This is a genomic window from Idiomarina rhizosphaerae, from assembly GCF_024159085.1.
Taxonomy (GTDB): Bacteria; Pseudomonadota; Gammaproteobacteria; order Enterobacterales; family Alteromonadaceae; genus Idiomarina; species Idiomarina rhizosphaerae.
The window spans coordinates 1-114,272 of record NZ_JAMZDE010000007.1; the positions used below are offsets into that span (position 1 = coordinate 1).

General features: G+C 46.7%; 115 protein-coding genes, 2 tRNA genes and 1 riboswitch (1 of these 118 running past the window's edge). Of the genes, 54 read left to right on the forward strand and 63 right to left on the reverse strand.

Annotated features, from left to right (window positions below):
- Positions 1-32 precede the first annotated feature (32 nt).
- Positions 33-1,258 (reverse strand): IS3 family transposase gene (locus NJR55_RS07595; protein WP_253618603.1). Its coding sequence is split into 2 segments (ribosomal slippage): positions 33-892 and positions 892-1,258, totalling 1,227 coding nucleotides; the frame shifts between segments, so codons are not numbered across the junction.
- An 89-nt stretch (positions 1,259-1,347) separates the two neighbouring features.
- Positions 1,348-1,439: transfer RNA gene (locus NJR55_RS07600), tRNA-Ser, on the reverse strand.
- A 233-nt stretch (positions 1,440-1,672) separates the two neighbouring features.
- Here NJR55_RS07600 and NJR55_RS07605 point away from each other — a divergent pair.
- From NJR55_RS07605 to NJR55_RS07625, 5 genes are read left to right on the forward strand one after another with little or no spacing between them, the layout of a single operon-like run.
- Positions 1,673-2,341, forward strand: coding sequence for a Bax inhibitor-1/YccA family protein (locus NJR55_RS07605; protein WP_253619274.1), 669 nt, complete (start codon positions 1,673-1,675; stop codon positions 2,339-2,341).
- Positions 2,342-2,391: 50 nt separating this feature from the next.
- The gene (gene tusD, locus NJR55_RS07610) at positions 2,392-2,751 is read left to right on the forward strand and encodes a sulfurtransferase complex subunit TusD (RefSeq protein WP_253619277.1); all 360 of its coding nucleotides are present in this window, start codon (positions 2,392-2,394) and stop codon (positions 2,749-2,751) included.
- A complete protein-coding gene (locus NJR55_RS07615) occupies positions 2,751-3,074 on the forward strand; it encodes a DsrE family protein (RefSeq protein ID WP_253619279.1) in 324 nt (107 codons plus the stop codon). Before tusD ends, NJR55_RS07615 begins: the two co-directional genes overlap by 1 nt.
- On the forward strand, positions 3,071-3,343 hold the full coding sequence (locus NJR55_RS07620; RefSeq protein ID WP_253619281.1) for a hypothetical protein: 273 nt from the start codon (positions 3,071-3,073) through the stop codon (positions 3,341-3,343). Before NJR55_RS07615 ends, NJR55_RS07620 begins: the two co-directional genes overlap by 4 nt.
- Positions 3,344-3,352: 9 nt before the next feature.
- A complete protein-coding gene (locus NJR55_RS07625) occupies positions 3,353-3,682 on the forward strand; it encodes a TusE/DsrC/DsvC family sulfur relay protein (protein ID WP_253619284.1) in 330 nt (109 codons plus the stop codon).
- A gap of 1 nt (position 3,683) precedes the next feature.
- Here the strand turns inward: NJR55_RS07625 and serS are convergent, their stop codons facing one another.
- The 6 genes from serS to lrp form a co-directional block, all read right to left on the reverse strand.
- Positions 3,684-4,976 carry a serine--tRNA ligase gene (serS, locus tag NJR55_RS07630; RefSeq protein ID WP_253619286.1) on the reverse strand — a complete coding sequence of 431 codons (1,293 nt, stop codon included), beginning with the start codon at positions 4,974-4,976 and terminating at the stop codon, positions 3,684-3,686.
- Positions 4,977-4,983: 7 nt separating this feature from the next.
- On the reverse strand, positions 4,984-5,373 hold the full coding sequence (gene crcB / locus NJR55_RS07635; RefSeq protein WP_253619288.1) for a fluoride efflux transporter CrcB: 390 nt from the start codon (positions 5,371-5,373) through the stop codon (positions 4,984-4,986).
- On the reverse strand, positions 5,366-6,706 hold the full coding sequence (locus tag NJR55_RS07640; protein WP_253619290.1) for a replication-associated recombination protein A: 1,341 nt from the start codon (positions 6,704-6,706) through the stop codon (positions 5,366-5,368). Before NJR55_RS07640 ends, crcB begins: the two co-directional genes overlap by 8 nt.
- Positions 6,707-6,711: 5 nt before the next feature.
- Entirely contained in the window at positions 6,712-7,314 is a 603-nt protein-coding gene (gene lolA / locus NJR55_RS07645) for an outer membrane lipoprotein periplasmic chaperone LolA (RefSeq protein WP_253619292.1), read from the reverse strand.
- Between the two features lie 3 nt (positions 7,315-7,317).
- Positions 7,318-9,726 carry a DNA translocase FtsK gene (locus tag NJR55_RS07650; protein WP_253619294.1) on the reverse strand — a complete coding sequence of 803 codons (2,409 nt, stop codon included), beginning with the start codon at positions 9,724-9,726 and terminating at the stop codon, positions 7,318-7,320.
- 94 nt (positions 9,727-9,820) lie between these two features.
- Entirely contained in the window at positions 9,821-10,312 is a 492-nt protein-coding gene (lrp, locus tag NJR55_RS07655) for a leucine-responsive transcriptional regulator Lrp (RefSeq protein ID WP_011233921.1), read from the reverse strand.
- A gap of 141 nt (positions 10,313-10,453) precedes the next feature.
- Between lrp and ald the strand changes: the two genes are divergently transcribed.
- The 5 genes from ald (at position 10,454) to infA (ending at position 14,361) form a co-directional block, all read left to right on the forward strand.
- Entirely contained in the window at positions 10,454-11,581 is a 1,128-nt protein-coding gene (gene ald, locus NJR55_RS07660; RefSeq protein ID WP_253619297.1) for an alanine dehydrogenase, read from the forward strand.
- Between the two features lie 144 nt (positions 11,582-11,725).
- Positions 11,726-12,685: a thioredoxin-disulfide reductase gene (gene trxB, locus NJR55_RS07665; protein ID WP_253619299.1), complete on the forward strand. Its 960-nt coding sequence runs from the start codon at positions 11,726-11,728 to the stop codon at positions 12,683-12,685.
- A gap of 9 nt (positions 12,686-12,694) precedes the next feature.
- Positions 12,695-13,405, forward strand: a complete 711-nt coding sequence (gene aat / locus NJR55_RS07670; RefSeq protein WP_253619301.1) for a leucyl/phenylalanyl-tRNA--protein transferase — start codon at positions 12,695-12,697, stop codon at positions 13,403-13,405.
- Positions 13,405-14,133 (forward strand): arginyltransferase, encoded by a 729-nt coding sequence (locus NJR55_RS07675; RefSeq protein ID WP_253619303.1) that lies wholly within the window; start codon positions 13,405-13,407, stop codon positions 14,131-14,133. The genes aat and NJR55_RS07675 overlap by 1 nt, the downstream gene beginning before the upstream one ends.
- 9 nt (positions 14,134-14,142) lie before the next feature.
- Positions 14,143-14,361 carry a translation initiation factor IF-1 gene (infA, locus tag NJR55_RS07680; protein WP_008489926.1) on the forward strand — a complete coding sequence of 73 codons (219 nt, stop codon included), beginning with the start codon at positions 14,143-14,145 and terminating at the stop codon, positions 14,359-14,361.
- Positions 14,362-14,430: 69 nt separating this feature from the next.
- Here infA and clpA read toward each other — a convergent pair whose 3' ends face one another.
- Both clpA and clpS read right to left on the reverse strand, forming a co-directional pair.
- Positions 14,431-16,701 (reverse strand): ATP-dependent Clp protease ATP-binding subunit ClpA, encoded by a 2,271-nt coding sequence (clpA, locus tag NJR55_RS07685; protein WP_253619305.1) that lies wholly within the window; start codon positions 16,699-16,701, stop codon positions 14,431-14,433.
- 27 nt (positions 16,702-16,728) lie between these two features.
- Positions 16,729-17,037, reverse strand: a complete 309-nt coding sequence (clpS, locus tag NJR55_RS07690; protein ID WP_011233927.1) for an ATP-dependent Clp protease adapter ClpS — start codon at positions 17,035-17,037, stop codon at positions 16,729-16,731.
- A 217-nt stretch (positions 17,038-17,254) separates the two neighbouring features.
- Here clpS and cspD point away from each other — a divergent pair, with 217 nt between their 5' ends.
- The gene (gene cspD, locus NJR55_RS07695; RefSeq protein WP_011233928.1) at positions 17,255-17,470 is read left to right on the forward strand and encodes a cold shock domain-containing protein CspD; all 216 of its coding nucleotides are present in this window, start codon (positions 17,255-17,257) and stop codon (positions 17,468-17,470) included.
- Positions 17,471-17,547: 77 nt separating this feature from the next.
- On the opposite strand, the gene yejK is transcribed toward cspD, so the two are convergent.
- The gene (gene yejK, locus NJR55_RS07700) at positions 17,548-18,591 is read right to left on the reverse strand and encodes a nucleoid-associated protein YejK (protein WP_011233929.1); all 1,044 of its coding nucleotides are present in this window, start codon (positions 18,589-18,591) and stop codon (positions 17,548-17,550) included.
- 67 nt (positions 18,592-18,658) lie between these two features.
- Between yejK and NJR55_RS07705 the strand changes: the two genes are divergently transcribed.
- Positions 18,659-20,293, forward strand: a complete 1,635-nt coding sequence (locus NJR55_RS07705; RefSeq protein WP_253619308.1) for a DUF3413 domain-containing protein — start codon at positions 18,659-18,661, stop codon at positions 20,291-20,293.
- A gap of 86 nt (positions 20,294-20,379) precedes the next feature.
- A tRNA-Pro gene (locus NJR55_RS07710) sits at positions 20,380-20,456 on the forward strand.
- 31 nt (positions 20,457-20,487) lie between these two features.
- Here the strand turns inward: NJR55_RS07710 and NJR55_RS07715 are convergent.
- From NJR55_RS07715 to NJR55_RS07725, 3 genes are all read right to left on the reverse strand, one after another.
- Positions 20,488-21,543: a Fic family protein gene (locus tag NJR55_RS07715; protein WP_253619310.1), complete on the reverse strand. Its 1,056-nt coding sequence runs from the start codon at positions 21,541-21,543 to the stop codon at positions 20,488-20,490.
- Between the two features lie 66 nt (positions 21,544-21,609).
- The gene (locus tag NJR55_RS07720) at positions 21,610-22,014 is read right to left on the reverse strand and encodes an HIT domain-containing protein (RefSeq protein ID WP_253619312.1); all 405 of its coding nucleotides are present in this window, start codon (positions 22,012-22,014) and stop codon (positions 21,610-21,612) included.
- Positions 22,015-22,017: 3 nt separating this feature from the next.
- Positions 22,018-22,518 carry an alpha/beta hydrolase gene (locus NJR55_RS07725; protein WP_253619314.1) on the reverse strand — a complete coding sequence of 167 codons (501 nt, stop codon included), beginning with the start codon at positions 22,516-22,518 and terminating at the stop codon, positions 22,018-22,020.
- Between the two features lie 115 nt (positions 22,519-22,633).
- On the opposite strand from NJR55_RS07725, the gene NJR55_RS07730 reads away from it, so the two are divergent.
- Positions 22,634-23,476 carry a TIGR02285 family protein gene (locus NJR55_RS07730; protein WP_253619316.1) on the forward strand — a complete coding sequence of 281 codons (843 nt, stop codon included), beginning with the start codon at positions 22,634-22,636 and terminating at the stop codon, positions 23,474-23,476.
- On the opposite strand, the gene NJR55_RS07735 is transcribed toward NJR55_RS07730, so the two are convergent.
- From NJR55_RS07735 to asnA, 5 genes are all read right to left on the reverse strand, one after another.
- Entirely contained in the window at positions 23,473-23,856 is a 384-nt protein-coding gene (locus NJR55_RS07735) for a glutathione S-transferase N-terminal domain-containing protein (RefSeq protein ID WP_253619318.1), read from the reverse strand. The genes NJR55_RS07730 and NJR55_RS07735 overlap by 4 nt on opposite strands.
- Positions 23,857-23,940: 84 nt before the next feature.
- A complete protein-coding gene (locus tag NJR55_RS07740; protein ID WP_253619320.1) occupies positions 23,941-24,924 on the reverse strand; it encodes an LLM class flavin-dependent oxidoreductase in 984 nt (327 codons plus the stop codon).
- Positions 24,925-24,930: 6 nt separating this feature from the next.
- A complete protein-coding gene (locus NJR55_RS07745) occupies positions 24,931-25,668 on the reverse strand; it encodes an SDR family oxidoreductase (protein WP_011233943.1) in 738 nt (245 codons plus the stop codon).
- 20 nt (positions 25,669-25,688) lie between these two features.
- Complete coding sequence (locus NJR55_RS07750; protein WP_253619322.1) at positions 25,689-26,279, reverse strand: TetR/AcrR family transcriptional regulator; 591 nt, start codon at positions 26,277-26,279, stop codon at positions 25,689-25,691.
- 56 nt (positions 26,280-26,335) lie between these two features.
- Entirely contained in the window at positions 26,336-27,316 is a 981-nt protein-coding gene (gene asnA, locus NJR55_RS07755; protein ID WP_253619324.1) for an aspartate--ammonia ligase, read from the reverse strand.
- A gap of 150 nt (positions 27,317-27,466) precedes the next feature.
- On the opposite strand from asnA, the gene asnC reads away from it, so the two are divergent.
- The 10 genes from asnC (at position 27,467) to NJR55_RS07800 (ending at position 39,618) form a co-directional block, all read left to right on the forward strand.
- Positions 27,467-27,937 (forward strand): transcriptional regulator AsnC, encoded by a 471-nt coding sequence (gene asnC, locus NJR55_RS07760; RefSeq protein WP_110014010.1) that lies wholly within the window; start codon positions 27,467-27,469, stop codon positions 27,935-27,937.
- Positions 27,870-28,025 (forward strand): hypothetical protein, encoded by a 156-nt coding sequence (locus NJR55_RS13810; protein ID WP_476733801.1) that lies wholly within the window; start codon positions 27,870-27,872, stop codon positions 28,023-28,025. The genes asnC and NJR55_RS13810 overlap by 68 nt, the downstream gene beginning before the upstream one ends.
- A 94-nt stretch (positions 28,026-28,119) precedes the next feature.
- Complete coding sequence (locus tag NJR55_RS07765; RefSeq protein ID WP_253619327.1) at positions 28,120-30,738, forward strand: M14 metallopeptidase family protein; 2,619 nt, start codon at positions 28,120-28,122, stop codon at positions 30,736-30,738.
- 137 nt (positions 30,739-30,875) lie between these two features.
- On the forward strand, positions 30,876-31,049 hold the full coding sequence (locus tag NJR55_RS07770) for a DUF1328 domain-containing protein (RefSeq protein ID WP_016341288.1): 174 nt from the start codon (positions 30,876-30,878) through the stop codon (positions 31,047-31,049).
- A 122-nt stretch (positions 31,050-31,171) separates the two neighbouring features.
- Complete coding sequence (locus NJR55_RS07775; RefSeq protein ID WP_253619329.1) at positions 31,172-32,851, forward strand: carbon starvation CstA family protein; 1,680 nt, start codon at positions 31,172-31,174, stop codon at positions 32,849-32,851.
- Positions 32,852-32,871: 20 nt separating this feature from the next.
- Positions 32,872-33,144, forward strand: a complete 273-nt coding sequence (locus NJR55_RS07780; RefSeq protein WP_011233950.1) for a cory-CC-star protein — start codon at positions 32,872-32,874, stop codon at positions 33,142-33,144.
- A gap of 35 nt (positions 33,145-33,179) precedes the next feature.
- On the forward strand, positions 33,180-34,190 hold the full coding sequence (locus NJR55_RS07785; RefSeq protein WP_253619332.1) for an ArsA family ATPase: 1,011 nt from the start codon (positions 33,180-33,182) through the stop codon (positions 34,188-34,190).
- A 73-nt stretch (positions 34,191-34,263) separates the two neighbouring features.
- Positions 34,264-35,280: a zinc-binding alcohol dehydrogenase family protein gene (locus NJR55_RS07790; protein WP_253619334.1), complete on the forward strand. Its 1,017-nt coding sequence runs from the start codon at positions 34,264-34,266 to the stop codon at positions 35,278-35,280.
- Positions 35,281-35,349: 69 nt separating this feature from the next.
- The gene (locus NJR55_RS07795) at positions 35,350-36,504 is read left to right on the forward strand and encodes an efflux RND transporter periplasmic adaptor subunit (RefSeq protein WP_253619336.1); all 1,155 of its coding nucleotides are present in this window, start codon (positions 35,350-35,352) and stop codon (positions 36,502-36,504) included.
- A gap of 12 nt (positions 36,505-36,516) precedes the next feature.
- Positions 36,517-39,618, forward strand: coding sequence for an efflux RND transporter permease subunit (locus tag NJR55_RS07800; RefSeq protein ID WP_253619338.1), 3,102 nt, complete (start codon positions 36,517-36,519; stop codon positions 39,616-39,618).
- Between the two features lie 64 nt (positions 39,619-39,682).
- On the opposite strand, the gene NJR55_RS07805 is transcribed toward NJR55_RS07800, so the two are convergent.
- The 5 genes from NJR55_RS07805 to NJR55_RS07825 form a co-directional block, all read right to left on the reverse strand.
- Positions 39,683-40,726: a bifunctional glycosyltransferase family 2/GtrA family protein gene (locus NJR55_RS07805; RefSeq protein WP_253619340.1), complete on the reverse strand. Its 1,044-nt coding sequence runs from the start codon at positions 40,724-40,726 to the stop codon at positions 39,683-39,685.
- A gap of 21 nt (positions 40,727-40,747) precedes the next feature.
- The gene (locus NJR55_RS07810; protein WP_253619342.1) at positions 40,748-41,116 is read right to left on the reverse strand and encodes a hypothetical protein; all 369 of its coding nucleotides are present in this window, start codon (positions 41,114-41,116) and stop codon (positions 40,748-40,750) included.
- A gap of 75 nt (positions 41,117-41,191) precedes the next feature.
- Positions 41,192-42,865: a M28 family metallopeptidase gene (locus NJR55_RS07815; protein ID WP_253619344.1), complete on the reverse strand. Its 1,674-nt coding sequence runs from the start codon at positions 42,863-42,865 to the stop codon at positions 41,192-41,194.
- Positions 42,866-42,906: 41 nt separating this feature from the next.
- The gene (locus NJR55_RS07820) at positions 42,907-43,401 is read right to left on the reverse strand and encodes a DUF192 domain-containing protein (RefSeq protein ID WP_253619346.1); all 495 of its coding nucleotides are present in this window, start codon (positions 43,399-43,401) and stop codon (positions 42,907-42,909) included.
- Between the two features lie 68 nt (positions 43,402-43,469).
- The gene (locus tag NJR55_RS07825; RefSeq protein ID WP_253619348.1) at positions 43,470-44,876 is read right to left on the reverse strand and encodes a protein adenylyltransferase SelO; all 1,407 of its coding nucleotides are present in this window, start codon (positions 44,874-44,876) and stop codon (positions 43,470-43,472) included.
- A 106-nt stretch (positions 44,877-44,982) separates the two neighbouring features.
- Here NJR55_RS07825 and NJR55_RS07830 point away from each other — a divergent pair, with 106 nt between their 5' ends.
- On the forward strand, positions 44,983-45,879 hold the full coding sequence (locus NJR55_RS07830; RefSeq protein WP_253619350.1) for a gluconeogenesis factor YvcK family protein: 897 nt from the start codon (positions 44,983-44,985) through the stop codon (positions 45,877-45,879).
- Here the strand turns inward: NJR55_RS07830 and dcd are convergent.
- Both dcd and apbC read right to left on the reverse strand, forming a co-directional pair.
- Positions 45,876-46,463: a dCTP deaminase gene (dcd, locus tag NJR55_RS07835; RefSeq protein ID WP_011233961.1), complete on the reverse strand. Its 588-nt coding sequence runs from the start codon at positions 46,461-46,463 to the stop codon at positions 45,876-45,878. The genes NJR55_RS07830 and dcd overlap by 4 nt on opposite strands.
- 45 nt (positions 46,464-46,508) lie before the next feature.
- Positions 46,509-47,495, reverse strand: coding sequence for an iron-sulfur cluster carrier protein ApbC (apbC, locus tag NJR55_RS07840; RefSeq protein WP_253619352.1), 987 nt, complete (start codon positions 47,493-47,495; stop codon positions 46,509-46,511).
- A gap of 105 nt (positions 47,496-47,600) precedes the next feature.
- On the opposite strand from apbC, the gene metG reads away from it, so the two are divergent.
- Complete coding sequence (gene metG, locus NJR55_RS07845; RefSeq protein ID WP_253619361.1) at positions 47,601-49,634, forward strand: methionine--tRNA ligase; 2,034 nt, start codon at positions 47,601-47,603, stop codon at positions 49,632-49,634.
- Between the two features lie 12 nt (positions 49,635-49,646).
- Here metG and NJR55_RS07850 read toward each other — a convergent pair whose 3' ends face one another.
- A complete protein-coding gene (locus tag NJR55_RS07850) occupies positions 49,647-49,949 on the reverse strand; it encodes a PilZ domain-containing protein (RefSeq protein WP_253619364.1) in 303 nt (100 codons plus the stop codon).
- 98 nt (positions 49,950-50,047) lie between these two features.
- On the opposite strand from NJR55_RS07850, the gene hspQ reads away from it, so the two are divergent.
- Together hspQ and NJR55_RS07860 are read left to right on the forward strand one after the other, a co-directional pair.
- A complete protein-coding gene (gene hspQ, locus NJR55_RS07855; protein WP_011233965.1) occupies positions 50,048-50,359 on the forward strand; it encodes a heat shock protein HspQ in 312 nt (103 codons plus the stop codon).
- A 61-nt stretch (positions 50,360-50,420) separates the two neighbouring features.
- On the forward strand, positions 50,421-50,789 hold the full coding sequence (locus tag NJR55_RS07860) for a histidine triad nucleotide-binding protein (protein ID WP_011233966.1): 369 nt from the start codon (positions 50,421-50,423) through the stop codon (positions 50,787-50,789).
- 5 nt (positions 50,790-50,794) lie between these two features.
- Here the strand turns inward: NJR55_RS07860 and NJR55_RS07865 are convergent, their stop codons facing one another.
- Together NJR55_RS07865 and ggt (NJR55_RS07870) are read right to left on the reverse strand one after the other, a co-directional pair.
- Positions 50,795-51,235, reverse strand: coding sequence for a hypothetical protein (locus tag NJR55_RS07865; RefSeq protein WP_253619366.1), 441 nt, complete (start codon positions 51,233-51,235; stop codon positions 50,795-50,797).
- A gap of 6 nt (positions 51,236-51,241) precedes the next feature.
- Positions 51,242-52,981, reverse strand: a complete 1,740-nt coding sequence (gene ggt, locus NJR55_RS07870) for a gamma-glutamyltransferase (RefSeq protein ID WP_253619368.1) — start codon at positions 52,979-52,981, stop codon at positions 51,242-51,244.
- A gap of 77 nt (positions 52,982-53,058) precedes the next feature.
- Here ggt (NJR55_RS07870) and rrtA point away from each other — a divergent pair, with 77 nt between their 5' ends.
- Positions 53,059-53,628 carry a rhombosortase gene (rrtA, locus tag NJR55_RS07875; RefSeq protein ID WP_253619370.1) on the forward strand — a complete coding sequence of 190 codons (570 nt, stop codon included), beginning with the start codon at positions 53,059-53,061 and terminating at the stop codon, positions 53,626-53,628.
- Positions 53,629-53,636: 8 nt separating this feature from the next.
- On the opposite strand, the gene NJR55_RS07880 is transcribed toward rrtA, so the two are convergent.
- From NJR55_RS07880 to pspA, 14 genes are all read right to left on the reverse strand, one after another.
- Positions 53,637-56,120, reverse strand: a complete 2,484-nt coding sequence (locus NJR55_RS07880) for a S9 family peptidase (protein ID WP_253619372.1) — start codon at positions 56,118-56,120, stop codon at positions 53,637-53,639.
- A gap of 29 nt (positions 56,121-56,149) precedes the next feature.
- Positions 56,150-56,788 (reverse strand): maleylacetoacetate isomerase, encoded by a 639-nt coding sequence (gene maiA / locus NJR55_RS07885; RefSeq protein WP_253619856.1) that lies wholly within the window; start codon positions 56,786-56,788, stop codon positions 56,150-56,152.
- The gene (locus tag NJR55_RS07890; RefSeq protein WP_253619374.1) at positions 56,788-57,813 is read right to left on the reverse strand and encodes a fumarylacetoacetate hydrolase family protein; all 1,026 of its coding nucleotides are present in this window, start codon (positions 57,811-57,813) and stop codon (positions 56,788-56,790) included. The genes maiA and NJR55_RS07890 overlap by 1 nt, the downstream gene beginning before the upstream one ends.
- A gap of 6 nt (positions 57,814-57,819) precedes the next feature.
- Positions 57,820-58,950 carry a homogentisate 1,2-dioxygenase gene (locus tag NJR55_RS07895; RefSeq protein WP_253619376.1) on the reverse strand — a complete coding sequence of 377 codons (1,131 nt, stop codon included), beginning with the start codon at positions 58,948-58,950 and terminating at the stop codon, positions 57,820-57,822.
- On the reverse strand, positions 58,943-60,016 hold the full coding sequence (hppD, locus tag NJR55_RS07900) for a 4-hydroxyphenylpyruvate dioxygenase (RefSeq protein ID WP_253619378.1): 1,074 nt from the start codon (positions 60,014-60,016) through the stop codon (positions 58,943-58,945). The genes NJR55_RS07895 and hppD overlap by 8 nt, the downstream gene beginning before the upstream one ends.
- Before the next feature lie 190 nt (positions 60,017-60,206).
- Positions 60,207-61,787, reverse strand: a complete 1,581-nt coding sequence (gene tyrR, locus NJR55_RS07905; protein WP_253619380.1) for a transcriptional regulator TyrR — start codon at positions 61,785-61,787, stop codon at positions 60,207-60,209.
- Positions 61,788-61,902: 115 nt separating this feature from the next.
- The gene (locus NJR55_RS07910; protein WP_253619382.1) at positions 61,903-62,244 is read right to left on the reverse strand and encodes a 4a-hydroxytetrahydrobiopterin dehydratase; all 342 of its coding nucleotides are present in this window, start codon (positions 62,242-62,244) and stop codon (positions 61,903-61,905) included.
- 19 nt (positions 62,245-62,263) lie between these two features.
- The gene (gene phhA / locus NJR55_RS07915) at positions 62,264-63,058 is read right to left on the reverse strand and encodes a phenylalanine 4-monooxygenase (protein WP_253619384.1); all 795 of its coding nucleotides are present in this window, start codon (positions 63,056-63,058) and stop codon (positions 62,264-62,266) included.
- A 69-nt stretch (positions 63,059-63,127) separates the two neighbouring features.
- Positions 63,128-64,354 carry a trans-sulfuration enzyme family protein gene (locus NJR55_RS07920; RefSeq protein ID WP_253619386.1) on the reverse strand — a complete coding sequence of 409 codons (1,227 nt, stop codon included), beginning with the start codon at positions 64,352-64,354 and terminating at the stop codon, positions 63,128-63,130.
- Between the two features lie 107 nt (positions 64,355-64,461).
- Entirely contained in the window at positions 64,462-65,451 is a 990-nt protein-coding gene (locus NJR55_RS07925) for a TIGR01620 family protein (protein WP_253619388.1), read from the reverse strand.
- Positions 65,448-66,821: a YcjX family GTP-binding protein gene (locus NJR55_RS07930; RefSeq protein WP_253619390.1), complete on the reverse strand. Its 1,374-nt coding sequence runs from the start codon at positions 66,819-66,821 to the stop codon at positions 65,448-65,450. The genes NJR55_RS07925 and NJR55_RS07930 overlap by 4 nt, the downstream gene beginning before the upstream one ends.
- Positions 66,818-67,201 (reverse strand): envelope stress response membrane protein PspC, encoded by a 384-nt coding sequence (pspC, locus tag NJR55_RS07935; RefSeq protein ID WP_034820668.1) that lies wholly within the window; start codon positions 67,199-67,201, stop codon positions 66,818-66,820. Before pspC ends, NJR55_RS07930 begins: the two co-directional genes overlap by 4 nt.
- Positions 67,198-67,440 (reverse strand): envelope stress response membrane protein PspB, encoded by a 243-nt coding sequence (gene pspB, locus NJR55_RS07940; protein ID WP_011233982.1) that lies wholly within the window; start codon positions 67,438-67,440, stop codon positions 67,198-67,200. Before pspB ends, pspC begins: the two co-directional genes overlap by 4 nt.
- A gap of 15 nt (positions 67,441-67,455) precedes the next feature.
- Positions 67,456-68,130: a phage shock protein PspA gene (pspA, locus tag NJR55_RS07945; RefSeq protein ID WP_253619392.1), complete on the reverse strand. Its 675-nt coding sequence runs from the start codon at positions 68,128-68,130 to the stop codon at positions 67,456-67,458.
- A gap of 190 nt (positions 68,131-68,320) precedes the next feature.
- Here pspA and pspF point away from each other — a divergent pair, with 190 nt between their 5' ends.
- From pspF to ggt (NJR55_RS07985), 8 genes are all read left to right on the forward strand, one after another.
- Positions 68,321-69,397, forward strand: coding sequence for a phage shock protein operon transcriptional activator (pspF, locus tag NJR55_RS07950; RefSeq protein WP_253619395.1), 1,077 nt, complete (start codon positions 68,321-68,323; stop codon positions 69,395-69,397).
- A complete protein-coding gene (locus NJR55_RS07955; protein WP_253619397.1) occupies positions 69,390-71,015 on the forward strand; it encodes an ABC transporter substrate-binding protein in 1,626 nt (541 codons plus the stop codon). Before pspF ends, NJR55_RS07955 begins: the two co-directional genes overlap by 8 nt.
- Complete coding sequence (locus NJR55_RS07960) at positions 71,012-72,040, forward strand: ABC transporter permease (protein ID WP_253619399.1); 1,029 nt, start codon at positions 71,012-71,014, stop codon at positions 72,038-72,040. The genes NJR55_RS07955 and NJR55_RS07960 overlap by 4 nt, the downstream gene beginning before the upstream one ends.
- Positions 72,027-72,920: an ABC transporter permease subunit gene (locus NJR55_RS07965; protein ID WP_275978080.1), complete on the forward strand. Its 894-nt coding sequence runs from the start codon at positions 72,027-72,029 to the stop codon at positions 72,918-72,920. The genes NJR55_RS07960 and NJR55_RS07965 overlap by 14 nt, the downstream gene beginning before the upstream one ends.
- Positions 72,920-73,912: a peptide ABC transporter ATP-binding protein gene (locus NJR55_RS07970; RefSeq protein ID WP_253619404.1), complete on the forward strand. Its 993-nt coding sequence runs from the start codon at positions 72,920-72,922 to the stop codon at positions 73,910-73,912. The genes NJR55_RS07965 and NJR55_RS07970 overlap by 1 nt, the downstream gene beginning before the upstream one ends.
- A complete protein-coding gene (locus NJR55_RS07975) occupies positions 73,909-74,721 on the forward strand; it encodes a peptide ABC transporter ATP-binding protein (RefSeq protein ID WP_011233989.1) in 813 nt (270 codons plus the stop codon). The genes NJR55_RS07970 and NJR55_RS07975 overlap by 4 nt, the downstream gene beginning before the upstream one ends.
- A gap of 23 nt (positions 74,722-74,744) precedes the next feature.
- Positions 74,745-76,274 (forward strand): sodium/proline symporter PutP, encoded by a 1,530-nt coding sequence (putP, locus tag NJR55_RS07980; RefSeq protein WP_338034531.1) that lies wholly within the window; start codon positions 74,745-74,747, stop codon positions 76,272-76,274.
- A gap of 105 nt (positions 76,275-76,379) precedes the next feature.
- Complete coding sequence (gene ggt / locus NJR55_RS07985) at positions 76,380-78,089, forward strand: gamma-glutamyltransferase (protein WP_253619406.1); 1,710 nt, start codon at positions 76,380-76,382, stop codon at positions 78,087-78,089.
- 65 nt (positions 78,090-78,154) lie between these two features.
- On the opposite strand, the gene rssA is transcribed toward ggt (NJR55_RS07985), so the two are convergent.
- Entirely contained in the window at positions 78,155-79,129 is a 975-nt protein-coding gene (gene rssA, locus NJR55_RS07990; RefSeq protein WP_110014036.1) for a patatin-like phospholipase RssA, read from the reverse strand.
- Between the two features lie 80 nt (positions 79,130-79,209).
- On the opposite strand from rssA, the gene NJR55_RS07995 reads away from it, so the two are divergent.
- Entirely contained in the window at positions 79,210-80,532 is a 1,323-nt protein-coding gene (locus NJR55_RS07995) for an anti-phage deoxyguanosine triphosphatase (RefSeq protein WP_253619408.1), read from the forward strand.
- Positions 80,533-80,594: 62 nt separating this feature from the next.
- On the opposite strand, the gene recA is transcribed toward NJR55_RS07995, so the two are convergent.
- Together recA and NJR55_RS08005 are read right to left on the reverse strand one after the other, a co-directional pair.
- On the reverse strand, positions 80,595-81,713 hold the full coding sequence (gene recA, locus NJR55_RS08000) for a recombinase RecA (RefSeq protein WP_253619410.1): 1,119 nt from the start codon (positions 81,711-81,713) through the stop codon (positions 80,595-80,597).
- Positions 81,714-81,812: 99 nt separating this feature from the next.
- Positions 81,813-82,319: a CinA family protein gene (locus NJR55_RS08005; RefSeq protein ID WP_253619412.1), complete on the reverse strand. Its 507-nt coding sequence runs from the start codon at positions 82,317-82,319 to the stop codon at positions 81,813-81,815.
- A gap of 30 nt (positions 82,320-82,349) precedes the next feature.
- Here NJR55_RS08005 and mutS point away from each other — a divergent pair, with 30 nt between their 5' ends.
- The gene (gene mutS / locus NJR55_RS08010; RefSeq protein ID WP_253619414.1) at positions 82,350-84,968 is read left to right on the forward strand and encodes a DNA mismatch repair protein MutS; all 2,619 of its coding nucleotides are present in this window, start codon (positions 82,350-82,352) and stop codon (positions 84,966-84,968) included.
- Positions 84,969-85,008: 40 nt separating this feature from the next.
- Here mutS and rpoS read toward each other — a convergent pair whose 3' ends face one another.
- The 9 genes from rpoS to ftsB form a co-directional block, all read right to left on the reverse strand.
- Complete coding sequence (gene rpoS / locus NJR55_RS08015; RefSeq protein ID WP_253619416.1) at positions 85,009-85,977, reverse strand: RNA polymerase sigma factor RpoS; 969 nt, start codon at positions 85,975-85,977, stop codon at positions 85,009-85,011.
- Between the two features lie 78 nt (positions 85,978-86,055).
- The gene (locus NJR55_RS08020) at positions 86,056-86,973 is read right to left on the reverse strand and encodes a peptidoglycan DD-metalloendopeptidase family protein (protein ID WP_253619418.1); all 918 of its coding nucleotides are present in this window, start codon (positions 86,971-86,973) and stop codon (positions 86,056-86,058) included.
- Complete coding sequence (locus NJR55_RS08025) at positions 86,974-87,558, reverse strand: YqaA family protein (protein WP_253619420.1); 585 nt, start codon at positions 87,556-87,558, stop codon at positions 86,974-86,976.
- A complete protein-coding gene (locus tag NJR55_RS08030) occupies positions 87,555-88,196 on the reverse strand; it encodes a protein-L-isoaspartate(D-aspartate) O-methyltransferase (protein WP_420844464.1) in 642 nt (213 codons plus the stop codon). The genes NJR55_RS08025 and NJR55_RS08030 overlap by 4 nt, the downstream gene beginning before the upstream one ends.
- The gene (surE, locus tag NJR55_RS08035) at positions 88,196-88,948 is read right to left on the reverse strand and encodes a 5'/3'-nucleotidase SurE (protein ID WP_253619424.1); all 753 of its coding nucleotides are present in this window, start codon (positions 88,946-88,948) and stop codon (positions 88,196-88,198) included. Before surE ends, NJR55_RS08030 begins: the two co-directional genes overlap by 1 nt.
- Positions 88,945-89,997, reverse strand: a complete 1,053-nt coding sequence (truD, locus tag NJR55_RS08040; RefSeq protein ID WP_253619426.1) for a tRNA pseudouridine(13) synthase TruD — start codon at positions 89,995-89,997, stop codon at positions 88,945-88,947. Before truD ends, surE begins: the two co-directional genes overlap by 4 nt.
- On the reverse strand, positions 89,997-90,476 hold the full coding sequence (gene ispF, locus NJR55_RS08045) for a 2-C-methyl-D-erythritol 2,4-cyclodiphosphate synthase (RefSeq protein ID WP_253619429.1): 480 nt from the start codon (positions 90,474-90,476) through the stop codon (positions 89,997-89,999). The genes truD and ispF overlap by 1 nt, the downstream gene beginning before the upstream one ends.
- A gap of 14 nt (positions 90,477-90,490) precedes the next feature.
- Complete coding sequence (ispD, locus tag NJR55_RS08050; protein ID WP_253619431.1) at positions 90,491-91,252, reverse strand: 2-C-methyl-D-erythritol 4-phosphate cytidylyltransferase; 762 nt, start codon at positions 91,250-91,252, stop codon at positions 90,491-90,493.
- 18 nt (positions 91,253-91,270) lie between these two features.
- Positions 91,271-91,552, reverse strand: a complete 282-nt coding sequence (gene ftsB / locus NJR55_RS08055; RefSeq protein WP_253619858.1) for a cell division protein FtsB — start codon at positions 91,550-91,552, stop codon at positions 91,271-91,273.
- 92 nt (positions 91,553-91,644) lie between these two features.
- On the opposite strand from ftsB, the gene NJR55_RS08060 reads away from it, so the two are divergent.
- Positions 91,645-92,367, forward strand: coding sequence for a sulfite exporter TauE/SafE family protein (locus NJR55_RS08060; protein WP_253619433.1), 723 nt, complete (start codon positions 91,645-91,647; stop codon positions 92,365-92,367).
- Between the two features lie 40 nt (positions 92,368-92,407).
- On the forward strand, positions 92,408-94,897 hold the full coding sequence (locus tag NJR55_RS08065) for a bifunctional diguanylate cyclase/phosphodiesterase (RefSeq protein ID WP_253619435.1): 2,490 nt from the start codon (positions 92,408-92,410) through the stop codon (positions 94,895-94,897).
- A 1-nt stretch (position 94,898) separates the two neighbouring features.
- Here NJR55_RS08065 and NJR55_RS08070 read toward each other — a convergent pair whose 3' ends face one another.
- Entirely contained in the window at positions 94,899-95,165 is a 267-nt protein-coding gene (locus NJR55_RS08070) for a DksA/TraR family C4-type zinc finger protein (RefSeq protein ID WP_253619437.1), read from the reverse strand.
- 109 nt (positions 95,166-95,274) lie between these two features.
- Here NJR55_RS08070 and NJR55_RS08075 point away from each other — a divergent pair, with 109 nt between their 5' ends.
- Both NJR55_RS08075 and NJR55_RS08080 read left to right on the forward strand, forming a co-directional pair.
- On the forward strand, positions 95,275-95,577 hold the full coding sequence (locus NJR55_RS08075; RefSeq protein ID WP_253619439.1) for a putative signal transducing protein: 303 nt from the start codon (positions 95,275-95,277) through the stop codon (positions 95,575-95,577).
- A gap of 31 nt (positions 95,578-95,608) precedes the next feature.
- Positions 95,609-96,031: an MAPEG family protein gene (locus tag NJR55_RS08080; protein WP_253619440.1), complete on the forward strand. Its 423-nt coding sequence runs from the start codon at positions 95,609-95,611 to the stop codon at positions 96,029-96,031.
- Between the two features lie 21 nt (positions 96,032-96,052).
- Here NJR55_RS08080 and NJR55_RS08085 read toward each other — a convergent pair whose 3' ends face one another.
- On the reverse strand, positions 96,053-96,709 hold the full coding sequence (locus NJR55_RS08085) for a Fe2+-dependent dioxygenase (protein ID WP_253619442.1): 657 nt from the start codon (positions 96,707-96,709) through the stop codon (positions 96,053-96,055).
- Positions 96,710-96,797: 88 nt separating this feature from the next.
- On the opposite strand from NJR55_RS08085, the gene NJR55_RS08090 reads away from it, so the two are divergent.
- The 11 genes from NJR55_RS08090 to thiH all read left to right on the forward strand — a co-directional run bounded on the left by NJR55_RS08090 (position 96,798) and on the right by thiH (position 107,006).
- Complete coding sequence (locus NJR55_RS08090) at positions 96,798-97,592, forward strand: hypothetical protein (RefSeq protein ID WP_253619447.1); 795 nt, start codon at positions 96,798-96,800, stop codon at positions 97,590-97,592.
- 135 nt (positions 97,593-97,727) lie between these two features.
- Positions 97,728-98,120, forward strand: coding sequence for a c-type cytochrome (locus tag NJR55_RS08095; RefSeq protein WP_253619448.1), 393 nt, complete (start codon positions 97,728-97,730; stop codon positions 98,118-98,120).
- 33 nt (positions 98,121-98,153) lie between these two features.
- On the forward strand, positions 98,154-99,311 hold the full coding sequence (locus tag NJR55_RS08100) for a multicopper oxidase domain-containing protein (protein WP_253619449.1): 1,158 nt from the start codon (positions 98,154-98,156) through the stop codon (positions 99,309-99,311).
- 10 nt (positions 99,312-99,321) lie between these two features.
- On the forward strand, positions 99,322-100,074 hold the full coding sequence (locus tag NJR55_RS08105) for a formylglycine-generating enzyme family protein (protein WP_253619452.1): 753 nt from the start codon (positions 99,322-99,324) through the stop codon (positions 100,072-100,074).
- Positions 100,067-100,711, forward strand: coding sequence for an SCO family protein (locus NJR55_RS08110; protein ID WP_253619454.1), 645 nt, complete (start codon positions 100,067-100,069; stop codon positions 100,709-100,711). Before NJR55_RS08105 ends, NJR55_RS08110 begins: the two co-directional genes overlap by 8 nt.
- A gap of 40 nt (positions 100,712-100,751) precedes the next feature.
- Positions 100,752-100,870, forward strand: a riboswitch (TPP riboswitch).
- Positions 100,871-100,953: 83 nt separating this feature from the next.
- Positions 100,954-102,660: a phosphomethylpyrimidine synthase ThiC gene (thiC, locus tag NJR55_RS08115; RefSeq protein WP_253619456.1), complete on the forward strand. Its 1,707-nt coding sequence runs from the start codon at positions 100,954-100,956 to the stop codon at positions 102,658-102,660.
- Positions 102,660-104,162, forward strand: coding sequence for a thiamine phosphate synthase (gene thiE / locus NJR55_RS08120; RefSeq protein WP_253619458.1), 1,503 nt, complete (start codon positions 102,660-102,662; stop codon positions 104,160-104,162). Before thiC ends, thiE begins: the two co-directional genes overlap by 1 nt.
- Positions 104,152-104,910: a HesA/MoeB/ThiF family protein gene (locus tag NJR55_RS08125; protein WP_253619459.1), complete on the forward strand. Its 759-nt coding sequence runs from the start codon at positions 104,152-104,154 to the stop codon at positions 104,908-104,910. The genes thiE and NJR55_RS08125 overlap by 11 nt, the downstream gene beginning before the upstream one ends.
- Positions 104,894-105,094, forward strand: coding sequence for a sulfur carrier protein ThiS (gene thiS / locus NJR55_RS08130; RefSeq protein WP_253619460.1), 201 nt, complete (start codon positions 104,894-104,896; stop codon positions 105,092-105,094). The genes NJR55_RS08125 and thiS overlap by 17 nt, the downstream gene beginning before the upstream one ends.
- A gap of 2 nt (positions 105,095-105,096) precedes the next feature.
- Positions 105,097-105,867, forward strand: a complete 771-nt coding sequence (locus NJR55_RS08135) for a thiazole synthase (protein ID WP_253619461.1) — start codon at positions 105,097-105,099, stop codon at positions 105,865-105,867.
- The gene (gene thiH, locus NJR55_RS08140; RefSeq protein WP_253619462.1) at positions 105,864-107,006 is read left to right on the forward strand and encodes a 2-iminoacetate synthase ThiH; all 1,143 of its coding nucleotides are present in this window, start codon (positions 105,864-105,866) and stop codon (positions 107,004-107,006) included. The genes NJR55_RS08135 and thiH overlap by 4 nt, the downstream gene beginning before the upstream one ends.
- Here the strand turns inward: thiH and NJR55_RS08145 are convergent.
- The 6 genes from NJR55_RS08145 to NJR55_RS08170 form a co-directional block, all read right to left on the reverse strand.
- Positions 106,957-107,634 (reverse strand): hypothetical protein, encoded by a 678-nt coding sequence (locus NJR55_RS08145; RefSeq protein WP_253619463.1) that lies wholly within the window; start codon positions 107,632-107,634, stop codon positions 106,957-106,959. The genes thiH and NJR55_RS08145 overlap by 50 nt on opposite strands.
- Entirely contained in the window at positions 107,588-108,880 is a 1,293-nt protein-coding gene (eno, locus tag NJR55_RS08150; protein ID WP_253619464.1) for a phosphopyruvate hydratase, read from the reverse strand. Before eno ends, NJR55_RS08145 begins: the two co-directional genes overlap by 47 nt.
- A gap of 39 nt (positions 108,881-108,919) precedes the next feature.
- Positions 108,920-110,557 carry a CTP synthase gene (locus NJR55_RS08155; RefSeq protein WP_253619465.1) on the reverse strand — a complete coding sequence of 546 codons (1,638 nt, stop codon included), beginning with the start codon at positions 110,555-110,557 and terminating at the stop codon, positions 108,920-108,922.
- 140 nt (positions 110,558-110,697) lie between these two features.
- Complete coding sequence (locus NJR55_RS08160; RefSeq protein ID WP_253619466.1) at positions 110,698-111,162, reverse strand: RDD family protein; 465 nt, start codon at positions 111,160-111,162, stop codon at positions 110,698-110,700.
- A 37-nt stretch (positions 111,163-111,199) separates the two neighbouring features.
- Complete coding sequence (locus NJR55_RS08165) at positions 111,200-111,436, reverse strand: hypothetical protein (RefSeq protein WP_253619468.1); 237 nt, start codon at positions 111,434-111,436, stop codon at positions 111,200-111,202.
- Positions 111,437-111,563: 127 nt separating this feature from the next.
- Positions 111,564-114,272: the 3' portion of an efflux RND transporter permease subunit gene (locus NJR55_RS08170; RefSeq protein ID WP_253619470.1), read on the reverse strand. The gene runs 423 nt beyond the window's last position; only the last 2,709 of its 3,132 coding nucleotides appear in the window; the start codon falls outside the window, past its right edge; its stop codon occupies positions 111,564-111,566.

A 114,272-nucleotide genomic window follows, 5' to 3' on the forward strand; every position in this document is an offset into this window, starting at 1 on the left:
TGACCCGTCCTAAATTATGTTGACGGTTTTAACTAAGCCAGTTGCACCTTGCAACTGGCTTTTTTATGCACCTCATTTGGGGTTTTCATGCCCAAACTAAGGTGCGGCCTGTATTCATTATAGATTGCAATCGATTGCCTTACCGCGCGCTTCAACTCCTCACCCGTTTTGCACTTCGTTAGTAAAAACTCGTGCTTAAGGATTCCGTTAATGCGTTCCGCAAGCGCATTCTGGTAACAATCATAACCATCGGTCATGGAGGGCGTAATCGAGCTGGATGCGAGCTGGGTTTGATACGCCTGTGAACAGTACTGACTGCCCCTATCGGAGTGGTGAATTAACGGGTCCTGGCTAAGTCGTCCTGTAGTCGCTTGCTTTAGCGCGCGCCCGATATCTGCCGCTGTCATGCTTTGGGAGACGTCATGCCCCATGATTTTCCGGCTATAAGCATCTGTTACCAGCGATAAGTAATGGACTCCCGCATCGGTTTCGACATAGGTTATGTCGCTAACAAAGACCTGCTCAGGTCGGCTTACAACCAGCTCCTTTAGCAGGTTAGGATGCTTCTTCATCCAGTGTTTACTATCCGTAGTTTTATGGTAATTTCGCGGCTTCTTTACCAGCAAGTTATGATTGCGCAGGTAGTCAAAAAGGCCATCCCGGCCAAGTTTAATGCCGGCTGCTTCTAGCTTAGGCTTAAGTAAATAATACAGTTTACGAGTGCCTAGCCTCGGCATAAAGCGTCGTATCTCTTGAACCAGCCTGAGAACTGGCATCAATGCCGCTGCTCTTCCCTGGTAGCGGCTTTCAGCTTGATAAACAGACTGCCGGGATATTCCCATTACACGGCACAGCTGCGATAAGCTTATTTGAGCTTGGCTCTGGAGTTTCCTAACCCCATGTCGACAAGCTTTTTTCGCAGTTGGGTTCCTTGTGTCGTATCGATGTAATCAATCATTTCATTGAGTACCAGGTTACGAACTTTCTCGTCTTCAAGCTTACGCTCTAGCTCTTTGATTTGTTGCTCTGGGGTGGGGTTCGAAATAGTCATAAGTGTTAACCTCGGGCGATACCAGTCTTGCCGCCCATGCTTGCGAAGCCACACTAAAACAGTGCTTCTGCCTTGTATTCCATATTTAGCTTGTGCTTGCTTGTAGGTCAACTCGCCTTTTTCTACCTGCTCTACAACGGCTAATTTAAAGGCTATTGTGTAATCTCGTTGAGTACGCTTAGAGATTGATTTGGTTGGATTTCCCATAATAAGTCTCCGATCTGTCAACTTATTTCAGGACGGGTCACGGGAACAAAAAAAGCCCCACTCGAATGAGCGGGGCTTTTTTCTGAATTTGGCGGAGAGGGAGGGATTCGAACCCCCGGTGGGTATGAACCCACGCCTGATTTCAAGTCAGGTGCATTAAACCGAGCTCTGCCACCTCTCCATATTTTTGTTCTCTGCAACTGCGTTGTTGAGAACGAGGCGAATATTAAAGACCTAAGTTACGCTTGTAAAGTAAAAATTTGAACAAAGTGTTCGTTTGGGCGTTTATTAAGCAAACTGAGCAGATTTCACTGGAAATTAATGTCCAATGCCCCCATTAATGCTGTAGTATTGAGGAAACTTTTTAAATAAAAAACAGTCTTAACAGACAGTAAGTTCAACACGGAGAAATCTATGAACAATCGCAGTCAGACTTATGTCGGTCAGAACGAATCGACGCTGGCCGTTAATAAGGTATTACGCAACACCTACACTTTATTGGCAATGACATTAGCCTTTAGTGCTATTGTTGCTACTATCAGTACTATGATGAACTTGCCCTATCCGGGTTTCATCATCACTTTAGTTGCTTACTTTGGCTTACTTTTTGGTATTCACAAAACCAAAGATAGCGGCATGGGTATTGTACTAACCTTCGCTCTAACAGGCTTTTTAGGTTACACCCTTGGCCCTATCCTTAATATGGCATTATCAATGCCCGGTGGCGGCGAGATGGTAGCTACTGCGCTAGGCGGTACAGCTCTGACCTTCTTTGCAACTTCGGCTTATGTGTTAACCACGAAAAAAGACATGTCTAAACTGGGTGGTTTGGTTACTGCCGGTATTATCATGGTTTTTGTGGCAATGTTGGCTAACCTGTTCTTCCAACTGCCAGCATTACAGCTTGCAATATCTGCTATCATGATTCCATTAATGGCGATGCTGATTATGTGGCAGACCAGCGACATCATTAACGGTGGCGAGCGTAACTACATCCTCGCAACAGTCACTTTGTATGTTTCGATTTATAACTTGTTCCTTAGCTTGCTACAATTGCTAATGGCGTTTGGTGGCGACGAATAATCGCCACTTTAAAATCGTAATAAGCGCCCCGCAATGCGGGGCGTTTTTGTATGAACGGACAGTTTATGGCTAAACTCACACTCATCCTCCAAAACTCAGTTGAAGAACGCGCTCAATCTATGAATGCTCTGGCATTTGCAAAAGCGGCTATCGCCACCGGCCACACCATAGCCTGTGTGTTTTTTTATCGGGAGTCAGTAAATCACGCAGCATTTCCTACACCAACAGAAAATGAAGACTTGATTACGCAATGGGAAGAATTTAGCCAGCAAAACCAAATTCCTCTGGTGGTCTGCCATACGGTAGCTGAACGCAAGGGAATGGAAAAATTCCATCCAGGTTTTGAAGCCTCCGGGCTGACGGCTCTGGCAACGGCTATGGCTAACAGCGACCGGACCTTACAGTTTTAATGACCATGAAAAAAATTGCTATTTTACAATGCAGTGCAGCGAACGACTCAGCAACCGAAGCACTCGATATCGCTTTAGCATTAGCCAGCTTTGATTATCCGGTGCAATTAGTATTGTCCGGTGAAGCCGTTAAGTCTTTACTGAACCAGCCTTCGAAGCGTTACGCCATGCTGGAGTTGCTGGATGCTGAACCTATTGTAATAAGTTCAGGAAAATTAACCGATACAAGCGCCCTGCCCGCAAACATTGATACGGTTATAGTCTCACCAGAACAATTAAAGCGTCACCTAAGCCAATTTGACGAGGTATTACAATTCTCATGACCTCTACTTTACACTGGTTAAGAAATTCGTCTTTAGTGAACTGGCTGGAACAGCATGACCACCTGCTGAGTGACACTGATGCCTTGCTTATGTCCGGCGTAGCACTCAATCAACTGCCACCTGAGTCACCTGTTGAATTACCCGTTTATGCCCGCAAGCAGGAAGCTGACGCTTTGGATACTGCATTGCCTGACTACGTCGTCGTGTTAAAATCGGACGAGCAGTGGGTTGAGCTGGTGCTTAGCTTTCAACAACAAATTACCTGGTAATAACACGGCATGATTGAATTTAACGGTAAAGAATACGAAACCGACAAGCACAACTACCTTGCAAACTTAGACGACTGGAGCGAGGAGTTGGCGCTTCACTTTGCACAGTTAGAAAATATAGAAATGACACCGGCACACTGGGAAGTCGTTACTTTTGTGCAGGATTTCTATCGTGAATTTGATACCAGTCCGGCAATGCGCGTACTGGTTAAAGCCATGAAAAAGCAGTTAGGCGAGGATAAAGGCAACAGTCGTTATCTGTACAAGCTGTTTCCCAAAGGCCCGGCAAAGCAGGCCACACGAATTGCAGGCCTGCCTAAACCGGCTAAATGCATTTAATTTAAGCCTTAAGTACTTCTACACCACCCATGTAAGGACGTAATACCTCAGGAACAACAATTGAGCCGTCTTCCTGCTGATAGTTTTCCAACACGGCTACCAGCGCACGGCCTACTGCCAAACCAGAGCCATTTAATGTGTGCATAAGCTCAGGTTTCTTCGCGCCTTTACGGCGGAAACGAGCCTGCATACGGCGCGCCTGAAAGTCCTGCATGTTCGAGCAAGAGCTGATTTCACGGTACGCTTCCTGAGCTGGCAACCAAACTTCCAGGTCGTAGGTTTTAGCTGCACCAAAGCCCATATCCCCAGTACAAAGCAGTACTTTACGGTATGGCAACTCAAGTTTTTGCAGCACGGCTTCAGCGTGACCTGTTAATTGCTCTAAAGCGTCCATTGACTGTTCAGGTTTAACCAACCAGACCAGTTCCACTTTATCAAACTGATGCTGACGAATAAGCCCACGAGTGTCGCGACCATGAGAACCGGCTTCACTGCGAAAGCACGGCGTATGCGCGGTAAACTTAAGCGGTAGCTCTTCTTCGTCAGCAATTTCATCACGGTATAAATTTGTTAACGGCACTTCAGCCGTTGGAATCAACGACATAGGAATTTGATCCTGAGATTCGCCTTCAATATGGAATAAGTCCTTACCGAACTTAGGCAACTGACCGGTTCCATATAATGAGTCCTGATTCACCATATAAGGCACATAGGTCTCAAGATATCCGTGCTCGTCAGTATGTAAATCCAGCATAAACTGGGTCAGCGCGCGATGCATGCGGGCGATACCACCACGCATAACCACAAAGCGTGCTCCAGTTAGTTTTGCGGCCGTTTCAAAGTCCATACCTTTGGCTAATGCTTCACCTAAATCAACATGATCTTTTACGTCAAAATCAAAAGCTTTAGGCGTGCCCCAGGTCAGAACTTCCTGATTTTCATTTTCATCCGCCCCTTCCGGAACTTCGTCTGCCGGCAAGTTCGGAACACCCATAATAATATCGTTCAGTTCTTGCTGAATAACTTTTAGCTCTTCTTTGGCATTATCCAGTTGTTCACCTAAATCGCTTACCGCGTCCAGCAAAGGCTGTATGTCTTCACCCGATGCTTTTGCCTTGCCGATAGCTTTCGAGCGGCTGTTACGCTCTGCCTGCAGCTGTTCGGTGCGCACCTGCACCTCTTTACGCTGCTCTTCCAGCTTTTGTAATTTGGCAACGTCTAAGTCAAAGCCTCGCGTTGCTAGCTTTTTTGCGGTCTGGTCTAATTCCTCTCGGAAGTATTTTGCGTCTAGCATGAGTGTCCTATTTAACCGTTGTTGAGTACAACATCATTGCCGCGAAAACAGCAGCAATACAAATAATTACATTAAAGGCAATGTGCAGAGCCGCTTTAAATAGCTCGCCCTGACTGGCTAAGGCCACAACCTCGACAGAAAATGTCGAGAAGGTTGTAAAAGCCCCCAGTAAACCAACTCCTAAAAATAAACGAGTTGTCTCAGAAACGGGTTGTTGCTCTGCGTAAGCCAGTAACAACCCTAAGAAAAATGAACCTATTATGTTAACGGTCAACGTGGCAAAAGGGAATGCCCGAAACCCAAATGATTGCATAGCCAGAACCATAGCAAAACGTGCCGATGCGCCTATTGCACCACCCGCGGCTACGCAAAAGAAATGAAGAAGCAGATTATTCATCGGGTTCCCTGTGCCAGCCTGACTTTGAGTCCATATCTTGCAACCAACGGAGCTTTTCCTGCAACTTTATTTCTAAACCACGAGGCTCAGGGGCGTAAAACTGGGTATCAGCAATTTCCGACGGTAAGTAACGTTCACCCGGAACGTAAGCGTTAGGATAATTATGTGCGTACTGATAATCAGCACCATAACCCTGAGCTTTGTGTACCTTGGTCGGTGCGTTACGCAAATGTTCAGGCACTGGCGCATCGCTGTGTTCTTTAGCGGTTCTTAGTGCGCTCTTAAAAGCGTTATAAACCGCGTTGCTTTTCGCTGCACAGGCACAATAAATAACTGCCTGAGCAATGGCACGCTCGCCCTCTGCCGGCCCCACTCTGTGGTACGTATCCCAGGCGTTTAACGCTAACTGCAGCGCACGAGGGTCTGCGTTTCCAATGTCCTCCGAGGCTATTGCCAATAAGCGGCGGGCAATAACCAAGGCATCACCACCACCGGTCAATAAGCGCGCATACCAGTACAAAGCGCCGTCGGGGGACGAGCCTCTGACAGACTTATGAAAAGCGGATAAAACATCGTAGTAATGGTCACCCTGATGATCAAAAGCCGTCGCTTTTTCGCCAATAGCCGCAGTGATCAACTCTGGTGTAATAGGCTGGCTACTGCTCTCGACAAAGTCAGCAACCACTTCAAGATAGTTTAATAAGCGACGCGCATCCCCACCGGCTAAGTCCAGAAGTTTTGCCCGGGCTTCCCCTTCCAGTTGCAACTGGCGTTGACCAAGGCCACGTTCCACGTCTGTTAGTGCGCTTTCCAGAGCCTGTTCAAGGTCCGTTTTGGACAGTGTTTGCAGTCGGTAAACCCGCGCCCGCGACAACAGTGCATTGTTAAGTTCAAAGCCCGGGTTTTCGGTGGTCGCGCCAATAAAAACAATAGTACCGTCTTCAATGTGGGGGAGGAATGCGTCTTGCTGGCTTTTGTTGAAACGGTGCACTTCGTCCACAAACAAAATGGTGCGGCGTCCCTGCTGCTGAGCCAGCAACTTAGCTTCTTCAATAGCTTTCCGAATGTCTTTAACACCGGATGTTACCGCACTAATGCGGCTGACCGTAGCATTTGCCTGGGTGGCAATAAGCTCAGCTAAGGTGGTTTTACCGGTACCCGGAGGGCCCCATAAAATCATTGAATGCAGATGCCCCTGTTCTACCGCTACCCGCAAAGGTTTACCGGGAGCAAGAAGATGCTGCTGACCTACATACTCGTCAACCGTGCGCGGGCGCATTCGCGCCGCAAGGGGCTTAAAATCGGGTTGAAAATCTAAGTCCAGACCTGTCACAACAGTTAACTTTGATCGTCAACGTCTACATCAGCGGGCACGTCAAAAACAAACTGTTCGTCGCTGATGGTTTCATTTAACACTACATTATTCAGCATCAGTTCAGTTCGCTCGCCCTGAGCCTGAACCATGGTTATCTCTGTGAGTTTTTCATCAGTAAATGCCAGCTCCAGCTTGCTACCATTAGTTTCATGTTCGACAAAGTAGCGGTTATCGCCAAAACTGACATTGTAGTTCTGCCACTGATTACCGTTGCTGTCCAGCACCAGCAGCAAAGGGCTGTCGTCAACCATGTCCTGCTGTGCATAAATGGTCACTTGTTCAACAAAAGGATTGTAGTACCAGACCTTTTTGCCGTTAGCGACCATCAGGCTTTCATCCGGCTCTTTCGTATGCCAATACAAACTAGCGGGTCGTTTTAGCTTTAACGTACCGCTTAATGTTTGTAGCACTTCGCCCTGTTCATCTTTTACTTGTTGTTCAAACTCTGCAGATAAGCTTTGAGTTTGTTTCAGTAAACTTTGCAGAACCTGCTTGTCTGACTCGTCGCGTGAGGCAAACACATTAAACGAAACGGCCATAACCATGGCAAATACAACTGCTTTCATGAATTAATCCCTTGGAGCTCTTGGGGCCAGCACTTCGCGCTGACCGTTATTACCGGCACTGGTTACGACACCGCTGACCTGCATTTGTTCGACGATACGCGCAGCACGGTTATAACCGATGCGGAACTTACGCTGTACACTCGACACAGAAACACGTTGTGTCTCGGTAACAAAGGCAACCGCTTCATCATATAAAGGGTCAGATTCGGCATCATCCGAATCTTGCTGTTCACCCGGTAACAATGCTTCCTCGCCCTGATCACCCGATAAAATTTCTTCCAGATAGTTAGGTCGACCACGTTTCTTCCAGTCTTTAACCACCGCATGAACTTCGTGATCATCCACAAAGGCACCATGTACACGCACCGGAGAACCGCTACCTGGCGGTAAATAGAGCATATCGCCCTGCCCTAATAGCTGGTCGGCACCCGGCTGGTCCAGAATGGTTCTCGAGTCTATTTTTGATGATACCTGAAACGCAATACGGGTTGGTATATTCGCTTTAATCAGGCCAGTGATAACATCCACGGACGGACGTTGCGTTGCCAAAATTAAGTGAATACCGGCAGCACGTGCTTTCTGAGCGATACGAGCTATGAGCTCTTCTACTTTTTTACCAACAATCATCATCATGTCAGCAAATTCGTCTATTACCACGACAATATTCGGTAGCTTTTCCAGCAGAGGCGGCAACTCATCCATAGAGTCACCCGGCTTCCAGATAGGGTCACGCAGTGGTTCCCCAGCATCTTTGGCTGCCTTAACTTTAGCGTTATAACCTTTTAAGTTACGCACACCTAAAGATGACATGAGTTTGTAACGGCGTTCCATTTCGCCAACACACCAACGCAGTGCATTGGCAGCATCTTTCATGTCGGTAACGACCTCAGTCAACAAGTGCGGAATGCCCTCATAAACCGACAACTCAAGCATTTTAGGGTCAATCATAATAAGGCGTACGTCTTCTGGTGTGCTCTTATAAAGCAGACTCAGGATCATCACGTTAACACCCACTGATTTACCGGAACCGGTGGTACCCGCCACTAGCAAGTGCGGCATTTTGCCTAAGTCGACAACAACTGGAGTACCTGCAATGTTTTTACCCAGGATCATAGTCAGTGGCGAACCGCTATGGGTAAATTGGTCACTATTAATGACTTCACTCAACTGAACAATTTCACGATGTTTATTCGGCAATTCCAGGCCAACATATGATTTACCCGGAATAACCTCCACTACACGCACAGCAACAGCTGACAAGGTACGGGCAATATCTTTTGCTAAGTTAGAAATTCTGGAGACTTTAACACCCGGAGCTAAGTCGAGCTCGAAACGAGTAATAACCGGACCTGGCTCAACGTGCGCCACGCGGACGTCCACGCCAAAGTCTTTTAATACGGTTTCAACGGTGCGTGACACCTGATCCAGTTCTTCCTGAGTCACCGGATGCTCTTTCTTATTGGGTCGGTCCAGAAGCTCTATGGAAGGCAGCGGCGGAAGTACGTCACCTTCTGCGGAGTCGCTTTCTGACGCCTGTTCATCTTTAGCTGACGTTTTTGAAGATGACCCAGAGGTTACAGGAGTCTTAGGCGTATCTTTCTTCGCAGCCGCCTGCTTGCTAAATTTAGGCGCATCGTTGTCTACGTCATCGTCTTCATCAACAGAGCTCATTGAGGGCAAACTCAAAACCGGTTCTTGTTTGTCAGCCCCGAATAAGTCACTACTGAGCGTTGTCGGTTTCTTTTCCTCAAGCGTCTGCTCACGATCGCTGTCACCATAAGCTTCAGAATCGTCGTCTTTACCTTCCGCCTCCGAGCTTCCGCGACTTTGCCAGAGAATTTTAACTTTTTCGGTTAGCCACAAAGCTCCGTCAATAACCCACTCACCGAGTTTGTCCGCAACCTGCAGCCAACTAATACCGCTAACCAGGGTGATGCCAGTAAAAAAGAAGGTTAATAAGAGTAAGGTTGTGCCGACAAAATTCAGATAAGGAAGCAAAGACGCCGCAATAACATCGCCGATAACACCGCCGGCAGAAAAGTAGTAAATATCGTCGAAATTAATAGAGGACAGTGCGGATGCGCCAATAAGCGCGAGCATAGCGCCTATCATGCGCAAACTGACCGCAAGGTAATCCATTTCTAATAAATGGTAAGTTTTGCGAAACAGTAAGTAGCCGAGGCCGACAAAGCCGAAAGGAATAAGGTAGGCAACGAAGCCAAAAGCAAACAAGAGCACATCCGCCATCCAGGCGCCCACAACACCGCCGGCATTATGTATGCTTCCTTCATAACCGGTCTGCGACCAACTGGGATCCGCGGGATTAAAGCTCACCAATGACAAAAAAATGAAAATGGCCAGCGCACCACTTATCAGCAACCCTGCTTCTAAAACTCTTTGTACACCTGTCATTATCTTATTGCAGCGCCTTCGTTAGTATTCTTGTTAAGATAAAATATCGAGATAAATTTTATCCGCATGATTGTAGCGAATATCAGCCCCAATGTTACCCCTTTACTAATACTTTATTTTCTTGTTTTACTTCTTCCATAACTACATAGGTTCGTGATTCATCAACCCCCGGCATCATTAGCAGGGTTTCCCCCAATAACTTACGGTAAGCGCGCATATCCGGCACGCGGGCTTTTATTAGAAAGTCAAAGTCTCCCGCCACTAAATGACATTCAAGAATTTCATCTGTTTTACGTGCAGCCTCACTAAATTCGGCAAAAGCGTCGGCTGAGGTTCGGGTTAAGGTAATTTCAACGAAAACCATCAGGTTTGCGCCTAACTTAGCAGGATTAATCCGCGCATGATAACTTTCTATAACCTGTTCCCGTTCGAGCTTACGCACACGCTCCAGACAAGCGGTCTGGCTAAGGCCTACACGCCTTGCCAATTCGACATTCGACATGCGTCCATCGTCCTGCAAAAGTCGCAGGATCTTCCTGTCGGTTTTATCTATAGTGACTTCTGCGGGCTGCTCGGCATTAAACATAATAAATCTCTAAATAAGTAGTTATAATTAGTATATCACACCAGAAAATAACTTAAAAAAAGTAAGTCATGCACTGTGGTTTGCGTCTATAATTTGCGCCAAATAATTCCCCCTTAAACACGAAATTGTAAGAGGCAGATAATGTTAATTGGTGTACCAAAAGAGATTAAAAACCACGAATACCGTATCGGCTTAACTCCTGCTGCTGTGCGTGAATATGTGGAAAATGGCCATGACGTCATCATTGAAAATAACGGTGGTGCAGCAATTGGTTTCACAAACGAACAATACATGGAAGCCGGCGCAACTATTATTGATACACCAGAAGAGATTTTTTCGCGAGCCGACATGATCGTTAAAGTAAAAGAGCCTCAGCCAAACGAATGCAAAATGCTTCGCGAAGGCCAGATTCTTTATACTTTCCTTCACTTAGCACCGGATCCAACTCAAACTGAGTTACTGGGTAAAGCCGGTTGTACTGCCATTGCTTACGAAACCGTCACCGATAACCGTAACGGTTTGCCTCTTTTAGCACCGATGAGTGAAGTTGCCGGTCGTATGTCAATTCAGGCAGGCGCGCATTACTTAGAGAAAGCACACGGCGGCAGCGGCACATTATTAGGTGGCGTTCCGGGCGTAGCGCCTGGCAAAGTGCTTATCATTGGCGGCGGTGTTGTTGGTACTAACGCGGCAAAAATGGCTATTGGTCTGGGTGCTGAAGTCACTATTTTGGATCGTTCTCTGCCTCGTTTACGCGAACTGGACGACATTTTCGCAGGTCGTGTACAGACAGTTTATTCTACTGTTGATGCTATTGATAAATACTCTCGTGAAGCCGATTTAGTTGTGGGGGCGGTTCTTATTCCGGGCGCCGCAGCACCTAAACTGCTGACACGTGAGAACATCAGCAACATGAAACCGGGTTCTGTACTGGTTGATGTTGCAATTGACCAGGGCGGCTGCTTTGAAACCTCAAAGGCAACGACGCATCAGGATCCTGTTTACATTATTGATGATGTGGTTCACTACTGTGTCGCGAACATGCCGGGCGGTGTGGCGCGTACCTCTACTATTGCACTGAACAATGCAACCTTGCCTTATGGTATTGCTCTGGCAAACAAAGGCGTGAAAGCCATGCTAGAAAATGAGCACCTGTTACGCGGCCTGAACATGCACAAAGGTAAAATTACCTACAAAGCTATTCACGATGACCTCGGCCAGAAACTAGGTCTGGATTACCAGGACCCACGCGAAGCGCTTCAGGCGTAATATCAGGTTTTCTGAATAAGCCCGTGAACAAAAGTTTGCGGGCTTTTTTATTGGCAGTTCTTGTCCGCCAAGCTTGTAAACCCTACAATCAATCCCCATAGCTAAAGAACGAACAATCAAAAACGAATTAATGGAGTTTTCCTAATGGCTGAAGCCAAACACTGCAAGTTACTTATTCTGGGATCAGGTCCGGCTGGTTACACAGCTGCCGTTTATGCTGCTCGCGCCAACTTAAATCCAGTTATGGTAACGGGCATGCAACAAGGTGGTCAGTTAACCACCACAACAGATGTTGAAAACTGGCCTGGTGACGCAGAAGGCCTAACTGGCCCTGACCTTATGGTGCGCATGCAAAAACATGCAGAACGTTTTGATACCGAAATTGTGTTTGACCATATCAGCAGCGTCGACTTTTCCAAGCGCCCTTTTCGTTTGAAAGGTGATGTAGGCGAGTATACCGCAGATTCAGTCATTATCAGCACGGGCGCATCAGCTAAATACTTAGGCTTAGACTCAGAAGAAGCCTTTATGGGCAAAGGCGTTTCAGCTTGCGCTACATGTGACGGCTTTTTCTACAAAAAGCAAAAAGTCTGTGTTGTAGGAGGCGGTAATACCGCAGTTGAAGAAGCGTTGTACCTTTCAAATATCGCTAGCGAAGTGCATGTTATTCACCGTCGCGACACTTTCCGTGCTGAGAAAATTCTGGTCGACCGTCTGCACGAAAAAGAACAGAACGGTAATATTACCTTCCACCTGAATAAAACCTTAGATGAAGTCCTGGGTGACGATGCCGGTGTTACTGGTGTTCGTATTAAAGATACGCAAGACGGTAGTACCGAAGAGCTGGAGGTTGCTGGCTGCTTTATTGCTATTGGGCATCAGCCTAATACTGGTATTTTTGACGGTCAGTTAGAGATGCAGGACGGCTACATTCAGGTGCAGAGCGGGCTTCAGGGCAATGCGACAGCAACCAGTGTTCCGGGCGTTTTCGCAGCCGGTGACGTAATGGATCACATTTACCGTCAGGCAATTACCTCTGCCGGTACTGGCTGTATGGCCGCGTTAGATGCCGAGCGTTACTTAGACGCATTGACTAAGTCTTAGTCTTTTAACGTGATTGTTCAGCTTGATCCGGCATCAATAAGTTTTCCACCCGCAGCGACAGCTTTGCATGAGCCCAATGGGCTACTCGCTGTCGGTGGAGATTTATCGCCGGGTCGACTGATACACGCTTATCAACAAGGTATATTTCCCTGGTTTTCGGAAAATGATCCAATTCTGTGGTGGTCCCCTAATCCCAGAGCCGTATTCTTCCCCGACCAAATCCATACTAGCCGCTCTTTGGCTAAAACCAACCGTAAGCCAAACTGGCAAATGAGCATCAATTGTAACTTTGTTGAAGTGGTTCGGGCCTGTGCAGACGAGCGCGCCGACAAGGAAGGTACCTGGATAACGGAAGAGATGATTGAAGCTTACTGCAAGCTTCATCAGTTAGGTCATGCACATTCGGTCGAAATTTGGTTCGACAATGAGCTTGCAGGCGGTTTGTACGGTATTTCAGTTGGCCGTGCTTTTTGTGGGGAAAGTATGTTTCACTACAAAACCGACGCGTCAAAAATTGCCTTGTTGCGTTTCGCTCAGTACTTTAAAAAGCATGGCGGCCAGCTAATTGATTGTCAGGTAGGAAATCCGCATTTATTTTCATTAGGTGCTGTTAACCTTCATCGGGAACGTTTTTTAATGAAGCTCAATATTGCGCAACAACAAAAGATGCCGGATACCTTTTGGCAAGCTCGTGAGTTTTCTCATTCTGGAGAACTCTAGTGCAGTTTGGCGTGACGAAAGAAAGCCAGTGTCACTACTTAACCGACCAGGAAGAGCGACTTGTTGTTGCCCTGCCTAATGATCTTGAAAGCCTTAATGCAGACGCGTATCAGCAACTCATGCAATACGGTTTCCGCCGCAGCCATAATGACGTTTACCGTCCTCACTGCCGGCTCTGTAGTGCTTGTCAGTCGCTACGTGTGGTCGTGCCTGAATTTCGCTTTAGTAAAAACCAAAAACGAATTCTAAAAAAGAATGACGACTTAACGCTGCAGATTAAACAGCAGCCGGAAGCCGAATACAGTCAATTGTTTTCACAGTTCATTGAATCACGACACGCGGATGGAGAAATGTATCCACCCGACCCGGACAAATTCTGGAACTGGATAGATTGCGACTGGTTAACTCCTGAGTTATTAGAGTGGCGCAATGCCAGCAATGAGTTAATGATAGTTTCGATAGTTGATCGCACTGCTGACGCAATGTCTGCGGTTTATACCTTTTTTCATCCCGATGAGGAAAAACGTTCGCCGGGTACCTTCGCTGTATTAGAAATGATTCGATTGGCTCAGGAACGAGAAGTTGCCAGACTCTATTTGGGTTACCAAATTGATGACTGCAAAAAAATGAATTATAAGACTCGATTTGCCCCATATGAACGACTGGTTGGCAATCATTGGAAAAAAGAGCTAAAATCGCACACACTTAAAGCTCAAAACAAAGATTAGAGGATTTTAATGGCGAAAGAAGACAGTATTGAGATGCAGGGAACGGTTCTAGACACCCTTCCTAACACTATGTTCCGAGTAGAATTGGAAAATGGTCACGTAGTTACTGCCCATATCTCAGGAAAAATGCGTAAGCACTATATCCGCATCCTGACCGGCGATACCGTGACTGTGCAGTTAACTCCTTACGACCTGACCAAAGGCCGCATCGTCTTCCGCGCACGTTAATCCGCACTGAGGATTAAAAAAACCGGCTTCATTTAATGAGCCGGTTTTTTCATTTCTGCCGAAGGCTTATTAACCTTCGACGGTCTCGTTCTTGCTGTCGTAATCGAATTGCAGTCCGTCCTTGCCATCAGCAGTCACTTTCACGCTGCCGCCACTGGCCAGTTTCCCGAACAGAATTTCGTTGGCTAAGGTTTTCTTCAAGTGTTCCTGAATAACCCGACTCATTGGACGGGCTCCCATTTCCTTGTCGTAGCCTTTTTCTGCAATCCAGGCATGAGCAGAAGGGTCAACCTCAAGCGATACGCCTTTTTTATCTAACTGAGCCTGCAGTTCACAAATAAATTTATCGACAACTTGTTCCAGTACTTCCGGTGTCAGATGGTTAAACCAGACAATACCATCCAGGCGGTTACGAAACTCTGGTGTGAAAATATTATTAATTTCAGCCAGCGCATCGAAGCTATGATCCTGCTGCTTAAAGCCAATAGACTTACGCACAGTTTCACGAACGCCCGCGTTGGTTGTCATAACAATAATCACATTACGGAAGTCAGCCTTACGGCCGTTATTGTCCGTTAAGGTACCGTTATCCATCACCTGCAACAGTATGTTAAATACATCGCTGTGGGCTTTTTCCAGCTCATCTAACAGCAACACACAATGTGGTTGCTTAATAACGGCGTCGGTCAATAAACCGCCCTGCTCATATCCTACATAACCCGGAGGCGCACCAATTAGGCGGCTGACCGCATGGCGCTCCATGTATTCCGACATGTCAAAGCGCACCAGATCAATGCCCATGGCTTTCGCCAGTTGCTGCGTTACCTCGGTTTTACCAACACCTGTTGGTCCGGCAAAAATAAACGAACCTATTGGCTGATTATCATTGGCAAGACCTGAACGTGACAACCGAATAGCGCCAGTAAGTTTGTCGATGGCTTCATCCTGACCAAACACCACCATTTTCAAATTGCGATCCAGCTGCTTCAGTAAGTCCTGGTCGGACCGAGAAACAGACTGTTCCGGAATACGGGCTATCTTAGCGATAATGGTTTCAATATCAGAAACACCAACGGTCTTACGGCGCTTAGATGGCGGTAGCAAACGCTGAGAGGCTCCGGCTTCGTCCATTACGTCAATGGCTTTATCGGGCAAATGGCGCTCATTAATGTATTTAGCAGAAAGCTCCGCTGCCGCTTTAATAGCCGGTTGCGTATAACGAATACCATGATGGCTTTCGTAGCGTTCTTTCAAGCCCATTAGAATCTTAGTGGTGTCTTCTACAGAAGGCTCAACCACATCCACTTTCTGGAAGCGACGAACCAACGCTCTGTCTTTTTCAAAAACATTTTTGAATTCATTATAAGTAGTGGAGCCAATGCACTTAAGCTGACCACTTGAAAGCAATGGCTTAATCAAGTTAGATGCATCTAAAACGCCGCCGCTGGCAGCGCCGGCACCAATAATGGTATGAATTTCATCAATAAACAGAATAGCGTGTTCTTTTTCTTGCAGCTCTTTTAAAAGCATTTTAAAGCGCTTTTCAAAGTCGCCACGGTATTTTGTGCCCGCCAGCAGGTCGCCCATGTCCAGTGAATAGATGGTGGCATCCGCAAGTATCTCCGGTACTTCACCTTTAATAATGCGATAAGCCAGACCTTCTGCAATAGCAGTTTTACCCACACCGGCTTCGCCGACTAACAACGGATTATTCTTACGACGGCGGCAAAGAATTTGCGCACACCGTTCCAGCTCAAAATCGCGTCCAATTAGAGGGTCAATTTTGCCTTCCTTTGCCTGTACATTAAGATTGGCACAAAAGCGCTTTAAGTAGCTCTCTTGCTCTTCGCCACCCTTAACGGCCTCTTCTTCCGCCATTTCTTCGTCCATAGGCTCATCGTCATCGATACGAGAAATACCATGAGAAATGAAGTTAACGATATCCAGTCGGGTAATATCGTTTTTACTTAGCAGATAGACGGCTTGAGATTCCTGTTCGCTGAAAATGGCAACCAATACATTGGCGCCCGTTACCTCAGCGTTACCGGATGACTGAACATGAAATACCGCACGCTGCAAAACTCGCTGAAAACCAAGCGTAGGTTGAGTGTCCGGACTTTCTTCTTCCGGACCAAACAGCGGCGTACTGCGGTCAATATAACTTAACAGTTCTTCTTTCAGTTGTTGAAAGTTTGCCCCACAAGCTCGAAGCGCTTCAGATGCATCAGGGTTATCCAGTAATGCAATTAGCAAGTGTTCAACTGTCATCAATTCATGATTACGTTCGCGCGCTAGCCGAAACGCATCGTTTAGCGTTAATTCAAGGGCTTTATTCAACATAGACCACTCCTTACCAGCCAACCCGGATCATTCTTGCTCCATGGTACACAATAATGGATGCTGATTTTCCCGAGCATACTGATTTACCTGTACTACTTTAGTTTCGGCGATTTCCGCAGAATATACACCGCAAACGGCCTTTCCTTTATAATGCACCTGTAACATGGTGTCCGTGGCGCGCTCCTGATCCATCTTAAAAAATCTCATCAATACTTCAATCACAAAATCCATAGGGGTGTAATCGTCATTATTAATAATGACCTTATACATGGATGGTGGCTTGAGCTCCTGCTTTTCCTCTGTATCGCTAAGGTGCTGGTGATCAAACTGACTCATTTATTAACAACCTGCCATAATAATAGTTTTAAATTTACCAGAAAATAGAAAAAAACAACCAAAATATTAACAACCAAGGTTATTTTTTGAACTTTAGGGCTTGACTAATCACTCACGTCACCTAGAGTTAAACATGGTGCTAAATCGGCGATTTTTCAAGCCACCGCACCTAATAATAATAAACTATCTATCTGTTGCAGAAGAAGGATGTAGAAGTATGGCTACCGGAAAAGTCAAATGGTTCAATAATTCGAAGGGCTTCGGCTTTATCGAAAGCGAGGACCGCGAAGGTGATATTTTCGCTCACTATTCAACCATTGAGATGGAAGGCTATCGCACACTTAAAGCGGGGCAACCCGTAGAGTTTGAACTCGAAGAAGGCCCTAAAGGTTTGCATGCCAACAACATTGTTCCCGGTGCTGCCGATAAATAACATCGGCTAAACCAAACAATTTAAGTACTTTCAAAACGCCGGCTTGTCCGGCGTTTTAATTTACTTAATCACATCAACTAACTATCTATACCAAAATAACGCCGTAATTGATCACGTAAATTTGGCGGCGTACCATTAATTGTTAATGTATCCGTCGCAGCATCGTAATGCACTCTCTCTCCCAGAGCCGTGTGATCAAAGCCAACGCTGACGCCTCCGCCTTGTCCCTGAAACTTAACCAACTTGCGTAATGTCGACTTATCAGCCGGAAAATCATCGACTAATTCACGAGAATTCTGTTCAGCAAAATCCTTTGAGAAACTCTCGAAGCTTTTTTCTACCGGGTACTGCTCTGCAAATTGCTCTGATAGATCTTTAATCTTTACTGTGTCGCCCTGCTTCCATTGATCGTCACAATACTCATAAGCCGCTTTATTCAGGGCCTGGCGTTGTTCCGTTTCCAGTTCAGACTGTTTTGCATATTCTTGTACAGAATCGACTAACTGTTGTGTGTGAGCTTTTGAATTCAAACGCTCAGTACAGCCCAGAAAATCCAGGAAGAAGTCTGAAACCTTGCGGCCGGCGCGTCCTTTAATAAAGGAAATATACCGCTCACTTTCCGGAGATGTTTTCCACTCGGTTAAGTCAATACGAGCCGCCAATTGCACTTTCGTTATATCTAACTGCGACGAACGGTCAACAGCCAGCTCGGGGTTTATTGTTACCCCTTCTTTAACGGGCAAGAAGCAGACCAATAAATACTCGGTGCTAATATGCTGGTAGCGGGTGACTAACAAAAAGCCCGCTTCTAACAAATTATAGTTTTGCAGTTGTTCCAGCAATAGCTTGGCAGACTGCTGGCTGAATTCGACAAAGTCCAGTTGCCCGTCATACCAGGAGGTTAAATGCTCAGGAAAAGGACCGGGTTCCCCTTCTTCTTCGTCTTTAAGAAAACTCGCATAACCTTTTGCCGGTTTGCTGGTATACACATCCGTTAATTCAACTAACAAATCGTGCAACTGGTCATCTTCGGTTAATGCCGAAGGAGCCAGCCGAAGCCCGACTTGTCCGTCATTTTGATAAAACTGGTGAATAATGCTTTCTTCTATCCGCAATTGCATAACGGGGACTATCCTTGCTGTTTTGCTGTGTTACTATAATGCCATTGTAACACGGGACTGACGAACGATGGGAAAGTACCAACGTAGGGATAAAATTGCCCGATTAATAAGCTGGGGACATTGGTTTACCTTTGCCAATATCATCCTTTGCCTGTTTATTGGACTTTTGTATATTGAAGCGGCCCCGAAGCCATCTACGGCTATCGGTAATCTCTACATGCTTGTCAGCTGGATAGGTCACTTTGCCTTCCTGCCTTTCGTATTCTTCATAATTCTGATATTCCCATTCTGCCTGATAGTACCTTACTCCAAAATATTACGTGGTTTTGCAGCCCTGATAGCCTCATTCGGGCTGATAGCACTTATCGCCGATGCACTGTTCTTTCGTCAGTACGGGTATCATTTAAATACCTATTCTATGGCGCAAATGACCCGCGATGCAGAAGCGGTTTTCACAGGGGCAAGTTTCGTTATTATTTCCGGTGTTCTGTTAGGTTTCTTACTGACTGTCGGAATACAGCTGCTACTGGCTAACCTCGCCTGGAAACGTCTGGAAGACTTGCAACAGCGAAAAATCGGCGCTCCGGTTACGGCTATTTTCCTTTTATGCTTTTTCGTTAGCCACAGTATTCATGTTTGGGCTGACGCAGTGTTGTACGATCCTATTACCCAACAAGACGATATGTTTCCGTTGTCCTATCCAACAACAGCTAAAACATTAATGGCTAAGCATGGAGTCATTGATGTTGAAAGCTACCAGGCCAGACAACAAATGCTGATGGCTACCGATAAAATAAGGCTTAAATATCCTCAGCACCCGCTTTTGTGCTCTAAAATAGATTCTCAGCAATCAACAACTCTGATTCTATTTGAGCGCAGCAGTAGCAACATTCAGAAAGAACTGGAAACTCTGGCAGCCAAGCATCAACTAGAGCGACCTGAGCTTAAACTCTTGGCTCATCCGAACCGCGACGGCGGATTATTTCAGGTGCTTTATGGCTTGCCCGACTTTTATCAGGAGTCCATTGAGCGACAGCAGCTGAAACCCGCCTACCTTAAGCCACTTAACGACTTTAATTTTGATGTGCGCTGGTATCACAGTGAAAACTGGGACAACTCTCTGAGTTTGAGTCAGTTCCACCCTGACTGGCAAAGCCAGGAGCTGGCAGAGTTTAGCGCTCATCCTAAAAACCAAATTAATGTCATTTTAATTGCTGAAGACGATATTTCTACTTTAGATAAAGTGCTTCAGCAAACCGGAGACCAACAATTGCTGCTCACGGCCTTGTCTCCTGCGCAAAGTGAAGAGTTATTGGGTAACAAGCAATTCGCGCTTGAAAACATGCAGGTTCCCCTTTGGCAGCGAAACTACCAGTTGGCAGACCAACCTATTGCCGGACTTATGGATTTGGTTCCAACCATGCTGGAAGATCGTATCTCCTGCGCTGGTTCTCATAAAAACTACACCAATGGGGAAAGCTTGCAGACATCTCAGCGTCGCTGGCCGCTGGTTGAAACCTACAGTCCTTACATTGTTATTTACGACCAGAAAGAGATTACGATTTTAGATAACAGTGGTCAGTTTAGCGTATACAGCAGCAGCGATTTTGAACTGAAAAAACAGGCCGAGCCTCCCGTTCCGGTGCTTATCGACGCCCTGAAAGATTTAAAACGCTTTAGCGAAACTGAAAACAAGGAGTAATTGTCGAAAATAGCAGCAGTTGAGCGTCTGAGAGCGTGTTGAGGCTTGCTAATTCGGCTTAATCCAGTAACATAGCAGTCCTCGGTCGGCGTGTGGCGCAGCTTGGTAGCGCACTGTCATGGGGTGTCAGGGGTCGGAGGTTCAAATCCTCTCACGCCGACCAATTCTTCTTCTGGTAACACTCAATAAAGCATTCATTGGTTCCATTCGGGTAAGCTAAGCTGCTCTCCCATTTCGGTTGCCACTCGCCAGTAACCTCCTCTGGCAGAACCTTTTCGAATTAATACCCCTTGTTCTTTCAATTTAGAAATGTGTTTTTCTACCGCGCGCGACGAAATATTCAACACTTCAGCGACTCTGGCGGCACTCCATTCGGGTTGCTCATTTAATAGCCTAAGTACCATGTTTCGTGTACTCATCCCCGAATATCGACTTTTACCCGAACCGTTATCCGAACCTAACGGCGAACTTTTTACCGAACTCACTGCCATTTCACTGGAAAAATCATGCAAAATATTCGCCTCTTCCAGCACTGCAGCTTTGTCTTTTTCCTCTTTCAATGTGGTTGAAATACTCTGTTGCAAACAATCCAGAATAAACTCAACCATAAGACCTCTGTCATTTTCACTAATTGAGCGTCGCAAGCAATCAAGATATTCGTCTTTGTTGAATTTAAAAGTTTGTTCAAAGCTTAACCAGGCAACTGCCGGATGCCATTTAGCAAGAATGAGGCTAAACCAAAGTCTGCCAACACAACCGTTGGCAACAGAAAACGGCTGAACAAATTCGAACTGCTGTAAAAAAATAGCGGCTTTAATTAAAGGGTGTTCGTTACTTTCGTCTAACCAGGACAATAGACTTCTTACCGATTTCCCGGCCTGCCCCGCAGGAGCAGTCATATGAACCAGTTTGTTGTTTCGGTAAACGCCCATTCCCGTTGCACGATAGCTTCCGGCACTAGGCGTTACTGCGGCACAAATCATCTGGTGAGCGTTTTTAAGATCCGACTCCGAATGTAAATCCCATTCATCCAGCTTTTTATAGGCTTCGTCTAAACGAATACCCTCTAGCGGTTGTGACTGCTCATCCATACCGACCGACGCATGAGCTTTAATTGGCAGTTGTTGAGACTTAAAATCTTCTAAATTGCTTTTACCGGATTCAAGTAATGCTAACCAACGGCCAAAGTCGGTGCTTATTTGCGCCACTAAATTCACGCATTTACTGGTAATCAAATAATCTGCTGCCATTTATTATTAGTAACCCAAAAGTTACTCTCCGTTATTTTGTTAACGCATACACTGAGTCAAAAACACTTACACTGTAATATCAGCGAATACCGATTGCAGCCTTGCCACTTCACTTTCTTCCAGCGGAAGCATGGGTTGCTTCCCCCAGACTGGAGCGGGCCAGGCAACGTCAGTTTGAAACCGCGCTATATGATGCACATGCAACTGCGGAACCTGATTTCCTAAAGCAGCGACATTGAGTTTATCGGGTTGGTATTCAGCTTTTAGCCAGTGGCATAGAAACCGGCTTTCTTGTAGCAACTGCTGTTGGTTATCTTCAGAAAGGTCTATGGCTTCGCGCACGTCTGCCACTTTAGGAACCAACAAAAACCACGGAAACTGTCTGTCATTCATGACTCTGACTTCGCATAACGGCCAATCGGTTAAATGATAACTGTCTCTGGCTAATTCCGGAGCTAATGTATATTCCATAACCTACCCTTTTAATAATGTCTCAAGAAACCGTTTAAACAGTGCATTAGTTTGCGGCAGGCTGTCAATTAAACGGTGATCATCATTCACCAGGTGTAACTCTGCCTTGGTTCTTTCCGCGTAACGCCAACTGTTTTCGACAGGAACAATATCGTCGCTCCAGCCATGAATAATTTGAGTCTTACAAGCCGGTGTTAGTTCGTCAAAATTGGCCTGACCACCTAAGTAAAACGCCGGAGCCATTAAGAACAGTCCCCTGCTCGTTGTTTTGGCTGCAGCGACCGTTGCCACGTAACCGCCCATGCTGGAACCAACCAGTAAGAAGTTTTCCGTTAGTGCTTCAATATAAGTTGTGAGTTTTTCCACGCGCTGATCAGGATCATCAATACCCTGATAATCGACACTGGTTACGCTAAACCCCAGAGTTTCAGCAGTTTCGGCTAAAACTTTAATTTTTCTGCCCCAGGGGCCGCTCTCTTTTCCGTGATTAAAAATAACCTGCATTTAGCAATTACCTATATTTTGTGCTTAGATAAAACTATCAGAAATAACAATTAAGTAACAATGTAAGCTTTTACCATGATAGTAAAAACGTTCATTATAAAGAAAGGCGGTTACTATGACCTTTAACAAGCAACTTGTTGCGCTGTACACCACATTATCTGTAGTAGTTCTGTTTAGCTCAAGCAGCCTAGCCGAGCATGAAGACATTATCTGGGGAGTAAACTCCTCCCCTCCATTTCATATATTTGATGGAAAGTACGAAGAACAAGGTTTTTGCGATGCTTTAGTCAGCAGCTTTCAGCGCCAGCTACCGGAACTATCGCACAAGGTCAGAAAACTGCCCTCCCGCCGTATTACCATGCTTATGAAAAAGAACAAAAACCTCTGCTTTCCCTGTCTTATTAAAGGAGCAAGTTACAATTCCGAATTTAATTACACCGAAACAACTCACCGATACCAACCACACGGTATCATTACCCGTGCTGATACAGCGGCCAGAATCATTGGAAAGTATGGCCAGCCAGTAGAGTTTTCCAGTCTGGTTCAGGACTCAACTTTACGCTTTGCTCAACCCGCTGAACGCCGTTACGGCCGCCTGCAACCCTTACTGGAAGAACACCTCATCGATTCGGATAATTTCAGTTTCATTAACGGAGACAATGCCCACATCAACCTACTGACCATGATAGTCAACGAGCGTATTGATTACACTATAGATTATGAAATGATCATGACTTACTACAACGAAACTGAGTTTAAAAACAGCGGACTGGTGTTCCTGCCTATTAAAGAGTACGAGGGTGTAATTATTGAAGGTGCGGTTGGTTGCAGTAATAACGAATGGGGACGTAAAGCTGTGCGGCATCTTAATGAAGTCATCAACGAACTTAAAGCTGATCCGGACTTTCAACAAAGCCTGGACCAGTGGTTAGGAACTAGTCGCCCAATATTTGATTAAGCAAAGCGCTGTTGTAAATACTGGTTAATGTCATCGGACTCATACATCCACTGTACTTTATCGCCTTGCTCAATGCGTAAACACGGCACTTTAACTCTGCCGCCGCCATCTAACAGCTCTTGTCTGTGCTGCTCATTATTTTTTGCGTCTCTTAATTCTATATTTAAATTAAGGCGGGCAATTTCCTTACGTACCTTGACGCAAAACGGGCAAGCGGCAAATTGATAAAGAGCCAACGACTTGCAGGCTTCATCTACCTGTTGCTGAGCCTCATTACTGCGGCTCTGACCTTTTGGCGTGGTCAATTTTTCGACCAGTAAAACAATAGGCGTTAAAATAAGCCGTAAAGTACGAAAAAAGTAACGAATGATAATTCTCATAGAAATACAACCAGACTGCCTGTTAAAGATGCCGCTATTCTAACGTGTTTAAGGTAAAGCGTCAGTCTTTTAACTAAACGCTTTTCACTTTCCGTTTAAAGCTTCCGCGGCAATTTCGAACGACCTTAAACGAGCCTGATGATCAAAGGCATGACAGGTAAGAATAACTTCATCTATACCGGTATCATCAATAAACTGATTAATATGTCGTTGAACTGAGTCCTTAGTACCAACCGCCGTATAAGTTAATGCATGATTGGCTCCGGCCAGTTCATGAGGCGCAGCAACCGTTCTTATGTCATCCACAGGTGCTTTTAAAGGTCCGGGTGTCCCGCGACGCAACGCAATAAACTGCTGTTGCATTGAGCTCATCATTTTTCGCGCATCGGTTTCGCTGTCTGCAGCAAAAACATTCATCGCCGCAGCGGCATAAGGTTTGCTCAGATAACGCGACGGACGAAAGTTCTCGCGATACGCTTTTAATGCATGCTGCAAATAGTCTGGTGCAAAATGCGACGCAAAGGCATAAGGCAGACCTAAATGCGCAGCGAGCTGAGCGCCAAAAGTGCTTGAACCTAGCAACCACACCGGAATTTTCTGTCCAAACCCGGGCACCGCTTTAATCGCGTCACTTTCCTGTGCTTCTTCCAGATAACCTAAAAGCTCCTGAACATCGTTGGGAAACTGTTCGGCGTCGTCGGGTTTACGTCTCAACGCCCGTAAGGTTCGGCCGTCTGTTCCCGGCGCTCTGCCCAAACCAATATCAACACGCCCGGGGTACAGTGCGTCCAACGTACCGAACTGTTCAGCGACCACAAAAGGCGCATGGTTCGGCAACATAACACCGCCTGAACCCACTCGAATTTTGTCGGTTTTGCCGGCGACATAACCTAAAGCAACCGCCGTTGCGGCCGAGGCAATTCCGGTCATATTATGATGCTCAGCCATCCAGAAGCGGTGGTAACCCCACCGCTCTGCATGCTGGGCTAAATCAGCAGAATTATGCAATGATTCAGCCACTGACCCGCCTTCCGTAACAGGTGCTAAATCAAGAACTGAATATTTCATAACAAATTACAGCTCTTGCTTGGTTGGGCGAATGATCATTTCATTCACGTCAACTTGCTGAGGTTGCTCAATAGCAAACGTAATGGCACGGGCAATAGCTGCAGAATCAATAGCGTCTGAATACAAACTGTCAGCCATTTCTTTCGCGTCTTTGTCGCTAATGTGGTCAGTCAATTCTGTTGCTACAGCGCCCGGTGAAATATTGGTCGCGCGAATTTCACCATTAGATTCCTGACGAATGCCTTCGGAAATCGCTTTTACTGCGAACTTGGTTGCGCAATACACCGTTCCGCCGGCAAAAACTTTCTGACCAGCAACCGATGACAGGTTGATGATATGACCGACATGCTGTTCACGCATAACCGGTAATACAGCAGCTACGCCATATAGAACGCCTTTAATGTTCACATCAATCATGGTGTCCCACTCGTCCACTTTTAGCGCATCGAGCGGTGCCAATGGCATGAGTCCGGCGTTATTAATGAGCACATCAATACGGCCAAATTCTGCTTTAGTGTCGTCAGCCAGTTTTTGAACTGCCGCTTTGTCGGTTACATCAACCACACGGTAAGCTGCCTGACCACCGTCTTTTTTAATTGATTCAGTCAATTCTTTTAGACGATCTTCGCGGCGTGCCGCTAACATCAGTTTTGCGCCTTTTGCCGCAAGCATACGGGCTGTTTCTTCACCCAAACCGCTGCTTGCACCCGTAATAATCACAACTTTATCTTGTACTTCTGACATAGCTTTACCTCCGGTTAGTGCTATTGGTCAACTGCCCCTAACTGCTTTAATATCATCTCTTCAAAACGCAGTAGCGGCAGCATAGAACGCTGAACTTTGGCTCGCAGTATAGCTCCCTGCCAACCAGAAAGAATGAAGGCTCCCATCTGTTCGGTGTCAATGCATTGCTGAATTTGCTGTGCGTCCTGCGCAGCTTTTAAACACCGAGCAATACGCTGCTCCCAGTCAGAGAAAATGTCATCTAAACGTTCGCGAAATAAATCACTCTGCGAGGCCATTTCCTGACCCAGGTTGCCTATTAAGCAGCCTTTGGAAAAATCACACGACTTTAAGTCCTCTACCGAGCGACGCAAATAACTGCGCAGACGATCAACCGGCTCCAATTTTTCATTGGCCAGGGTTTCGTCCATGCGTGCTTCATAATCCTCAGCGTAGGTTTCGATAACAGCCAGGCCAAAATCATTCTTACTTTTGAAGTAATGATAAAAAGAGCCCTTGGGCACCTGCGCCTCGCTCAGAATTTTATTCAAGCCGGTGCTGCCGAACCCGTGTATGGATATCAGGTCAGCACCGATTGTTATGATGTTTTGTCGTGTGTCATTCTTAGTCATGCGCTCTATATTAGACCAGTCGTCTAGAAACTTCAAGATCAGTCTGTTAATTGCAATTATAGAGCTTCGGCAATGGGTTCCGGCCAGACACCACACTGAACTTTAGCAATGTGGTCACTTTGTAAAATTTGCATCACCACCCGTGACTGCCCTATTCCCCCTCCAATAGTTAAAGGCAGTTCACCCGCTAACAATGACTGGTGCCAGGGGAGCTGGAGCTTTTCTTCCTGTTGACTAATAGCCAACTGACGCTTTAATGCCTGTTGGTCAACACGTATCCCCATAGACGAAAGCTCCAGCGCGTCATCTAATGCCGGATGCCAGACAAGAATGTCGCCGTTCAAGCCGGTACTGCCCTGCTCGTTAACCGAACTCCAGTCATCGTAGTCCGGTGCTCTGACGTCGTGCGCATGACCATGACTCAGCTCACCACCTATGCCCACCAGAAATACAGCTCCATACTGTTTAACCACCTCGCGCTCCCGCTGTTTTGCGGTAAGGCTTGGGTAAGCAGTGATCAGGTCTTCTGCATGCACTACATGGATCGTCTCCGGCAAAGTGCTCCTGCCACCGTGTTGTTCAATATATTGTTGCTCGGTTTGGCGCAGAGCATCATAAATACGCTCAACTGTCTGAATCAGAAACTCCAGCGAACGCTGCTCTTCAGTAATGACTTTTTCCCAGTCCCACTGGTCAACGTAAACAGAATGTACGGAACTCAGGGCTTCTTCGTCGGGTCGCAAAGCTTTCATCTGCGTAACAATGCCTTCTCCGGCGCCAAAGCCGTAACGACCCAGGGTATAACGCTTCCACTTAGCCAACGAATGAACTACTTCATAATCTTTATCGGGCACGGCTTTTACTTTAACTGCAACCGCCTTTTCCCAGCCCGACAAATCATCCTGAACGCCACTGCCCAATTCACTTAGTAATGGCGACTGCACTTCAATAAGTCCTAGCTGAAGCTGCAACTGCTGAGTAAAGCAGGCTTTTACGAACTGAATTTTCTGTTGCTGTAACATGTATTGTGACTTCATAAATACTCCGAATCGTTAACAAAAGAATAAAAACACGATTCAATTAATACCTTTTATGTTTATTTATTCAATAACGTTTAACAAAAATAGCTTTACTTATTATTTTCCGTTAATTTATACCTAAGTTAATTAACGAAGCTTTAATAAAACATGAAAAAATCACCTGAAAATTATCAAATTGATGATCTGGACCGTTCCATACTAAGAACTCTGATGGAAGACGCACGTATTCCTTACGCTGAGCTGGCCAAACGCTATAAGGTGAGTCCGGCCACTATTCACGTGCGGGTTGAAAAAATGAAGCGTGCCGGGATTATTGAGGGTACGCGTTTACAGGTTAACGCCAAACGCTTAGGCTACGATGTCTGTTGTTTCATTGGCATTACCTTGAAAAGCGCGGGCGACTACCCGGCAGCAATTGAGAAACTGGAAAAGCTCGAGGAAGTTATTGAGGCTTACTACACCACCGGACAGTACAATGTTTTTATTAAAATTATGACGCCGTCAATAAACGAGCTACAACACACGCTAATCAATCGAATTCAGGCTATCGATGAAATACAGTCGACGGAAACGCTCATTTCATTACAGCAGCCAATTAACCGGGACATACAGCCATGACAGCGCAGAACTGCATAAACAGTGGATAGAAGGCTTACTGGTTGACTACTACGACCCCATGTACGACTACCAAATGAAAAAGCGATAAGCATCGCTAAAAATCTGCGACCCGCCGAAAACAACAGTCAATGCGTTACGCTTTTGTTATGGTGTTGTCATAATAACACCAAGGGGATCTATCTATGTTGAAGCGAATGTTAAGCCGTGTCACCGCGGCCGCATTGGTCATCGTTGCCCTGCCTTCTATGGCAGCAACAAAAGACCTTTCTTACTACCTGCCACAGGATGTCAGTTACAACCCAGAAATTACCAAGCCTAAAGATGTACTCGGTTATCAGGTTGGTGAATGGCATGCCCGCCCCGAGCAAATTGTAAAGTATATGGAAGTTCTGGCCGAAGAGTCGGATCGTATTACGTTGGAAGTAACCGGTCGCACACATGAGCAGCGTCCTTTGTTACTTCTTACCGTCACTTCTGAGAAAAATCACGAGAATATTGATGACGTTCGTGAGCGTCATTTGGCAGCCGCTGATCCAAGCCGTGATGCCGACCCGGACAATACCCCGGTGGTCATGTACATGGGCTACAGTATTCACGGGGACGAATCGAGCGGCAGTAATGCAGCAATACTGTTTGCTTATTACCTTGCCGCCGCTGAAGGGGAAGCCGTGGATGAGCTTTTGAATGATTCAGTTATTCTGCTTGATCCGGCATTTAACCCGGACGGTCTTGCCCGCTTTGCACAATGGGCAAACCAGCACCGCAGTCAAAACCTGGTTGCCGACCCTCAGCATCGTGAGCACGTACAACCTTTTATTCGTGGCCGGGTCAACCATTACTGGTTCGATATGAACCGCGACTGGCTGTTACTGCAACACCCTGAATCGCGCGCGCGTATCGCTAACTTTCAGAAATGGAAGCCAAACGTACTGACCGATTACCACGAAATGGGAACCAACAGCACGTATTTCTTCCAGCCGGGTATTCCGTCTCGCAAAAATCCGTTAACACCGGATGAAAACGTGCGCTTAACCGAAATTTTGGCAGCAGAACATGCTGACTCGCTGGATGATATTGGCAGCTTGTATTATACCGAAGAATCATTTGATGACTTCTATTATGGCAAAGGCTCCACCTACCCTGACATTCAGGGTGCCGTAGGTATTTTATTTGAACAAGCCTCCAGCCGCGGACATCTGCAGGATTCGGTTAATGGTGAGGTCAGCTTTCCGTTCACTATTCGTAACCAGTTTGTCGCCTCACTCAGTACCATTTACGGCACACACAAAAACAAAAGTCGTTTTATTGAGTTTCAGGAGCGTGCTTACGACGAAGGTATGGAGGCCGCACAAAAAGCCAAGTTTGAAGGTTATCTAATTGGTGACTCAAGCGATCCTTCTCGTGTAGAAGGCTTACTGGAAATCTTTAAACAACACGGTATTAAAGCTTATCGTGTAGAAAAAGATATTGAACAGAACGGCACTCAGTTTAAAGCCGGAAGCAGTTATTATATCCCTCTGGCTCAAGCTCAGTATGGTTTGATTCAGGGAATATTCAGTACGCGCAAGAACTTCCCGAACAATACCTTCTACGATGTTTCAGGCTGGACTCTGCCATTAGCCTTTAACGTGCCATTTGAGACTCATCGTGGTCGTATTCAAATTGCGGATAATGCCTGGGATGCACCAAAACGCAAGACGTCGGCTCTCACTGATGCCTACGCTTACGCATTTAACTGGAACGATTACTTCGCTCCGGGTTTATTACAAGAGTTGCTGGAGCAGAACATTCACGTTCGTCAGACAACAAAACCCTTCACTGTAGAAGGTGAACAAGGCCGTCAGGAGTTTTCAGCCGGTTCTATTGTTGTACCTAAAGCCTATCAGCAACGGGAATGGCGCGATGTACAACGCCGTCTGGCTACCGCAGCAAAAGAAAAAGGTATTCAGGTAACCTCTATCGAGACCGGATTAACACCTGAAGGTGTTGACCTGGGTAGCCGCAATATTCAACCGGTAGAAAAGCCCAGCGTAATGATGCTGACCGGCGCGGGTGTTAACCTTTACGAAGCTGGGGAAACCTGGTACTACCTTGACCGCCATGTCGGTATTCCATTGTCGATGGTTGATACTGAACGTTTATCCAGAGCTGACTTAACCCGTTATAGCCATATTATTATGGTGGACGGACATTACAGCAATTTAGATAAACAACTGCGTAAAAAAATTCAAAACTGGGTAAGCCAGGGTGGAACAATAATTGGTCAGCGTGGTGGTGCTGAATGGTTAGCAGAAAATGGTCTTCTGCAAACTCGCTTTATTGATGACGCAGTCTTCCAGAACGCTTTTGCTAAAAAGCGGCTAAGTTACGAAGAGCGTGACGATTTCTACGCCGAACAGCGAATTGCCGGAGCCATATTCTCAATGGATGTAGATACTTCTCACCCACTATTCTTTGGTTTTCCGCGTGACCAAATGCCGGTATTCAAGAATTCGGCTGCCGCCATGGAAGAACCTGAGTCGCCTTTCGTTTCAGTCGCTCGCTATTCGGAGCAACCTTTAATCAGTGGCTATACGGATGAGCGCAATCGCGAAATACTAAAAGGTAAAACCAATATTGCTGCCCATCGTTTAGGCAGCGGTCAGGTTATTGGTTTTGCCGACAACATTAATTTCCGAGCCTATTTTTGGGGTACAGCTAAGTTACTCAGTAATGCTATTTATTTAGCTCCCCGTATTCAGGTTTACGCGAAAAAACTGGACGATAAAGCGGCAGCTGATGCCGCCGCTGAAGCGCATTAATTAATCAGCTTCTGTATAATAAAAACCGCTAGGACTTTTTGTCTTAGCGGTTTTTTTACACTTACATATAGTGGTTATTTTACAAATCATGGTCTACCTTACTAATTGAATCTTCTAAATTAATCAGTGAGGTGAATATGTTACGTTGGGTTCTTATTTTTCTAGCCGTGGCTGTAGTGGCTGCTATTTTAGGCTTTGGTGGAATTGCCGGAACAGCAGCTGGAATAGCCAAAATTATCTTCTATATCTTTATCATCCTCTTTGCGATTTCTTTAGTTGTTCGCCTTCTTCAGGGGAATAAAAGGCTTTAAATGTTTTAGCCTTTGATAGATATTAGACATTGGTCGTATGCCAACCGTTATTGAGTTTACGCTACAATAACGGTTGGCATTTTTCGTTATCTGTCTAACACTACAACAATGAGGCTCTTGCCATGAACGCAATCGTAATGATGGTTCTGGGTTTAGGCGCAATGTTTCTCGGTTATGTTTTTTACTCTAAATTTATTGCTGAGAAAATTTTTAAGCTTGATCCTAACTTCAGAACACCCGCTCACGAATTAGAAGACGGAGTCGACTTCGTCCCTACCAATAAATACGTTCTGTGGGGCCACCACTTTACTTCTGTAGCCGGTGCAGCACCTATCATTGGTCCTGCCATCGCGGTTATCTGGGGTTGGGTACCTGCTTTCTTATGGGTTATTTTCGGTACCATATTTTTTGCTGGCGTACACGATGCTGGCGCAATCTGGGCAAGTAACCGTAATAAAGCCAAATCTATTGGTAACCTGACTGGCGATGTTGTTGGCAAACGCTCTCAAACGCTGTTCATGATCGTTATCTTCCTCGTGTTGCTGATGGTCAACGCGGTTTTCGCTACTGCTATTTCAGGTCTGCTGATTAAATTCTCCAGCTCAGTAGTGCCGGTTTGGGGCGCTATTTTTGTCGCACTTATTATCGGACAAATTATTTTCCGTAAATGGATGGGCTTAGGTGCAATATCCATTATCGGTGTACTGGCACTGTACGCACTTATCTGGGCAGGTCCTTCATTCCCAATTGAATTGCCGGAAACGGTAATGGGCATCAGTGACAACGCACAATGGGTTCTTATTCTGTTTGGTTACGCAGCCATCGCTTCGGTATTGCCCGTTTGGATGTTGCTTCAGCCTCGCGACTACATCAACGGCCTACAGCTATTCATTGGACTTATTTTGCTTTACGGCGCAACTTTATTGCTGGCTCCGGAAATTTCAGCTCCGGCCTTCAATAGCAATACTCCGGAAGGCACGCCGTCAATGTTGCCGCTGTTGTTTGTCACCATAGCCTGTGGTGCCATTTCAGGCTTCCACGGATTAGTTGCATCAGGCACAACCTCTAAGCAACTTGATAAAGAAACCGATGCCCGTTTTGTAGGCTACTTCGGTGCCATTGGTGAAGGTTCATTATCACTGGCGACTATCATCGCTGCAACAGCCGGTTTTGCGACATTAGCTGACTGGGAAGCTGTCTACTCGTCCTTCGGACAAGGTGGTGTATCAGCTTTCGTCGAAGGTGGCGCTAATATTATTAGTCAAGGGCTTGGCCTGGACATTGGCGTATCAGAAACCCTGCTAACGGTAATGGCTGTGCTTTTTGCCGGTACCACAATGGATACTGGATTACGTCTGCAACGCTATATTTTCCAGGAATGGGGAAGCTTATATAACATTAACTGGATGCAAAAAGCATTTCCGGCAACGATGCTTGCCGTCGGCAGCTGCTTATTGTTAGCCTTCGGTGCTGGTGGCGCAGACGGTTCCGGCGGCTTAGTTATCTGGCCTCTGTTCGGGACCACAAACCAGTTATTAGCAGGGTTGACCTTGTTGGTTATTACGGTCATGTTGGTGCGCTTAGGCCGACCAATGTATTACACCTTAATACCGTTGATTTTCCTGTTGATAATGACAGTCTTCGCTCTTATTGTTCAGCTTAAGGATTTTTATAACAGCGGTGACTGGTTCTTAATGGGTCTGGATTTAGTGGTGCTGGTTGCCGCTATCTGGATTGCTCTTGAGGCTAGCGCAGGCTTAACTAAAATCCGTAAGGAACAAAAAGCCCAGAAGCAGCAATAAAAGTAACTGGAGTAAGTAGCATGAATATACAGTCAGTGCGCCGTTGGTTCAGCCGGGCGAGTGATTTGGCCAATGAGTTTTATAATGCGCCCTATCGTTCTGCTATTGCCCGGGCAAAGCGCGATGAAGATGACTTATTCATGCTACTGGTTTTTTCTGAAATGATGGGCGTGCCGAATCCGGCCGCCTATTATACTTTAGAGTTACAGCCATTAATGCTGGAACGCTTCCACGAATGGCATCAACGTATGGGGATGGAACACTCACCTCTCGACCATTTCCGTTGTTGCTAATTTTATAACCCGACCAAAAACAGGGTTCATTTCTCATGTTGTTAAGCGATAAAAAAGTTTTATTAATTGGTGGTAAAGGCGGAGTTGGTAAAACAACAGTGTCTTCTGCTCTGGCGGTTTTAGCTGCCCGCCAAGGTAAAAAAGTACTGCTGGTTTCAACCGACCCGGCACATAGCCTGGCCGATGTATTCGACAAAAAAATCGGCGATAAAAAAACTGTCATGCGCGAAAATTTAACCGCATTAGAAATTGATCCTGACCACGAAGTTAAAGCTCATATCGATCGCGTCAGTTCTCAAATGAAACGTTTTACTAACCCCGATCTTTTCCCCGAAATTGAACGTCAAATGCGTTTAACCCAGCAGTCACCGGGTGCTCAGGAAGCTGCTTTGCTGGAACGAATTTGCAACGTTATTGATGAAGCGGAAAAGGACTATGATTTACTGATTTTTGATACAGCCCCAACCGGGCATACCCTGCGTTTACTTACGTTACCCGAAGCAATGGCTGCCTGGACTCAGGGTATGCTGCGTTCGCAAAAGCGCTCTGAAGACTTCGACTCAGTTCTTGAGCACTTATCGCCTAAAGCCGGTAAAGACATTAATAACCCAATGGCTGACCCTAAAGACAATGCCAGCGACGGTATGACGGACCGAACCAAAGCAATTACAGAACAACTATTAACACGGCAGAGGCTTTTTCAGCGAACCCGACGCTTATTGCAGGATAGCAATTATACATCCATCCTGTTTGTGCTGACACCCGAGCGGCTGCCTATTCAGGAAACGGATCGGGCATTACAATCGTTAACCGCAGAAAAGTTACCTGTTGGCGGTGTTGTCATTAATCGAATTTTGCCTGAACAGGCCGACGGCAGCTTTTTGGCCAAACGCAGGCTTCAGGAAAAAACTTACATAGAAGACATTCACAAACGTTTTAAAGCATGGCGAAATTACTCTCTTTATCTGTTAGAAGAAGATGTGCAAGGTCTCGACGCATTAGAAGCCTTTGCAAATAATCTGGAGCAAGCAGGATTTTCTTCCTAACTGCCATTTTTTTGTCATCGCTTTCTCTAATAATACGTATACAGTGTGATTGTTGTTAATTAAGGAGAAGACTATGCGCGCTGTAGGATACAAAGAATCACTTCCGGCCGAAGATCCGAATTCACTGCTGGATATTACTGTCGATGACCCTGTTCCGGGAGCAAACGATTTACTGGTTAAAGTTAAAGCCGTAGCCGTTAACCCGGTTGATACCAAAATCAGAATGCGCATGGCGCCTGAATCTGGCCACAAAATTATTGGCTGGGATGCGGTCGGCGAAGTTGTCTCTACCGGAGATAAAGTAACAGGATTTAAAACCGGAGACCGGGTTTGGTACGCGGGTGACTTAACCCGGCCGGGTTGCAATGCACAGTTACAAACGGTTGACTACCGTATTGTGGGCAAAGCCCCGACAAACCTCGATGATACTCAGGCCGCCGCCCTTCCCCTGACCAGTATTACTGCCTGGGAAGTTCTGTTCGATCGCTTACAGGTTGATAAACCTTCACCGCATAACAAAAGAACTCTGTTAGTCATTGGCGGAGCCGGTGGCGTTGGATCTATCTTAATTCAGCTTGCCGCTCAGCTAACCGATGTCACCATTATCGCTACGGCCTCCCGCGCAGAATCTCAACAATGGGTTAAAGCTCTTGGGGCTGACCATGTTATCAATCATTACGACGACTTAGCCGAGCAAATAGAGTCTGTTGGCGCCTCGCCGGTAACCGATGTGGCCTGTTTGACTCATAGCGAACAGTATTTCGCACAATGCATGAAATTAATGGCTCCTCAGGGTCGTTTTTGCCTTATAGATGATCCGTCAGAAAGTATCGACATTACCCTGATGAAACAAAAAAGTATCAGTTTGCACTGGGAGTTTATGTTTACCCGTTCTATGTTTACTACAGCAGACATGATAAAGCAGCAGGAATTACTGAACCATATAGCCAAAATGGTCGAAAAAGGCCAAATCCGTTCGACTCTGGGTAAAACCTTTGGCGAAATGAACGCAAATAACCTCCGAATGGCACATCAGGCTTTAGAAAGTCATAAGACCATCGGAAAAATAGCGCTAACTGTCGCTGAATAGTTTTACAAACATACATGAATGTATGTATAATTCCGGATTGATATAAATTAATAGGTCAGAGGTAATTTAATGAACACGCGTTTTAGGTTTGCCCCCATTTTTGCCGCGGGTCTTCTGTTAACGGGAGCACTAACCGCATGCAGCGACCAACAACAGCAGCAACAAGGTCAGCAGCAAGCAGCTCAGGTTGAAGTAATTACCGTCACGCCTGAGTCAATCAGTCTTAGTACCGATTTGCCTGGGCGTACAGCTGCCTATAGAGTTGCTCAAGTTCGTCCACAAGTTAGTGGCGTATTGTTGAAACGAACTTTTGAGGAAGGAACTTTTGTAGAGAAAGGGCAACAACTCTATCAAATTGATCCTGCCGTTTACGAAGCAGAATTAGCCAGTGCCGAGGCCGAAGTTGAAAGTGCAAAAGCTGTACTGCGCAGCTCAGAACTTCGTTATAAGCGCTTTCAGGAATTACTTGAAGAGAACGCTGTCAGTCAAGACGAATTTGATAGCGCAGAAGCCACTTTTTATCAAAACAAAGCGGCTGTTTCAGTAGCTGAAGCCCAGTTAAAAAATGCCCGTATTAATCTTGAGTACACGAAAGTCAATGCCCCTATCAACGGTGTTATTGGCCGCTCCAATTTCACTGAAGGTGCATTATTAACAGCGTCGCAAACGGAACCTTTGGTTACTATTAATCAACTGGATCCAATTTATGTTGATATTAACCAGTCCAGCAAACAATTTATGAAATTACAGGCCGATATAAAATCTGGCCGTATTCAGGCGAACGAAAAAGGTAATGCTACCGTTCGCTTAAAATTAAATGGTCTGGATTACGATCAAAAAGGTGAATTGCTTTTCTCTGAAGTCAGCGTCGATGAAGACACCGGCGCTATTCTATTACGTGCTGAGTTCCCTAACCCCGATAAAACACTGTATCCCGGCATGTTTGTGCGTGCCGAAGTTAGTGAAGGTACTATCAGCTCAGCGATTAAAGTACCGCAAATGGCAGTAACTCGTGACCCCAGAGGACGACCTTATGTCATGCTGGTAAATGATGACAAAAAAGTTGAACAACGGATGATAACGACGGAACGAGCAATAGGCAGTAGCTGGTTAGTTTCTGAAGGACTCAAAGAAGGTGACACCGTAGTCACCTCGGGCCTACAAAAAATTCGTCCGGGCGCATCGGTGACTATCGATTCATCTAACTCTGAACAGCAGCAGTAAGGGAAGTCAGTAATGGCCAAGTTTTTTATAAATCGCCCGATATTTGCCTGGGTTATCGCGCTGCTGACCATGATGGCCGGCGCAATCGCGATGCTGCAGCTCCCTATTGCTCAGTATCCGACTATCGCGCCGCCTGCAGTCGAAATTCAGGTGAGTTACCCTGGCGCTAATGCCGAAACCGTTTCAAATACCGTTACCAAAGTTATTGAACAGAATATGACAGGTATTGATAACCTGCTCTATTTCTCTTCTCAGAGTAACTTTGGCAGCGCTACCGTTAGCCTGACTTTTGCTTCAGGAACCGATCCTGATATTGCTCAGGTGCAAGTTCAGAACAAGCTTTCTCAGGCAACCCCCCAGTTGCCTCAGGAAGTTCAGGCTCAGGGTATTACCGTTAATAAAGCGAGCAGCTCGTTCTTAATGGTTGCCGCACTCGTTGCCTCTGACGACCGTTACTCTCAAACCGACTTAAGTGACTATATTGCGTCAAATATTCAGGACCCAATAGCCCGTACAACCGGGGTTGGTAATGTTCAACTCTTTGGTTCTCCCTACTCGATGAGAATTTGGGTCGATCCTTCCGCGTTGGTTAATTACGGCCTGACAATGGCCGACCTGAAAAGTGCTATTCGGACACAAAATGCTCAGGTGGCAGCCGGTGAACTCGGCGGCACACCAGCCGTCGAAGGTCAACGTCTTAATGCGACAATTATCGCGCAAACTCGTATGTCTGATGTCTCTGAGTTTGAAAACATCACCTTAAAAGTGTTGTCCGATGGTTCTCAGGTTCGTCTTAAAGACGTTGCTGAAGTCGAAAAAGGCGCAGAAAACTATTCCATTCAGGCGAATTATAACGGTAAGCCGGCTACAGGTTTGGCGATTAACCTACAAACCGGAGCTAATGCATTGGAAACAGCTGATGCAGTAAAAGCCCGAATGGCTGAACTAGAAGAGTTTTTCCCTGATGGAATGGAGTTGGTTACAGCCTACGATACAACACCTTTTATCAAAATATCGATTTCAGAAGTGGCTCAAGTTTTAATCGAGGCCATTATTCTGGTCTTCCTGCTCATGTTCGTTTTCCTGCAAAACCTACGTGCAACCTTAATACCCACCTTAGCAATACCAGTGGTTATTCTGGGAACCATGGGTGTCATGGCATTAGCAGGTTTCTCAATTAACACCCTGACCATGTTCGGGATGGTGCTGTCTATCGGTCTGTTGGTTGATGACGCCATCGTAGTTGTAGAGAACGTTGAGCGCTTAATGTCTGAAGAGGGCTTGTCACCCAAACAGGCAACGATTAAGTCGATGGGGCAAATTACCGGCGCACTTGTTGCTATCGGTGTTGTTATGGCTGCGGTATTTGCACCTATGGCCTTCTTCCCGGGTTCTACGGGTGCCGTTTATCGACAGTTCTCACTGACCATCATTACCTCGATGGGTCTGTCTGTTCTTGTCGCTATCGTGTTCTCACCAGCATTGTGTGCCACCCTGCTGAAACCGGTTAAGCACGATAAAAATAGTGGCTGGGGCCCGCTTGGCTGGTTCAACCGTACCTTAGAAAAGTGGACCGAGAAATACACCAGTACCATTCACTCAATCTTACGTCGTACTGTACGTTTTGGTGTGCTTTATCTGGGTATTATCGGTATTCTGGTGTTCTTATTCATGAAATTGCCATCGGCCTTCTTACCCGACGAAGACCGTGGTGTATTTTTGACACAGATGCAGTTACCGGTCGGCTCTACTATTGAGCAGTCAGTTAATACCATGGATAAAATAGAAAACTACTACCTTAACCAGGAAGATGCGGTTCAGTCGGTATTTTCTGTTGTTGGCTTTAGTTTTTCGGGACGGAGCCAGGCTAATGGTATCGCCTTCGTACGTCTAAAAGACTGGAGCGAGCGTGACGAAAGCCAGAGTGTTGAAGCCGTTATTGGACGAGCTTTTGGTTACTTTGCTGGAATTAAAGAGGCGATGATATTTGCCTTTAACCTGCCTCCAATTCCGGAACTTGGTGTTTCCAGTGGTTTCAATCTGTTCCTGCAGGATCGCGGTAATCTTGGTCATGCTGGCTTATTAGAAGCCCGTAACCAGTTACTCGGAATGGCAGGACAGAACGACAAGCTGGTGCAGGTACGTCCAAACGGGCTTGAAGATGCACCACAGTTGCGTATTGATATCGACTTTGAGAAAGCTCAGGCTTTGGGACTGACTATTGCCAATATCAATGAAACCTTAAGCACAGCCTGGGGTTCATCCTACGTTAACGACTTTATCGATCGAGGCCGGGTTAAAAAAGTCTACTTGCAGGGCCAAGCAGAATCGCGCATGTTGCCTGAAGATATCAACGAATGGTATGTCAGAAATAACCAGGGTGATATGGTGCCATTTAGCTCATTCTCGACCTGGGAATGGACTTATGGTGCCCAGCGAGTTGAAAGCTATAACGGTGTTTCTGCAATGGAAATTCAGGGGCAGGCTGCTCCGGGAGTCAGTACCGGCGAAGCCATGATTGAAATGGAGAAGATGATTGCAAAGCTTCCTCCGGGCATTGGTTTCGAATGGACGGGTATTTCTTTACAAGAACGTCAATCTGGTGATTTTGCGCCTATCCTTTATAGCGTATCGCTGATTGTTGTATTCCTGTTCCTGGCCGCCCTGTACGAGAGCTGGTCGATACCATTCTCAGTCATGCTGGTCGTTCCTCTGGGTATTCTGGGTGCTGTCGTTGCTGTTATGCTTCGCGGTATCTCTAACGATGTTTACTTCCAGGTAGGTCTGTTGACAACCGTTGGGGTGTCGGCAAGGAACGCCATACTAATCGTTGAGTTTGCGAAAGACTTGCAGGCTCAGGGTAAAGAGCTACTGGACGCGACGCTGGAAGCCGTGCGCTTACGTCTGCGCCCTATCCTTATGACGTCCTTAGCCTTTATCTTTGGTGTTATGCCTCTGGCGCTAAGCGATGGTGCAGGTGCAGCAAGCCGTAATGCCATCGGTACCAGTGTTATAGGCGGAATGATTGGCGGTACTGTACTGGCGATCTTCTTCGTACCATTATTCTTCTATGTTGTGCGGCGAATATTCCCGCCCAAACAAGCTGAAGAATAACGAATAGCAGAAACAAAAAACCCGGAGCTCAACTCCGGGTTTTCTTTTTTAAAACGATATCTTATTAAGCCGCTTTTTTAAAAACTAAGCGTTTTTGCCCACCGTAACTCAATAAAAATACTAAGCCTTCCGCTAATGGCTTACCAATAAAGGGTGTAACACCAAGATACCGGAACGCCTCAGTAAGGCCGTAATTAGCAGTCACTAAGACAACGGCAAGACAACTGTACTTAGTTGCGTCCCAGGCGACATGAGACCCTTGTTTGAATACCCACTGGCGATTCAAAGAGAAGTTGAACACCCCGGATATAACTCGCGCCAGAACAATAGACTCCAACACCTGGCCGGAGAAAAAGTAAGCTGTCGCAAAAACGGAGTAATCCAGGCCGGCAGACAGAATCCCAATACTCGCAAACTTTAAAAACTTCTGGTAAATTTTTATCGAGTCGATTACTGGTCGGTAATGGCTTGTTTCATTACCCTCTTCATAAACCGTGGTTATTTCCTGAGAGTTTATGCGATAGCCGCAGCGCTTAGCCGAAAGCAGCATTTCCAACTCAAACTCATAACCTGAACTGGTAAAGTGAACTAACTGTTCAAGAAAACCTAAAGGAATTCCACGTAATCCCGTTTGGGTATCTTTAATATCCTGGCCCGTTACCAGTCGAAAAATAACCCGGGTAAACTTATTACCGAGTCTGGAGCGGAAAGGTATGTCTTTTTCATCGAAAGTTCGGCTACCCAGCCATAGTTTATCCGGGTACCCTTTTAGGCAAGTGCAGATAGCAAGAATGTCTTTCGCCAAATGTTGACCGTCTGCGTCAGCAGTTACGGCACCGGAACAGCGTTCATCACTTTGCTTAATAATCCAGTTAAATGCCGTGCGCAACGCCGCGCCTTTTCCCCTATTTTGCTCATGCCTTAGAACATGAACACGATGTCGATCAGTCAGTTGCTGAAAAACATCGGAGAAGCGACTACCGTCATCAACAACAATAATACCCAGATAGTGATTCCATTCTGGATCTCCAGTGGTAATGCTATCAATAAGCTCCAGCAAGTGCTGGTCGGGATCCAGCGCCGGAATAACAATATAAGGTTTTTTCATTCCAGCACTGGGCCTTTGTTTCTATGGTTTTTTGTCCTGATCTTCTTTGATTTCGTACTCTCCATCAATAACCGATCCACGGTCTTCCTTATTATTTTCATAGTGTTCTTGTTGTTTTTCGTGCTGCCGTTGTTGCTCCTGGTAATGCTGTTTCGCTTGCTTACGCATACGCCAAACCTGTTTAATAGCATGGCGTTGACGCCACATAACCGGAATCATCAGCACAAATAAAACGGCGGCGATGACCATGCCAAAAGCCAGTCCAAGGCCTATCAGAACCAATAACAAAAAAAGGCCCAGCAAACGGCTGAGCCAGTTACCGGAGGATGAACCTCCGGTACGCGAACCCTGGTTGAAACGGACATAAACTTTATCTCGTTTATGAGTCATAACTGCTCCTAAAAAATGACTACAAAGCTAAGACAACATAAGGTACTGACCGTTCCTACAAGGTTATCTTAACGTCTATTTACGCATATCTTCTGTTGCTTTACGTGCCGCTTCAAATTCATTACCCGGTGCCCATTGAGGCCATTCACGTGAGTTTGCTAACTCATTACCGATTGAATAAAAAACGGACATATCCTGCTGTACACCACGTAAATCCCAGTTTTCATCAAATTCATCAGCCGGTTTATGATAAGCATCGCGGTTAAATATAGCACGCTGCTCTTCAGTCCACTCACGGCCTTTTTCAACATGGTCATTGCCGCCTTTAGCGTAAAGCATTGGAACACCTCTTTTCGCCAGATTAAAATGATCTGAACGATAGAATGAACCAACTTCAGGAGTCGGCTCAGGTGCTACATAACGATCTTGGGCCTTTACGTAGCGTTTCAAGTAGTCTTCCATAGAAGAATTGCCATAACCAACGACAACCATGTCTTTCATTGGACCATAAACATTCATGACGTCCATATTGATACCGCCAACGGCTTTGCCCAGCGGCAGCATTGGATGCGAGGCATACCAGTCAGAACCAAGCAAACCACTTTCCTCTGCACCTACTGCAGCAAACACAATGGAGCGCTCCGGTTGAGGATCTTTAGCAAACTGCTCAGCCATAGCCATCAATGCAGCCGTGCCCGACGCATTATCCTGCGCACCATTATAAATGGGATCATCTTCACGCACCGGGTCGGTGCCCAGATGGTCATGGTGAGCCATATAAATAACGTGTTCTTCCGGATATTTAGAGCCTTCAATGTAACCAATAACGTTATTGGTATCTAAATATTCAAATTTATTTTGAACCGTCAGTGAAGCTTCTATGTTCAGCGGCTGAGGCTTGAACTCACCACTTAACGCCAGCTCCCGCATTTGTTCTAAATCCTTGCCTACAGTAGCAAAAAGCGAGTTTGCGCTCTCTTCGGTTATCCAACCTTCAATTGCCGAGCGATCCATGTTCTTGTTTTCACGCTTTAAGTCAAAACGCACTGGAGAGCCACCAGCGACAACACCCCAGCCATATCCGGCAGGTCCAGTCTCGTGAACCACAAAAGCGGCTTCAGCGCCCTGTCTGGCGGCTTCTTCAAATTTATAAGTCCAACGACCATAATAAGTCATGGCATTGCCATTAAATAGCTCAGGGTCACCTGTTGCGTAGCCCGGGTCATTGACTAGCATAACAACGGTTTTACCTTCAACATCCAGTCCTTCGTAATCGTTCCAGTCGTATTCAGGAGCAACAATGCCGTATCCGACAAAAACGACGTCGCTGTTTTCGACTTTAACTTCGTCAACCACGCGCGGTGTCCACGCCATCATTTCCGTACGGTACTTCATTGACTCTGGTGCTGACTCACCGTCGAAGCTCAGAGAACTGACTTTATAAGGCATCAGTTTGACCAGAGGCACGGGTTGACGATAACTGTCATTTTCCTGGTCATAAGGCTTTAAGCCCCACTCGCGAAAGTTGTTTTCAATAAAGCTAACCGTTTTCTCACCACCGGCTGATGCAGGCGCGCGCCCTTCAAATTCGTCAGAAGATAATGTTTTAAGATAATCCCGGTAATTGGGGTTAAAAGCTGAATCCTGTATATCGGCAACGGCTTTATCTGTTTCTTTGTTTGATTCGTTTGCCGGCCCGCAAGCAGCTAAGACACTTAAGCTCAGTGCTCCCAATATGACGTACTTCATGGTTTCTCCTTTTGTATTACTCTTCATTATTACTCTTTACCCTATTTTTGCTTACAGCTTTCGCCCTTAGCTTTTCTTAATTGATCGCCCATGCGAATATCGTGCTCCGCAAAAAATCCGCCATTAACTTCAAGTACGCTCCAGTAGTTTTTCCCCGGAGAGTAGCTTCGGCATTGCGTTGGATCATCGCTGCCGCAGGGGCGCATTGTGAACGTTTTCACAATACGGCCTTGGCGATCAAGGTAAGCAATATCTAATGGAATTAATGTCTGATACATCCAGAAACCACTGTAGCCGGGGCGCTCATTTCCATAACGGAACCACATTCCGTTGTACTCACCCAGTGACTCACGCTGCATTAAACCGCGCGCTTGTTGTTGCTGATTATCCGCCAGTTCGACTGTCAAAGGTTGTTCAAGCTCACCCAGACAGACTTCGGTCTTATCAAACTCTTGTGGTTCAGGAACATTCCATTGCTGCGCCAAACTGCAAAAAGGTAAGGCGCTGATTAACATAAAAAGCACTCGATAGTTCATTTGCTTGACCCTGTCATAATCAGTAACTCTGATTTTGTCCTATCCAGTGGGAGATCGCAATTCAAACCTCAACTTGAGCAGGACAGTTCAGAAACCTGTTCCTCAGCTGTTGGTGGCTTAGCCCATACGCTCTCACGTAAACTCTCAGCAAAAGGATTCATTAAAGCCTGCATATAGTCGTTTAATAACGAGTCATCACCTGCTTCTGCAGCATCAATTACCCGCTGCGCATGGTGTGTCCTGACAATAACCCAGGGGTTAACTCGCTTCATGACGTCAATATCAGTCTTTCCATTTACCGCTTTATTGTATTCCTGCCACCAGCTCTCACCACTTTGTGCCAATAATCCTTTCGGCTCTCTCGCTTCAAGCGAGTCAATTAAATCGCGGAATGCTAATTGATAATCGGCCTGGTTCACCTCCAGCAGACTTAACCAGCCGCCGACCAACTGCATTCTCTCGTTAGCGGGTACTGACGACATCCCCAGACGTTTTGTCATTCGGTTTAAGTAAGCTTCTCGAAGTTCGGGTTCGTAGGTGTCCAGCGCCGCCCGCAGTTTATCCGACTCAATTAAAGGACTCACTGCCTGAGCCAGTCGCTGTAAATTCCAGAGGCCCACTCCCGGTTGTTGCAGAAGCCCATAACGCCCGCCCGCATCGGTATGATTAAAAATCTTTTCGGGCTGATAATTATCCAGGAATGCATAGGGACCAAAGTCGAAGGTTTCGCCAGCTAAACTCATATTGTCAGTATTCATTACACCATGAATAAAACCATAAGCCTGCCAGGCAGCAATCATGTCCGCAGTACTTTTTACCACTTGAGAAAATTGTTCCGCGATATCCGCATCCGCTAAGTGTGGCCAGGTCACTTCTATGGTGTCCTGCCAGAGGTTGTGCATAGTGTCTTCCAGCCCTCGGTGAAAACAGTGTTCAAAATGACCAAAGCGGACGTGCGTAGTCGCTGTACGCGCCAACATCGCGCCGGGTTCAACCCGCTCCCGTTGTATTTTCCCTTGTGTCGAAATTAATGCCAAAGCGCGCGTTGTCGGAATAGTTAACGCGTGCAGAGCTTCGCTTGCCAGCAACTCTCGTATGGAAGAACGCAATACAGCCCTGCCATCAGCCCCCCGGCTGTAGGGAGTCGGTCCGGCACCTTTTATATGAATATCCGTTATTTTCTCCCCCACAACAGCCTGACCCAGAAGCAAGCCGCGACCATCGCCTAAATAAGGGTTAAAATGTCCGAACTGATGCCCTGCGTATTTTTGTGCAACAGGTTCAGTTCCCGGCCAGGACTCAAGCCCTCCCAGCCACTGAGACAATTCAGCCGGAGGCGTTTCTCCCTTGGTTAATTCAGCCCATAACTGGCTATTTAACCAACGTAAACTTACCTCGCCGTCGGGCTTTATTGGCTGTCGGGTTGTAATTTCCGGGAACTTACGGGCAAAGCGGTTATCAAAAACTATTGGCATACATCCTCCTGCTAAATAGATTGTTACACAGTCAGCGAGGCTTGCATAACTCATAATAAATCAGCTAAGGTCGCAACGTTTGGCCATTGGCAGCAAAGGAAGCCACATGCAACTTCATTCTTTACGACGTATCACCGCAATAGGCGGTGGCCACGGTCTCGGTCGGGTACTGTCGACTCTGTCGTTTATGAAACATAAGTTAGTCGGTATTGTAGCAACCACAGATAACGGCGGCGCAACCGGTTTGTTACGTGAGTCACAACACTGCATTGCCTGGGGTGATATCCGCAACTGCCTGTCACAACTTGTTGAACAACCACTAGCCGCCGAAGTACTGAATTATCGTTTTGATTGCACATCGTCACTGCATGGTCATAACTTCGGTAACTTACTGCTTTATACACTGGACCAGCTCAGCGCACGTCCGTTAGACGGCATACAGCTTTTAAGTCGTTTATTGAATGTCGATAACCGCATACTTCCTATGTCAGAATGCCCGACCGACCTCATTGCGACAACCAACGACGGCATTCAGTGTCATGGCGAAATACGCATTGATAAACTGCCTGTTATGCCACGCAAGCTGTCTTTGTCCGGCAGTGTTACTGCAACTCCCGAAGCAATACGCCATATTCGAAGCAGTCAGTTAATATTGCTGGGGCCAGGAAGTTTCATGACCTCGGTTATGCCACCGTTACTCGTTAATGGTATTCGCGATGCCTTACTGACAACTCAGGCCAAAGTGGTGTTTATTGATAACTTGGTGGATGAAAACGGTCCCGCCGGCAAACTCAGTCTGGCTGAAAAAGTTGGCTTTATCGAAAAGCAATTGGGTAAGCAAGTTGTCGACTTAGTTTTAAGTAATAAAAAAGAGAATGGCCTGAAGTTACCGGTTATTGGCGGTTTGCAGAGCGATGAAGACGTCTACTACCGCCATAACACGAGCAATTTACTGGCTAAATTGGAAGAAGCCGCTAAACAACTCCTGGTGGAGAGTGCTTAACCGCCGTCAGCTGAAATACGCGAAGCCACGGCGCTGTGTTGATCGCGATATTTAGCGTCTTCACGCTTGTTGTAAGGCCTTGCACAAGGGCCACTGAGCTTCTCAAAACTAATAGCGCCTATCTTCATACCCGCTCGTAAAGCCAAAGGTAACTTACCGCTATTAAAAAACTCCAGAACAATTTGTCCTGACCAGCCTGGGTCAATGCGATGAGCTGTTACATGTACCATCAATCCTAAACGCGCTAATGACGAGCGACCGTCTAACCAACCCACCATGTCGGCCGGTAAGGTAATAGACTCGTGTGTTACCGCTAAAGCAAACTCGCCCGGGTGAATAAAAAACGCCTGGTCGTCTTTAAGTACAATTTCATCACTCATGACTTCCTGAATGGCCGCTTCAATAGCTTCGCGCGAGCCGCTGATATCAATAAAAGGTGCCGCATGGTCCTGCAGCACACGAAAGTCGTTGCCTAAATGAATATCCAGTGTAACGCCTGAGATATTATTGGCTTGGGGTGCAGGTTCGACACCTATAATTCCATCTTTCAAATGTTGTTCTATTTCAGTGTCGTTTAGGCGCATCGTTCATCGTTCTCCGTGTTGTCGTTTAAGACCTTAAGGCCAGTACTATAACGAATTTTCTTGCTGATAATAGAGGTTTGCAGCAACTTGTTGCGCTGAATTTAAAATTAGCTGACTTAACGGGTGTTCCGGCTGTGCTAACAAGAGTGGTGTATCGCCATCCAGACTCTCGCGTAGCTCACTGTTCAAAGGCCATTGACCCAATAACGGTAAGTTGTGTTCAGTTGCCATAACCGCGCCGCCGTTTTTGCCAAAAACCGAATCTTCATGCCCACACGACGGGCATTGGTAAAAACTCATGTTTTCCAGTATGCCTATGAGCGGAATATTCAGCTTTTCAAACATAGCTACGCCTTTTTCTGCGTCTTTAAGAGCCACAGTTTGAGGTGTGGTGACAACCACAGCACCAGTTACCGGTAGTTTTTGTGCCATGGTCAGCTGAATATCACCGGTTCCCGGCGGCATATCCACAATCAGGTAATCAAGCGCTGGCCACGCCGTGTCTTTGTATAGTTGCTGCAGAGCACCACTTGCCATAGGCCCCCGCCAAATAGTCGCATCGTTGTCCTCAACCAGATATCCCAGCGAATGTACATACAATCCGTGGCGCTCTAAAGGCATCATTTTATTATTCTTAGTCAATTCCATCTCTGAGCCGCCACCGCCAAGCATCGTCGGAATTGATGGCCCGTAAATATCGGCATCCAGCAACCCGACCTTAGCACCTAGCTGCGACAAAGCTAATGCCAGGTTAACACTCACAGAGGATTTCCCTACTCCCCCTTTGCCTGAGGAGACAACAATGACATTACCTGTGGTAAGCGGTAATTCCGGCTGAGAGTTCTTCAGTTTTTTGATCTGACAATTAAGCTGCCAGTCGAACTCGCCCAGTTCAGAATCCTCCTGTATGGCTTTCAGCAAGGACTCACCAGCAACAAAAGGCAAGTTCAATACCCGTTGCTTACCGGAGCCAGTTACCCAGTTATCGGGCATGCCATTAGGTAATAAGGGGTGAGTAAAATCTTTCATCATCAACCTCGGGGATCTGTGTATCAGCCAAGAGCTATGCTAACATGAGCGGCATAGAACTTTGGGGTTTACATTCGATTAATCAACAAAACGGAAGCAGATTTTCGCATGAGCCAATCCGCACGTAAAATACTGGTTACCAACGCACTGCCATACGCTAACGGACCTATCCATATCGGTCACATGTTAGGTTATATTCAGGCCGATATCTGGGTACGCTTTCAGAAGCTGCGCGGTAATGAATGCCACTTCGTCTGTGCCGACGATGCGCACGGTACTCCTATTATGCTGAAAGCCCAACAGCTTGGCATAACGCCTGAGCAAATGATTGGCGACATGCAACGCTCGCATGAATCCGATTTTAGTGACTTTTTAGTCGGTTTTGATCACTACTACAGCACACACAGTGACGAAAACCGTGAGTTGGCTGAGACTATCTACACCCGTCTTGATAAAGCCGGCCACATTAAAACAGAAGTCATTGAACAGCTTTATGACCCACAAAAAGAGATGTTCCTGCCCGACCGCTTTGTTAAAGGCGAGTGTCCGGATTGCGGCGCAGAAGACCAGTACGGCGACAACTGTGATGTTTGTGGTGCGACATACGCGCCAACCGACCTGAAAAACCCGAAGTCGGTGGTTTCTGGCGCGGAACCCGAACTGCGTGAGTCAGAACACTATTTCTTTGACCTGCCGGCATTTGGTGACATGCTAAAAAGCTGGACGCGCTCTGGATCATTGCAAAATGAAATGGCGAACAAGCTCAACGAATGGTTTGAACAAGGCCTGCAGCGTTGGGACATTTCCCGCGACGCACCCTACTTTGGCTTTAAAATTCCCGGCACCGAAAATAAATACTTCTACGTCTGGCTGGATGCGCCAATAGGCTACATGAGTAGTTTTAAAAACTACTGCTCAACCACGGGCAAAGCCGACTGGGACACTTATTGGCAAGCTGACAGCGAAGCCGAGCTTTATCACTTTATTGGTAAAGATATTATTTACTTCCACAGCTTATTCTGGCCTGCCATGTTAAAAGGCGCTGACTTCCGTCAGCCAACCAATGTCTGGGCACATGGTTTTATTACGGTTAACGGGACTAAAATGTCTAAGTCTAAAGGGACATTCATTAAGGCTCGTACTTACCTAGAGCATCTTGACCCGGAATATCTGCGTTATTACTTTGCAGCCAAGCTGACAAGCCGTATTGATGATCTCGACTTAAACCTGACTGACTTCGCGCAACGAGTCAACTCTGATCTTGTTGGTAAGGTGATTAACATTGCCAGCCGCTGTGCCGGTTTTATTCAGAAGAAGTTCGATGGAAGACTTTCAGCTAACGTAGCTGACTCAGCATTGCTCGAAGACTTTCAGCTAGCCGGTGACAACATCGCTGAGCTTTATGAAAAACGAGAGTTCTCACGTGCCATGCGCGACATTATGGCGTTGGCTGATCGTGCGAACCAGTATATTGCGGATAAAGAACCCTGGCAGTTAATTAAGCAGGAAGGCAGCGAGCAGGAAGTTCACGAAATTTGCTCGCTGGGTATCAACTTATTCCGAGTGTTAATGGTCTATTTAGCGCCAGTTGTACCAAAACTGACTGAAGAAGTGCAGAGCTTCTTAAACGACAACTTCACCTGGGACAGCCACAAAACGGCTTTAACAGACCACCCGATAGACAAATTCAAAGCGCTCATGCAGCGCGTTGAAATGGATGACGTAAACGCTATGATTGACGCATCAAAAGAAGAGCAAGCTTCACAAACCCCGGCTATGGAAGCCAACGACGAATTGAAGAAAGAACCCATTGCCGATGAAATCAGCTTTGACGATTTTGCTAAAGTTGATTTACGCGTTGCCCGCATAGCAAATGCTGAGCACGTTGAAGGTGCTGATAAGTTATTGAAACTTACGTTGGATCTTGGAGGCGAAACTCGTCAGGTATTTGCCGGCATCAAGTCAGCTTATGCTCCGGAAGCATTGAAAGGTCAATTAACCGTTATGGTTGCGAACTTAGCACCTCGAAAAATGCGCTTTGGTTTATCTGAAGGTATGGTGCTTGCAGCAGGCCCGGGTAAAGATGAAATCTACATTCTTAACCCGCATGACGGCGCCAAACCAGGTATGAGAATAATGTAATCAATCAGGCAGTTAGTCCATTGATATAATACGACACCCCAGAATAAAGTCGCCGCTGTTGTCTTCCAGTCTCTGACTGCGAACAACTTCAGCGGTAACTTTCAACGGGGCTATCGAACCAGACGAGCCAATTTCGGCAAATAAGCTATCGCCAATTTCTGCACTTGCAGGTAATTGCAAAGATAAACCCGCCGCACTTAAATCCAGACAAACCCCCTGTAACTGCCGCTCTCCCTTTTCATTTTTAAGGGTAACCTTTACATCCGCATTGACTGCCATTCGCATAAAATGTCGATTTTCCGGGGATTCCAGCATGTTGCCCTCTTATTTGTATATTAAGTGTAAATCTTACTTAAGTTTTAGCACGCCTTAGCCGATAAAAAAACATTATCGGATAACATGGAACCGTCATCATGGTAGAAGCGAAGTTTTCAATTGGTCAACTTATAACACACAGCCTTTACGGTTACCGTGGTGTTATTATTGATGCTGACCCGTGCTTCACACTATCTGACAGCTGGTACAATAAAATGGCGACCTCTAAACCGGCCAAAGATCAGCCGTGGTACCATATTTTAGTTAACAACTCGTCAATTCAGACATATGTCAGTGAAAGCAGCTTAGAAGCCGACTTTTCAGAACAGGCAATTCAACACCCAATGGTTGACCTTTTGTTTTCGGGAAAATCCGCTAGCCAATATAAGCTGTCCGAAAACCTCAACTGAATTTGCCGATGCCCAATGCTATAGTTACCATAGACTAAAATAGCGTAATAAGGGTAAGACAATGGCAGAAGAAACGATTTTTACAAAAATTATTAACCGTGATATTCCTGCGGACATTATCTACGAAGATGACAAAGCGCTTGCGTTTAAAGACATAAATCCACAAGCCCCGTTCCACTGCTTGATCATTCCCAAACAACCTATTGCGACAGCAAACGACATTAATGAAGACAACGCCGGTTTGGTTGGCCACTTGTATGTGGTTGCAGCTAAATTAGCAGCGGAACATAATTTTTCACAAGACGGTTACCGGTTAGTCATGAACTGTAATGAGTATGGTGGCCAGACGGTGTATCACATTCATCTACATATGCTGGCTGGAAAACAAATGGGCTGGCCACCTTATACCGATAAGAAAAAAGAAGCGTAAAGCAATTAAGGGCGATACCGGGTATCAAGAATTTTATCCACGACCCAGGCATCGTCCCTTTTAATCAGTACCACATCACGGCTGTCCTTCGCTCTCTCACCGTTGTGATAGCCATCAAAAATCACCGTTACTCGTAATTCTTCTGAATTATTCAAATAATCGGTAAAAGAATTGGTTTCTACTTCAATCTCAACTTTTTCGAAGTAGCGGCCAAGAATGTATCTCTGAACCGCACTAACCGCACCATAATGATTAATTAAGTCAGCCATACGCTCTGATGATAGCTGTTTCGCCTGCTCTAAGTCTCTGTCCTTATAAATTGAGTTATAAAACCCATTGATAACTTCTTCCGGCTGGGCTTGCGCATAGTTGATAGGTTCGTCGTCTCCGCATGCAGATAACGTCACTATAGCGAAAGCCAGAACCAATAAGTTTATAATTTTCATCACCTGCTATTCTCCTTTTGCCACACCTTCGCGACGTGGGTCAGCACCGCCAATAAGCGTGCCGTCTGAATCAATGCTAACTCCGTGTAAGCCACTGTTTAAATCAATAACTTTAACGTCATGTCCGCGCTTCTCTAAATCTGCTTTGAGTTCACTTATGTCCCGGCCTTTTTCCAGCGAAGTATAGTCATTACGGTTAGTTACGTGACCAAGATTGATAGCTTGCTGGACGTTTAAGTTCCAGTCCAGCATGCCAACTAATGTCTGGCTGACATAATTAATAATTCGGCTGCCACCGGGGGAACCTAGCGCGTGTAAAACCTGTTCACCCTTCTCGTCCAGTACAATAATGGGATCCATGGAACTACGGGGGCGTTTACCCGCCTCAACTCTATTCGCGAACTTCTCTTTACCATTCCCCGGAGCCAGAGAGAAATCTGTTAACTGATTGTTTAACAAGAAGCCGCCGGCCATTACTGTCGAGCCAAAGCCCATTTCAATACTGGTGGTCATAGACAATACATTGCCTTCAGCGTCAACTATTGAAACATGGCTGGTATTTGGCAGTTCGTAAGCAATATCCTGCTCATACTCGGGTTGCAACTGTACTCCCGGTTTTGCCTTGCCCATGTCATTTTCGGTAATTTTATCTGCCCGGCTCGACAAATAAGTTTTGTCCAGCATGGCTTCAACTGGCATCTCTACAAAGTCAGGATCCGCAATCCATTGATTCCTGTCAGCGTAAGCCATCCGTGACGCCTGAGTAAACAAATGGACGAATTGTTCCGAATTAGGTTCAAGCTCACCTAACTCAAAGTTTTCCAGCACGCCCAGTGTCTGCAGTGTTGTAATCCCCCCAGAACTTGGAGGCCCCATGCCACAGACCTGATATTGTCGATATGCGCTGCATACCGGCTCGCGCAGTTTGGCTTTGTATTGGCTTAAATCTTTAAGACTTAATACGCCTGGCTCTATCGGGCTGTTTTGTACCGCATCCACAATCTTTGCAGCCAGTTCCCCCTGATAAAATGCATCAGCCCCCTGCTCAGCAATAAGACTTAAGCTATTTGCATAGTCAGGGTTCTTGAGAATGGAACCCGCTTTTAATGGCTCGCCATTGGGAAAAAAGTAATCGCTGGCTTCTGGCATTTTTCTCACGCCTGGGTTAATTTCCATTTCGACCAGCTTGGCCAGTCGTGGAGATACTTCAAACCCCTCTTTTGAAAGTTCAATGGTTTGACTGAAAAGTGACGACCAATCCGCTTTACCCCATCGCTCATGAGCCAGCTCCAATCCGCGAATGACTCCCGGAGTTCCCACGGAACGGCCACCGATTACGGCATCAATCCACTTAGGCGCATTGCCATCCTCATCCAGAAATAACGATTCTGTAGCATTCATAGGAGCGGTCTCACGCGCATCGATGCTGTATAGTTTATTCTCTTCGTTATCCCAATACAGAATAAACGCACCGCCACCCGGACCCGATGACTGAGGCTCAACCAGCCCTAGCATCGCCTGTACAGCAATAGCGGCATCAACCGCAGAACCACCACGCTTTAAGACTTCATAGCCAGCGTCAACCGCGTGCGGGTTAGCTGCAGCAACCATAAAGTTATCGGCAGTTACCGCACTTTTCTCAGTAAAGCCCGTTGCGGCTTCAGGTTCACGCGTTTCTTGTTCGGATGCAGGCGTACAGGCAGTTAATACACTTGCAGCAATTATTGTCGGTAGCCAGAACTTCATAAGGCCTCATTCATATTGGGAGGAATTTCCCCTATCATACGAATCAGAAACCAATGACGCAACGAAAAGGAAAACGAATGGAGAGGTTTAATCAATACTGGGCAGGGCTTGCCCTTGTTCTGATTTTATCCATTTTTTTACAACTGATGCCTCAGTGGCACTCATTACTGACTTTCAACTCAAAAACGGTCATGGCCGAAGGCTGGCCACTTATTAGCGCCCATTTTATTCATTTAGGCTGGTGGCATGCGTTGTTTAACTTCATTGGTCTGGTGCTCATTGTGCTGATTTGGCGCGAGTACTGGACAACTCGTTGGCTAATAAACGCTCTGCTGATAAGCGGTGTTGCAACCTCAGTAATGCTCTGGATTATTCCTGCTAATTTAAGTTTTGTCGGTTTATCCGGTGTTTTACATGGACTACTTGCTTATTGCTTAATTAAGGACATTCGTGCGGGTAAAAAGTGGATGTGGCTTATTCTAATTGCACTTGTGGCAAAAGTTTTTGCCGAGTTACTTGGCTGGCAGCCGGAGCATTTTGTTGGCGAACACGTTAGCTATATTCACGCTGCAGGTTTGCTGAGCTCATTACTGCTCTATAAATTAGAACGGCGCCGCATTAGTGACGCCGTTCCTCATGATAAGTAAAATTGGTTTTACTTAAGGTTTTCTTCAAACAACTTAAAAATCCGACGGTATTCGTTCAGCCAGCTTTCAGGCTGACGGAAACCGTGCGGTTCCACCGGATAAATTGCCGTTTCCCAGTCTTCTTTCTTCAGCTCAATTAAACGCTGAACAAGGCGAACACTGTCCTGAAAGAACACATTGTCATCAACCATTGGGGAGTTGATAAGCAGCGCATCTTCTAAACCTTCAGCAAAGTAGATAGGAGAACTGCGACGATAAGCAATAGTATCGTCCTGCGGTAAATTCAGAATATTTGAAGTATAGCTAGTGTTATAATGAGCCCAGTCAGTCACCGGACGCAAAGCAGAACCAGCCTCAAATAAACCAGGCTCTTTAAACAAGGCCATAAAAGTCAAAAAGCCACCATAAGAACCGCCATAGGTTCCTAACTTGTCGCCATCTACGTTTAAATCGCTTTCTAAGTAATTAGCAACGTCGACCAAATCTTCAACTTCCGGTGTTCCCATTTGACGATAAATAGCGGTACGCCAGTCGCGCCCATAGCCTTTTGAACCGCGGTAGTCCAGGTCAGCAACCACATAGCCATTTTTATTTAATAGGCTATGGAACATGAACTCGCGGAAATACCCTGACCAGCCCATGTGCGCGTTTTGCAAATAGCCGGCACCGTGAATGAACACAACCGCAGGATATTCTTCGGCTCTGTTTTCATCAAAGCCTTCTGGCTTATAGATGCGGGTATAAATAGGCTCCTCCACATGAGAAGACTCAATTCCAACTACTTCAGGCGCAGTCCAGTCAATACTCAGGAACTTTTCCGAAACCGTATGTGTCAGGCGCTTTGCTGTTTGAGATGAGTCTACAGCTTTATGATAAAGCTCAGGTGGCATTAACGGTGTTGAATGAGTCAGCAACAACTCGTCACTTTCAGGGCTGAGCTCAAATGCGGTCATACCATCAAGATCGGTCAAAGCTTCCGGTTTATCTTTGCCATCGGTTTTCACCCGGTATACTTCGTAGATACCAGGGTGTTCAATGTTCGCCTGAAAGTATAAGTAGTCCCCATTACTACTTAAATCAGCATCTTCAACGACATAATTCCCTTCAGTCAATTGACGTGTATTGCCGCCAAGAGGTTTAACATACAAATGCGAATAGCCGTCCGCCTCGGACATGAACCACAACTCATCGCTGTCTAACCAACCAAATTCGTTGTGAGTGTAGTTGATCCAGGCATCGTCGTGTAAACGGTCCTGAGAAACGAACTTTTTACCGGCGGTATCGACCGTAGCAAGCCAACGGTCTTTGTTATCCCAGGCTTCCAGCATAACCGCAACTTCAGTGCCCTCTTCATTCCACTGAATAGCACCGTTTTCCCAGCCCCAGTCAGCCATTAGCATAATTGGGCGAGGTTTCTCTTCGGACTTATAGGTTTCACCGCGAGCTTCATGGTTTTCACGTTTAACTTCTGCCAATACATCTTCGTTCCAGCCCGGCAAAGTGTTGTAAGTTAAAGTGGACTGGCTACCATCAGTTAAATTCAGCAGAACCAGCTGATGTTCAACCGGTTTGGCATCAGCCACTCGGCGACGCACATTCTCACTTTTTACGCGTCCATCTTCGCTGATGTAGTTCGGCATTATATCGCCTTCATCACGCCAGCTTTGCGGCTCAGTAATAGCCACCAGCAAAAAGTCGCCTTTTGGTGACAAACTGGCCGATACCAACTCTTTATTTTCAGGTAAGTAGAAAGGTTCAGGGGCTAAAGTGGCGTTTTCCTTTTGCAGTTTTGAACGCTTTTCGAAACGCTCCTCTGCTGCTTGGCGCTCTTTTTGCACGAACTGAATTAACTCTTGTTCTTCACGAGCAAGGTAATCTTTGGGTTCTTCGTTCGCCTTAGGTTTTTCTTTAAAAGCTAATGACGCAACCTGACGGCTTAACCCCGAGTTCACATCAATAACAAAAAAGTTATTATCCTGCTGGTAGCTCAGCTGCCCATTGGTCATAGGCTGCAGATTATGCTGGCGAGCATCGTCACGAGTTAATTGACGGAGGCTGCCGTCATTAAAACGAACAAAAATATTGCCTTCAAAGGTATAAGCCAAAAAACTGTCATCCGCTGCATGCACTTTTTCATCAGCAACGTACTGGTGCAGGTTTTCCACAGCAACTTTCTGTGGTTCACCGGCACCATTTTCCAGAATCATTAAGTCACGAATATCGCTGCCTTCGCGCTTTTGATAAAAAAGAATATCCTCACCATCCATACTCCAGAAAGCCTGCTCCGGGAAACGTCCCATCCAGTCCGGATCAGCCATAATTTGTTCCATGGTGAGAGCAGCGGTTCCCTGCGCACTGGCAAGAGAGTTAGCTTGTATGGTTGGTGTGTTTTTCTGCGTATCAGCAGTATTCGTATTCTGAGGAGAGGTTGAGGCGCAAGAGGCGACAAACAATGCCGCCCCAATGGCCATCACCAGACGTGACTTCACCATATTATTATTTTCCTTTTAGGATCCCTGAATTACTGTGCATCCGCTTGATTTTCAGGCCGAGCCTGTTGCACTGCGTCAAGCGCCTGCAAACGTTCATGCACCGCCATTAAAGTTGGATATGCCGTTAAATCCAAATTAAAGCGTTGCGCATTGTATACCTGAGGTATCAAACAGATATCAGCCAATGTTACCGAATTACCATAGCAATAATCACCTGCATACTCGGTCAGTCGCTGTTCAAATGCGGTAAAACTTTTTTCTACCCAGTTTGCAATCCAGTTTAAACGTTGTTGATCGCTGCAATTCAGCTCACCGGTTAAATACTGTAATACCCGTAAATTGGTAACGGGCTGCAGCTCACAGGCTAGATCATAAGCCAACGCTCTGACTCTGGCTTTATCTGCTGGAGCAGAGGGCAGTAATGGGTTTTGTGGATAACACTCTTCCAGATACTCAATAATGGCTAAAGACTGATTCAACTTAACGTCGCCATCTAAAAAAGTAGGAACCAACTGCGCAGGATTAAGCTTTCGATAAGCCTCACTGTGCTGTTGCCCGCCATCTTTCACTAAATGTACCGGTTCATACTCGTAGGATAAGCCCTTCAGGTTTAAAGCAGTACGAACCCGGTAACTGGCGCTTGAGCGCCAGTAGCCGTAGAGTTTCATCACTTTTCAGGACCTTCATATTGAACAACTTTCTGATTAATGGTGCCGAATATTGACTGGCCACCATCATCTTTCATTTCCATTTTGATGGTGTCACCAAACTGCATAAACTGCGTTGCCGGCTTGCCATCACGAATGGTTTCAATCATGCGGACTTCGGCAATACAACTGTAGCCAACACCACCTTCTTCAATAGAGGTTCCGTGGTCAGTTCCCTGTTTATTAGAAACCGTACCCGAGCCGATAATGGCACCAGCACCTAAATGACGGGTTTTCGCCGCATGAGCCACCAACTGACCAAAGTCAAAGGTCATGTCTTCACCGGCGTTAGGTTTACCAAAAGCTTTGCCATTGTACTCTGACAATAAGGGTAAATGGACCTTATTGGCTTTCCATGCATCGCCCAGTTCATCCGGTGTTACGGCTACCGGAGAGAAAGCAGACGAAGGTTTACTCTGGAAAAAGCCGAAGCCTTTGCCTAGCTCACCTGGAATTAGCCCTCGCAGCGACACGTCATTAACCAGCATCAGCAGTTTTATGTGTTGTCCGGCGGTTTTAGCATCAACGCCCATAGGCACATCGTCAGTAACAACGGCGACTTCGCCTTCAAAGTCAATACCCCATTCGGTACTAGCCATTTCAATGTCGTCGTACGGCGCTAAAAAGTCATCAGAGCCGCCCTGATACATTAAAGGATCTTCCCAGAAGCTTTCTGGTATTTCAGCGCCGCGAGCCCGGCGAACTAACTCAACGTGGTTAACATAAGCACTTCCATCAGCCCACTGGTAAGCGCGCGGCAACGGCGACTCGCATAGTGACTCGTCAAATTGAACGCTACCGTCAACATCGCTGTCGTTAAGCTGCTGATAGATTTTTTCAAGTTTAGGCGCAATGCCGTCCCAGTTATCGAGTAACTCTTGCATACAAGACGCAATGGCCGGAACCGCTACTGCCGAATTTAAATTTCTGCTGACCACCATTAACTGGCCGTCACGTGTACCATTTCTGTATGTGGCGAGTTTCATAAGTTGTTATTTCTCCTGCCAACTGTAGACGTAGTCCGGATTCTCTACTGCCAACGCCTCGTCACTTGCTTGCAAGGCATCGCGGGTGTCGAGCATGACCGCAACTTCGTCAGTGAATTTCTTTTTATGCTCACGCCCGGCTTTAAACGCTTTCGGGTGTGGGCCATGAGTAAAGCCTGCCGGATGAAAGGTTACCATACCGCGATCGATATTATCACGGCTGAAAAAGTCACCTTCATGATAGAACAGTACTTCGTCGTAATCGTCGTTGTTGTGGTAGAAAGGCACCTTTAAAGCGCCCGGGTCTGATTCAATAGGACGCGGAACAAAAGTGCAGACCACAAAACGATCAGCAACAAAAGTTGTATGCGCCGACGGCGGCAAATGATAACGATGGCTCATTAACGGCCGGATATCACGCCAGTTCAGACGAACCGGAGCTAACTCACCGTGCCAGCCTATCGCATCCAGCGGGTTATAAGGGTAAGTAATAACCGATACCTGCTGATGGCGTTTTACATACACCTGCCACTGCTCTTCGCTGTATTGCGCCTGAAACGCTTCATCGATATCCGGCGTATCCAGAACTGCCGAGTCAAAAATAGCATGATTACCCACCAGACCTTTCTCCGGCAAGCTATATGAACCATTAGTTGCCTCAATCATCAGCAACTGCATGGTTTCATCAGGCTCAAGGCGCCAGTTAGTAGAGCGGGGAATTAAGAAGTAGTCCCCTTTTACCAGCTGAATATGGCCGTAGTCACAATGCAGATGACCACTGCCTTCATGAACAAAGAGCAAGTCATCGCCGTCGGCATTACGCACTAAATAGTCCATTTTGCTGTGGCAATGCCACAAGCGAAAACGGCAATTATTATTGTGCAATAAGTCAGGCGTTAACCAGGGGTTTTCCGGAGCTATGGCTTCTAACTTATTAAAGTCAAAGGCCCGTGGACGCAAGGGTCCACGCCACTCCGACCAACCGGTCGGAGCATGCTGATGGTGAAAATGCGTGGCCGGGCCAAAAAAACCGCTACGGCCAGCTTCACGTTCATAAATGGCCTGCTCCGGAAAATCAGCATGAGCCTGTCTAGATGACTTGCCCACCTGTTTCGGAAAGCTGATCCATTTACGCATCGCTTAACACTCCCCGGCGGATCTGGTCTTCTTCAATGCTTTCGAATAACGCTTTGAAGTTACCTTCGCCGAAACCTTCGTTACCTTTACGCTGAATGATTTCAAAGAACACCGGGCCAATTACGGTCTGAGTAAAGATTTGCAGTAAGATACCGTCTTTCATTGGCGCGCCGTCAATTAAGATGCGCTGTTCACGCAGTGCGTCCAAATCTTCCTGGTGACCTTCAACACGGTCATTAACTTTCTCGTAGTAGGTTTCAGGTGTATCCATGAAATCCATACCAATGGAACGCAGATCTTTTACCGTTTTGTAGATATTGTCACTGGTTAGAGCAATGTGCTGGATGCCCTCGCCTTTGTACTCTTTTAAGTACTCTTCAATTTGCGATTTGTCATCGTGAGATTCGTTAATTGGAATACGGATCTTACCGCAAGGCGCTGTCATCGCGCGGCTTAACAAACCTGTCAGTTTGCCTTCAATGTCAAAGTAGCGAATTTCACGGAAGTTACCAATGCGCTCATAGAAACCAGCCCAGGTATCCATGTTGCCGCGGAATACGTTGTGCGTCAGGTGGTCAATTTCGAATAACCCAGCAGCGTGATCGCTCATTTTCGCTTCCCAGTTTTCATAGAAGTCGAAATGCTGCTTATAAATTTCATGGTTTTCGTAGTTATCGACAAAATACAACGCACTTTCGCCAATACCAAAAACTGCCGGGACACCTTCAACAACACCTTTATCGGCAGGGAAAGCTTTGGCACCGTTATCAAGAGAATGCTTTAACGCATGCTCGGCGTCTTTCACACGCCATGCCATCCCGCAGACACTCGGGCCATGGTCTTTAGCAAACTCTTCAGCCTGACCACCCGGTTCAGCGTTAATAATGAAATTGATATCATTCTGTTTGTATAGCCAAGCTTGCTTGTTTTTGTGCTTAGCCACTTCAGTGAAACCCAGTTTGTCGAACAAGTCTTTTAAAGCATCAATGCCTTTTTGATCCGGAGCGGTATACTCAACGAACTCAAAACCGTCTGTATTTAATGGATTAATCATTTTATCTGTCATGGTTACTTCCTCTTATTATTCGGTTGTTAACACCATGACTGTAGCGGTAGTTGCGGGAAAAAGGCGAATATGAGGAGAAGATAGAAAATTGCTGAAGTTAACGCCAAAACGTAAAGTTTACTGTACAGGCTGAACACTTGCTCTGGATCAAGGTGCAGCCTGTTTAACTTGTAAAGCTTTTGTTACAACACTACTTTTTTGTCTGCTCTGCTTTACGGGAGCGACCACTGCGTTGCTTACCAATGCCATAATCACGTAGCTTATTAGCCACTGCAGTATGGGAAAGACCTAAGCGTTTTGCCAGTTGACGTGTACTGGGAAAGCTAGGATATAAACGGCGTAGTACGTGGCTTTCAAAACGGCGAACCGCATCATCCAGACTCATGTCATCGATATCCAGCGCCAGTTGGTCATCTTCCTGGTTGAGTTCGGGTAAACGGATATCGGCGGGCTCCAACGTATAGCCTTCTATCATTGAGACAGAACGAAACATGGTGTTTTCCAGCTGGCGCACATTACCCGGCCACTGGTAACGCTTGAGCCGCTCTTTAGCCGCCCGGCTTAAACTTACCTGACTACGGCCCAGCTTTTTGCAGGCCTGGGTAACGAAGTGTTCAGCCAACAACAAAATATCACTTTTACGTTCACGCAGCGGCGGGACACTAAGCGCCAAAACGTTAAGTCGATAATACAAGTCTTCACGAAACTCGCCGTTTTCAACCAGTTCATAAAGGTTGCCCTGAGCTGTGCAAATAACCCGTACGTCGACGCTGACTTCCTGCTCTTCGCCAATACGGCGGAAAACGCCGTCTTCTAAAAAGCGCAACAATTTTGCCTGCAGGCCAATGGACATTTCACTGACCGAGTCCAATAATACAGTGCCCCCGGCAGATTGCTCCAGAACTCCGGTTTTACGAGTGCTTTGGCTACTTATACTTCCTTCAGCATGACCAAAAAGTTCACTCTCAGCAACATTGTCTGGTAATGCCGCACAATTTATAGCGAGAAAGGGTTTATCCTTACGCTGGCTGGCTAAATGACAGGCTTTTGCCAACAGCTCTTTACCAACACCCGTTTCACCTTCAATTAACAGTGGTGCATCAAGCTCTGCCATACGCTGCGCATCTTTAATAACACGTTTCATGGCGATGTTATCGGTCAGCAGGCGTTCAAAGGCTTTTTCATTGTCCTGACTTTGCCAGGTTGCCGTAACCGGCTCAGACTTACAGGTCATTACCGCACCGGCAAAGGCCGTACTACCTTCTTCGTCATTAACCCAGATAGGCAGTAATTGTGCGTAGTATTCTGAATTGCCTATAGTCACCGCCTCGTATATGGGGTCACGAGGCTTCTTATCCAGCCAGCGCTGTAGAGAGATGCCATGCACATATTGCATCAACGGTTCTCCTTTCAGGCTTTCTTCCTGACCGGCTAATAAGCGCAAACCCGCGTCATTGATAATATCGATATGGCCTTTGCTATCAATAGAAAGAACCGGGTCCGGCAAGGTACTTAACAGCAAACTAAATTCATAATGCTCGCGTTCAAACGGCATGTAAGGAATGGTTTTTACGTCAATAATGTTGGGAATGCGACGAATCTGAGGCATAAGATGCCGAAAGTCATCGAAGGCTAATTCGGGAAAATTGAGGAAGATTTTTCCTTTAGGATCGACTTCAATGCCACGTAAATCAATTTCGTGGTCTCGCAAAATTTGCAGAACATCCTGACAGATACCCAGACGGTCATCACAAGTTATCTCAAGTCGCATAAACCCTACTGCATTGAACTAAATGTAAAGCAAATAATACACTATTGTTCCCGCGGACAAAACAAAAACCCCGGCCAATAGACCGGGGTTCCATGCAGTTCATCGACAAAGTTACCTAAGCGTCAAGTACACTGTCGGTTTTTGCCGCCATAATAAAGTCATTTTTATGCAAACCGTTAATGGCGTGAGTCCACCAGGTAACCGTTACTTTACCCCATTCAGTAACCAGCTCAGGGTGATGTTTTTCTTCCTCAGCAAGGTCGCCTACACGGTTAGTAAATGCCAGCGCCTGCTTAAAGTTTTTAAACTTAAATTCGCGCTGCAACATCATAACGTTGTCTTTTGTTACCGGCGTCCAGTCAGGTATCTCACGCATCAACTCTTTCAGTTCTTCATCGCTGACTTGTGGTGCGTCTGCATGACACGCTTCACAACGTGCATTTTCCAAGTTTGACATTCTTTAATACTCCTTTGCCTTAAGCTGCATCTTTTGGTGGAAATTTTGGTTCAAACAACCCTAGCTCCATAGCTTCATGAACCAGCGACATAATATCCATATCGGATATCTTAAACAGCTCGTCCACACTCTCTATGGTGTAGTAGATAGGTTGAATGATATCAATTCGGTACGGTGTACGTAGCGCATCCAATGCTTTGAGTGGTTTGCGCTCTGGCGTATCGCTATTAACAGCGTATTCCGTTTCAGCGGGAGACGATAAAATACCGCCGCCATAAATTCGGATACCCTCTTCAGTTTTTAATAATCCGAATTCTACGGTAAACCAATACAGACGAGCCAGATAAACCCGCTCTTTGGGTGTGGCCGCCAAACCTAACTTACCGTATTGATGTGTAAAGTGCGCAAACGCAGGGTTCGTTAATAATGGACAATGCCCAAATATTTCGTGAAAAATATCCGGTTCTTGTAAATAATCAAACTCTTCGCGCGTACGAATAAAGGTAGCCACCGGAAACTGTTTGTTTGCCAGTAGACGGAAAAATTCATCGAATGGAATTAACGCCGGAACCTGAGCAACCTGCCAGCCAGTTTCACGTTCCAGTACTTCGTTAACTTCATGCATTTGTGGCAAGCTATCCTTCGGCAAGTCGAGTAATTCCAGTCCCTTCATATACTCATCGCAAGCTTTACCCGGTATGCATTCTAACTGACGTTCAACAAGATCTTTCCAAATCCCGTTTTCCTCATCACTCCAGTGAATAATTCCGTTTTCATCCGGTTGCCTTGATACGTATTGACTTTGTTTACCCATAATTCAGCCTTGTTGCTTCCTCATTAATGTTAGATCGTTATTGTTATTTTTAGTTCATCTTTCGCAGAATTACGCGGACTTCTGCCACTGCACACGGCAGGCCTCCAGCGCCTGTTCAAGATCTGCAATAATATCGTCTGCTGCTTCTAAGCCTACAGCAATTCTAATCAATGTATCCGAAATTCCCGCTTTAAGACGAGCCTCTGGCGTATACGGAGAATGCGTCATTGATGCCGGGTGCTGAATCAGTGTTTCAGCATCACCCAGACTTACCGCCAGGGCTATCATTCGCAATTGATTAAGAAAATAACGCGCTTTGGCTTCATCGCCTTCCAGTTCAAAAGCGATAACCGCTCCGTTGCGGCTCATCTGCTTACCCATTAAAGCTTGTGCCTCGTGGTCAGGCGCTCCGGGGTAGTATATTTTCTTAATATCGTTACGCGCGGCCAGAAAATCATAAACCGCATCGGCGTTTTCGCAGTGGCGCTGCATGCGCACATCTAAAGTTTTCAGACCACGCAGTATAAGCCAGGCGTCGTGTGGACTAATGGTGGCGCCCATGTCTTTTAAGGTTGTACTTTTAATGGTGTTAATATCATCGTCACTGCCACAAATAATGCCAGCGACCACGTCACCATGGCCATTCAGGAACTTAGTTGCACTGTGCACAACAATATCGGCACCATGCCGTTTAGGCTGCTGCATCAGTGGCGTCATAAACGTATTATCCACCACCAGACGAATGTCTAAGTCAGCAATTACGGCATGAACTTTTTCAATATCAACCACTTTTAAGTGAGGGTTAGCCGGCGTCTCCAGAAAAACCAAACGGGTATTTTCGCGCAAGGTTTCTTTTAACAAGCCTTCGTTGTTTAAATCAATAAAGTCGGCTTCGACGCCGAAACGCTCAAACAACTCACTGAACAGTGCAAAACTGCAACCGTAAATGGCATCGGATACCACAATATGATCACCGCTGCGCACAAATGCCATAGTAGCAGCGGCAATAGCACCCATTCCGGTTGCCGCGGCCGCCGCGGCCTCATAACCTTCAAGCGACGCCATCCGGCGCTCTAGCTCTGCGGTTGTGGGGTTGCCTAAACGGCTGTAAATGTAGCCTTCTTCTTCGCCAGCAAAGCGACGAGTGCCCTGCTCCGCAGAAGAAAATCGAAAAGTCGATGTCTGATAAAGTGGAGCGGTTAACGCACCATGAGGGTCGTCATGTGCGGCTCCGGCATGAATTACCTGAGTCGCTGGCTGCCATTTATTATTATGTGTTTTTAAATCAGAAGACATGCGTTTTGGCTCGTTTGTCAGAAATTTGTTAACGAGCAACAGAGTGCAACGAGCTTACCTTAGTTGGCAATCTTTGCGCTGTGTCAAATCTTCAAACAACTGTAACGCTAGTTTTCCACTTCCTGCTCAGATGTCGCTGCAGCCTTTGTCTGACGAGATTTATAAACAAAAGGTAAAACGCTCTTTAACTGGCTTAGTAAGTCTTTTTGCAGTTTTAAATAGCCCGGCTTTTTGACCTTTTCGAATGGCATGGGTCGACATAATTCAATCACTTGATAGCCCAGTCTGGCGGTAAGCAAACCGGCTCCTAAACCTTGTCCGGCCCGGGTTGATAAACGCGTTAATAGTTCAGCACTAACCCACTGAGCGCCTAAATCTACCGCGACTTCGCTAAGCCCTGCGTAGACAATATTGGCAAACACCTGACGCCATAAGCGAACTCTGGCCCAGTACCCCAGTTTTACGCCGTACAATTCGGCAATACGCGATATCATCCGCTGGTTACGCCACATAACGATAAGCATATCCAACAAAGCAAAGGGGCTCACTGCAACCATAGCCGCAGCTTCTGCCGCCCAGCGACTGATAATACGGGTAGCCTGCTGGTCTATACGGCTTAAGACGTCCACTTCAAAACGTTCACGTTCTTCATCCGCAGACCAGTACGGTTGTTTAATTTGCTGCCAGCGATGTTCTAAGTCCGGATGTTGCAGAAGCTGTAATTGTTGCTCCGGCTTAGGAGCTTCAGACTGCTTTTTCCAGCGCCGTTTCAACTTTTGCAGCAACCAAGTTTCGCGCACCATAAAGCTCAATAATGCCAACGCAATAACGCCAAAACCAACAGCCCATAAACTGCCTAAAAATATGTTTTGTTGAAAACGCTCAATAACCATCAATACCGATTCAATAACGGCGGCGGTTAAAGCAACAACTAACCCCAGTGCCAGCCACTTACCCCAACGACCAGAATTTACGCCCGCAGCTGCTTGACCGGAACCCGGTTCATGTCCGGCTTGCTCAGGCATACTATCGGTATCAGAAACTTCAACTGCCGGTTCGTCCACCGAATAGTAAGTTAATTTGCGCGGATCACTCATTTGAGTTTATCTCCCAGAACGTATTCAAGTAGCTGATCCAGCCGGATATGCGGCAGAGGTGAATTCTGTGCGGTGAAGCCGGGATAAAACTGCGGATAAATATAGCCTTGTTGCCAGTCTGCAGCGGTTGGTATGGCATTAGGTACCTCTGGTGCACCAACCCGCACAAACTCACGGTTCTCATTAATGCCGTCCAGAACCGTCGTACCGTTACTTAATTTCTTAATTTGACTGGTGGCAATGCCGGCAACACTAAATACCTGGTGCGGTATTTGATCAAACTGTAGCTCCTGACGCTGCTTCTGCGTCATAACACGCAGTAATTCCGTCAATTTTTGATGGTCTTGCGGGGCAATACTGTCAGCTTTCGTCGCAACCAGCGCGACTTTATCAATAACCGGCGACATCAGCCGCTTAAGCAAGCTGTTATTACCATAAGAAAAGCTCTTCATCAGTTCATTTATTGCCAACTGTAATTCGGCAAAATGATGCTCACCATTCTGCAGCGCCTGCAGGACATCAACTAACACAACCTGCCGGTTAAAGTGCTTAAAGTATTTTTGATAAAACGGAGTCACCACATGCTGCTGATAGTAACGGTATTTCTCGCGCAGACGTTTCGCCCAGGCATCGGGTATTGCTTGTGACAACGGCCAGGGGAAAAACTCCAGCGCAGGAGCTCCTTCCAGTTCTCCCGGGAGCACCATACGTCCGGGCTGCAACAATAGTAACTTTTGCTCCCGGCACTGGCGTAAAAAAGTGCGATAACCCGATGCCAGCTCACGTAACTGCTGCTCAGCTTTATCCTCTGACGCGGCGTTCGCAGCCGTCTGCACCTTAGTCAACCAGCTCTCTGCCAGCTTATGTCGTAGCTCAGCTTTCAGTAAGCGCTGCTGTTGCTGACTCCACTCGTCATAACTGAGTTGCAATAGAGGTAAATCCAGTAGCCATTCGCCCGGATAATCGATTAAGTCGAGCGTTAACTTGCGCGTATCAAGCACCCTGCCCGCCAACCCTCGATGCGGCTTATATTTTATTTCGACCCGTATTTCACTCACATCGCGTGTCGACTGTGGCCACCGGGGCACATCTGTGGTTAAACAGTCTATTGCCCCTTCGTAGTCAAAACGCGAGACTTGCCAGTTACTGCTGGTGTGCAAACGACAGCCATTAAGACGCTGTTGTTGCTTCACTTTAAAATAAGGCAATTGCTGCGTTTCGTTCGCATATAATAGCTGCTCAAGTATACCGGTGATTAACGCGGTTTTTCCCGCTCCACTTAACCCCGTTACAGCCAGACGTATATGACGATCAAACCCGCGATGAATAACGTCGCGGGTTTGATGTTGTAGCTTTTGAAAACGGCTCACAGACGATTAAATTCTCGTTGAAGATTATAGTGATTTGAGGTTACGTACTTTTCCATTGATTGCAACTGTTGTTCCAGTTCATCAAACTCCCGCTTAATATCGCGAAAAGCTTCACGCGGCGGTTCTCCGCCTTGCCAGACCTTAGTCTTTACATCAACATTGTGGCGCTCTGTATTTGGTAGCTTTTTATCCAGAATTAACCAACCGGCAATATAAAGTACAAAGAAAGAGCCGTTAGTAAAAATCACTCCAGTAACAAAAGCAACTCGTATTAGCCAGGGTTCCAGGTTCAGGTAGTCTGCAATACCGGCACAGACACCTGCAATTTTTCCTCGTTCTGAATCACGACGTAACTCTCGCTTTGGTCTTCGCTCGCTCATTGTCTGTCCCTCCAGCCCGGAGCGTCAGCATCCAGAATACGTTCCAGTGTCTGTACACGCTCACGGATGCGTTTTGCCTGATTCGCCAGTAACGCCAAAGATTCCCTTTCTTCCTCGTTCAATCCCTGATTCATTTGTCGTTTACTGCGGTAATGAAGGATGATCCAGATAGGCGCGACTATAATGACAAACAAAATAATCGGCGCCATCAACATCCCTAGTATTGCTTCAATATCCATTTTTTTAAGCCTGTTTTAAGAGTCTTGTTTGGTTTTTGAGCTCATACGGGCACGCAATGCTTCCAGCTCGTCATTTACTTTACTCTCGTTTTCCAGCTCTGCAAATTCGTCACGTAATGTCCGTTTACCCATATCATATGATTCAACCTGGGCTTCTAAATCATCGATTTTGGCTTCGTAACGGTCAAACCGCTGCATCGCGTCATCGACTTTGCCACTATCGACCTGTTGTTTAACCTGCAAGCGGCTGCTGGCTGCCTTCTGGCGCATCAGAATCGCTTTTTGGCGAGACTTCGCATCAGCCAGCTTTTCCTGCAGTTGACCAATTTCGTCATTCAGCTTGTCCAGGCTTTCATTAACACGATCCATTTCCTGCTGTAATGAGTCAACGCCCTGCTGTGCTTTTTGCTTCTCAACTAATGCCTGGCGCGCTAAATCGTCACGCTCTTTGGTTAACGCCAGCTCAGCTTTTTTTTCCCAGTCCTGAACTTCGTTTTCCATCCGTTGCTGCTGACGCTGAATGTCCTTCTTTTCAGCTAACAGGCGCGCTGACGTAGAGCGTACTTCAACTAACGTATCTTCCATTTCCTGAATAATCAGGCGTACCATTTTTTGCGGATCTTCGGCTTTATCCAATAAAGAATTGATATTGGAGTTCACGATATCGCTAAAACGTGAAAAAATACCCATAATAATGACCTCATACTGGTTTAATAAACAACTCGATGATTTATTATTCAAGTATCAGGCCAACTTTTATTTTCTCTATAACAAACTGTTTTATAAATACTTTTTATGATTTATACGAATTCCGCCCTTGCGGGAGTTCGTAAAATAAACTAATAATTAGCAAAAATAACTATAATATAAGGCATTCGACATGCGCCCTGAGCGAAAACCCGACAACCTCATCGGACAATCCAACAGCTTTTCCGATGTGTTGGAACAAGTGTCGCAAATTGCTCCTCTCGATAAGCCCGTATTAATTATAGGCGAGCGTGGTACCGGTAAAGAGCTTATTGCGGCGCGTTGTCATTACCTGTCCAGACGCTGGCAACAACAGTACATTACCCTTAACTGTGCAGCACTGAATGAAAACTTACTCGACAGTGAGCTCTTTGGTCATGAAGCTGGTGCTTTCACCGGAGCCGCAAAAAAACACGAAGGTCGTTTTGAACGCGCTGACGGAGGCTCTCTGTTTCTTGATGAATTAGCCAATACGTCCTTGCGAGTTCAGGAAAAGCTGCTGCGGGTTATTGAGTACGGAGAATTTGAGCGAGTCGGTGGCCGCCATTCAGTTAAAGTCGATACTCGCCTCATTGCTGCTACTAATGAAGACCTTCCATCGCTCGCTGCCAAAGGCAAATTTCGTTCAGATTTACTGGATCGCCTGGCATTTGATGTCATCACCCTGCCGCCTTTACGCGAACGCCGTGACGACATTATGTTACTTGCTGAGCACTTTGCTATTTCCATGGCTCGCGAAATGGAACTGGAGTTATTCAGTGGCTTTTCCGAGAAAGCACGTAAGACCTTGCTTGAATATCATTGGCCCGGTAACGTACGCGAGCTTAAAAACACGGTAGAACGTAGCTTATATCGGCTGGGAAATGGGCATGTGCCTATTCACGACATTATCATTGACCCATTTAACAGTCCGTTCCGGCCAAAAGCTCCGGTAACAGAAAAAACGGCACCGCAACAGCCAATAGCGGATGAGCAAAGCAACGCTGAAAGTAATGAAATAATTGATATGCCGAAATTAAACGCTGAACAGCCAATAAACTTTAAGCAGAAATCGCAAGAGTACGAAATTGATGTCTTGTCACAAGCCTTACGTTTATGTCAGTTTAACCAAAAGAAAACAGCTAATTTTCTTGGACTGACTTATCATCAGTTACGGGGATACTTAAAGAAGTATCAGTTATTGGAAGGGGCTTCTGCAGCTAATGATTAAAGCGTACGCCAATGTAGCTGTTATTGCAGCAGCGTTTCTCTCAGGCTGTCAGTCCGATGAACCTGAGCCGGCTCCTCTGGCCAACGGTATTATTTACTGCTCAGAAGGCAACCCCGCTTCTTTTAATCCTCAGCTTGTTACCTCAGGCACTACCGTTGATGCCACCGCTGCTCAACTCTACGACCGGTTAATTGATTACGATGCTGAGCAACAAAAATTTGTACCAGCGCTAGCCAAGCGCTGGGAAACTTTGGATAACGGCACTCGTTATCGATTTCATTTGCGCGAAGGCGTAAAATTTCATACCACCAGCTACTTTCAGCCTAGCCGCGAACTAACCGCTGAAGACGTTCGGTTCAGCTTTAACCGGTGGCTGGATGAAACCAGTCTTTATCATCAAGTTGGAGGGAGTTATCCCTTTTTCAGAGCCACAGGGCTGGACCAGTTAATAAATAAAGTTGTCAAAATTGATAAAATGACGGTCGATATTGTGCTGAATAATGCCGATAGTTCGTTTTTAGCGAACCTGGCGACAGACTTTGCCGTTATTTTATCCGCAGAGTACGCACAACAATTATTAATTGAAGAGCGCCCCGGACAAATAGATGCTCTACCGATAGGAACCGGCCCCTACCGTTTCGAAAGTTATCGCAAAGACGTGTTAATACGTTACTCCCGACATCCTGGGTACTGGCGGGAAGGCCCCGGAATTGAACATTTGGTGTACTCTATTACCCCTAATGCAAACAAGCGTATGCTTAAGCTGGTTACCGGCGAATGTGACATCATTCCTTACCCGCTGGTGAGTGAGTTGCAGGCTCTCAACCGAGATCAGTTAATTGTCACTGATGAGGTGAGTCCAAATGTGTCTTTCTGGGCATTTAATACTGAGAAAGAACCTTTTGATGACCCTCTGGTTCGTCAGGCACTGAGCCACGCTATTAATCGCGAAGCGATTATTCAAACCATCTATGACGGTAATGCTGAGCTGGCACAGTCAATACTGCCGCCGACGTCCTGGGCTTATGATGACCGAGGTATCCAGTATCAATATGATCCGGAAAAGGCTAAACGCTTATTAAAAGAAGCCGGTCATTCAAATTTAAATATAAATATCTGGGCTATGCCGGTACAGCGGGTTTACAACCCGAACGCTCGCAGAATGGCGGAACTAATGCAGTCAGACTTAGCCCAAATTGGCGTTTCTGCTAGCATTGTTTCTTATGAGTGGAACACCTTTCGCCGACGCCTTTCTCGTGGTGAACACGATACCGTCCTCATTGGTTGGTATGCCGATAATGCTGACCCTGATAACTTCTTCAGACCACTGTTGAGCTGTGCTGCCGTAGCTACCGGTGGCAACCGGGCTAACTGGTGCCACCCGGGTTTTGACCAATTGCTTTACAGCGCCATTGCAACCACGGTTCCGGAAGAACGTAAAGCTCTGTATCAGTCAGCTCAGCACTTACTGAATCAGCAGCAACCTTTGCTGCCTATTGCCCATTCCAAACGCTTTCAGGCACAGCAAAAAAATATCAGCGGCGTAGAGCTTCCCCCCTATGGTGGCATTAACTTTCGCCTGGCCACTAAAGATACGGCCGAGGAGGAATCACAATGACCCGCTATCTTTTAGGCCGTTTAAGCGTTTTTATTATTGCTGTGTTTTTACTAACGGTGTTTAGCTTTAGCCTTAATTACTTGTTTCCGGGTGACCCGATAACCAATATGAGCGGCATCCGATCGTTCCAGAGCAGTTACCCATTAATGGTTGAACTGCGCGGCGGCGACCAGAACCTGGCCATTCAATACCTAAGTTACTTGCAACACCTGTTTGCCGGAGACTGGGGATTATCGCTGAGTAATGGTACACCGGTATTTGCCGATGGCATTCAACACTTTATGGCGTCAATCGAACTCATTCTTTTGGCTTTACTGGTTGCCGTATTTTTTGGTCTACCATTGGGCGTATTTGCTGCCTCCCGCTTTCGACAGCGTTCCGACCAAACCGTAATAAGTCTGGCTATGGTTGGTTACTCCATCCCGGTATTTTGGTTAGCTCAATTAATGATACTGCTGTTTGCCATAAAGCTAGGCTGGTTTCCCATTACCGGTCAGATAAACCCATTATATGGCGTCGAACCACAAACCGGTTCAATTCTCATCGATGTCTTTTTAAGCGACTCCGAATACAAGGCAGCGGCGCTTCAGGACGCTTTGAATCATATTGTTCTACCGGTAATCATATTGGCTATCATGCCGATGATGCTGTTACTGCGCTTAATGCGAAACGCAACCCAGGAAATGCTGCAAAAGCCTTTCGTAAAAGCCGCCCGAGCCCGCGGATTAAATGAGTTTCGAGTATTAGTAAAACACGCTATTCCAAATGCGGTGCAATCGGTGCTGCAACAAACCACCCTCATCTTCAGTTTACTGTTAACTAACAGTATTGTGGTTGAATCCATTTTTAACTGGCCGGGAATGGGCAACTGGCTTATCCGTAGTATTTTTGAGCGTGACTATCCTACTATCCAGGCAGCTGTATTAATGTTTGCTTTCGTTATTTTGTTCTTTAACCTACTGGTCGAGCTTTACCATGGCTGGCGATTCCCGATAGTGAGGCACGAACAATATGCCACACGTTAATCTTTACCATCACGATGAAACCCCGTCGCCACTGAAGCTAGTCTGGAAGAGCTTCCGGTCAAGGTTTCTCTCCATGGCTGCCTTATATGTTCTGCTGGCAATGATACTCGTTGTGTTGCTGTCCCCGTTGCTGACGCCTTTTAATACATCAACCCAGTTCTCCGATGCCATTGCGCTTCCCCCTTCATGGGTTGAGAGCGGTAATATGAATTATTTATTTGGCACCGACGATTTAGGTAGGGATATGTTGTCGCGACTATTAATTGGCGGACTGTACAGTTTGGGCCTACCAATACTCATGGTTGCAGTATCTTCAATAATTGGCATGAGCATAGGGGCCCTTGCCGGTATTGACCGAACCATAAAATACCAAAGCTTGTCGCGGCTTTTTGATACCTTGCTGTCTATTCCGTCTTTCTTAATGGCTCTTATCATTATTGCGATTCTCGGTACGGGTTTTAACAACGTAGCCTTTGCCATAACACTCTCATTAATTCCGCAGTTTATCTTCGTTACCCGCAACGCGGTGCACGAAGAGTGGCATAAGGACTACGTTACGGCCTCTCGACTCAATGGTTGTTCAAAAGCCTATCTGCTCTATCGGGTAATATTACCCAACGTTACACCGACTTTGGTGATGCAGCTTACGGTGTCTCTATCGGTTGCTATTATGGATATTGCGGCTCTCAGCTTCCTTGGGCTGGGTATTCAGGCGCCAACTCCTGAATGGGGTAGTATGCTGGCGCGCAGCCTGGACGAGGTTTACTTGTCTCCCTGGTCAATGGTGCTACCGGGCATAACGTTGTTTATTACCATTATGTCCATTAACATTGTCGGAGACAGTCTGCGGCGTGCTTTAAAAGAAAGGGTCAACAGCTAATGCAGTTACTCGACATACGCAACCTGACGGTAGAAATGCAGACAGCGCACGGCATCGTTCGAGTATTGGATAAAGTCAATCTGCAGCTTACCGAGGGCGAAATTCATAGTATTGTAGGTGAATCTGGATCGGGAAAGAGCCTGCTGGCAAAAGCCATTATGGGCTTTATAAATCCAAACTGGCAGGTTACCGCCGATAGGCTCTGGTGGAACGGTCAGGATTTACTCGCAATGACGCCTAAACAGCGGCGGAAAATTACCGGGCGCGATATGGCTATGATTTTTCAGGATCCCAATGCCTATCTGGATCCTAACAGCACAGTCGAGCAACAAATTGTGGAGGCCATTCCACAAGGGGATGTTCGCGGTACATTCATGCGTCGACGAGTTGACCGTAAAACCCGGGTTAAAAGACTGCTTCATCGAGTCGGTATTCGCGACCACGAGTCAATAATGGAAAGCTACCCTTTTGAATTGTCTCAAGGCATAGCGCAAAAGGTGAGTATTGCTATAGCCATTGCGCACCGTCCCAGGCTTCTTATTGCCGACGAACCCACTACTGCAATGGAGCCTTCAACCCGTTTACAGATCCATCGTTTGCTGGCGCGCCTGGCGGTTAGCCAAAAGATGTCCGTTGTACTTATTTCTCAGGATGTCGGCTCCATTTTGCCTGAGACCAAACGTTTAACACTGCTCTATTGTGGGCAGTTGATGGAAACTGGGCCCGCCCACGACATTTTGTCAGAGCCGGCGCACCCCTACACCGATTCGATGCTCCGCATGTCATTACAAACACAACAAGAGTTGCCTCACAAGGCGCGCTTACCGACTCTACCCGGTTCTATACCAACATTGCGGCATATGCCGATTGGTTGTCGTCTGGGGCCCCGATGTCCTTACGCTCAAAAAACCTGCGTTAAAGCCCCACGGGCGACTCACGATAGACAGCGTGTGTATCATTGTCATTTTCCGCTACTGGATAGCAGCTCATGAGTCACTTACTGGAAGTTCGGAATCTCGGCAAAACGTATCGCTCCCGAAAAGGCTGGCCATGGACTCCTAAGTCGGTAGCGATAGAACCCTTGTCTTTCACTCTTGAGGCTGGAGAAATATTGGCTGTAATGGGCGAGACCGGATCGGGAAAATCGACCCTGGCACAAATTATTGGCGGGGTAGATACTGCAACCAGTGGCGAAATTCTGCTTAATGGCCAGAAGCTCCATAGCAATAACTATCCGCAGCTATGTAACAATATTCGTATGATATTTCAGGACAGCGAAAACTCCCTGAATGCGCATCTCAACATAGGTAAACAACTGGAAGAACCCCTGTTATTTAATACCCAGTTAACGGCTGCCGAACGCCAGGAGCGGGTCAATTTAACCTTGCAACGCGTCGGTATGCTACGGGAACACTGGGAGTTTTATCCTCATATGCTGTCCAGTGGGCAAAAGCAAAGAGTCTGTATTGCGCGTGCCATTATTCTGGAACCGCAGATTGTTGTCGCTGATGAGGCTCTGGTTGCACTTGACCCATCAATTAGAGCTCAAATCATTAACCTTATGCTCGATCTACAGAAAGATATGGGTATTTCTTATATTTTAGTGACACATTCGCCACAAATAGTGAAACATATTGCCGATAAGATCTTAATTTTATATCGTGGTAAAATGATCGCGTTTGATAAAACAGACATAGTACTAGAAGACACGCAGCAAACTTATGTTCAACAATTGCTGCACGAACATTTAAAACAGAACATTCAATATAACAGCGACAGAAGCGCTAAGATCGCTGACTAAAAACTAAAAAACGGGAGTTTAATGTGGAAACAGGTACTCTGATATCACTAGCGCTGTACTTTATTGTCATGCTAGGTATTGGGCTTTATGCCTATAAAAAGTCTACCGACTCAGTTTCAGGCTACATGCTTGGAGGACGAGGCTTAGGCCCTGCAGTTACGGCATTATCAGCAGGTGCATCCGATATGAGTGGTTGGATGTTGATGGGCTTACCCGGTGCAATTTACGTCTCTGGCGTGTCACAGTTGTGGATTGCAGTGGGTCTGGTCATTGGTGCATTCTTAAACTATGTCATTGTGGCGCCCCGCCTCAGAACCTACACCGAGGTTGCTAACGACTCAATTACGATACCCGACTACTTTGCTAATCGATTTAAAGACAAAGGTCGTCGTCTGCGTATCTTTTCTTCAGTCGTTATTATCATCTTCTTCACCTTGTACACTTCAGCCAGCCTGGTTGCGGGAGGAAAGCTGTTCGACAGCTCCTTCGGCATGGACTACACCACGGGTCTCTGGGTAACAGCCGGCGTAGTCTGTGCTTATACCCTGTTTGGAGGCTTCCTGGCGGTGAGTATGACCGACTTTGTGCAAGGCTGTATCATGTTTGTCGCTTTGGTCTTAGTACCTATAGTGGCCTTTGCAGAGCTTGGCGGCTATAGCAGCGTTGTTGGTCAGGTTGGAGACATTAACCCAGACTTTATTCAGTTCTTTACAGATGCCAAAACGGGCGAAATGTTAGGCTTCCTTGGCATTGTCTCATTGCTCGCCTGGGGTCTTGGTTACTTTGGCCAACCGCATATTATCGTGCGTTTCATGGCAATTCGCTCAGTGAGCGATGTTAAAGCCGCTCGTCGTATCGGTGTCTCATGGATGATAGTTTCCATCATTGGTGCCATGGCAACAGGTTTCGTCGGTATTGCTTATGTCGCTGAAACCAAGATGACCCTGCCCGATGCAGAAACTATCTTTATTATATTCTCGCAGTTCTTGTTCCATCCTTTAATTGGTGGTTTCCTGCTGGCCGCTATACTCGCAGCAATTATGAGTACTATCTCCTCACAACTGCTGGTTAGCTCAAGCTCTTTAACCGAGGACTTTTATAAAGCCTTCCTGCGTAAAGATGCCACAGATAAAGAACTGGTTCTGGTTGGCAGAATATCGGTTCTGGCGGTCTCTTTAGTTGCGATTTGGTTAGCATGGGATCCAGAAAATACCATTCTGAGTCTGGTCAGTAACGCCTGGGCTGGCTTCGGTGCCGCATTCGGTCCAGTGGTTATTCTCAGTCTATTCTGGAAACGCATGAACCGTAACGGTGCATTAGCTGGTATGTTAGCTGGTGCTATCACAGTGTTGTTCTGGATTTACGGACCAACCTTTGGTGGTGAGCACCTCTCAGCTTACGTCTATGAAATAGTTCCCGGCTTTATCCTCTCTACTCTGGCGGTTATTATCTTCAGCAAAATTACCGCTGAACCAGAACAGGAGCTTCAGGACAAATTTGTTGAAATGGAAAGTGTCATTGATGATTACTACCATGGAGACAAAAAAGGCTAAGCTATTTACGCCTTGTAACTGATAAAAAGACCAGCCCATCGTGGCTGGTCTTTTTTGTTTTGGAAGTCCCGCCTATAGTGGTAGAAAAACAAAAAGGTAATCACTATGGCTAAATTAAATATTATTGCATCCGCGGCACTCGCATTTTCTTGCGCGGCAACAACCTTACCCAGTACTGCCGGTGACCGTATTACCGGACATCACTTTGCGACCCGCTCGGAAGCTATGGGGCCAACGGCAATGGCCGCAACAAGCCAGCCATTAGCCACGCAAGTTGCGTTAGATATTATGCAGGAAGGCGGTAATGCAATAGATGCCGCTATTGCGGCTAATGCGGTATTAGGCTTGGTCGAGCCAACCGGAAACGGCATTGGTGGCGACCTCTACGCCATTGTCTGGGATGCTGAGGCTAAGAAACTTCATGGCCTCAATGCCTCTGGCCGTTCTCCGCAAAGCTTAACGCTCGACTATTTTAAAGAAAACGGATACGAATCAATTCCGGCTCGCGGTGTACTCCCCTTATCCGTTCCTGGGGCGGTAGATGGCTGGTTTGAGCTGCACGACCGCTTCGGTGAGTTAAGCATGGATAAAATATTACAGCCAGCTATTAACTATGCTGAATCCGGTTTTCCGGTTACTGAAGTTATTGCTTATTACATGAAGCGTAACGCCGAAGTACTGAAAGATATCCCCGGCTTTGCCGATGTCTTTATGCGTGACGGCAGCGTTCCGGATAAAGGCGAACGTTTTAAAAACCCCGATCTTGCTAATACTTACAAAACACTGGCAAAGGAAGGGCGTGACAGCTTTTATAAAGGGAAGATAGCCCGTACTATCAATGACTTTGTCGAAGAACACGACGGTTTTCTGTCGTATGAAGATTTAGCACAACACAGCTCTACCTGGGTTGATCCCGTATCCACTAACTACCGTGGCTACGACTTATGGGAGTTACCGCCAAATACTCAAGGCATTGCGGCACTGCAAATCCTGAACATGCTTGAGCAATTTGATATCAAAGCCATGGGTTATGATAGCCCTGAGTACATTCATCACTTTGTTGAAGCTAAAAAGCTGGCGTTTGAAGACCGTGCTAAATACTATTCGGATCCAGCGTTCAATGACGTACCTGTTCAAGGCCTTATTGACAAAGAGTACGGCAAAAAGCGTGCGCAGTTGATTAATTCTGAACGCGCCGGACGCTCATATGAGCCGGGTAACCCGCCAACGGAGGGTGACACTATTTATCTGACCACTGCCGATAAAGACGGCAATATGGTGTCACTCATTCAAAGTAACTACCGCGGTATGGGTTCCGGCGTCACTCCAACTGGCTTAGGTTTCGTTCTGCAAAACCGGGGCGAGCTCTTTGCGTTAGATCCAAACCACCGTAACGTATTTGAACCAGGTAAACGCCCTTTCCATACCATTATCCCTGCCTTCGTCACTAAAGACGGAAAGCCGATTATGAGCTATGGAGTTATGGGAGGAGCTACTCAGCCACAAATGCATGCACAAATTCTTATCAACCTCATTGATTTTGGCATGAACCTGCAAGAAGCCGGTGACGCGCCGCGTATTCTGCATACAGGCTCGAGTCAGCCAACAGGATCGGTAATGGAAGATGGTGGCGTTGTTAGTCTGGAAAATGGTTTCTCAAAAAACACTCGCCGTAAGCTAATAAAAATGGGGCACACATTGCAGGAAGCCGTGGGACCCTACGGTGGCTATCAGGCTATCTGGAAAGACCATGAAGAAGATGTTTATATTGGTGCTTCTGAAAGCCGTAAGGATGGGCACGCCGCTGGTTATTAACAATAAAAGCCGTTTCGTCTCAGACCAGACGAAGCGGCCTTATCTTTTCAGGTGAGAGATTCCTATTAACCTCTGCGCTCACGATAGAGTTCAATTTCTTCCATGATCAAATCACGCATTCTGGTAGTTGTTTCGTAACCAAGATCAATAGCTTCCTGACCTCGATAAAACTCCATAATGCCAATATGGCCGAGCTTAGGCTGCACTAAGATATCGGGTGGATCGCCTGCCATGCGAGCTTTAGTAATACGCTCCTGCATAATATCTATGGAGCTGGCCATAACACTGAACATACCGGGTGCTTTCTCACCATTATTCCTAAAGCGTTCTTTAAAGCTATCCAGATACTCTTTACTGCCCGACCACATATTATCGAAAAAGCCGTTTTCGTTATCCTGAATCTCCGTATCAGCCTTTTCTTTATCCAACTGTTCAGCTTCTGTCTGAGGCGGAATACTGCGTCCTTTTCGTTGTTGCGCCTTAGAGTTCAACTGTGAGTTAAGGTGAACAGCAATAACAAAGTCGGCACCCAAAGCGCGGCATAAAGACACAGGAACCGGGTTAACTAAGCCACCGTCAATTAACCAGCGACCATCGAATGACTTAGGCGACAAGATTCCCGGCATCGCGCAGGAAGCTCTGGAAGCATCGTAAAGGTCACCGTTGCGCAACCAAATCTCACGACCACTATATAAATCGGTAGCCACTGCTCCATAAGTAACAGGTAAGTCTTCAATATTACGTTGCCCAAATTCCTCTCGAGCACGGTTAAAGACTTTCTCTCCACCAATAATACCGCCGTGGTTAAAACCAAAGTCCAGCAAATTAAACACTTCCCAACGGTTCATGCCCTGAACCCATTGTTCTATCTCCGCCAACCGCCCGGACGCATAACCAGCCCCCACTAACGAGCCAATTGATGTACCGGCCACCATATTAATACGGACACCCATCTCTTCTAACGCTTTGATCACTCCAATATGTGCCCATCCCCTGGCTGCCCCAGAGCCCAGAGCTAAAGCGACTTTTACTTCTGACATCTGTTGTTTCCTACTTTTCTTAATAATGCATCTATCGTACTATGATTACTCATTCGTCAACAACATCACTGAGCAGTTAGATGATTTGGACAGAACGTCAGTCAGGTACATCGGAGCAGCGCCCTAACGATACCCGCACAAACTTTCAGCGGGACAAAGCCCGAATTCTTCACAGTGCGGCATTCAGACGGCTGCAGGCAAAAACTCAGGTTATGTATGTTGGTATGCATGACTTCCCCCGCACACGACTGACCCATTCGCTGGAAGCCAGTCAAATTGGTGCCAGCCTGGTAGTTCATTTAAGTAACCAGCATCCGGCACTAGCTGAGCAACTAGAGCTTTCAGAACCTTTGCTCGAGTCTTTATGTCTGGCTCACGACATAGGCCATCCACCATTTGGCCACGGCGGTGAAATTGCTCTTAATTATATGATGCGCAATAACGGCGGATTTGAAGGTAACGGCCAGACATTTCGTATTGTCACCCAGCTTGAAGCTTACACACCTGAGCATGGCATGAGCTTAACCCGAAGAACTCTGTTGGGGCTGTTAAAGTATCCGGTATTAGCCAGCGCAATCCGAAGACAAGAACTTCCCCCTGAGGTAACAAACTTTCGTCATTTACCCACTCGCGAATGGCTACCGCCAAAAGCTTTATATGATGATGACTCAGAACAGTTAAACTGGGTACTTCAGCCGCTAAGCACTAACGATAAGACAAATTTTCAGGCATTAGTGCACGAACCCGCACAAACTACCCACGGAAAAAGTGCTCTAAAAAGTATTGATGCATCGATTATGGAAGCCGCAGACGATATCGCATACGGCGTTCACGATCTTGAGGATGCCATTGTTGTCGGCCTGATCCAGCGGCATCACTGGGAAGAACACATGTTCTCCGATTTACAGCAACTTGAAGCAGAGCTTTCCAATTTTAGCGCCCAAAAGTTAACCGAAGATCTTTTTTCTGGCAGCCATCACCTTCGCAAGCAGGCAGTAGGAGGATTAGTGAACCGGCTGCTGACCTCAGCAAGGCTAAACTCTAATGAATACGATTTTGACTGTCCTTTGCTGCAATATGAAGTTCAGTTAGGAGCCGCCGAAAAAATTCTGCTCAACTCGTTAAAGCAATTTATTTTTAAATGGGTGATTCGAAAGCCCGAAATGCAGGCACAGGAGTTTAAAGGCCAACAAATTGTTATGGAGCTATTTGAGGTTTTAGCCGTAGAGCCGGAACGCTTATTGCCTGAAAATACCCGTTTACGTTATCTGCAACAGCGACAAAAAGGTGGAAATGCTCTACGCGTAATTTCTGATTACCTTTCCGGCATGACTGACGGGTATGCCGCTAAACTTTATCAGGAGCTGTTCTCAGTAAGCTCACCCAAAAGTGCGTTTCAGTAACTTTTGCTCATAAAAAAACCGGAGCAATAAGCTCCGGTTTGTTATTCCAAAAAATAAATCAGTTATGACAAACTGATATCATCTTTCTCGTTACCTTTCTTTTCTGTTTTCTTGTCGGCCTTAACTTCGCTATTCGCGTCTTCTCTAGCAGCAGCGCGCTCAGCTTCTCGAATTTCTTTTGTTCTCTTTTCTGGTTTCGACAACAATAATTCGCGAATACGACCTTCTAATTCATCGGCAATTTTAGGGTTGTCCTGCAAAAACTTCATTGAGTTAGCTTTACCCTGACCAATTTTATCGCCGTTATAGCTGTACCAGGCACCGGCTTTATCAACCATCTTGTGTTTAACGCCCAGGTCAATCAGCTCACCTTCTTTAGAAATGCCTTTGCCGTATAAAATTTGGAAATGCGCTTCTTTAAACGGTGGAGCAACCTTGTTCTTAACCACTTTTACGCGGGTTTCGTTGCCGACAACTTCGTCACCTTCTTTCAATGCACCGGTACGGCGAATATCCAGACGAACAGAAGAGTAAAACTTAAGTGCGTTACCACCCGTTGTGGTTTCAGGGTTACCAAACATCACACCAATTTTCATCCGAATTTGGTTGATGAAAATACACATGGTATTGGATTTCTTAATGTTCGAAGTCAACTTACGCAAAGCCTGAGACATTAAACGAGCCTGTAAACCAACATGGCTATCGCCCATTTCGCCTTCAATTTCAGCTTTTGGTGTCAGTGCGGCTACCGAGTCAACAATAACAATATCGACTGCGCCGGAACGAACCAACATGTCGCAAATTTCTAAAGCCTGCTCACCGGTATCTGGCTGCGATATTAATAAGTCATCAACGTTAACACCTAAAGCTTCTGCGTAAATCGGGTCTAACGCGTGCTCAGCATCAACGAAGGCACAGGTCTTACCCATTTTTTGCGCTTCGGCAATCACTTCCAGAGTCATAGTCGTTTTACCACTGGACTCAGGACCGTAAATTTCTACAACCCGGCCAAAAGGTAAGCCACCAATACCAAGAGCAATATCCAGCCCTAACGAACCGGTTGAAACAGAATCGATATCGAGAGTCTGGTTATCGCCCAGACGCATGATAGAACCTTTACCAAATTGACGTTCGATTTGTCCGAGCGCTGCATCTAACGCCTTTTGACGATCATTGCTCATTATAAGCTCCGTTATTAATCACTGGTTTTATAAACAGTATACTGTACACATTTACAGTATCAAGCGTTGTTCTTATTTTTTCACTAAAACAAAAGTAAGTTATTGTAATTCAATTAGATTTATAAGTTTATCCAGAACTGTATCTAAGGTTTGTAAACGCACCTGAGAGCGATCACCTGCAAATTGTTCAGACCAGCACCAACAGCTTTCACCATTTGCTATCGCCATCCACACCAGTCCCACCGGTTTATCCGCTGTGCCACCTGCAGGCCCTGCAACACCACTCACTGCAATACTCCAATCGGCATCACATGCCACTATGGCACCAGTGGCCATTTGCTGAACACAAGCCTCGGAAACTGCTCCGTGCTTTTCCAGTACGCTGGGCTTAACCAACAACAGCTTTTGCTTAAGGGCGTTAGTATAGGTGATTAATCCACCATTAAACCAAGCAGAACTTCCAGCAACTTCGGTAATAGCGTATCCTATCCCTCCTCCGGTACAAGATTCTGCGGTGCATAATGTCTGCTGCTTCTGCTGTAGACTCGAACCCACTTGTTCCGCGAGTTTAAAGGTTTGCGGCGCGATTGCCGTGGTTGCTAACATAACACTGGCTCCAGATAAGAATAATCAATTATGCCTGAATTCTCTGATAAACAGATCCAATCACATACCCCAATGATGCAGCAATACCTACGTATAAAAGCGGAGCATGCTGACATGCTTTTATTCTATCGTATGGGGGACTTTTACGAACTGTTTTTTGAAGACGCCAAACGCTCAGCCCAACTGCTGGATATCTCCCTCACCGCGCGGGGGCAAAGTAATGGTGAACCTATTCCAATGGCAGGTGTTCCCTATCACGCAGTAGAAAACTATCTGGCGCGCCTGGTCAATATGGGTGAATCCGTTGCCATCTGCGAACAAATTGGCGATCCGGCAACCAGTAAAGGCCCGGTTGAAAGAAAAGTCGTGCGTATTGTCACACCGGGAACCGTCACTGACGAGTCGCTGTTAGCAGAAAAAAGACAGAATCTGTTAGTTGCTATTTGCCCGTTGAATCCGAAACAGCCAGAAGCGGAATACGCGATATCCAGTCTGGAGTTAAGTAGTGGCCGTTTCTGGCTAACCAAAGCGCATTCCAATGAACAACTGGCTGCGGAAATGCAGCGTTTAGAACCTGCCGAACTGCTCTATCCAGAGTCTATTTCCTTAGCCGGGCTGCCTTTGGCAAAAGCAAAATGCAAACGCCGACCGGCCTGGGAGTTTGAGCAGCAAACCGCGTTTATGCTGCTGACGCGCCAGTTTGGCACTCAGCATTTAGAAGGCTTTGGTATCAAAAATAATGAGCCTACCCTGGCAGCTGCCGGTGCTATTTTGCATTATGTAAAAGAAACCCAACGCGCTGCTCTGCCTCATATTCAGGCACTAGTAACGGAACATCCGCAAGACGCTATTATTCTCGATGCAGCAACACGCAGAAACCTTGAGCTGCAGCAAAGCATGGGCGAAGGCGATACACACCTTTCGGCGGTACTCGACAAAACCGTTTCGGCTATGGGTAGCCGTCAGTTCCAACGTTGGTTGCAACGCCCGATTCGCAATCATCAGGAACTAAACCAACGCTATGACGCTGTCGACGCGTTAAAAGAAAATCTGAATTTTGAAAATATACAGCTAACATTAAAACAATTAGCCGATATTGAACGTATTGTTGCCCGTGTGGGCTTACGAAGCGCGCGTCCGAAAGACTTTGCCCGTTTGCGCGACAGTCTGGCTAGAATACCGGAAGTCAGAGCATTTTTGTCTCACCGTTCGCTGAGTTATCTGCACGACATCATTGAACCCTTTCCAGAAGTTGTCGACTTACTGGCTAAAGCCGTTATTGAGCAGCCACCTTTATTGATCCGCGACGGGGGAGTTATTGCCGAAGGGTATGATAAAGAACTTGATGAACTGCGCGACCTTGCAACCGGTGCTACCGACTATCTGAAACAACTGGAACAGCGCGAGCGTGAAAGAAGTGGCATTGCTACATTAAAAGTTGGCTATAACAGAGTTCACGGTTACTTCATTGAGGTCAGCCGACAGTCATCAGAAGCAGTACCCGATGATTATCAGCGCCGCCAGACACTGAAAAATACAGAGCGCTATATTATTCCTGAGCTAAAAGAGCACGAAGACAAAGTTCTGAATGCTCAGGCTCGTTCTCTGGCGAGAGAAAAATGGCTTTACGACCAACTCTTTGAGCACTTATTGCCACAGGTAAACGCGCTGCAAAAAAGCGCTTCAGGCCTGGCTCAACTCGATACTTTATGTTGTTTTGCCAAGTTGGCCGACAATTACCGTTATTGTCGCCCACAATTGCAAAAGGAAACCAGCTTAATTGAATTGGAAGCCGCCCGTCACCCGGTTATCGAACAGTTGAGCGATGCCCCCTTTATTGCAAACCCTATGTCGCTGACACCGCAGCAACGTATGCTGATGATTACGGGTCCCAACATGGGGGGAAAATCAACTTACATGCGACAAGCCGCGCTAATCGTTATTCTGGCGCACATGGGCTGCTATGTACCGGCTGATAAGGCAATTATTGGCGACATCGATCGTATCTTTACCCGTATTGGAGCCTCTGATGATTTGGCCTCAGGCCGTTCAACTTTTATGGTAGAAATGACAGAAACAGCAAACATTCTGCATAATGCCACTGCAAAAAGTCTGGTGCTTATGGATGAGATTGGCCGCGGTACTTCAACCTATGACGGCTTATCATTGGCGTGGTCTTGTGCAGATTACCTGTCCCGACAGCTCCAGTGTCTGACCTTATTTGCCACTCATTACTTTGAGTTAACGGAATTGGCAGAAGAGTTACCAGCCACGGTAAACGTTCACGTCGATGCGAAAGAACATGGCGATACTATCGCCTTTTTGCATAAAGTCAGTCCAGGAGCAGCCAGTCAGAGCTTTGGTTTACAAGTAGCTAAATTGGCCGGAGTGCCGGATCATGTCATTCATAAAGCAAAACAAAAGTTATCAGAGCTGGAGCATACTCACCACGGTGTTTTAAACGAACCTAAACAAACCACCATGGAGCTCACCCCTCCACCTGAAACCACCATGCCGTCTCATGCAGAAAAACGCGACCCACTGCTTGATGAGCTGGAACAACTGGATATTAATGATCTGACGCCGAAACAGGCGTTGGATATTCTGTACCAATGGCAGCAGAAACAAAAAGGCTCAACACAAAGTTGAGCCTTTTCAGTACGTTAAGTACTTTCATTAACTGTTGTGTTTACTGAGCAGTAAATAGTGAATCTAATGTTAGGCCTTGCTGCTTTAACGAATCGCGTAATTTACGCAGGGCTTCCACTTGTATCTGTCGTACTCGCTCCCGTGTAAGCCCTATTTCACGCCCAACATCCTCCAGGGTCGAAGGCTCATAGCCCATCAGTCCAAAGCGGCGAGCCAACACCTCTCGTTGTTTCTGATTTAACGACTGCAACCATTCAGTGATATTCCCTTTTAGGTTTTCATCCTGCAAGACACCTTCAGGTCCGGTATCAGCATCATCGGTCAGAATATCCAACAAGGCTTTGTCGTTATCGCCGCCTATCGGTGTATCTACCGAACCAATGCGTTCATTCAGACGCAACATTTTGGTGATATCGCCTACTGGCTTATCGAGGCTTTTCGCAATATCTTCGGCGGTTGGCTCGTGATCCAGTTTATGCGCAAGTTCACGGGCAGCACGAAGGTACACATTAAGCTCTTTAACGACGTGAATCGGCAACCTAATGGTGCGCGTTTGATTCATAATAGCGCGCTCAATAGTTTGTCGTATCCACCAGGTAGCGTAAGTTGAGAAGCGGAATCCGCGTTCAGGGTCGAATTTTTCAACCGCCCGGATAAGCCCCAGGTTACCTTCTTCAACTAAATCTAATAAAGGCAGTCCGCGATTAGAATAACGGCGGGCAATTTTAACAACCAACCTCAGATTACTTTCAATCATACGACGGCGAGCTGCTTTGTCACCCTTCAATGCGCGGCGGGAATAAAAGACTTCCTCTTCAGCAGTCAGTAACGGAGAGAAACCTATTTCCCCCAGGTATAACTGCGTCGCGTCCATTTTCTTTTGATATTGGGTTGAAGACGACGATAACGCCTCTTCCAACTCTTCTGCAGCACTGTCCGTGCTATCTACAATAGACTCTTCTTCATTAGCTTCGACGTTTTCAACTGCTTCTTCCTTTATGCGGCTCATAACAAGCTCCTGTTATACTGAACACCGTGTTACAACACACGTCGACTTCCTTATCTTGTTATTATTATTCCCACATGACTAGCGAGATTTGGGTAAGTAATGCCTCGGATTGACCGACTTACCACGGAAACGAACTTCAAAATGTAATTTCACACGAGAACTACCAGAATCTCCCATACGTCCGATAGTCTCTCCTACGTCCACCCATTCTTTTTCCTTCACCAGAATGTCTTCGTTGTGAGCGTAGGCAGTAATAAAATCATCGTTATGTTTCAAAATGATTAAATTACCAAACCCGTGTAATGCGCTTCCAACATAAACCACTTTTCCTGCCGCCGCAGCGTTAACTGAATCTCCCCTGCTACCGGCAAAATCTATTCCTTTATTGCCTTGTTCACGCAACGAAAAGTCAGCTATTATTTTTCCCGATGAAGGCCAGCGCCAAATAATATTGTTATTGCTCGGCTGCGCCACTTCAGGCCGTTCAATTCGCTGTATCGGTTGGCTCTTGCTACCCTTATCGGTTTGTTTTGCAACCGTTTTTCTTGTGCTCGTTTTTTGACCATACCCTTTCTGTTTCTTATTAGCAACGGGCGTTTTTATATTATTTTGTGTGTAATCAGAGTCTTCTTTATTCTGTTTAGCACTAGCTGTTCGCTGCGCCTTTCTGGCTGTGGTGGCGCCCCGATGCGGTGCGCTCTCCAGACTCAACTTTTGTCCCGGATAAATAGTGTAAGGTTTGTGTAAATTATTGATTTGGGCAATATCCTGGACATCCAGGTTAGCCCGGAAGGCGATTGAATAGAGTGTTTCTCCGGGCTGAACTTCATACTCATTGTCGTTAATCGAGTTGGCTTCAAAATCGAGGTAAGTTTTTCCGGTATAAAGCTCTTCGACCGGTGCAGGTGCTGACCGGCCACTGCAGGCCTGCAGTAGAATTATGGCAAACACCAATAATACAGATTGCTTAATTGCCCCGGACGATACCAACATCATTTATACCAACTGCGCTATTACGTACCCAATAATAACCAGTATTACCAGTGTCCAGCCAATGCGGTCAACATATTCACGAAGTTTTATGCCCATTTCGGGACCACCGGTACGTAACAACCAGGCGACCAAATAAAAGCGCATACCGCGGCTGATAGCCGATGCAATAACAAAAGGGAAAAACGCTATCTGCATAACACCGGCCGTTACTGTAAATAATTTATAAGGAATGGGAGAAAAGCCTGCAATAAACACTATCCACACACCCCAGTCCGAAAACCAGCCCTGAACAGTAACCAGTTTCGATTCGTAGCCAAGTGCCTCAACCGCCGGCAGAACCAATGATTCATAGGCCCAATAGCCGAGAAAGTAGCCTAAAATTCCGCCTGCAACTGAAGTAACTGTCGTCAGAAATGCTAATCGCCACGCCCTTTTAGGCTGAGTCATAGCCATTGGCGCCAGCATGACATCGGGTGGAATAGGAAATATCACCGACTCTGCAAAACTCAACAGGCCAAGGATAATGTCTGCTCTGGGATGCTGAGTCCAGGATAATACTTTATCGTACAGCGCGGAGAACAGCTTCAAATGACATCTCCTTTAACCAAAGGCACGAAACGTACATCACCAATACGCTGTTGTTCCAGAGAATCACCAAAACGGCGCATAACTACCAAGCTCTGCGACTGGTTCTGCTCGCCGACCGGAATAATCATCACGCCGCCATCGGCAAGCTGATCAACTAAATCCTGAGGTATATCACTGGCGGCTGCGGTAACAATAATGCCGTCGAACGGACCTTTGCTGCGCCAGCCTTTCCAGCCGTCGCCATGACGCATGGCGACATTATGTAAATCCAACTGCCGCATACGTCGCTTGGCCTGGTACTGCAATGTGGCAATACGCTCAACACTGAAAACTTTATCAACCAGCTGAGCCAGAACCGCCGTCTGATAACCCGACCCTGTGCCTATCTCCAGCACATTTTTACAATGGTGCTGCATTAATAACTGCGTCATTGTTGCCACCATTAATGGCTGCGAAATAGTCTGTCCGTTACCAATAGGTAACGCCGTATTTTCATAGGCTTTGTGAGCTAACGACTCGGGCATAAACAGATGTCTTGGGGTTTCAGATATCACCCGCAAAACCTCTTTGTTGGTAATGCCGAGATCTTCTAATTGTTGAATCAGTCGCTTAACCCGCGACTGCCCATTACTAATCATCATTTTTGTTGTTCTAACCAGTCTGTCAGTGTATCGGTGTGTCGTTGCGCGGTCATATCCAGGCTTAACGGTGTAATAGAGACATAACCTTCATGAATCGCGGTAAAATCGGTATTAGCCTCATCACTTGCATGATGCCCAATTGGACCATACCAAAAAATTTCGCTGCCAAAAGGGTCCCGGTCGTGAACCATGGTCTCTGCGCGATGCCGACGTCCCAATTTAGTCACCCAGGTGCCTTTTAGCTTATCGTAAGTCGTGTAAGGCACATTGATATTCAGTACTGTATCAAGTCGCAGCGGATCGTTTTCCATATTAGCGACAATTTCTGCCACGACCCGCCCGGCGGTATCATAGTAGTCGTGTCCACGACCACCCATTGACACAGCAATAGCAGGCAGCCCCATAAAGCGCCCTTCCATTGCGGCTGCCACTGTACCCGAGTAAAGCACATCGTCACCCATATTAGGGCTGTCATTAATACCGGACACGACTAAATCTACGTCTTCAGCCATCGGCGAATTTGTGCCTAAATGAACACAGTCTGTGGGCGTACCATTAACAGAATAGAAACCATTATCCAGCCGACGCACCCGCAAGGGATTATGTAAGGTTAATGAGTTACTGGCACCACTGCAGTTACGGTCCGGAGCTATCACTCTTACGTCTGCCACTTCCTTTAAAGCCTGGTACAACGCGAGAATACCCGGAGCGTGTACGCCGTCGTCATTACTTAATAAAATTTTCATCATCTGGATTCACCACTTAAGTCCACAATTTCATTTAATACGGTTGTTGCATAAGCACCGGACGGAAGCGTAAAACGAAGTTCTGCGTCCTTGCCCTGCCAACTAACTTCTGGTTTTTCTACGCGCAACAGAATAGCCCGGCGAGCCGCGTCTACGCGCAACTTTCTCAGTGCCTGTAACCAGCTATCAAAAGGTTGTAATAAGCTTTGTTCAAAGGCGTCGGCTTCTCCCTTCACTAAGGGCTTATTTGTGCTTCCTGCTAAAGGTGCCGTTAAGTAAATATTATTATTTGCCAGCCGCTGTTTAAGTTCATCATCCCATTGCTCTACGGTAAAAACCGACTGCGAGCCTTCCAGCATGACACAATCACCTGCCAAAGTGCCTTCTACACCAAACTGACGTATTCGCTCAGCCACTATCTCGTTAAATAAATAGCTGCGCAGTGCAGACAAATAGAGGCTTCGCTTAGTGCGGCTGATCCGCGGAGGGCGGCTCGCCATAAGCCAGCGCTCTGCCTGGGCAACGTTATCTCCGTTACGGCCAAAGCGCTGCTCGCCAAAATAATTTATTACGCCCCGCTCACTCACTCCTTGCCAGAGTTGTTCCAGCGCCTCTCGGGAGCTGACATTAGCTAACCGAATAACGAAGCGGTTCGCGCGGTGAAAACCCGTCTTTAACTTTTTAGTTCTGCGTATCACTCGCTCAACCGACATTTCTTTATCGTTTAACTCATTCCAGTTAAGCGTTTCTTTGCCGGGTAGCTGAATGGAAAACCATTGCCAGGTCACTGCCTGACGATCTTTTAACCCGGAATAACTGACATTTCTTTCTGATGCTCGGGCAAAACGGGCAATTTTTTCCGCACAAAAATTTGTATTAGCTCCGGTTTTCCTAACCCAAAGCCACTGGTGCTCACCTTCACCGTCATCGGCAACATCCAGCTGTTCAATAACCTGAAAATCTTCCGGCGTCTGTTTAAATTCGGCCTGCGGTCTGTCGCCTTTATGTAAACGTGGTAGCTCAGCTAAAGACACTTGTGAGGGTGCCAACATTAAAATGACTCCATCAGAACTACGGCATGACAGGCAATACCTTCTTCACGCCCGACAAAGCCAAGCTTCTCTGTCGTTGTCGCTTTGACATTCACATTATCGATGCAGGTTTTTAAACACTGGGCGATGCTGGCCCGCATATCGTCAATATGAGGAGCCATCTTGGGAGCCTGAGCGACAACGGTTACGTCAATATTACCGGTCTTAAACTCTTTCTCCTGACATAGACTTACCGCATGACTCAGTAATTCGGCACTATCCGCACCAGCATAGCGCTCATCGGTATCAGGAAAGTGCTGACCAATATCACCCAAAGCTAAAGCACCTAATACCGCGTCAGTGACAGCGTGCAGAACAACATCTCCGTCAGAATGAGCGATAAGTCCCTGGTGATGTTCTATTTCAACGCCCCCTAAAATCAAAGGCTTATCAGAACCCCAACGATGAACGTCATAACCATGACCAACACGGATTTTCATGAACGATGTCCTCTTTAATTTTTATGATCATTATTGTTCGCTAATAACCAGTCGCGAACACATTCAAAATCTTCCGGGTGAGTCACTTTTAAGTTGCGGATAGAGCCGGGAATCAGCGCCGGCTGGAAACCACACCACTGCATAGCAGAAGCTTCATCAGTTAACTGAGGGTTTAACGCACCCATGTGCTCAATGGCCTGTTGTAAACGCTCTGCATTAAAAACTTGCGGTGTCTGTGCCTGCCACAATGCTTCACGGTCAACACTGGATTCTATATGGGTAACACCGGCTTCATCATTGACAGAGATAACTGCGCGTTTTAAGGAATCCCTTACCGGAATGGCAAGAATTGCACCTTGAGGGTCCTTTAATCCGGTATTAATAACAGCTGTTAATGCCGTTTTCGGTAAGCATGGGCGTGCCGCGTCATGCACCAGCACATGGGTAGCCCCTTGCGAAACAGCAACTTTAACTCCTGACAATACGGATTCGGCGCGGCTATTGCCACCTTTAACAAAATGAACCTTTGTTGGCAGGCTTTTTTTAAGTTCAATAAGGTATTCAGCATTAGGGTCAGAAACCGCAACGAAAACCTGTTCAACCCGCGCATCGTTCAATACGGCTTCTATGCTGTACTCCAGCAAAGTCCGGTTAGCGACCGTGAGAAACTGCTTAGGGATGTTTGCCTGCATCCGGCTTCCGTTGCCAGCCGCAGGGATCACAGCCATTAACGAATCAAGCGGGCTGTATGCGTGGCTTTCTGACTCACTCTTCATCTCGCTCACCCGCTCAGGCTATGGATTACGATCAGGCACAAGACGAAAGAAAATTTCATCCTTTTTTACCATCCCTAATTCGTTACGGGCACGCTCTTCCAACGCATCTTCCCCTTCGCGCAAATCTTCAATATCTGCGTAAATGAGTTGATTACGTCTTTCCAGATTTTCATTTGTATTTTTCTGATTGCTGACTTCTTGCTGCAACCGCCAATAATCCGGTAGGCTGTTTTTGCCAAACCACAGACGGTATTGTAACGCAAGGAACAAGGCCAACAACACGACCAGAGTCACCCGCATGCTCAGCTCCGTTGTTTTTCCTGTTATCATTATGAAGACTATTGGCGTGACTGAAAAGCCGTTTTCAGCATTATAAGACAAAAGAGGTTCATTTGGAGTATTTCGCTGCCGCAATAGTATTTTTCTTCGCAGCTTTGGTTCAGGGGGTAAGCGGTTTTGGCTCCGGTTTATTAGCCGTCCCAATTCTGGCGCTGTGGTTCCCTATTAGCGTACTTACGCCCGCACTGTCTGTCATTAATATCGTGATTGGCGGCTGGATCTATTGGAAAAACAGGGAGGCGGCTCGCCCGTCTCAATGGAAGTGGCTAATTTTGTCAGGTGTCATTGCCTCTCTGGTATCGGGATCTTTACTGTTAACCGTAAACGAGCAGTTTATTAAACTGGTTCTTGGTTTCGTTATACTCGCTGTTGCACTCGCTTTAGCCAGCGGTAAACAACTACCAACGGCTGAACATGCGCCCGGACATATTGCGGTGGGTACCGGCTCTGGCTTGCTCAACGGGCTAATGACATTAGGCGGGCCTCCTATTGTTTTATTTCTGGCCAATGCCCGTATTCCCAAACAGCAGTTTCGCGCTACGCTCAGTCTGTTTTTCTGCTGCATTGCCATGGCAAACGTCGCGAACTTCTCGCGTCAGTCTATTTATGCCGAGCCCCATCTTTATCTGGTGCTTACCTTACTACCCTGCGCGCTCATTGGCGCCAGCGTCGGGCAAAGACTCCAACAGCATGTGTCAGAGCAACGTTTTAGGCAATTTACACTGGTACTAATGATACTTTCGGGACTCAGTGTCGTAGTGCAAAGTATTAAATAGTTTTAGTATTCCAGCCAACGGCTCTGGTAAAATTAAATTTATGCTTGAAACCCTGTACGCATTTTTCGATTTGGGTCAATTTACCCAACTCCCTATAAATGGCTCCCATAACCCAGGGCTAGTCGTACTCTCCTATTGTGTCGCACTGCTTGCTTCTTATACCGCGATACTCACACTGGAACGTGTACAAATATATCAGTCTAAGGTTGCTCGCTATAGTTGGCTAGTTGTCAGCGCCGTCATTTCAGGCATTGGTGTCTGGAGTATGCATTTTATTGGCATGCTGGCTTTTGAGCTTCAACTGCCCATGAGTCATGGCGTGTTGTTAACTCTTATTTCAGTTATTCCAGCCATTGTCGGCAGCTTTATTGCCATGAAGATTCAAGTGTCCTTGTCGTCGGTTAGCGCGACTCTGGTTGCAGGCACCGTTTTAGGCGCAGGTATTGGTCTGATGCACTATACCGGAATGGCTGCAATGGAAATGCCAGCCCACCTTCGTTATGACCCTCTCTGGTTTGTACTTTCGGTGGTTGTCGCCGTATCGCTGGGCATTATTGCTTTATTGGCATATCGTCATTATAAAAAGTCGGAAAGAACCAATTGGTTCAAACGAAGAAGTGCACAAATTGTTGTTGCCGCCATTATTGCTCTGGCTATTTCTGGTATGCACTATACCGCCATGATAGCAGCCAATTTTTACCCCACCCGGGAGCCCGATGCGGTCTTCACCGGCCATGGTAACTGGCTGGCTTACGTTGTCGGAGTTGGCTCCTGTTTAACCGCTCTCATGGCCATTATAGCCTCTCAGATAGACAGACGCTTACAGCAACAGCAAAAGTTAGCTCAAATGTCGGCAGAGCAACTTTATGAGGTTATTAGCGCCATAGATGACGGCTTGTTGCTATTCGACGAACACAATCGTGTTTTGTTAGCTAACCAGGCGTTTACGCGACTCACCGGAGATGACCTGGATCGGATAAAAGGAAGTAAACTCAATATTGAAGACTATATTGAGCACGCCGATAAATTACTGGAGAATATTAAGAACACACTAGCCCGCAGAGTTGCCTGGCAAGGTAAGGTTAATGTGAGAAAGCGCTCTGGTAAAACTTTCCCTGTCCGTTTAAGTATTTCAGAAGTACGCTACAACCAACAAAAAGAACGACATTTTGTAGCAACGATCACAGACATTAGTGCAGAAGTTGAGTCCAGTGAGCGTATCCGTTACCTGGCTTACAACGATGCGTTAACCGGATTAGCGAACCGCCGCTCTTTGTTGGATCATTTACAGGATCAGCTCGCAACTTATAAAGAAGACGGACAAAACGGTGCATTAATTCTATGCGATATCGATAAATTTAAAATACTGAATAACACCCTGGGTTCGGACATGGGTGATTTGCTGCTAAAACGCGTGGCAGAAAGGCTGAAAAGCTCAACCAAAGCCAACTCATTCCTGGCACGTTTGAGCGCGAACGAATTCGCTGTTGTGCTAACCGGTCTTGAGCGTGGTAATTCAGTCAACATAAAACAGCAATTGCTAACCCGAATTTATCAATTACAGGATCAACTGCAGCAGCCCTATCAGCTAAACAGCTACACGCACCTTTGCTCATTTAGCGCAGGAGCTTCCCTGTTTGGCGACAGCGAATCGAATGCTGAAACCTTAATGACACAGTCAGGCCTTGCGTTATCCCACTCGAAACGCAAAGGCACCGGAGAAGTCTCACTGTTTCGTCAGGACTTTGCCGATGCGGTCAGCAAACGAGTGAAACTGGAAGAGCAATTACGTAATGCAATAAAACAGAACGAATTCGAACTTTATCTGCAACCTCAGGTAAATGTTGAGTCAAAACCCACCGGAGCTGAGGCACTCATCCGTTGGAGACAGAGTGATGGCCGCTTTGTTTCTCCTGCTGATTTCATTCCTTTAGCCGAAGAAACCGGTTTGATTGTTCCTCTGGGGTACTGGATTACTGAGCGCGCCTGCCAAATTCTCCAGCAATGGCAACAGAACCCGGACAAAGCAAAGATGCAACTGTCGATTAACGTCAGTGCCAAACAGTTTCAGCAACCCGAGTTTGTCGAGCAGGTTCAACTTCTGGTAGAGAAGTACAAAATACAGCCTCATCGGTTAAAGCTGGAACTCACTGAAAGCTTATTGATGGATGACATTTCCAGCGTCACCAATAAAATAAAACGCTTGAAGCGTCTTGGTATTGAGTTCGCTCTGGATGACTTCGGTACCGGTTACTCGTCTCTTTCTTATCTTATGCAAATTCCGTTCGATACTCTGAAAATTGATGTATCTTTCGTACGTAACATGCTGGATAGCAGGGAAAAAGCTCAGATTGTTCACACCATTATCCAGTTAGGAGAAAGCCTGAAACTGAACATCGTTGCTGAGGGAGTGGAAACCGAAGAACAGTTTAACTATCTGACGCGACTAAATTGCGATACCTTTCAAGGCTACCTGTTCAGTAAGCCTGTACCTGAGTCTGAATTTCTGGCAGATAAGACAGCCCCATAGCTTAACGTAACTGGCTGTCTTTACTTCCCCGCCGGTTAAAGCCCGCTTTGTTTGAGTCCTGCTTGTCGAGTTCCGCCTGGCATTCCACACACAAACGAACACCCGGAATCGCTTTGCGTCGGGCTTCTGGAATAGGCTCGCCACATTCTTCGCAAAACTCCAGACTTTCCCCGCCGGCAAGCTTGCTGCGTACACGCTTTACTTCATCTTCAGTACTGGCATCAATTTGTTCCTGTACGGCACCATCGTGCGACCAGCCACCCGCCATATACAACTCCTTAGAAAAAAATGGAGAACACAAACAGACGCTGAGTCTGATACATTAACTATAACGTAAAAATTAACTGCTATTCAGGTTTTACCTATAAGAAACGCCTATGAAACTTATTTATACCCATGAAAACAAACTATTAGTGGAGAACGCCCGTAATCTATTGCAAATGGAAGGCATTGAAACGGTTATGAAAAATGAGTTTTCCAGTGGCGCCGCGGGTGATTTAGCACCATTAGATACCTGGCCTGAATTATGGCTTGTTGAAGATGCTCAACTCGCTGTCGCAACAACACTGATTGAAAAAATGGAAGAACAGGCTAACGGAGCGGACTGGCGTTGCAATAATTGTCAGGAAATTAACGGAGCCGCTTTTGAAGTCTGCTGGAGTTGCGGAACCCCGGCTTAACCAAATCATACGGAACAAAAGGAGACATAAAATGAACGGAAGTGAAACTTATACAATGGCTTATTGGGGCGTACTTATTGCACTGGTCATTTTGCTGGTTCAGTGGGTTATTGCCAGCGGTCAAAAAGCGAAACAACCAGGTGCTGTTCCAGGCAAAATCGACGATTCACTGAGTCATTCATCTTTTGTGTTTCGAGCTCACCGTACCCTGATGAACTCGTTAGAAAACTATCCGCTGATGCTGGGCACAGTATTTCTTGCGTTCTTTATTGGTACCAGCGCCTTCTGGACAGGGCTGTTTATCTGGATTTTCGTTGTTGCCCGCTTAATTCACATGGTTCTTTACTACGCCATAGCAACGGAGAAAAACCCCAGCCCCCGCAGCTATTTCTTTATGATTGGTTTGGCAGCTAATGTTGCGTTATTGGTCTTGTGCGGCATCACTCTCATCTAAATACTCTGCTAAATGGGCTGATCACACATCAGCCCATTCTCTTAACAGGTTATGAAACACCTTGGTCAGGCGATCAAAGTTTTCAGACTTACCGTTTGCATCAAATTCAGCTTTCAACGATTGTTCTATATCAAAGAGTAGCTCCCTGTAATTCGGCTGTTTAACCAAGCTTTGCACCCAACCTATCATTGCCAGCCTCGAACCTTTAGTAACCGGATTAACCCGATGTAGGTAATGGCTCGGATACATGAGAATATCCCCCTGCCCCAATCTCCAGCTCCGCTCGCCACTGGCATCCTCAATAACCAGCTCTCCACCATCAAAATCCGATAATGGCGACAAGCCCAGCGTAAAAGAAATATCAGTTCTTACACCGTTCATTAAGGAATCATCCATATGAGTACCATAATACTCACCCTGCTGATATCGGTTTATAGTCACCCGCGCCACCTGCTTTGGCCGCATAACCGATTGCACCAGAGCATTTTGCTGAAGCCTGTCCAGCAATACCTGAGTAGCCGCCTCAGACTTTTTACCCGACAGTTGCTGGTTGTTTTTTACATCTTTCGCTGCCCAGCCTGCGGTTTTTTTGCCATCACTAAACTGCCTGGCATCAAGACCCGCAACAATACTCTTTACCGTATCTGTATCAACGGCATTGCTAATTTGTATTATCATGTTTCCACACTTCTAACTTGCGAATAGTTATCATTTCTGCAAATATACATGAGTTAACTCTCTCAAAAAAGCATACTAAGGTCTTTATATGTTTGAAAAGAAAAAAGTTTGGCTTGGTGTTGGTAGCGTTCTGGCCACCACCGTAGCAGCATCACAGGTAACAGCTGCGCCACTGACACAACCAGGCGCAGCGCCTTCTATGTTCATGGCGGCCCCTATGGCAGAAGGCGAAATGGCAGCCCCTGAAATTGATTTAAACACCAATGACACCGCTTTTCTGGCGCAGTTGGGTTTTATTCGCGGCCATTTATGGGTGGGAATGAAACTTTACGAGCAAGGTCACATTGAAATGGCCAAAACTCATATGAAACACCCGGGTGACGAGCTCTACAGTGGCCTCACTGAGGCATTTGAAGCACGCGGCTTACCCGGATTTGCCGAACCGTTAAATACCCTGGCGGAAAGTGTCATTAATGATAAAGATGAAGACACGGTTATGAGCAACTACAAGGCTCTGCTGGACTCTATCAGCGCTAATGAACCTATTGCTGAGATGTCAGCTAAAGACGTCATACTGAGTGTTTCATCGATGCTAATGGTAGCCGCCGACGAATACGCTATTGGCATTCAGAATGGCGAAGTCGCTAACGTGCACGAATATCAGGACGCCATGGGCTTTAAAGAAATTGCGCTCGAACGTTTAAACCGCATTAATGATAAAGAAGCAAGCAAAGCTGAAGAAGCCATTAGCGAAACCCGCAAGGTCATCGGTAATCTAGAAAACCTCTGGCCTACCACAACTCCAGAAGGCAAATTCGAGGGTGATCCGAGTAAAATTTACGGTGCTGCCTCTCGTATTGAACTGGAAGCACGCAGTATTTAATACCCACCAACCTGCATTAGGCTTACTTCTTTTACACATAAAGGAGTAGGCCTGAGTTACCCCTTCATTTCACTCGTAAAAGCTCATTAAAGCAGTATTCTAAAGGCATCTTAAGTCAATTACGAAGGTGTCGTTATGAGCATTCAATCTCTTTGCAAAGTATCACTTATTGCCGTGTCATTAGCTGGCTTGTTTATGAGCCAGTCAGCCAACGCAGGCGAAGGCGAAAACGTTTACAAAAAATATTGTCAGGCATGTCATCAACCAAATGGCAAAGGCATGCAGGGCGTATTTCCTCCGCTGGCAGGAAATACAAATATCAAAGATAACCCCGACTACATAGCTAAGACAATTATCAATGGTAAGTCCGGCGCGCTAACCGTTAACGGAACAAATTACAACGGAGCTATGCCGCCCATGGGTTATCTGAAAGACGCCGATATCGCAACCTTAGTTAACTACATCAATACCGATCTTGCAGGCGGCAGTGAGACTATCACAGCCGAAGCCGTTGCCAGTTTGCGTTAAACCTATTTGTTATCAGTTAAAGGAAAATTTATTATGAAAACTCTAAGCTTATCAATTATCAGTGCCTCTCTTCTGGCCGCTATGGCGTCTGCGTCAGCTCCGGTTAATGCTGAAGAGCTTAGCCTTAAGCACGACAGCGAGTATGTCATTGATGGTAAAATTTTTGGCTTACCAGAAGCTAAAATTTACCGTGAAGACTACAATGGTCCGGCGGTTGTTGGCGACTATCTTACTCAAGTTCCAAACATAGCCAAGCTCGACTATGAAGGTAACAAAACTCACGATGTACGCATGGATGTGTTCTCTCAGAAAATAGAAGTTGCACCGGGAGTAACCTATTCGGCCTGGACATTCGGTGGCTCAGTACCCGGTCCTGTATTGCACGTGCGTGAAGGCGACCGTGTTATCTTCAAAATGAAAAACCGCTCTGACGAAGAAGTGACTATTACTAAGCCAGTTAAAAATGGGGCTCCGTTCATTCAGCAACTGCAGGCCAACGGTTATCAGAACAACCAGCCTGTAGTTAACCCAATGCCCCACTCTATGGACTTCCATAGTGGTACCGTCGCTGCTGAAGACAAATGGCGTACTATTTCTCCGGGTGAAACTATTGAGTTTGAATGGATAGCCAATTACGCGGGTACTTATATGTATCACTGCGGTACTTCCAGCGTACTCATGCATACAGCTATGGGACAGTACGGCGCCGTTGTGGTTTCCCCTAAAGATGGCTACCCAACTGACAAAGACGTTGATAAAGAATTCGTTCTGGTGCAATCAGAGCACTATCTGGAAGAAGCATCTGAAGGTAACTACATCTATAACCACGGTGCAGCTTTAGACCGCCAGCCAAGTCATGTGACTTTTAACGGACATGTTGCAGCACTTAGCGATAATCCTTTACGCGCAGACGAAGGTGACCGAGTGCGCTTACATGTGTTAAACGCAGGTCCGTCAGGCACTTCCAGCTTCCACGTAATTGGTGCCATTTTTGACCGCGTCTGGTACGAAGGTGACCCGCGCAACGAATGGTATGGCATGCAAACCGTGCTGCTGGGTGCCAGTAACAGCGCAACAATTGAATTTATTGTTCCGGAAGAAGGCATCTATAAGCTGGTCGATCACGAATTTGCTGATGCAGAGCGTGGCGCAGCTGGCGCATTAATTGCCGGTCCGCGTAAAGAGAAATAAGGGGAAACTTATGGTTAAGTGGCTTGGAGTTGCAGGTGTTTTATTATCACCGTTAGTGCTCGCCGATCCGGTTCTGATCAATGGTGGTACTTTCGAACCTCCGGTCTTACTGGACAAAGAGCGCCTAAGTATAGAAATGGACAGTTTCATGCTGGACGCAACCCCTGTCACTAACCAAGAGTTTCTGGAATTTGTCATTGAACAACCTCAGTGGCAGCGAGACAACATCGCTGCCCTATTCCATGATGGAAATTACCTGAAGCATTGGGACGATAATACCGGATTTGCTAAAGGCAAAGAAAATGAGCCAGTCACTTATGTTTCCTGGTTTGCCGCACGCGAATACTGCTCCGCACAAGGTGGCCGTTTGCCTGGTCTTAACGAGTGGGAGTATGCGTCGGTCAAATATCGGCAACAGCAGAACATCAGCGATGATGACTATGCCCGCAACCTGTTTGCCTGGTACAGCCAGCCACACAGTGCGAAACAACAGACGGTAGACCCAAATGCTGACCAGTTGATGCACATGCACGACCGGGTCAACGAATGGGTAGACGACTACCAATTATTACTAACCAACGGCGATGACGTCGATTTGCTCTCCGGTTCTTGTGGCGACGGAGCACGCTTTATGTCCAGTTTTAGTAACGCCAATTACGCCACATTTTTCCGTTATCAGTCGCGCAGTGATTACGCCCCGCAAAGTGCTACCAGCACTATGGGTTTTCGTTGCGCGTACGACCTGGAGAACGACCATGAATAAATTGCTAAAATTGACCGCCCTGGCCTCTTTGATCTTTGCTGCCCAGTCTTTTGCGCAGGATCATTCGCATCACGATATGCACAAGAATCAGACAGCTAACGATCACAGTAATCATACGGCAATGAACGCAGCAGAGGTCTCTCACTCCGAGTCGGTATACCAATTGAATGCGACCTGGAACACACATAAGAATAGCGAACTCAAGCTTTCAGAACTTGAAGGGCAGCCAGTTATTCTTTCCATGATTTATGGCAGTTGCACCACCGCCTGCCCAGTCTTGGTCCATGATGTAAAACGCTTATACAGCAAGCTGCACGAAGATACTAAACAACAAGTTAAGCTCGTAATGGTGAGTTTCGACACCGATCGCGATACACCCGAGGCACTCGCTGACTATGTTAAGCAATACAAGCTTAACAACGACAACTGGCTGTTTCTGAACGGTTCGGAGCAGGATATCAGAACCTTAGCTACAGTACTTGGCGTGAGGTATCGCCAGCGTCCCGACGGTGATTTTGATCACAGCAATTTGATCACTATTCTCGATAAACAAGGACTCATTGTTGAGCGAATTGAGGGTCTGAGCCAGCCTATGGAAGAGCCTGCTGAAATTGTTAATAAGCTAGCGAAACAGTAAGACTGGTTGCATTCGTTCTAAGATTTTGTTCCACTAAAAAGGAATCTTGTCGGAGTGCTGGTAGCTTTTTTAATTAAGTTACCGGCTGAGACCGCAATTGCGGGATCCGTTGAACCTGATCAGGCTAATACCTGCGAAGGGAACAAGAGAGCACCAGCATGACACAACCGTCGTTTCTGCGCTGGTGTTCCTTTCAACACTCCTGACAAGCATCTCTAACATCAACAAAATGAGAGAATGCTATGTCAACTGCACCATCGAATAACCGTTTAAATCGCCAACAGGCTGAATCTTTTTTATCATCGCTATCCGGGCATTATTACCCTAATTCCAGCCGCGAATTTTTGTCTGGCAGCAACAATGACATCCAGGTTCCCTTTCGCCGCATTCATTTAAGCGAAACTTTGCACCAGCCCACGCCGGGCGTAAAGTTACCACCGAACGAGCCGGTGGATGTGTATGATACCTCCAGCGTTTACGGTGACCCGGACTCCAGAATTGACGTGAAAGCGGGTTTGAAAAAGGTTCGTGAAAACTGGATTCAGGATCGCCACAGCGAGAACCAGCAATATAATCACCGAGTTACTCAACTGGCCTACGCCCGGCGCGGCGTAGTTACACCTGAGATGGAGTTTATTGCACTGCGGGAGAATATGGGTAGAGAACACCTTGAAAACCCCATAACGCCGGAATTTGTGCGCGATGAAGTCGCCAGTGGACGCGCAATTATCCCCGTTAATACCCACCATCCCGAATCTGAACCGATGATTATTGGCCGCAACTTCTTAGTTAAAGTGAACGCCAACATTGGTAACTCCTCGGTCAGTTCGTCCATTGAAGAAGAAGTTGAAAAGCTGGTATGGGCCACGCGCTGGGGCGCTGATACCGTTATGGACTTATCTACCGGCCGTAATATTCACCAAACCCGTGAGTGGATCTTACGCAACAGTCCGGTGCCTATTGGTACGGTGCCTATCTACCAGGCATTAGAGCGCGTCAATGGTGTTGCCGAAGATCTGAGCTGGCCAGTATTTAAAGACGTGCTGCTGGAGCAGGCTGAACAAGGTGTCGACTATTTCACGATTCACGCCGGCGTACTGCACAACTTCATTAAACTGACCGCAAAACGAGTGACCGGCATTGTTTCGCGTGGCGGTTCAATTATGGCCAAATGGTGCATGGCGCACAAGCAAGAGAGCTTTCTTTACCAGCATTTCCGCGATATCTGCAAAGTTTGTGCGAAATATGATGTGTCGCTGTCTTTAGGTGACGGCCTGCGCCCCGGATCCATTGCCGACGCCAACGATGAAGCTCAGTTCGCAGAACTTCGGGTACTAGGCGAGTTGACTCAAATTGCCTGGGAGTACGATGTGCAGGTGATGATAGAAGGCCCCGGTCATGTACCCATGCATAAAATTCAGGAAAATATGGATGAGCAATTAAAGCACTGCCACGGTGCGCCGTTTTATACCTTAGGACCGCTAACCACCGATATAGCACCAGGTTACGACCACATTACCTCAGGTATTGGTGCTGCGATGATCGGCGCCTTTGGCTGCGCTATGCTCTGTTATGTTACCCCGAAGGAGCACTTAGGCCTGCCTAACAAGGAAGACGTAAAACAGGGGATGATCGCCTATAAAATCGCTGCGCATGCTGCTGATTTAGCCAAAGGACACCCAGGTGCACAGGCGCGTGATGATGCTATGTCAAAAGCCCGCTTCGAGTTTCGCTGGGAGGATCAGTTTAACCTGGCGTTGGATCCTGTCACTGCCCGCAGCTATCACGATGAAACACTGCCACAGGACTCGAACAAAACGGCGCAATTTTGCTCCATGTGCGGTCCTAAATTCTGCTCCATGAAAATTTCTCACGAGGTGCGTCAGTACAACCCTGACACTCGCATTGAGGTCAAAGTGAAAGACGCGGCGACCGAAGGAGCAAACTAATGTCAGTACCTGTCGTATGGACCGTCGCTGGTTCTGACAGCGGCGGTGGCGCAGGCATTCAGGCGGACTTGCACACGTTCCGCAGTCTGAAGGTACATGGCTGCAGTGTCATAAGCACAGTGACCGCTCAGAACTCTGTTGAAACCACCGGGTTATTCCCGTTAGCTGCTGACGCCATTCGTCAGCAGCTGGAATGCCTGCAACAGGACATGCCCCCTGTTGCGATAAAAGTTGGGTTGCTCAGCAACAGACAGCATCTACAAGCGGTGGCTAACTTTTTAAAGCAGTGGCCTGATACCCTTCCCCGACCTTTCATGGTTTGGGATCCAGTGGTTGTCAGCACTCAGCAGGATCAGTTGTCTGAACTCAAACCAGAACACTGCGCGAAGTTACTCCCACTGGTTGATATTATCACCCCAAATTTGAATGAGCTCAGTTGGTTGAGTGGCTTGAGTGTTAACGATGAGAGTTCAATGTGTCGCGCCGCAGAACAACTCTTTCATGCCGGGCTGCCCCGAATTCTGGTAACAGGCTCCGATTTTGGTCGCGCCGATGAAATATCTGACTATTACCTTAGCACTAATGAGCATATTCAGTACATTCAGCAGAAGTTGAAAACAAAACACAGCCACGGAACAGGTTGTACTTTGTCTTCTGCTATTGCGGCGGTATTAGCGCATGATTATCCACTTGAGGATGCCATTACGGTAGCTAATGCTTATGTGCATCAAGGCTTACTTCAAGCCAAAGGTATAGGCCGCGGACCCGGTCCGGTGGCTCATACACACTGGCCACAGCAAATTAAATATTTTCCAAAAATTGAAACGCCAGAGTTGCCCTATATCTATGGGGAATTCCCGAGGTTAAACCAAAACCCAGGACTCTATCCCGTAGTAGATTCTTATGAGTGGATAGAAAAGCTTTTAAAACTCGGTATTAAAACGCTTCAGCTGCGTATTAAAGATGTAGATGACCCGCAGCTAGAAACCGCTATTAAAAAAAGCATTCAGCTGGCAGAGCAATATTCAGCACAGCTGTTTATTAATGACTACTGGCAATTAGCCATTAAGCACAACGCTTATGGCGTTCATTTAGGCCAGGAAGACTTAACGGAAGCCAACCTTAACGCTATTCAGCAGGCGGGTCTGCGGCTGGGCATTTCCACTCACAGCTACACCGAGTTATTGATCGCCAACGCCTATAAGCCCTCTTACATCGCGTTAGGTCATATCTTTCCAACTCAGACCAAGGCGATGCCCTCTAAACCGCAAGGTTTGGAGCGACTACGCCGCTATGTGTCGTTACTGGCGCCAACGACTATACCGACAGTCGCTATTGGCGGTATTTCTTTAGAGCGCGTAGCTACCGTAACAGCTACCGGCGTTAACGGCATAGCGGTTGTTAGCGCGATTACTGCTGCGAACGATGTCGAACAAGCTGTTCATCAATTACTGACTGCAATGGACGCTAAAGTTGAAGTCGGGGTCGCTCATGCTAAATAACGAGCAACTTCTGCGCTACAGCAGTAACCTTCTGATGAAAGAAATAGGCGAAGTTGGACAACAGCGTTTGCTCAAAAGCCATGTTTTAATTATTGGTTTGGGCGGTCTTGGTTGCCCAGCGAGTCAGTATCTGGCGTCATCGGGCGTTGGGCAAATCACACTGGTCGATCACGACACCATAAGCCTCAGCAACTTACAGCGGCAAACACTCTATTCCAGCGATGATATTGGCTTGTCCAAGGCGCGGCAAGCTGGTCATTCTTTGTCGCAGTTAAACCCGGACATCCGTATAACCGCTCTTGAAGAGCAAGCCTGTGAAGACAACCTGGATGCACTCATTAAACAGGCCGATTTAGTCCTCGACTGCACCGACAATCGCGAGACCCGATACCTGATCAACCACAGCTGCTACCGACTGAATACGCCGCTAGTTTCTGCTGCGGCACGCGGCTTTAACGGGCAAATTATCGCGTTAAACCCGGAGCATTCGCACGGCTGTTATCAGTGTCTCTATCCCGACAATGTTAATGAACCTCTGAACTGCAGTAATGCCGGCATTGCAGGTCCTGTTGTCGGCATTATGGGGGCCAGTCAGGCACTACAGGCAATTAATTATTTTACCGGGCATGAGCTTAACTGGGGTTACCTGCAAACCTTCAATGGCTTATCGCAAAACTGGCAACAACTCTCTTTACCCCGGACCGCTTCGTGCCCTGTATGCGGAGGTAAAAATGCGCGTTCAAGTTAATGACAAACATTTTGAAATCACAGAAAAAACCAATTTATCGCAGCTATTGTCCGCTCAGAATATCGATACCTCGGCCGTTGCCGTCGCCATGAACGGACAGATTATACACCGCGAACAATGGCAACAGACTGAGCTTAAAGACAACGATACTATCACCCTTGTTCAGGCCGTTGCCGGAGGTTAACCATGCTGAGAATAGCCGATCGTAATTTTCATTCCCGCTTACTCATAGGTTCTGGCAAATACAGTAGCGCGGATATTATGCAGAAATCCCTTGCAGCTTCCGGTAGCGAGTTAGTAACGCTGGCGTTAAAGCGCGTTGAGCTTGAACGACCTACTGACGACATTGTCACGCCCATAAAAAATTTGGGTTTACAGCTACTACCCAATACCTCCGGTGCAAAAACCGCACAAGACTCTATTTTTGCTGCGCGCCTTGCCCGTGAAGCTTTAGACACCCACTGGCTTAAACTGGAAATACACCCCGACCCCAACTATTTGCTACCGGACCCGATAGAAACCCTAAAAGCCGCGGAGGCTTTGGTAAAAGAGGGCTTTACGGTACTACCCTACTGCGGTGCTGATCCGGTATTGTGTAAACGCTTAGAGGAAGTTGGCTGCGCGGCAGTTATGCCGTTAGGTGCGCCCATAGGTTCAAATCAGGGGTTGTTAACACGGGATTTTCTGCGAATTATTATCGAACAGGCATCGGTACCGGTCATTGTCGATGCAGGCATTGGAGCACCAAGCCACGCCGTTGAAGCCATGGAAATGGGCGCTGACGCCGTATTGGTAAATACCGCGATAGCTACTGCGAATGATCCTGTCGCTATGTCAAAAGCCTTTCGCGATGCCGTTATTGTTGGACGCCAGGCCTTTGAAGCAGGCTTAAGTCAAAATGCTTCATTAAAAGCCACAGCGTCCAGCCCGTTAACGGAATTTCTGGAGTCATTATGAGCTTTTACACTGTCTGGGAGCAAACCAACTGGGATGATACCCGCCTGCAGCTTTACAGTAAAAACGCCGCTGACGTTGAAACCGCTTTAAACAAGAAGCATCTGAATACCGGTGATTTTATGGCTTTATTGTCGCCGGCAGCAGAGCCTTATCTGGCCCTTATGGCAGAGCGTTCGCAGCAACTAACCCGGCAGCGTTTTGGTAATACCCTGCACCTGTTTATTCCGCTGTATTTATCAAACCTGTGTGCTAACGATTGCAGCTACTGCGGCTTTTCCATGAGTAACCGCTTAAAGCGAAAGACCCTGTCGCCAGCTGAAATCGAGCAGGAATGTCAGGCCATAAAAGCCAAAGGTTTTGATACCTTGCTGGTGGTTACCGGCGAGCATGAAACCAAGGTAGGTATTGATTATTTTCGTCAGGCGCTACCTATTATCAAACGCTATTTCAGCTATGTGATGTTTGAAGTGCAACCATTGGCTACCCATGAATACGCAGAATTACGCACGTTGGGTCTGGACGCGGTTATGGTCTATCAGGAAACTTATCAGCCCGCTACGTATGCTAAACACCACTTAAAAGGAAGAAAACGTGATTTCCGCTGGCGGCTTGAAACACCCGACCGTCTAGGGAAATGCGGTATCGATAAAATTGGCCTGGGATCGCTGATTGGGCTGGAGGACTGGCGTATCGACAGCACCTTTACCGCCATGCATATGGATTATCTGCGACGACGTTACTGGCGCAGCCGTTACTCGCTGTCATTTCCAAGGCTACGTCCTTGTGCCGGAGGTGTCGATAACGCACTCACCATTTCCGATAAACAACTGGTTCAGTTAATTTGCGCCTACCGGTTGCGGTTCCCGGATGTAGAGCTCAGCCTTTCGACACGCGAACAGCAAGCGCTTCGTGATGGGTTATTCCGTTTAGGTGTAACTTCAGTCAGTGCTGAATCAAAAACTCAGCCAGGCGGTTACGCCAACGAGCAACAAGAGCTGGAACAGTTTTCGATAGACGATGACAGACCAGTCAGTGAAGTGGCACAAGCAATAAAGGCGAGAGGATTACAACCGGTATGGCAGGACTGGCTTAACGAGCTATCCGCAATGCCACCTGAAACTTTTTCCAGTCCAGAGTAGCCACCAGTAACAACTCACGCAGCGTTAAGGTGCGTGGGTTAATGCGCCCTTTATGATTCCACTGATGCCCGCAGCTGGCTGCGGTCATAATGCGCTTATTAGGCTTCAGTAAGGTATCCTGACTGTGCTCACCCTGTCCGGAAAAATCAAACCAGCCACGGTAGTTGAGATGCAGGCGCTTTTTCTCCTGATCAACGCGATCGATGCTGTCGAGCATAATAGTTGTAAATTCAGGGGTTTGATAACGAACAGGAACCACCAACCCCAAAGCTGCATGTTTAGCAAACCATTGGCTCTGCCCTTCGGCAGATATACCGGCTGAAGGAACTTTTGTTGGCTGAGGAGCTTGCCAACTGGCGTTCTGAACATCCAGCTTTAACGGCGAATACTGCACTGCATTGAGACAACCATGCGCAGCGTGACGAATGTAATGCGGAAGACTGGCTAAACGACGTTGCAAAGCCGCAACAGGCATATCATTAACCTGCGCCAGTTGCGGTAATTCGCGTTCATACAGCGCTGAGCACAGCTCGGCAAAATCGCCCTGCTGTGCCAGCGGCTGAAAAATGTCCGCCTGTTGATTAGCCAGCGTTGACTTCCTGTCGTCCGCGGTATGGCGCTTGGCCATTCAAATCGCCCTCTATACGCAATAATTGGTTGTACTTAGCAACCCGGTCAGAACGACACAGCGAGCCGGTTTTAATTTGACCCGCGGCGGTGCCTACTGCCAAATCGGCAATGGTAGCGTCTTCGGTTTCACCAGAACGGTGAGAAATAACCGCCGAATAACCCGCTTCACGCGCCATTGCAATAGCTGCTAAAGTTTCTGTCAGGCTACCAATCTGATTAAACTTAATCAAAATTGAATTGGCAATCGACTTGTCGATACCTTCTTTCAGAATACGCGTATTAGTTACAAACAGGTCATCACCGACCAACTGAACTTTGCTGCCCAGTTTTTCGGTTAAGACTTTCCAGCCGTCCCAGTCGCTTTCGTCCAGGCCGTCTTCAATAGAAATAATTGGGTAACGGTCGCAAAGCTCTGCCAGGTAGTCGGCAAATTCTTCTGCAGTAAAAGACTTACCTTCGCCAGACAATTCATATTTACCGTCACGGTAGAATTCAGATGCCGCGCAGTCCAAAGCCAGAGTAATGTCGCTGCCCATTTTGTAGCCCGCGTTTTCAACCGCTTCCACAATAACTTGCAAAGCTTCTTCGTTAGACGCCAGGTTCGGTGCAAAACCGCCCTCGTCGCCAACGGCTGTACTTAGACCACGCTTCTGCAGAACCTTTTTCAGAGCATGGAAGACTTCAGCGCCCATACGCAGGCCTTCTTTGAAGCTTTCAGCGCCAACCGGCTGGATCATGAATTCCTGAATATCCACGTTGTTATCCGCATGTTCACCGCCATTTAAGATGTTCATCATTGGCAATGGCATGCTGTATTTACCGCTGGTGTTGTTCAGGTTAGCAATGTGTTCGTAAAGCTCGATGCCTTTACTCAAAGCCGCCGCTTTAGCTACCGCCAGAGACACAGCTAAAATAGCGTTAGCACCTAACTTTTCTTTATTGTCGGTACCGTCCAGATTCAACATAATGTTGTCGACAGCTTCCTGGTTAATCGCATCAATACCATTTAAGCTTTCAGCAATAGCACCATTAATATTGGCAACCGCCGTTTCAACACCTTTACCTAAGTAACGCGATTTATCACCATCACGTAACTCTAGAGCTTCACGTGAACCGGTTGATGCGCCACTTGGTGCTGCCGCACGACCCATGTGGCCAGACTCCAGGTAAACGTCGGCTTCAACCGTCGGGTTACCACGGGAGTCCATAATTTCACGACCAATAACTTTAACAATCTTACTCATGCTTAAATCCTGTTTAATGCTTAATCATTAGCCGGGTTATTAACCCAAACGCTCTTTATGAAATTCGCCTGCAGCTTCTATGAAGCCTTTAAATAACGGGTGTCCGTCACGCGGCGTTGAAGTGAATTCCGGGTGGAACTGTACTGCCACAAACCAGCGATGTTTCGGGTTTTCCAGAATCTCGACCAATTGTTTGTCATGCGAGTAACCGGTAATTTTTAAACCAGCTTTCTCCAGTGCCTCTACATAATGGTTGTTCACTTCGTAACGATGACGGTGGCGTTCTTCAATGGTCTCTTTACCGTACATTTTCAGTGCTTTAGAGCCTTTTTCTAAGTGACACTCCTGTGCGCCAAGGCGCATGGTGCCGCCCAGATCAGAATGCTTATCGCGCAATTCTTTCTGGCCACTGGCGTCCATCCACTCAGTAATAAGTCCCACCACAGGATCGCTGCAGCTCTCATCAAATTCAGTACTGTTAGCGCCAGCTAAACCTGCCACATTACGAGCAAATTCAATCATTGCGACTTGCATACCTAAACAAATGCCCAAATACGGAACATTGTTTTCACGAGCGTATTTTGCCGCAATTAATTTTCCTTCAATACCGCGACCACCGAAGCCACCGGGAACCAGAATAGCGTCCACGTCTTCGAGCTTAGAGGTGCCTTTGGTTTCTAAATCTTGCGAGTCTATGTAACGAATGTTCACCGTTAAACGATTCTTAAGGCCGGCATGCGCCAGGGCTTCGTTAACTGACTTGTAAGCGTCCGGAAGTTCAACGTATTTACCGACAAAACCAACTGTGACTTCACCGTTCGGGTTCGACTCCTGATACAGAACCTCTTCCCACTCATGCAAGTCGGCTTCAGGACAATCAAGACGGAAACGTTTGGTCACTATGTCATCCAGGCTCTGAGCCTTTAGCATAGAAGGTATTTTGTAAATACTATCAACGTCGCGCAGGCCAATAACCGCACGTTCTTCTACGTTGGTAAACAACGCAATTTTCGAGCGTTCTGTTGCCGGTAACGAACGATCTGAACGGCATATCAATATATCGGGTTGAATACCAATAGAACGCAGCTCTTTCACTGAGTGCTGTGTTGGCTTGGTTTTCACCTCACCCGCAGCGCCTAAGAATGGCACCAGGGTTAGGTGCATAAATAAGGTGTGATCACGACCAATTTCCGTGCCCAATTGACGAATGGCTTCAAGGAAAGGTTGTGACTCAATGTCACCTACGGTGCCGCCAATTTCAATAATAGCAATATCGAAGCCTTTACTGCCTTCAATAACACGACGCTTAATTTCGTTGGTAATGTGAGGAATGACCTGAATGGTCGCTCCTAAAAACTCACCTTTACGCTCACGGCGTATAATGTCTTCATAGACACGGCCGGTGGTAAAGTTGTTGCTGCTGGTCATACGGGTGCGGATAAAACGCTCGTAGTGACCAAGGTCAAGATCGGTTTCAGCTCCGTCTACGGTGACAAAAACTTCACCGTGCTGAATTGGACTCATGGTACCCGGATCTACGTTAATGTAGGGGTCCAGCTTCATGATAGTAACGTTAAGGCCCCGTGCTTCAAGAATTGCCGCCAGGGAGGCTGCAGCAATGCCTTTACCCAGCGAGGATACAACTCCGCCGGTTACGAAAATATAGTTTGTCGCCATGTGATACCTAGTTGGTCAGGTCAAATTTGGGATTGCATTCAGACGGGAAAGTAGTATACCGAAAGACGGCTCTAACAACAAATAAAAGCTGTCGTCACCTACTTCTAAAAGCTAGTAATCGGCATCAAACAGTTTCTCTTTTATTCAGATTTAAACTCAAAAGGCCCTTTCGATTCGCTGCGAACCACTACGGTACCGGCCAATATATCGTGCCATGCCTGTTTTTTGTCACTGAACGCTATCCAGAAAAAGCCTAAAAATATAGGTAGTGCCGAGGGAATGTAAGCAAAATAACGGCCGATGGCTTTCCCTATACTCAGGCTTCCTCCGGTATGCTCATCCACCACCCGTAAGTTCAATATCATTTTACCGGGTGTGCCTAAAAACTTAATCCAGAAAAAGATAGTCAGTATGGCCGGTATAACGTAGTTAATCAGTACGTCCCAGAAGCCGTATATCAGCTTTTCACCTTGCCAGTATTCCTGACCGTAGATAAATCCAACGGGTATTGAAAACAAAATCACCAAGATAACAACGTCAATTAACATCGCTGCAAAGCGAATTCGGAACCCAGCGTACTTAGCGTATTCTTTTTTATCTTCCATTATCGTCCCTTTCCAACCCGTTTTTAATTATGGAAGCCTAATCATCAAACCGCTTTAAATAATGAAACAGGACATATGTCCAAATAACAGCTGCGGGTATCAGACTAAAAGCAAGTTGAGAGTACATTTCAGAATTGCCGGTAAACTCAACCATACTTATGGCCAACCCTAGTCCCACACCGAAAAGTAAACTTAGAACGGAAAATAAAATGGTAAAGGTTTTGCGGTCGAATTTAGTTTTGCTAGCAGCTAATGCCTTCGCGCCTGAGTTCATGGTACCTCCTTAATAATCGGAACTTATTGTTTTAATCATGTTAATAAAAGCAAACTAACTTGTTAAGAGTAAATCAATAAAAAAGCGCGCTCAAAATGAACGCGCTTATTCGGAGGCATTAATAAAATTACGTTTTCGCCTGTTTAAATCGATTTACCAAATAAAACAACGCGGGTAGAACAACCAGCGTCAGAAGCGTTGACGAAATAATACCGCCAATAACAACGGTGGCCAGAGGCCGTTGAACCTCTGCTCCTGTCCCCGTATTAAATGCCATAGGAACAAAGCCCAAGCTCGCGACAAGTGCGGTCATTAATACCGGCCGAAGACGTTGTTGCGCTCCCTCAAATACAGCGTCTTTCAGCTGTAAACCATCCCGGAGCAACTGTCGGATAAAAGACAGCATAACAACCCCGTTTAACACCGCGACGCCGGACAAAGCAATAAAACCGACCGCCGCAGAAATAGACAGAGGCATGCCTCGCAATGACAAAGCGAAAATTCCGCCGGTTAATGCAAGCGGCACTCCGGTAAAGATAATCAATGCGCTGCTTAAAGAACCGAAGGCGCTATACAGCAGACCTAGAATCAGCAACAGCGTCAACGGAACCACCAGGCTTAAGCGCTGTGAAGCTGACTGCAACTGCTCAAAAGTGCCACCGTAATCAATCCAGTAACCAGTCGGAATATCCAGGTTTGTGTTTAAACTCTCCTGAACCGCATTAACAAATGAGCCCAAGTCGCGGTCAGTAACGTTAGCACTGACAATGACATTCCGTTTACCACTTTCCCGGTTAATTTGATTAGGCCCATTAGCTAAAGTCAGTTTAGCCACTTCACCTAACGGCACGTACTGTAGCTCGGGATTATTTGCCGCAGGCACATCTACCGGCAGTTGTTTCAATTTTTCAATGTTCTGCCGCCAGTCATTGTTCAGCCGAACCAATAATTTGAAACGTTTGTCACCTTCATAAATAACTCCAGTCTGAATGCCGCCTACAGCGCTCTGCAGTGTACTTTGTACATCAGCAACCGTAAGCCCCAGCAACGCCAAATGGTCTCGCTTAGGTTCAACAGACAAGATAGGCAAGCCGGTCATTTGCTCAACGCGCACGCCGGAAGCCCCCGGAACCTCTCTGATAATAGCCGCTGCTGAGTCACCCAATTGTTTGAGCTGCTCAAGGTCATCACCGTATATACGTACGCCAAGATCAGCCCGCACTCCCGCAATCAGCTCGTTAAACCGCATTTCTATCGGCTGGGTAAATTCGTACTTGTTACCGGGTAACTCTTGTACCGCCATACGAATTTCACTGACCAGTTGCTCTTTAGTTTTATCCGGATTGGGCCAGTCTTTGCGTTCCTTCAGCATAATGAAGGTATCAGCCACGCTCGGCGGCATCGGATCCGTAGCCACATCCGGGGTACCAATTTTAGAGAATACCCGTTTCACTTCGGCAAAGTCAGCAACCACGGCTTCTACGTCTTTTTGCATATCGACCGACTGCTGTAAGCCTGTGCCCGGAATCCGCAGCGCATGCATGGCAATGTCGCCTTCGTCCAGTTGTGGCAAAAACTCCGTACCCATACGACTGGCCTGAAACAAAGAAACAGCGAACAAGCCGAAACCGATAGCAATAACTAACACAGGAAGTTTTAGCGCACTTCTTAATACCGGTTGATAGGCTTTACGAGCTCCGCGCATGACTTTGTTCTCGCCGTGCTTAATATTGCCACGGACAAATATAGCGACAGCGGCAGGAACAAAAGTGACCGAGAAAATCAAGGCACCCAGCAGCGCTGCAACTACGGTAAAAGCCATAGGATGGAACATTTTCCCTTCCACGCCGCTTAGCGCGAAGATGGGCAGGTACACCAGCATAATAATGAGGACACCGAATACCGCCGGGTTGAATACCTCACGCGTACTTTTTGTTACCTCAATCAGCCGTTCCTGAGTACTTAAGACCCTTCCTAACCGCTGTTGCGCATTACCCAGTCGTCGCAGAGCATTTTCCACCACAATAACGGCCCCATCGACAATAATGCCAAAGTCTATCGCTCCCAGGCTCATTAGGTTGCCGGACACCTTATTCGTGACCATTCCCGTAATCGCGAAAAGCATGCTTAACGGAATAACGCATGCCGTGATCAAGGCAGCGCGTATATTGCCCAGCAAAATAAACAGAACCACAATAACCAAAACCGCGCCTTCGAAAAGGTTCTTCTCAACCGTGGCAATGGTTTTATCCACCAGGGTAGTGCGATTATAAATAGGCTCAGCAACCACGCCTTCCGGCAGGCTTTGTTGCACTTGTTCCAGCTTTTCAGACACCGCTTGTGCCACTATGCGACTGTTCTCACCAATCAGCATCATGGCGGTGCCCAGAACCACTTCTTCCTGATTAGATGTAGCCGCACCGGTACGCAGTTGTTTACCCAGTTTGACTTCAGCGACATGGCGAACCCGAACCGGCGCATCGTCCCGCTTTGATACCACCACATTGCCAATGTCTTCCAGAGACTTTAGCTGACCCGGCGAGCGCACCAGCCACTGTTCCCCGTTCTTTTCTATATAACCGGCACCAGCGTTTCGGTTGTTCAAATCCAAGGCCCGAAGCAAGTCTTGCATGGTCACTTTATAAGCCAGCATACGGCCCGGTTGAGGCGCAACCTGGTATTGCTTTTCATAGCCGCCGACACTGTTTATTTCGGTAACCCCAGGCACTTTTACCAACTGAGGTTTAATGATCCAGTCCTGTATGGTGCGCAAGCTTTCTGCAGTGTAAGCCTTACCCTCTGCGTCGGTAGCCCCGGGTTTTGCTCTGACAACGTA

Excerpts from the sequence above, each read along its gene's own strand:
- NJR55_RS07605 (WP_253619274.1), top strand. The coding sequence starts at position 1,673 with ATGAACAATCGCAGTCAGACTTATGTCGGTCAGAACGAATCGACGCTG.
- tusD (WP_253619277.1), top strand. The coding sequence starts at position 2,392 with ATGAACGGACAGTTTATGGCTAAACTCACACTCATCCTCCAAAACTCA.
- NJR55_RS07615 (WP_253619279.1), top strand. The coding sequence starts at position 2,751 with ATGACCATGAAAAAAATTGCTATTTTACAATGCAGTGCAGCGAACGAC.
- NJR55_RS07620 (WP_253619281.1), top strand. The coding sequence starts at position 3,071 with ATGACCTCTACTTTACACTGGTTAAGAAATTCGTCTTTAGTGAACTGG.
- NJR55_RS07625 (WP_253619284.1), top strand. The coding sequence starts at position 3,353 with ATGATTGAATTTAACGGTAAAGAATACGAAACCGACAAGCACAACTAC.
- serS (WP_253619286.1), bottom strand. The coding sequence starts at position 4,976 with ATGCTAGACGCAAAATACTTCCGAGAGGAATTAGACCAGACCGCAAAA.
- crcB (WP_253619288.1), bottom strand. The coding sequence starts at position 5,373 with ATGAATAATCTGCTTCTTCATTTCTTTTGCGTAGCCGCGGGTGGTGCA.
- lolA (WP_253619292.1), bottom strand. The coding sequence starts at position 7,314 with ATGAAAGCAGTTGTATTTGCCATGGTTATGGCCGTTTCGTTTAATGTG.
- NJR55_RS07650 (WP_253619294.1), bottom strand. The coding sequence starts at position 9,726 with ATGACAGGTGTACAAAGAGTTTTAGAAGCAGGGTTGCTGATAAGTGGT.
- lrp (WP_011233921.1), bottom strand. The coding sequence starts at position 10,312 with ATGTTTAATGCCGAGCAGCCCGCAGAAGTCACTATAGATAAAACCGAC.
- ald (WP_253619297.1), top strand. The coding sequence starts at position 10,454 with ATGTTAATTGGTGTACCAAAAGAGATTAAAAACCACGAATACCGTATC.
- trxB (WP_253619299.1), top strand. The coding sequence starts at position 11,726 with ATGGCTGAAGCCAAACACTGCAAGTTACTTATTCTGGGATCAGGTCCG.
- infA (WP_008489926.1), top strand. The coding sequence starts at position 14,143 with ATGGCGAAAGAAGACAGTATTGAGATGCAGGGAACGGTTCTAGACACC.
- clpA (WP_253619305.1), bottom strand. The coding sequence starts at position 16,701 with ATGTTGAATAAAGCCCTTGAATTAACGCTAAACGATGCGTTTCGGCTA.
- clpS (WP_011233927.1), bottom strand. The coding sequence starts at position 17,037 with ATGAGTCAGTTTGATCACCAGCACCTTAGCGATACAGAGGAAAAGCAG.
- cspD (WP_011233928.1), top strand. The coding sequence starts at position 17,255 with ATGGCTACCGGAAAAGTCAAATGGTTCAATAATTCGAAGGGCTTCGGC.
- yejK (WP_011233929.1), bottom strand. The coding sequence starts at position 18,591 with ATGCAATTGCGGATAGAAGAAAGCATTATTCACCAGTTTTATCAAAAT.
- NJR55_RS07705 (WP_253619308.1), top strand. The coding sequence starts at position 18,659 with ATGGGAAAGTACCAACGTAGGGATAAAATTGCCCGATTAATAAGCTGG.
- NJR55_RS07715 (WP_253619310.1), bottom strand. The coding sequence starts at position 21,543 with ATGGCAGCAGATTATTTGATTACCAGTAAATGCGTGAATTTAGTGGCG.
- NJR55_RS07720 (WP_253619312.1), bottom strand. The coding sequence starts at position 22,014 with ATGGAATATACATTAGCTCCGGAATTAGCCAGAGACAGTTATCATTTA.
- NJR55_RS07725 (WP_253619314.1), bottom strand. The coding sequence starts at position 22,518 with ATGCAGGTTATTTTTAATCACGGAAAAGAGAGCGGCCCCTGGGGCAGA.
- NJR55_RS07730 (WP_253619316.1), top strand. The coding sequence starts at position 22,634 with ATGACCTTTAACAAGCAACTTGTTGCGCTGTACACCACATTATCTGTA.
- NJR55_RS07735 (WP_253619318.1), bottom strand. The coding sequence starts at position 23,856 with ATGAGAATTATCATTCGTTACTTTTTTCGTACTTTACGGCTTATTTTA.
- NJR55_RS07740 (WP_253619320.1), bottom strand. The coding sequence starts at position 24,924 with ATGAAATATTCAGTTCTTGATTTAGCACCTGTTACGGAAGGCGGGTCA.
- NJR55_RS07745 (WP_011233943.1), bottom strand. The coding sequence starts at position 25,668 with ATGTCAGAAGTACAAGATAAAGTTGTGATTATTACGGGTGCAAGCAGC.
- NJR55_RS07750 (WP_253619322.1), bottom strand. The coding sequence starts at position 26,279 with ATGACTAAGAATGACACACGACAAAACATCATAACAATCGGTGCTGAC.
- asnA (WP_253619324.1), bottom strand. The coding sequence starts at position 27,316 with ATGAAGTCACAATACATGTTACAGCAACAGAAAATTCAGTTCGTAAAA.
- asnC (WP_110014010.1), top strand. The coding sequence starts at position 27,467 with ATGAAAAAATCACCTGAAAATTATCAAATTGATGATCTGGACCGTTCC.
- NJR55_RS13810 (WP_476733801.1), top strand. The coding sequence starts at position 27,870 with ATGAAATACAGTCGACGGAAACGCTCATTTCATTACAGCAGCCAATTA.
- NJR55_RS07765 (WP_253619327.1), top strand. The coding sequence starts at position 28,120 with ATGTTGAAGCGAATGTTAAGCCGTGTCACCGCGGCCGCATTGGTCATC.
- NJR55_RS07770 (WP_016341288.1), top strand. The coding sequence starts at position 30,876 with ATGTTACGTTGGGTTCTTATTTTTCTAGCCGTGGCTGTAGTGGCTGCT.
- NJR55_RS07775 (WP_253619329.1), top strand. The coding sequence starts at position 31,172 with ATGAACGCAATCGTAATGATGGTTCTGGGTTTAGGCGCAATGTTTCTC.
- NJR55_RS07780 (WP_011233950.1), top strand. The coding sequence starts at position 32,872 with ATGAATATACAGTCAGTGCGCCGTTGGTTCAGCCGGGCGAGTGATTTG.
- NJR55_RS07785 (WP_253619332.1), top strand. The coding sequence starts at position 33,180 with ATGTTGTTAAGCGATAAAAAAGTTTTATTAATTGGTGGTAAAGGCGGA.
- NJR55_RS07790 (WP_253619334.1), top strand. The coding sequence starts at position 34,264 with ATGCGCGCTGTAGGATACAAAGAATCACTTCCGGCCGAAGATCCGAAT.
- NJR55_RS07795 (WP_253619336.1), top strand. The coding sequence starts at position 35,350 with ATGAACACGCGTTTTAGGTTTGCCCCCATTTTTGCCGCGGGTCTTCTG.
- NJR55_RS07800 (WP_253619338.1), top strand. The coding sequence starts at position 36,517 with ATGGCCAAGTTTTTTATAAATCGCCCGATATTTGCCTGGGTTATCGCG.
- NJR55_RS07805 (WP_253619340.1), bottom strand. The coding sequence starts at position 40,726 with ATGAAAAAACCTTATATTGTTATTCCGGCGCTGGATCCCGACCAGCAC.
- NJR55_RS07810 (WP_253619342.1), bottom strand. The coding sequence starts at position 41,116 with ATGACTCATAAACGAGATAAAGTTTATGTCCGTTTCAACCAGGGTTCG.
- NJR55_RS07815 (WP_253619344.1), bottom strand. The coding sequence starts at position 42,865 with ATGAAGTACGTCATATTGGGAGCACTGAGCTTAAGTGTCTTAGCTGCT.
- NJR55_RS07820 (WP_253619346.1), bottom strand. The coding sequence starts at position 43,401 with ATGAACTATCGAGTGCTTTTTATGTTAATCAGCGCCTTACCTTTTTGC.
- NJR55_RS07825 (WP_253619348.1), bottom strand. The coding sequence starts at position 44,876 with ATGCCAATAGTTTTTGATAACCGCTTTGCCCGTAAGTTCCCGGAAATT.
- NJR55_RS07830 (WP_253619350.1), top strand. The coding sequence starts at position 44,983 with ATGCAACTTCATTCTTTACGACGTATCACCGCAATAGGCGGTGGCCAC.
- dcd (WP_011233961.1), bottom strand. The coding sequence starts at position 46,463 with ATGCGCCTAAACGACACTGAAATAGAACAACATTTGAAAGATGGAATT.
- apbC (WP_253619352.1), bottom strand. The coding sequence starts at position 47,495 with ATGATGAAAGATTTTACTCACCCCTTATTACCTAATGGCATGCCCGAT.
- metG (WP_253619361.1), top strand. The coding sequence starts at position 47,601 with ATGAGCCAATCCGCACGTAAAATACTGGTTACCAACGCACTGCCATAC.
- NJR55_RS07850 (WP_253619364.1), bottom strand. The coding sequence starts at position 49,949 with ATGCTGGAATCCCCGGAAAATCGACATTTTATGCGAATGGCAGTCAAT.
- hspQ (WP_011233965.1), top strand. The coding sequence starts at position 50,048 with ATGGTAGAAGCGAAGTTTTCAATTGGTCAACTTATAACACACAGCCTT.
- NJR55_RS07860 (WP_011233966.1), top strand. The coding sequence starts at position 50,421 with ATGGCAGAAGAAACGATTTTTACAAAAATTATTAACCGTGATATTCCT.
- NJR55_RS07865 (WP_253619366.1), bottom strand. The coding sequence starts at position 51,235 with ATGAAAATTATAAACTTATTGGTTCTGGCTTTCGCTATAGTGACGTTA.
- ggt (WP_253619368.1), bottom strand. The coding sequence starts at position 52,981 with ATGAAGTTCTGGCTACCGACAATAATTGCTGCAAGTGTATTAACTGCC.
- rrtA (WP_253619370.1), top strand. The coding sequence starts at position 53,059 with ATGGAGAGGTTTAATCAATACTGGGCAGGGCTTGCCCTTGTTCTGATT.
- NJR55_RS07880 (WP_253619372.1), bottom strand. The coding sequence starts at position 56,120 with ATGGTGAAGTCACGTCTGGTGATGGCCATTGGGGCGGCATTGTTTGTC.
- maiA (WP_253619856.1), bottom strand. The coding sequence starts at position 56,788 with ATGAAACTCTACGGCTACTGGCGCTCAAGCGCCAGTTACCGGGTTCGT.
- NJR55_RS07890 (WP_253619374.1), bottom strand. The coding sequence starts at position 57,813 with ATGAAACTCGCCACATACAGAAATGGTACACGTGACGGCCAGTTAATG.
- NJR55_RS07895 (WP_253619376.1), bottom strand. The coding sequence starts at position 58,950 with ATGCGTAAATGGATCAGCTTTCCGAAACAGGTGGGCAAGTCATCTAGA.
- hppD (WP_253619378.1), bottom strand. The coding sequence starts at position 60,016 with ATGACAGATAAAATGATTAATCCATTAAATACAGACGGTTTTGAGTTC.
- tyrR (WP_253619380.1), bottom strand. The coding sequence starts at position 61,787 with ATGCGACTTGAGATAACTTGTGATGACCGTCTGGGTATCTGTCAGGAT.
- NJR55_RS07910 (WP_253619382.1), bottom strand. The coding sequence starts at position 62,244 with ATGTCAAACTTGGAAAATGCACGTTGTGAAGCGTGTCATGCAGACGCA.
- phhA (WP_253619384.1), bottom strand. The coding sequence starts at position 63,058 with ATGGGTAAACAAAGTCAATACGTATCAAGGCAACCGGATGAAAACGGA.
- NJR55_RS07920 (WP_253619386.1), bottom strand. The coding sequence starts at position 64,354 with ATGTCTTCTGATTTAAAAACACATAATAATAAATGGCAGCCAGCGACT.
- NJR55_RS07925 (WP_253619388.1), bottom strand. The coding sequence starts at position 65,451 with ATGAGTGATCCGCGCAAATTAACTTACTATTCGGTGGACGAACCGGCA.
- pspC (WP_034820668.1), bottom strand. The coding sequence starts at position 67,201 with ATGAGCGAGCGAAGACCAAAGCGAGAGTTACGTCGTGATTCAGAACGA.
- pspB (WP_011233982.1), bottom strand. The coding sequence starts at position 67,440 with ATGGATATTGAAGCAATACTAGGGATGTTGATGGCGCCGATTATTTTG.
- pspA (WP_253619392.1), bottom strand. The coding sequence starts at position 68,130 with ATGGGTATTTTTTCACGTTTTAGCGATATCGTGAACTCCAATATCAAT.
- pspF (WP_253619395.1), top strand. The coding sequence starts at position 68,321 with ATGCGCCCTGAGCGAAAACCCGACAACCTCATCGGACAATCCAACAGC.
- NJR55_RS07955 (WP_253619397.1), top strand. The coding sequence starts at position 69,390 with ATGATTAAAGCGTACGCCAATGTAGCTGTTATTGCAGCAGCGTTTCTC.
- NJR55_RS07960 (WP_253619399.1), top strand. The coding sequence starts at position 71,012 with ATGACCCGCTATCTTTTAGGCCGTTTAAGCGTTTTTATTATTGCTGTG.
- NJR55_RS07965 (WP_275978080.1), top strand. The coding sequence starts at position 72,027 with ATGCCACACGTTAATCTTTACCATCACGATGAAACCCCGTCGCCACTG.
- NJR55_RS07970 (WP_253619404.1), top strand. The coding sequence starts at position 72,920 with ATGCAGTTACTCGACATACGCAACCTGACGGTAGAAATGCAGACAGCG.
- NJR55_RS07975 (WP_011233989.1), top strand. The coding sequence starts at position 73,909 with ATGAGTCACTTACTGGAAGTTCGGAATCTCGGCAAAACGTATCGCTCC.
- ggt (WP_253619406.1), top strand. The coding sequence starts at position 76,380 with ATGGCTAAATTAAATATTATTGCATCCGCGGCACTCGCATTTTCTTGC.
- rssA (WP_110014036.1), bottom strand. The coding sequence starts at position 79,129 with ATGTCAGAAGTAAAAGTCGCTTTAGCTCTGGGCTCTGGGGCAGCCAGG.
- NJR55_RS07995 (WP_253619408.1), top strand. The coding sequence starts at position 79,210 with ATGATTTGGACAGAACGTCAGTCAGGTACATCGGAGCAGCGCCCTAAC.
- recA (WP_253619410.1), bottom strand. The coding sequence starts at position 81,713 with ATGAGCAATGATCGTCAAAAGGCGTTAGATGCAGCGCTCGGACAAATC.
- NJR55_RS08005 (WP_253619412.1), bottom strand. The coding sequence starts at position 82,319 with ATGTTAGCAACCACGGCAATCGCGCCGCAAACCTTTAAACTCGCGGAA.
- mutS (WP_253619414.1), top strand. The coding sequence starts at position 82,350 with ATGCCTGAATTCTCTGATAAACAGATCCAATCACATACCCCAATGATG.
- rpoS (WP_253619416.1), bottom strand. The coding sequence starts at position 85,977 with ATGAGCCGCATAAAGGAAGAAGCAGTTGAAAACGTCGAAGCTAATGAA.
- NJR55_RS08020 (WP_253619418.1), bottom strand. The coding sequence starts at position 86,973 with ATGATGTTGGTATCGTCCGGGGCAATTAAGCAATCTGTATTATTGGTG.
- NJR55_RS08030 (WP_420844464.1), bottom strand. The coding sequence starts at position 88,196 with ATGATTAGTAATGGGCAGTCGCGGGTTAAGCGACTGATTCAACAATTA.
- surE (WP_253619424.1), bottom strand. The coding sequence starts at position 88,948 with ATGATGAAAATTTTATTAAGTAATGACGACGGCGTACACGCTCCGGGT.
- truD (WP_253619426.1), bottom strand. The coding sequence starts at position 89,997 with ATGTTGGCACCCTCACAAGTGTCTTTAGCTGAGCTACCACGTTTACAT.
- ispF (WP_253619429.1), bottom strand. The coding sequence starts at position 90,476 with ATGAAAATCCGTGTTGGTCATGGTTATGACGTTCATCGTTGGGGTTCT.
- ispD (WP_253619431.1), bottom strand. The coding sequence starts at position 91,252 with ATGAAGAGTGAGTCAGAAAGCCACGCATACAGCCCGCTTGATTCGTTA.
- ftsB (WP_253619858.1), bottom strand. The coding sequence starts at position 91,552 with ATGCGGGTGACTCTGGTCGTGTTGTTGGCCTTGTTCCTTGCGTTACAA.
- NJR55_RS08065 (WP_253619435.1), top strand. The coding sequence starts at position 92,408 with ATGCTTGAAACCCTGTACGCATTTTTCGATTTGGGTCAATTTACCCAA.
- NJR55_RS08070 (WP_253619437.1), bottom strand. The coding sequence starts at position 95,165 with ATGGCGGGTGGCTGGTCGCACGATGGTGCCGTACAGGAACAAATTGAT.
- NJR55_RS08075 (WP_253619439.1), top strand. The coding sequence starts at position 95,275 with ATGAAACTTATTTATACCCATGAAAACAAACTATTAGTGGAGAACGCC.
- NJR55_RS08080 (WP_253619440.1), top strand. The coding sequence starts at position 95,609 with ATGAACGGAAGTGAAACTTATACAATGGCTTATTGGGGCGTACTTATT.
- NJR55_RS08085 (WP_253619442.1), bottom strand. The coding sequence starts at position 96,709 with ATGATAATACAAATTAGCAATGCCGTTGATACAGATACGGTAAAGAGT.
- NJR55_RS08090 (WP_253619447.1), top strand. The coding sequence starts at position 96,798 with ATGTTTGAAAAGAAAAAAGTTTGGCTTGGTGTTGGTAGCGTTCTGGCC.
- NJR55_RS08095 (WP_253619448.1), top strand. The coding sequence starts at position 97,728 with ATGAGCATTCAATCTCTTTGCAAAGTATCACTTATTGCCGTGTCATTA.
- NJR55_RS08100 (WP_253619449.1), top strand. The coding sequence starts at position 98,154 with ATGAAAACTCTAAGCTTATCAATTATCAGTGCCTCTCTTCTGGCCGCT.
- NJR55_RS08105 (WP_253619452.1), top strand. The coding sequence starts at position 99,322 with ATGGTTAAGTGGCTTGGAGTTGCAGGTGTTTTATTATCACCGTTAGTG.
- NJR55_RS08110 (WP_253619454.1), top strand. The coding sequence starts at position 100,067 with ATGAATAAATTGCTAAAATTGACCGCCCTGGCCTCTTTGATCTTTGCT.
- thiC (WP_253619456.1), top strand. The coding sequence starts at position 100,954 with ATGTCAACTGCACCATCGAATAACCGTTTAAATCGCCAACAGGCTGAA.
- thiE (WP_253619458.1), top strand. The coding sequence starts at position 102,660 with ATGTCAGTACCTGTCGTATGGACCGTCGCTGGTTCTGACAGCGGCGGT.
- NJR55_RS08125 (WP_253619459.1), top strand. The coding sequence starts at position 104,152 with ATGCTAAATAACGAGCAACTTCTGCGCTACAGCAGTAACCTTCTGATG.
- thiS (WP_253619460.1), top strand. The coding sequence starts at position 104,894 with ATGCGCGTTCAAGTTAATGACAAACATTTTGAAATCACAGAAAAAACC.
- NJR55_RS08135 (WP_253619461.1), top strand. The coding sequence starts at position 105,097 with ATGCTGAGAATAGCCGATCGTAATTTTCATTCCCGCTTACTCATAGGT.
- thiH (WP_253619462.1), top strand. The coding sequence starts at position 105,864 with ATGAGCTTTTACACTGTCTGGGAGCAAACCAACTGGGATGATACCCGC.
- NJR55_RS08145 (WP_253619463.1), bottom strand. The coding sequence starts at position 107,634 with ATGGCCAAGCGCCATACCGCGGACGACAGGAAGTCAACGCTGGCTAAT.
- eno (WP_253619464.1), bottom strand. The coding sequence starts at position 108,880 with ATGAGTAAGATTGTTAAAGTTATTGGTCGTGAAATTATGGACTCCCGT.
- NJR55_RS08155 (WP_253619465.1), bottom strand. The coding sequence starts at position 110,557 with ATGGCGACAAACTATATTTTCGTAACCGGCGGAGTTGTATCCTCGCTG.
- NJR55_RS08160 (WP_253619466.1), bottom strand. The coding sequence starts at position 111,162 with ATGGAAGATAAAAAAGAATACGCTAAGTACGCTGGGTTCCGAATTCGC.
- NJR55_RS08165 (WP_253619468.1), bottom strand. The coding sequence starts at position 111,436 with ATGAACTCAGGCGCGAAGGCATTAGCTGCTAGCAAAACTAAATTCGAC.